This is a genomic window from Glaciihabitans sp. GrIS 2.15, assembly GCF_035984695.1.
In the GTDB taxonomy this organism is placed as follows: Bacteria; Actinomycetota; Actinomycetes; order Actinomycetales; family Microbacteriaceae; genus Lacisediminihabitans.
The window spans coordinates 113,700-229,042 of sequence record NZ_JAXCHU010000003.1 but is presented as its reverse complement, the minus strand read 5'-3'; the positions used below and the strand labels follow the sequence as shown (position 1 = coordinate 229,042).

The window sequence follows — 115,343 nt, the reverse complement described above, 5'->3', positions numbered from 1 at the left end:
GTCGGGCGCGGTCATCCAGTGCTCGCACGGTCGTCGCGGCATCGAACGAGACCTCGACGGTGTCGTGACGACCCTCGTCGACCGGTGGAACGGATCGAGATTCAACTCACCCAACGATGTCATCGTGAAAAGCGACGGCACAATCTGGTTCACAGACCCCCCTTACGGCATCATTCAAGTCAACGAAGGACATCCGGGCACCAGGGAATATGGCGGAAATTTCGTCTTCCGCTTTGACCCGGTCACCGCGACTATCGCACCGGTCGTCACGGATATGGAAGAGCCGAATGGCCTCGCGTTCTCGCCGGACGAGTCAGTGCTCTACATCTCCGACACCTCGGCCGTGCTTCGAACCGATGGCACCGGCAACCACCACATTCGGGCGTACGACGTGATCGACTCCGTCCACTGCGACAACGGCCGACTGTTCGCCGACGTGCATCCGGGCGTCTCCGACGGCTTCCGGGTGGATTTTGCGGGCAGGATCTGGACGTCGAGCGCGGACTCCGTCCAGGTCTTCAGCCCGCGCGGCGAGCGGCTCGGTGCGATTCCCGTGCCGGAGATTGTGAGCAACCTCTGTTTCGGCGGCCGAACCGGCAGCACCCTCTATGTCACCGCCACCACCAGCCTCTACTCAATCGAGACAGTCACCTTTGGCGCCACGAGCGACAGGGCACGATCGTGAAGACCGACGCGCGGCCCGCGACGGGCATCGAATCGGTCACCGCTCCTGCCGTCTACCGGGCGGTGCAGGTGCTCGAGACAATGGGAAACCGGCGCGAGTCGATCACCATCACGGAGATCGCCCTCGCGCTGGGGCTCGCGAAGTCGTCCGTCTCGAATCTTGTCACGACCCTCGAGACCGTCGGGATGGTTCGGCGGGTCTCCGACGGTTGGGTTCTCGGGTACAAAGTACTCGAGCTCGGACACTCGATGCTCGCGTCAACGACGCTGGTGGCCGAGTTCGCGCGCATCTCCGCTTCCCTTCCCGCGCTCCAGTACGACACCGCCCTGCTCGCAGTGCTCGATGGAATGGAGGTGGTCTATCTCGCCCGCCACGACGGCACGCAGCCGATCCGCCTGGCAAGCGACATCGGAAAAAGGATGCCAGCTCCCGTGACTTCCCTCGGCAAAGCGATGCTCGCTTCCCTGCCTGAGCAAGAGCTCGAAGCGAGGCTCGAGCTCTTGGATGTGCTCCCGCGCCCAACCAAGCGCGCGCACCGCACCACCTCCGAACTTCGTCGCGATTTAGACGAAATCCGTGACCGCGGCTTCGCGATCGATAACGAGCAGAACACTATCGGCGTCACCTGTTTCGCCGTGGCGCTGCGCGGCCCCGCCCAGCCGACGGCGGTGAGCACCACGCTCCTCACCCAGCGGGTCAGGCCGGATCTTCAGGCTCGGTTGGTGGCCGACCTCGGCGTCCTTGCTCGGCAGCTCGGAACCTTCGCGACAGGACAGGACCCACGATGACGTTCGATGTAACTGGCGGCCGAGAAATCCCCCTGCTCCAGGTGACAGGGCTCTCGAAAGCCTTCTTTGCGACCCGCGCCGCGGCCAATGTGAGCTTCAGCGTCAATCAGGGCGAGATCGTGTCGCTTCTGGGCGAAAATGGAGCGGGAAAGTCGACCATCATCAAGATGCTCGCCGGTGTCTATCGCGCCGATTCGGGAAGCGTGACCCTCTCGGGCGCGGACTTGGAAGCATCCGGTATCCGCCGCCAAATCTCGTTCGTCCATCAGAACCTCGGGCTGATCGAATGGATGACCGTCGCCGAGAATATCGCACTCGTGCTCGGCTACCCGCGTCGATTCGGATTGATCAATGTGCGGCAGATGAATCGACAGGCGCAGGAGGCGCTCGAGCTTGTGGGAGGGGGCATCGATCCGACGGCGCGAGTCTTCGATCTTCCTCGCACGGAGCGTAGCCTCCTCGCCATCGCGCGAGGACTCGTGACGAAACCCAAGCTCCTCGTGCTCGATGAACCGACCGCATCACTTCCTGCAGCTGATGTCGCGCGCCTGTTCGGCGTGCTTCGCACCCTTCGCGACAGCGGCGTCGGCATGATCTACGTGTCACACCGCCTCGACGAGATCTACGAGATTTCGAGTCGCACGGTGGTCATGCGAAACGGTCATGTCGTCGCGGAACGGCCCGTTGCCGGACTGAGCCACGGCGAACTCGTCGAACTCATCGTCGGCCGCCATACCGCGGTCACAGTCTTCGACCAGCCAGAAGAGGATATTCGGCTGCGCCTCACTGAAGTCGTCGTCGACGGCGCTGGACCGGTCACTTTCACGGCGCGACGGGGCGAGGTTGTTGCCCTGTGTGGCCTCCGCGGTGCAGGCCAGGAGCCGATCGGGCGTGCAATCGCCGGCGCGACCCTTATCCGCTCCGGGGCGATGGAGCTGGACGGTGCCCCGCTTGCCCCACGGAACCCCGCAACGGCCGTCGCACGGGGCGTCGGATTCGCAACCTCGAACCGGGAGGCGGAGGCCGTTGCGCCTGGGCTGTCCGTGCGCGAGAACCTCTTCCTTAACCCTGCGGTGTGGGGCCGAAAGACATTCGAGTTCCGCACCGCGCGAGCCGAACGAATCGCCGCCGCAAAATACGTCTCAGCCTTTGGCATTCGTCCGACCGATCCTGAGCTGCCCCTCGACACTTTTTCCGGGGGTAACCAGCAGAAGGTCATTCTCGCTCGCTGGTTCGGTGTCGGTCGCACGGTGGTGGTGCTCGAAGAGCCGACCATGGGAGTGGATGTCGGCGCGAAGTCCGAGATCTACGCCCTCCTCCGGGATGCGGCACGGCAGGGGACGGCGGCGATCGTCGTGTCTACCGATATGGAGGAAGTCTCCAAGATCGCGCATCGAGCCATTGTCTTCGGGCGCGGGGTGGTGATCGCAGAGCTCTCCGGAGCAGAGCTCACCATCGCCAACCTTGTCGCCGTGGCATCCGATCTCGAACGAACCCCAGAAGAAACGAGAGTCGCATGAGCATGAACACGTCCCTCAAATCGACGGCACTCGAGCCGCCGAAGGGCGCGCCCTGGTATCGCAAACTGTTCACCGTGTACGGCATGGTGGTGCTCACTGTCGTGCTCTTCATCCTGTTTGCCATTGCCCGGCCGGATTCGTTCGCTACCCTGCTCAATTTTCAGTTGCTCGCATCGAGCAAGTCGATCCTGTTGATCCTCGCGCTCGCAGTGACGCTGCCGATGGTCGCCGGCAAGATCGACCTCTCCATTGGCTATGGTGTCGGACTCTGGCAGGTGATGGCGTTGCTCTGGCAGCTGCAGGGGATCGACTATCGACTCGTCATCCTGATGTGCCTGGTTGGAGGAGCGATCGTCGGACTCGTGAACGCGCTGCTCATCGAGCTTGCCCAGGTGGATGCCTTCATCGCGACTCTCGCGACCGCCCAGGTCATCTACGCGATCACCTACTGGGCCACCGGCGGCCGTCAGGTGACCGACAATACCGGCATGCGGGCATCCGCATTCGATGCGCTGTCCACGTGGAGCCTCGGTCCAATCCCCGGCACCTTCGTAATCGCCCTGGTGATTGGCCTGCTGCTCTGGGTCGTTCTCGAGTTTCTCCCCGCTGGGCGCTACCTCTACGCGGTCGGCGCCAACCCGAAGGCCGCAGAGCTCACGGGCGTGCGTCGTCGCCGTTACATCGTCGGCGCCATGGTGGCTTCGGGAATGCTCACCGCGGTCGCCGGCATCCTGCTCTCCTCCCGCCAAGCGGGAGTGGCGCAAGCCAACATCGGCTCCGAGTTTCTACTCCCTGCCCTCGCGGCGGCGTTCCTCGGCTCGACGACCATCCGGCCCGGACGAGTGAACGCTCTCGGCACGATTCTCGGAGTATCCATCGCGACCATCGGGATTTCCGGGTTGCAGCAGCTTCTGCCGGGTCAGTTCTTCCTCGAGCCGCTCTTCAACGGGCTCACCCTCGTTGCGGCGATCACTATCGCGTCGCTCGCCAGTCGGCGAAGGCTCGGTCGCGCAGTGGAACCGAGCCTGCCAATTCAGGAAACGCCTGGTGACGATCCGTCACCAGGGGGTAGGGAGTCTGCAGCCTCCCTACCCGGCACCGTCGATGCCGTCGCGGCCGTATCGACGACGGGGTCGACCCCACCCGAAAAGTAGGACCGATGTATAGAACACCCGCGAATGCAACACAGATACAGGCGATGCCGGGCGAAGCCGCCCGGTATCGCCTCCCCACCAAGAAACCAAGAGAAAGAGTCAGTCATGAACAAAGCCAAACTGCGTAGGGGACTTCTCTCCTGGGCGGCTGTTCCCGTCGCGCTCACCGTCGTCCTGACCGGATGCGCCAGCGGATCCGTCGGAGGAGGTACCAAGGCGACTCCGGCGGCGTCCGACAGCAAATATGCGTCGATTATCCCGAAGGGAGACATCGTCGCGGCTTCAAAGAAGCTCGTCTCCGACAGCCTCAGCGCCTCGACCGGGTTTACACCCAAAAACACGGGCCCGAAGGCCCAGCAGGGCGGCGCAACTGTTGCATTCGTGGGCAGCGACCTGACGAACGGCGGGGTCAATACCGTCTCGCAGGGTGTGAAGGAAGCCGCGAAGGTGATGGGCTGGACCGTCAACGTCTACGACGGTAAGGCGACAGCGCAGGGGCGAACGGATGCTCTCAATCAGGCTATCGCCGCTAAGCCGGTCGCGATCGTGCTCGGTGGCTTCGATCCGACCGAGCAGGCTGCGACCATCAAGACCGCGGCGGGCGCTGGTATTCCCTTGGTCGGCTGGCATGCAGGGAGCGCTGCCGGCCCGGGCGGAGGCCTGTTCACGAACGTGTCGACCGATCCACTTGCTGTCTCGCAGCTTGCGGCGGCGTATGCGGTGGCGGACTCGAACGGCAAGGCGGGGGTCGCGATCTTCACCGATGGCCAGTATGAGATTGCCGTCGAAAAGGCCAAGGCCATGGAGGCCTATGTCAAGGCCTGCACCGGATGCTCGGTGCTCTCGTACCAAGACTCGCCGATCGCCGAGGCAGACTCGCGCATGCCAGGGCTCATCTCGAATCTGCTTCAGAAGGATGGCGACAAGCTCACCTATCTCCTCGCGATCAACGGTAACTACTTCGGTGGGGCCCAGCAGGCTCTGCGGGCGGCGGGCAAGGACCCCGCGGGAACTCCGAAATCTGTCGCGGCCGGTGATGGAGATTCCGCGGAATTCCAGCGCATCCGATCGGTCGACTACCAAGCGGCAACGGTCGCTGAGCCTCTCATCCTGCAGGGCTGGGAGATCGTCGACGAGGTGAACCGCGCACTCGCGAAGACCGATTGGTCGGGCTTTGTTCCGGCTCCCGGGCTCATCACCAAGGCCAATGTGCCCTCTGGCGACACCTTCGACCCGGCGAGCGGATATCGCGACGTTTATAAGAAGGTGTGGGGCAAGTAGCAAGCGCAGGCTCCGGCCGGGCCACCTCTCGGGTTGTCCGGCCGGACTCGCTCATCGGGCATGCTCACGATCAGGGAGTGTGCGACTCCACGAAGGCTCGGGTGACCGCGATGTCGTTGTCACCGAAACCCTCGGCAACCAGCGCACTGAACTGATCGAACAAGAGGTCAAGCTGGGGGGTGACCGTGGCCGTGCGCGTGGCCTGGGCCCTCGCGAACGAAAGATCTTTGACCATGTATTTCGCCACTCCGGAAGGGCTGTAATCCTTGTTGACGAATCGTTCCAACCGCGTTTCGAGCACTCGGCTTCCGGCGTATCCGCCGGAAAGCAGCGTGAGAAGTGCCCGAACGTCAAGTCCGCTCCTCTCCGCGATCACGATTGCCTCTCCGAGGGCGAGCACGGCGGATGCAACGATCATCTGGTTGCACGCCTTCGCGATCTGCCCCGAACCGAGGGGGCCGAGCAGCACGGGGGTGCCGAAAGCACGCAGGGCGGGACGAGCCCGCTCAAAGTCATCCGGCGCCCCGCCGACCATGATCGACAGCGTTCCCGCGATCGCTCCGTCTTCGCCGCCACTCACCGGAGTATCGATCACGGTCGCGAGGCCCGCCGTTCGGTCCCCGATCATGCTGGCAATGAGTCGCACTCCCTCCGGGGATGAGGTCGATCCGATGGCGATCACGGTCGGCATCGTGATTCCGGCCAGGAGGCCGTCCGCCCCCTCCAGCACCTGCTCGACGTCGGGGAGATCGGGCAGCATCAGCACGATCACGTCGCTCTGTTCCGCCAGGCGGCGAGGGGTCGAGGCCCAGTTCGCGCCGGTATCGACCAGGTCCGAGACTCTCTCTCGGTTCCTCGCGGTCACCGTCAGTTGTGATGATCGTTCTTCGGCTGCGCGGAGGGAATGCACGGCCATCGGATGCCCCATCACCCCTAGCCCGATCATTCCGACACGGGGAAAAGGCTGCGACGTGGTGGTATCCGGATTCATCTGCACAGCATAACGAACCCCGTTCAGAGGGGTGAATGGTCGATTTCGACTGTCCGCTACCCCTGGCGTAATTACTCTCACTCGCGACGAAAGATGAAACCGTGACGAACCAGACCGACCGCCTCCGCGTTGTCGTGGCGACACCCCTCAGCGAAGAACTTTGCGCCAGGATCGAAGAACTCGAACCCAGGGTCGAGCTGATTCGTGACCAATCGCTTCTCCCGCCGATGCGGTGGCCGGGAGACCATGCGGGAGAGCCGAGTTTTCGCCGCACGGATGCCGGGGAAGAAAAATTCTGCCGTCTCGTCGATTCGGCGGATGCACTCTATGGAGTACCCGATGAGACACCGGTCAAGCTCGCCCGCACGGTGGCCGCAAATCCAGGCCTGCGCTGGGTGCAGACCATGCCGGCCGGCGGCGGCGGCCAGGTCAGGGCGGCTGGATTGACAGCTGCGCAGCTCCACAGGGTGATCTTCACCACCTCGGCCGGAGTGCATGCCCAGCCGCTGGCGGAATACGCGGTGTTCGGCCTACTCGCGGGCGCCAAGACCCTTCCCCGACTCATGGAGCAGCAGGAGGCATCCCTCTGGTCGGGTCGGTGGGCGATGGGTCTTATTTCTGAGCAGAAGATTCTCATTGTGGGTCTCGGAAGTATTGGCCGCGCCACGGCGGTCAAGCTTGCGTCGCTCGGCGCCTACGTCATGGGCACTTCTCGACAGGCGAATGCCGTCGAAGGAGTCGACGAAATCGTTCACCCCGATCGGCTAAGGGAAGCAGTGGCTTCCGTGGACGGAATCGTTGTGACGCTGCCGGGTACGGCTGCCACCGAGGGTTTGATGAGCGCAGAAGTATTTGCTGCGGTGAAGCCAGGGGTCACCGTGGTGAGCGTCGGGCGAGGGACCGTGATCGACGAAAGGGCGCTCATCGACGCCCTTCGGGACGGCAGGGTCGGATTTGCCGCTCTCGATGTCTTCGCCGATGAACCACTGGCGGTCGATAGCCCGCTATGGCAGCATCCCCGCGTGCTGGTGAGCCCCCACACCGCCGCATTGAATCCGGCGGAAGATAGGCTGATCGCCGAGCTGTTTGCGCGCAATGCGACACGGTTGCTCGACTCACGTCCCCTTATCAACCGGGTGGACACGGTCGAGTTCTATTGACGATGGCTGGTGAGGGGTTCGAGTGAGCGGCAACGTCAGCCACATCGGAAGAGATGACGTGGGAAGCGAGACGGACGGTGAGCGCACCGCGTCGGCTCCCGCAGTCGTGCGTTCGCTTCGCATTCTTGACTTCCTTGCGGAGTCCCACGGGCAGGTGCGTTCGCTGAGCGATATCGCCCGGGAGCTTGGAATCGCCAAGTCGTCGACATCAAACCTCTGTGCGGCGCTTGAAGATGGTCGTCTCATCCGCCGGACTTCCGGTGGCTACCTCCTTGGTCGACGCACCGTTGAGCTTGGAAGCTCCTACCTCTCCACTTTCGATCAGGTGAGGGAGTTCTATCGGATCTGCGAGGATTCGCCCGCGCTCTCCAGCCAACTCGTGCAGATTGCGATGCTCGACGGCCCCCGGGTGCTCTATCTCGCCGTATTCGAAGGGCATGAGAGGTTTCCCCTCTCAGCGAGCGTGGGGGATCGCTACCCGGCCTCTGCAACCGCGGTGGGAAAGGCGCTGCTCTCCGAGCTAGACCCGAACGAGATCGACCGGCTATTTGCGGACGGCAGGCACATCGTCACGTTCACGCCAGAGTCGACCGCGACCCTCACGGAGCTCCAGCAGAAGCTTTCGGCCACCCGGCAGCAGGGCTTCGCGGTGGACGCGGGAGAGGTGCACCCGAGCGTGGTTGGCCTCGCGGTGCTCGTTCCGTCGTCGCGAGCGTCTGATCCATCCTTTGCGATTGGAGTCTCGCTCGTCTTTCCCGACAATACGGCTGCGCAGCAGGCAATCGCGGTTGAGGCACTTCGCTCTGCGGCGGCCCAACTCACGACCCCGTTGCTGGTCTCCGAAAGCATCTAAGCGACCGGGGTTCGTTCATCATATTGAACGTAGTTCAGCAGACTGGTAGTATGACGCTTGCAGGAGCTGTGGGCAGACCAGTCCTCCTGGTTGCCGCTACCCAGGGATACCAATGACGTCATCACTGTTCGACCTTAGCGATCGAGTCGCTCTGGTCACCGGATCCAGCCGAGGCATCGGCCTGGCCCTCGCAACCGGTCTCGCGCAGGCGGGTGCGCGCGTCGTGTTGCACGGCCGCGACCCCGTGGTTCTCGAATCCGCTCGAGCTGAATTGGCCGGCGCATCCGGCGCCACAGTGTTTACGACTGTATTTGATGTGACGGATGCTTCGGAGGTTGCTGTAGGCGTCGCGCGTGTCGAGTCCGAGGTCGGCCCCCTCGACATTTTGGTGAACAATGCAGGGATCCAGCGACGCAACCCGTTCGTCGAGTTCACCCTGTCGGATTGGGACGACCTGGTAGCGACCAACCTGTCCAGTGTATTTTTCGTGGGTCAGGCCGTCGCTCGCCGGATGGTGCCTCGTGGGAGAGGGAAAATCGTCAATATTGGGTCGGTGCAGTCGCAACTCGGTCGGCCAGGCATCGCACCTTATGCGGCGACCAAAGGGGGAGTGGCGATGCTCACGAAGGGCATGTGCGCCGATCTCGGACCGAGTGGCATCCAGGTGAATGCCCTCGCCCCCGGCTATTTCGACACCGAACTCACTCGGGCTCTCGTCGAAGACACGGCCTTCAGTGAATGGGTACGCACCCGCACGCCCGCCGGGCGCTGGGGGCAGCTGAACGACCTCATCGGAGCCCTGGTCTTCCTCTGCTCTGACGCTTCCGATTTCGTCAATGGCCAGGTGCTGTACGTCGATGGTGGGATGACCGCAGTCGTCTGACTGCAGCGCCCTGAACAGGAGGCACGCAATGCGCTTTGCCCGATTACAGACTGCCGACGGCATCGCGAATGCCGTGGCTTCCGGCGACTCATGGCGCCACATCGAGGATCCATTCGCCGAGACGCTGGAATATACCGGCGAACACACGCCGACGGATGACGGGATACTTCTCGCTCCCGTGCGACCTCGAGTGATCGTAGGCATCGCCCACAACCGCGGTAACAACGATCATCCGCTGCCGATACAGGCCTGGCACAAGTCACCGCACAGTGTGGCGAACCCGGGCGAGATCATCCCGGTGCGGCGAGACATCGGCACCGTTAATATCGAGGGAGAGCTGGCTGTGGTGATTGGTCGGCAGTCCTACCAGCTCACTGAGTCGAACGCCTTCGATCACGTTTTCGGCTACACCGTCGCCAACGACGTGACCAACATCGACCAGGTGCCCAAGGACGAGAAGAATTTCCAGGCTAAAAGTGGAATCAATTACACCCCGCTTGGACCCTGGATTGAGACGGAGATCGCCGATCCGGAGAACGTCGCTACCGAGGTCGTCATCAATGGGCGGGTGGTCGGTCAGTCCGGCTCGTTCAACCTGCCGTCGAGCGTAGTGGCGTCCCTGGTGTACGTCACCAGTTGGCTGCGGCTCGAAACCGGCGATGTAGTTCTCACCGGCGCGCCAAATACCTTTTTCGCAGCACAACCTGGTGACAGGGTCGAGATCACGCTCGCCGGTATCGGCACTCTCACCAACACGATCGGCTAGGAGGCCGCATGCCCGAACTGCCCACCAAGAGCCTCGGAGTCGTGGCCTACGCGAAAGGCGACCTCAGGGTCGAGGAGGTGGCTGTCCCGGTGCCGCGGGCGCACCAGAGCGTTGTGCAGATTCACTACGGCGGAATCTGCGGTTCCGATCTCCACTACTGGCTGCACGGTGCGGCAGGGGAGTCCATCCTGTCCGCACCAATGGTGCTTGGCCATGAGGTTGTCGGGCGCGTAGTTCGTTCAGCAGCGGACGGATCGGGCCCGATCGTCGGTACTGCTGTGGCGGTTCACCCGGCCACTCCCGGCCCCGGCGATGGGTCACGCTATCCGCTCGATCGCCCGAATCTCTCGCCGGGGTGCAGCTATCTCGGAAGTGCCGCGCGCATTCCCCACACCGACGGTGCGTTCGCAGGAATCGTAGTACTCGACTCGCGGATGCTCCATCCCCTGCCATCGGAATTGCCCTTGCTCACCGCCGCCCTCATCGAACCGGCCAGTGTGGCCTGGCACGCGGTCGCGCGCGCGGGTTCGGTCAGAGGAAAGCGAGTGCTGGTCGTGGGGTCGGGCCCGATCGGAGCCTTGGTGATTGCCGTACTCGCCAGAGCCGGAGCGGCGGAGATTATCGCCGTCGACGTCTTCGACAAACCCCTTGAGGTCGCATCCGCGGTTGGAGCGACCCGGGTGCTCCACGCGGGCGATACCGATGCGATAGCAGCGGTGGACGCTGACGTGGTGATCGAGTCGTCTGGCAGCTCTCGCGGACTGGCCTCGGCAGTGCGCGGTGCGACGCGCGGTGGACGTATCGTGATGGTGGGGCTGCTCCCGTCTGGCGAACAGCCCGCACTCATTTCCCTTGCCATCACCCGGGAACTTGAGCTTGTTGGTTCATTCCGGTTTGTCGACGAAATTGATGAGGTAATCCATGCTCTTTCTGACGGATCGCTCTTCGTCGATCCGGTCGTGACACACGAATACGCGGTTGCCGACGCTCTCGAGGCGTTCGAAATGGCTCGCGATTCGGGTCGATCCGGCAAGGTGTTGTTGCGTTTCCCATGAAGCCCCTCCTCGTGGTCATGGGTGTCTCCGGCTCGGGTAAGACGACGGTCGGGATCGCGCTTGCTGCGGCAGTTGACGTGCCGTTCCGGGATGCCGACGACCTGCATCCGGCCGCGAATGTGGCGAAGATGGCCGCGGGGATCGCTCTGACTGATGGCGATCGGATGCCCTGGCTGGCGTTGGTGGGCGCCGAGCTCGCCGCCGCCCCTGGTGGTCTCGTCATCGCGTGTTCTGCGTTGAAGAAGGTCTATCGGCGGGCGATTCTCGCGGCGGCGCCGTCGGTGCGGTTCGTGTTCCTCGACGGCTCGCGTGGACTGCTGGAGTCCCGGGTGCAGTTTCGGCGGGGCCATTTCATGCCGGCGGCGCTGCTCGATTCGCAGCTCGCCACGCTCGAGCCGCTCGCGCCGGACGAGCCCGGAGTGCGGGTGTCGCTCGACGAGCACCTCACCGTGCCGTCGATCGTTGCGCTGGTCGTCGCGCCGCTGGTCGTCGCGCCGCTGGTGGTCGCGCCGCTGGTGGTGACGCCGCTGGTCGCCGCGCCGCTGGTGGAGCATCCCCCGGCGACTTCCCCGGACACTTCCCCGCTCCTCCGCGCTCCCGAGTGACACGCGCGCCCGAATGTTCGGGCGCGCGTGTCACTCACGGCGGCGGAGCAGCCCCTAGCTCCCCGCGCCGGCTGCGTTCAGCGTCGACACCTCGGCCGCCGACAGCGCCCGGTCGAAGACCTTCACGGTGTCGACAGCTCCTCCGAGGAAGTCCACCGGTGTACCGCCGAACTTGCCCCGTCCGATCTCCAGGTTGCCGGTTCCCTTGTTGCCGCCGCCGAGGATGCCGACCGAGCCCGAGAGCACGCCATCCACATAGATCGACAGCTTCGAGTTCGTCACATCCCGCACGCCGACGAGGTGGTACCACTTGCCCGCGACCGGCTGGCCGACCGTCGTGGCCAGTGCCCGCACACTCGCGAAGCTGAAGGCCCAGCGTTTGTCGGCCCCCGAGTACTGCAGGAAGAAGGCGCTGTTCGCGTCCCCGTCCTCGCTCGCCACCGTCTGAAAGGCATCCCCGACCGCGTTCAGCTTCGCCCACGCCGAGATGCTGTAGTTCGTGTTCTCGGTCGGGATGAGCGTTCCGGATGACTCGGCGAACTGGTCTGCTCCATTGAGTGTCAATGCATTGCCACTGATGCCAGGTGCGAAGGTCGCTCCATTGCGCAGCGCGAGATCATGCGACCCGACGCTGTCAGCCGCAACTGCGCCGGAGGTCTCGTCGAACGACCAGCGGTCGACCCCGGCGAGCCCCGGCGTGCCGGGAGGAGCGGCCGGTGTGGCTTTCGCACCGGCCGCGATCACGGCGAGGTTCGACGCACGAACGCGCGCCTCATCCACCTTCTCCACTTGGCGGTCGTAGGTGAAGAAACCGTTCTGCTCTCCCTCCACGTCGGTGATCTGCGTGTAGACGCTGCCGGAGAGGCCATAAGGGGCTCCCTGGACACGCAGCACGGCGTTGTTCGCTTCGTACGCGTCGTTGAGCGCCGCGGCATCCTTCACCGAACCGTAGGGGTTGATCGGAGCGCCCGGCCAGGTGTGGCCAGCAACGGAGAGGGTGAGCCCGCCGTGCTCGCCGTCGATGGATGCCCGGGTCGCGTCCGGTGCGGGAAGGGCCGGTCCCTGATACTGGTGCCAGTCGATCACGTCGCCCGTACCCGGGTCGCCGGGAGTGTCGCAGCAATTCGATCCGCTCCGGTCATTCACGAGTCGGGTCGGGTCCTGCTTCTTGACCTGCGCGCCGACGTCACTCGCAGCCGAAACGCTCCACTGGCCCCAGCCCTCATTGAACGGGATCCAGCCGATGATCGAGGTCACATTCTTCAGCTGCGTCACCATCTGCGCCGTCTCGGCCCGGAAGTTCGCCTTGTAACCGGTGGTGAGTGATCCGTTGCGTCCGGTCGGCAGCGCAGGAGAGTCCTGCCACACCATGATCCCGAGCTTGTCGGCCCAGTAGTACCAGCGCGCTGGCTCGACCTTGATGTGCTTGCGGATCGTGTTGAAGCCGAGATCCTTCGTCTTCTGGATGTCGAATTTGAGGGCGGCATCCGTCGGTGCCGTGTAGATACCGTCCGGCCAGTAGCCCTGGTCGAGAGTCGACAGCAGGAAGGTCGGTGTTCCGTTGAGGGTGATGCGCTGCTTGCCGCCGACATTTGCGACGGCGATTGTTCGCAGGCCGGCATAGCTTTCTACGCTGTCGGTGCCGTGGCCGTTGCCCTTGAGCGTGGCCTTGAAGGTATAGAGGAACGGATCATCCGGGCTCCACAGGTGGGGTTTTGGCACCGTGAGCTTCATCGACTCGTTCGCCGCACCATTGCCGCTGGCAACCTTCTTGGTTCCGGCGTAGACGTCGACTGCGAGCTTCTGGTTGGTCGGATCGCCGTTGAGGGTCGTCGTGATCGTGAAGCTCGAGGAGGCGACATCCGGAGTCGCGGTGAGGCTTGCGATACTCGTCGCAGCCACGGGTTCAAGCCAGACCGACTGCCAGATTCCGGATGCGGCGGTGTAGAAGATGCCGCTCGGATCGAGCCGCTGCTTGCCGACCGGGATGGTGGCGCTGTCCACCGGCGAGTGCACCGCCACCACGATCTCCTGCGGGCCGCGGGCACGGAGAGCGCTCGTGATGTCCACGCTGAAGGCGTCGTACGCTCCGGTGTGGCGCGCGAGTTGGGTGCCGTTCACGTAGACGGTCGCGTCGTAGTTCACCGCGCCGAAGTTAAGTCGGAGGTGCTGGTCACCGGTGGTGAAGTTCTTCGGCACGTCCACGGCGCGGCGATAGAACATGTAGTCGGAATGCTTCTGCACTCCGCTCAGTGCCGACTCGGTCGGGTAGGGCACCAGGATCTGTCCGGCGAGGTCGGTGCCGATTGGGGGAGCGCTGAAGCCGTCGGTCTCCGCGTACTGCCAGAGCCCGTTGAGGCTCTGCCACTGCGGGGATGCCACGGACGGGCGCGCCAATTGCGGCCGAGGGTAATCGGGCAGCGCGTTCGTCGGGGTGACGTCGGCGGTCCACGGGGTGGCGAGGGGCGCGGTCTTGCCGCTCCAGGTATTTCCGGTGGGAGTCGCCGCATTCGCAATTCCCGGTGCTGCGATCAGCGCGATCGTGCTGCTGGTGGCGAGCACGATACCCGCCCATCGCCTGCGTCTTTTCATCATTCGTGACCAACTTCCTTGTTGACTATCGACAGAGCCGGCGCAGGTGCTCGGGATGGCGGCGGGGAGACGACTATGAACTCCTCGTGGTCATTGTTGCTAAATCGTGTCCGAAAGTCCAGTGTTTTTGGATCGTCGAGTGATCCGACCCTCCGCGCCGTCGAGTGACACGTGTGCCGCGGGGTGACCCGTGTGCCGTCGGGTGACACGCGCGCTGCCCGATGTCACCCGCGTTGTCGGGTGTCACGTCTGCGTGCCCGAGTGACGCCCCGCGTGCCCGAGTGACGCCTCTGCGCCGCCGAGTGACACGCGCACCCGAAAATTCGGGCGCACGTGTCACTCGGCGGCGCGGAGGTCCCCCGCACGCCCCAGCGACCGTCCCGCGACCGGCGCGACCCGTGTAAGATTTCAAGCTGTACTTCGGCGAGGGATGTCATGCATCCGTTATCGACGCGGTGGATCGGGCACGTGGCTGCTTTCAGCCCCAAAGTCTTTCCTCACGCTGATGCGTTCGAGTGAAAACCAATAGACGCGGGTTGCACCCGCGAAGGAGAAAAATGTCTGAGAAAAAAGCTCACAAAGAGCTCACCAATAAGATCGCGGCCGAGTCGCGCACCACCTTCGGCAAGGGCGTCGCTCGCAAACTGCGTGCCGCCGGCAAGGTGCCTGCAGTCGTGTACGGTCACGGCACCGAGCCGAAGCACATCAGCCTGCCGGCCCACGAGATTGCGCTGCTGCTTCGTAAGGCCAACGCCATCCTGGACCTCCAGCTCGACGGAGGAGCAAACCAGCTCGCCCTCGTGAAAGACGTGCAGAAGGATCCGCTTCGCCAGATCATCGAGCACATCGACCTGATCGTGTTGCGCAAGGGCGAGCGCGTCGAGGTCGACGTGGCCGTTCACGTGACAGGAGAGCCTGCCGCGGGCACCTCGATCGACCTGGATGCCAAGTCGATCACAATCGAGGCTCTCGCCACCAACATCCCGCAGAACGTCGTCGTCGACGTCGAGGGCTTTGAGGCTGGCGCGCAGATCTTCGCGAAGGATGTCGCGCTGCCCGAGGGTTCGGTGCTTGTTACCGACCCGGAGACGCTCGTCGTCGCCATCAGCATCCCGCAGGAGCAGGATCTCGGCGAGATCCCAGAGGTCGAGGAGACTGAGGAAGCCCCCGTCGAGGAAGACGCCGCAGAGTAGTAACCCCTTCATCACCACACTGCAGTAACAGTCCATGGACTCCACTCAGTGGCTCGTAGTCGGGCTCGGCAATCCCGGGCCCGACTACGCGAGCAATCGACACAATGTCGGCCAGATGGTCCTTGCCGACCTCGCGCACCGTGCCTCGGCATCCTTCCGTTCGCACAAGACACACTCGACCGTGGCCGAGGGGCGCTCGGGTCTCGAGGGTCCGAGGCTCGTGCTGGCCAAGCCCAACAGCTTCATGAACCTCTCCGGCGGGCCGGTCGTCTCGCTACTCAACTTCTACAAGATCGAGCCGGCGCAGCTGATCGTTGTGCATGACGAGCTGGATATTCCGTTCGACAAGCTCAAGATCAAATTCGGTGGCGGGCACGGCGGCCACAATGGCATCCGCGACATCATCTCGGCGATCGGTACGGGGGACTTCACCCGGGTGCGGGTCGGTATTGGTCGCCCGCCCGGTCGGCAGTCCGCGGCCGATTTCGTGCTGCGCGACTTCGGCTCCACCGAGCGCGCCGTGCTTCCCAATCTTTTGGCGGATGCCGCGGATGCGGTCGAGTCCATCGCCCGCGACGGACTCACTGCGGCCCAGCTGCGCTTCCATACCGCCGCCGAATAGCAGCGCGAGCCGCGCACTCCGCTGATCGGCCCCGCGCGCTCCGCTGATCGAGCGCGCGCGCTCCGCTGATCGAGCTGGCGCGCTGATCAGGCAGGCGCGCCTGTGCCGTATCGAGATCCCCGCAGCTGCCTGTCATCCCCCACGAGTACACTTGCCCGAGTGATACTTTCGGGCTTGAATTCTGCGCTCTTGCACGCCCACACGTTCGAAAACGCCGTTTCCTGGGCGTCCCGCAGTGCGGACTTCTCTCTCGTGGATGGCCTCCGCGCCCCACTCCTCGCGTCACTGCTGAAGTCGCGCGCTGACAGGTCAAACGCTCCGCAGGCACTCCTTGCAATCGTGGCGACCGGCCGTGATTCCGAGTCCCTGCGATCTGCCATTGCCAGCGTGATGCCAGAGGCCAAGGTCGTGGAGTTCCCCGCCTGGGAGACCCTCCCACACGAGCGCCTGAGCCCCAGCGCCGAAACCGTCGGCAAGCGCATCCATGCCCTGCGCATCATGCAGCGCTGGCAGGATGCCCCGGCGGGCGATCTCGTGGTCGTCGCGAGTGTGCGCGCGGCGCTCCAGCCCCTCGCCGACAATCTCACCAGCATCGAGCCGCTCGCACTGACCGCCGGCGGCCGAGGTTACAACCTGGCGGGCATCAGCCGCCAGCTCGTCGATCTGGCGTATTCCCGCGTCGACATGGTCACGCGTCGCGGCGAATTCGCGGTGCGTGGCGGCATCCTCGATGTGTTCGCGCCGGTGGCGGAGCATCCCTGGCGGGTGGAGTTCTTCGGCGACGAGGTCGAGCAGATCCGCCAGTTCTCGGTCGCCGACCAACGCTCGATGGAGGAGCCGGTCCCAATGGTCGAGCTGCCGCCGAGCCGCGAGCTGTTGCTGAGCGATGCCGTGAAGCAGCGCGCCCGCGAGATGCAGCATGAGTTTCCGAGTCTCAGCCAGATGCTCGCCAAGATCAGCGAGGGCATCCCGGTCGACGGCATGGAGTCGCTCGCGCCCGCGCTCGCCGATCGTCTCGTGCCGCTCACCCACTATCTTCCGACGGATGCCGCGATCGCCGTTCTCGCGCCCGAACGGGTCGCGAGTCGCGCCGTGAGCCTCGTCGAGACCAATCGCGAGTTCCTCAGTGCCGCCTGGAATGCCGCCACCGCGGGGGCCGAGGCTCCGATCGACCTCGATTCGGGCGACTTCCTCAGCATCAACGCGCTGCGGGATGCCGCCGGCTCCCGCAACTGGTGGACGCTCAGCAGTTTCGACAGCGGTGGCAGTGTCGACAGCGGCACCGAGTCGTCAGAGACCTCCGAACTTCGCGACGGCGACCACTACATCCGCATCGGCGCCACCACCGTTCCCACCTTCCAGGGCCAGGCCGACGGTGCAATCGACTATGTCGGCGACCGGCTCAAGGATGGCTGGACCGTCGCGGTCGTCGCCGCCGGGCACGGTCTGGTCGAACGCGCCGTGGAGGCCCTCGGGGAGCATGGCTTCGCCGCGCGCATGGTCGACGAGTTACCGCACACGATGGATACCGGCGTCGCGTACCTGCTCTGCGCATCCGTCGAGCACGGCTTCGAGTTGCCGGAGATCAAGTTCGCACTGCTGAGTGAGAGCGAGTTCTACGGGCGGGCAGCGGGCTACGACACCCGTCAGGTGAAGAAGCTGGCGAGCCGACGTAAGAACGTCGTCGATCCGCTGCAACTCAAGGCCGGGGATTTCGTGGTGCACGAGACCCACGGCATCGGGCGATTCGCCGAGCTCGTGCAGCGCACCGTCTCCACCGGGGGGCGCAACCCGGTGAAGAACAATCGCGAATACCTGCTGGTCGAATACGCGCCGTCGAAGCGCGGCTATCCCAACGACAAGCTCTACGTTCCCACCGACCAGCTCGACCTTCTCACCCGCTATGTGGGGGGAGAGGCGCCCGCCCTCAGCAAGATGGGTGGATCCGAATGGGCGGCCCAGAAGGGACGCGCCCGCAAGGCAGTGCGTGATATCGCCGTCGAGCTCGTGAAGCTGTACTCGGCCCGCATGGCGAGCCGCGGCCACGCCTTCCCCCCGGATACCCCGTGGCAGCGCGAGCTCGAGGAGGCCTTCCCGTTCGCGGAGACCCCCGACCAGCTCACCACCATCGACGAGGTCAAGGCCGACATGGAGCGGCCGATCCCGATGGACCGACTCATCTCCGGCGACGTGGGCTACGGCAAGACCGAGATCGCCATTCGGGCCGCCTTCAAGGCCGTGCAGGATAACAAGCAGGTCGTGATGCTGGTGCCCACAACCCTGCTCGTGAAGCAACATATGGAGACCTTCGCCGAGCGCTTCGCGGGCTTTCCCGTGCATCTGCGCGCGCTCAGTCGCTTCCAGTCCGACAAGGAGTCGAAGGAGACGATCGAGGGCATGGCGGATGGCACGGTGGATGTCGTCATCGGCACCCACCGCCTGCTCAGCTCGGGAATCGTGCTCAAGGACCTTGGGCTCGTGATCATCGACGAGGAGCAGCGCTTCGGAGTCGAGCACAAAGACGCACTGAAGAAGCTGAAGACCAACGTGGACATCCTCGCGATGAGCGCGACGCCCATCCCGCGCACGCTGGAGATGGCGGTGACCGGCATCCGCGAGATGTCGACGCTCGCGACACCGCCGGAGGACCGGCATCCGATCCTCACCTTCGTCGGTCCGTACAACGACAAGCAGGTCGGCGCCGCGATTCGCCGCGAGTTGCTGCGTGAAGGCCAGATCTTCTTTGTACATAACCGGGTTTCGTCAATCAGTCGGGTCGCCTCGCAGCTGGCCGAGCTGGTACCGGAGGCGCGCATCGCTGTCGCGCATGGCCAGCTTCCCGAGCACGTGCTCGAGCAGGTGATGGTGGATTTCTGGGAGCGCAAATTCGACGTGCTCGTTTCAACCACCATCATCGAGACCGGGCTCGACATCGCCAACGCGAACACGCTCATCATCGACCGGGCCGATAAATACGGACTCAGCCAGCTGCACCAGTTGCGCGGTCGCGTCGGCCGCGGGCGCGAGCGGGCCTACGCCTACTTTCTCTACGACGCCGATAAGCCCCTCGGTGAGGTCGCCCACGACCGGCTCGCCACGATCGCCGCGAACAACGAGCTCGGCGCCGGAATGCAGGTCGCTCTCAAGGACCTCGAGATCCGCGGTGCCGGCAACTTGCTCGGTGGAGAACAGTCCGGTCACATCGCCGGTGTCGGCTTCGACCTCTACCTGCGCATGATCGGCGAGGCGGTGTCGACCTTCCGCGGGGATGTCGCCGAGGGCCAGACCGAGCTGCGTCTCGAGCTGCCGGTCAATGCCCACATTCCCGAGGAATATGTCGAGAGCGAGCGGTTGCGGCTCGAGGCCTACCAGAAGCTGTCGACCGCGGCCTCTCCCACGGCATCCCCCGACTCCATCGATCGGGTTCTCGAGGAGCTCACTGACCGCTACGGCGAGCCGCCCGTCGAGGTACAGAACCTCATCGCGGTCTCGCGTTTGCGGCGGATGGCGCAGAAGTCCGGCCTCTCGGAGGTCGTGACCGCCGGTGGCAACCTGCGGATCGCATCCATGGAGCTCGCGGATTCGATCCAAATCCGGCTGCAGCGGATGTTCCCGGGTGCCCGCTACTTTGGCCAGACCCATTCGGTGTCGGTTCCGCTCCCGGTGCGCCAAGGAATTCCGCTCGCCGACTCGGATCTGATCGAGTGGACCGGCCAGCTGCTGGTCGCCATTTTCGGCGCCGAGCTCAAGGTAGAAGCCCCGGTGCCGGAGTAAACGCAAGCGCCGAGTAAACCCCAGACCCCTCCTCAACAAGCCCTCAGCTGCACGACCATTCCATAGCGCACGGCATCACGTTCCCACTTTCCCCGCACTACCGCTACCGTCACGGCATGAACCCCCACCCCCAGCCGTCAGCCGAGCCCCACACCAAACCCCTGGTCGGGGGCGAGCCGGCCCGGCTCCTTGCCGAGGCCATCCGCAGCTTTCCGGTCAGCCTCAGCAGTGCCGGCGCACCCCGACTGCACAACATCGCGACCGGGCAGACGCGCGCGATGATCCAGCGCGCCTACGAGCGCATCGAGATCGAAGTCATGGGTGAGATGGCCAACTGCAGCTGCCCTGGCGAGCATCGCACGCTCGACGTGGACGAATACGAGTGGCTCATCTACAGCGACCTGATGGGAAAAGTAAAGATCGCGCTCGGGGAGACCGGCAGGGTAGAGGCGTTGTGGTCGAGCTGACGGTACCATATCGCATCCCAAGTCGGTATCGTACGGGGATGAGCAAACAAATCGCAGTGCGACTGCCTGACGACCTGGTGGACTTTCTTGACGAGCTCGTCGCGAGCGGCGACGAAGCCAGCCGGGCATCCATCGTCACCCGTGCGCTGAAACACGAGAAGCGGCGGCTGGGAACGCTCACGGACGTTGAGATCCTCAAGCGGCTGGGCGAGGATCCTGAGTTGATACAGTTCGCGGAATACAGCAGCCGTAATCTCCCTGAACTCGACTGATGCGGCCCATTTATCTGGCGGGAACCGACAAGCTTCGCCCGGTCGTAATGCTCACGCGAGAAGGAGTTCGACCGTACCTGACCTGGATCACCGTCGCGCCGATTACCTCCACGAGACGCGGACTACAGACGGAAGTCATCGTCGGCACCCCCAACGGCTTGGATCATGAATCCGTCATATCGTGCGACAACGTCCAGACGATTCGAGCGACGGAACTAGGCCGACAGATCGGCTTTCTGCTCCCCTCGCAGGAGCGCGCCCTCACCGACGCGCTGCTCGCCGCGTTCGATCTCGAATAGGTCCCGCTCTCCACACCACAACCGCCCGACTCACTTGTCCACAGATCGCGCAATCGCCCACTGACGCCCATTCCCAACTCGGCACACTTGCCGCATGACAGTGATCCTCAAAGCAAACGGCCCGGCAGACCTGCTCGCGATGGCGCCACCGATGGTGGGCTTCCTCCCGCGCAACAGCGTCGTGCTCGTCGCGTTCCGCGGCAAACGCACCTGTGGCGCGATGCGGTTTGACCTCCCGGCATCCGGTGATCGTGTCGTGCATAAGCGCGTCGTGACCACCATCGTCGGCATGTTCTGCAAGCTGCCGGCGGTGGATGCTGCGGTGGTGATCGTCTACACCGACGACGAGTTCGGCGGCGGTGATGCCATTCCGCAGGCAGACTTTGCCGACGTGATCGGGCGCCGACTGCAGCTCTCGGGCTTCGAGGTGCGCGAGTCGATCTGCCAGGCGGCGGATGGCTGGGCATCCTATTTCGACAGCGAGGTACCGGTCGGCGGTCATCCACTCGCGCAAATTACCGAGTCGACTGTCGCCCGGGCGATCGCTGACCAGCGCGGACTGTTCCCGACTCCGGCGACGATGACCGATCGCGTGCCTCGCGCCGAGAAGTCGCAGCGATCACGAATGTCGAAGAGACTCGCGGCCTACCAGAACCTCGTCACTGGGCTCGATGAGCAGGATGGGAACTCCCCGCCCGGCGTGTTCACAGTGCTCGGCGACATCCCCATTTTCGCCGAGGGTGCGCTCGCCTGGGATGCCGCCGCGCTCGATGCAGAGGGTGCGCTTCTGGTTTTCGCACTTCAGGGGCCGCCGATTCGGGATCTCGTGATGCTGCAGTGGGCATTCGGTCTCGAGGCCGGAGACCGGCTGTGGGAGCGCGATCCACGGGAGGGGCCATTCGACGGCCCGGACGACGCGGACCTTGCCAATCTGATGATCGGGATCGGCCCGCGCCCCGATCCGCACCGTATCGAGGGCGCACTCGCGCTGATGCTCGAGCTCACCTCGCGCACCGAGGATGTGAACCGGCCACCCCTGCTCTGCATGCTCGCCTGGCTCAACTGGGCGCTCGGTCACGGAACGCAGGCGGGGCTGCACCTGGACGAAGCACTGGCCATCGCGCCCACCTACTCGATGGCGCAGCTGCTCGAGTCGATGATGTGCACCGGTGTCATGCCCGAGTGGGCGTTCGAGCGTGCGGCACCCCCAAACTAATGCCTCTCCAGAGTCCAGAAGTGGTACCTTCTATCCATGAGTGGTACGCATGCCTTCACGGTGGGAGACCGGGGCAGGGTCGTGCTTCCCAGCCGACTTCGGCAGAATCGCGGTTGGCCAGAGGGCACCACTCTTGTCGCAATAGAGAGTGCTACCGGTGTGGTTGTCGCGTCTCGTGATGAGCTGGAGTCGATTGTCGCGAAGCAGCTTGCCGGTATAGACCTCGTGGCCCAGCTTCTCGAAGAACGCCGTGCGTCCGCTGCACGTGATGATCGCGCGTGAACGTCTTTGACTCCTCTGCGCTGATCGCCTATCTCCGCCGAGAATCGGGTAGCGAGCTGGTGCGGGAGCAGCTGCTCGTTGGGGGTGTGTGCAGCGCGGCCAATTGGTGCGAAGTGGCACAGAAGGTGCGCTTCGCAGGCGGAGACTGGCAAATCTCCCGTGCGCTGCTCCTGAGCTACGAGCTTTCGGTCGAGCCAGTCACGCAGGCGGATGCCGAGGACGCGGCGCTGCTGTGGGTCACGGGTTCTGCACTCTCGCTCGCAGATCGTCTCTGTTTGGCGCTGACGAATCGCTTAACCGCGACGGCGTGGACCGCGGATACCGCATGCCGCGACGTGCCCCACGTGCAACTGATCCGCTGATTCACCCTGAAGTCCGCCGTCACAGAGTGATCGCGAAATCACCGCGCGCCGGACTGCCGGGACGGTCGACCCTGGGCTGGCGATCCGAGCGCACCGTGGCGTCTCATCCGCTGACCATCCGGGTCGACCGTCCCGGCCGAACCGCTCTAGTGCCGGGGCAGCACGTGCGTTCCTTCGATCCGAACCGCCTGCAGCTGCTTCGGGTCGAGCCCGAGCAGTTTCAGGATGGTTGGCGCGATTTGAGTCGTCTCGACCGCTGAATCGACGGTGCGTGACCGGTTGTCGTCCCGGTCGCCGGAGGCGCCGACCGTCGAGACCACGAGAGGAACATCGCGGTCGTCGGCGCTTGCCCCACCGTGCTCCGCGATCTTCGACTTTCCGCCGGTGTAGACCACGCCGGTGGTCACCAGTCCGAAGATGTCGGGGTAGCGAGCATCCGATTCACTGGTGCCAAAGTACCGAGCAACCTCAGGTCCGGCGTAGATCGTGCTGAGTCCGGATGCCGCCACGGTCTTCGCCGTTCCGGCAATGGTGTTGCCGGCGGCCGAGTGGGTCGCGAGGTAGGTTTTCGCGAATGCTGCTGCGCCGGTGGAGTGATCGCTCAACCAGAGCTGCATGACATCGTCATTGGTCGAGAAGACCACGAGATCGGCGGCGGTCGGGTGACCGACCTTCCAGGCGGCGTTCAGTCCATCGATGATCGGCGCGTCAGGAACGCGCACCAGGGCTGCGGGATCGGTCGGAGACTGGCCGTGCTTTGCCGAGAGGATGATCGTGGTCTGCTTCGCCAGTCCGTGAGAGGCGATGGCCGCCTGCAGGCGGCCGAGTGAGGCATCCACATAGTCGAGGGCTTTGCTCAGAAGCGGGCCGGGCACAACGCCGCCCGCCAGGTATCCGCCGGTGAGGCCGTTTGAGGTCGGCAGCTTTTCGGCCGTCGAGACGCTCTGGAAGTTCATGCCGAAGATCGCCGGAACCGGTCGCTTCACCGTGCCGGAGTGATCGGTACCGCCGATCTCGTTGAGTACGGACTGCACCTTGTAGCCGTCGTACTGCTGGGTCGCGAGATTGTTTTTCGTCCAGTCGGAACTGCCGTAGGAGGCGGGTGCCGCGCTGTTGATCTCCGGGGTGAACAGGTCGTCGACGCCCTTACCCGACGGGCCGTTCAGGATCTCGTAGGCGGGGTGCTTGTCAGACCATGCCGTCGTGAGTCCTGCAGCCTTGGCGACTTCGAAGATTGTGTTCACCTTGAGGTACTGGTGCGGATACACCGGGGTGCAGGTCTTCGGGTCCACCGGGAGGGCGGCGGGGTTGAGCAACGTCTCCGGGTGTCCGGTGAGGGAGAGGATGCTACCCGGCAGCCCGGCGAGTCCCGCTCCGGCATCCAGGGCGTGAGGGTTCTTGTCGGCGTCCTCGGTGAAAGCGACTTCGGCTCCGAGGGCTGCACTCGCGCAATTCGTCGTGCCGGCGGGCAGAAGGGCGCGGTTGTAGCTGTCGTCGTAGTAAATGCCGGTCGTGCCGGGATTGCCGCCGGTCACCTGCCCAACCATGCCGGGGAACGAGTCCGACGGCACCGGAGTCTGGGCGTGGGTGTAGCTGGTGCCGTTCCCGACGAGGGCTGCGAACGCTGATTGCGGGTGGGCCTTGACGTACCAGTCCAGGTCTTTCTGGTGCAGCCCGTCCACCGAAAGCAGAAGCACATGCTCCCGCTTTGAGTGAGCGTGTCCTCCCGAGTCGGGGGACTCGCTTCCGTCGGCAAGTGCCGGTGCGGTGGCAGATCCGGCAATGAGGAGAGCACTCACGGCCACGGCGCCGAGCGCCTTCCCATAGTGAGGAATGAGCGGATGTTTGGAGGTCACGGGGGTGGATCCTTTCGACGGTCGGCCGCTCAATCTGCGGTCGCTTACGGCACGGTAGGCCTCCACCGCGACGTTCAGGAGAACGGAGAATGAACTGACGGTGACTATTGCCCGCCGATGCCAGGCGACCGGTCGAGTCTTCCGCTATGCCGTCGTAACAGCATCGTGATCCCCACCCCGATGGCCGCTCCCACCGAATTGGTGAGGATGTCGCTCCCACTCGCAAATCGCCTCGGCAGCAGCAGCGCTTGGCCCAGTTCGACGAAGCCCGAGAGCGCGATGCAGGCAAGCAGCACGATCCACCAGTGCCGCCGACTCAACTGCGCTGCAACCAGCGCCCCCAACGGCACGAACAGCAGCACGTTCGCTCCGCGTTCGATGAACCGATAGTCCACGACATCCGGAATCCCGACTAAATGCAGATATACGAGTACCCGCTCGAGCAAGCCGTCGATGGGCGCGTCGACGGGAGACGGCCAGAATCCGATCACCAGGCACGCCGTGACATACCCCACGCCCACAAAGGCGAGCAGTCGTCGGGTTCGCGCTCGCAGCATGGGGGAAGCATACGTATACGAGTAGCCGGGGGTCGAGCTAGTTTTCCATTACGCGACCGGAAAGATTTCGAGGTCGTAATCTCAAATTGGCAGATTCTCAAACGATCCATCTCTCTGCCGAAAAGTGACTCCCATTTGCGCGAAATGGGCGAGGTCAACGAGATCATCGATGGGCCGCGAGGGAAGCAACAGAGAGCAAGCTAGTTTCGAGATGGGGATGTGGCGTTGATAGTCAAGAAGCTGACCAATAGCCATCCGAACGTCTGACCTCGCCGGTGACGACTTCGCTTCATACAACGTCTTTGTGGTTGTGTCATAGATATCAGATAGAAGCGGCGACCGAGCTCCGGGAACTCGGATTGCCCAGCGTTTGACAGCGTAGGAGGGGTGTCCCAACCACGCGCGAAAGCTCTCTAGGAGTCCACTTTCCAGTCTCGATGCCGTTGTGGGCTCTGAGCCCGAGGTTTCGTAGAATATCGAGTCGTCGACTTCCGGTGGGACCATTCGAGCTACAGAGAGCGCCGGTGAGGCGCCACCTTCTTGATCCGACTCCTTTAGGGCCGTCTCGCCCACTGGAAGCAGGTGAAATATCAGTACTTGCCGAACTTCTCCGGAGGAGTCCGGTGCGGTCTGCCACGAAGCCGGCCCCATGGGGTCGACACGAAACTGGCCTATGTAGCGCTGAAGTTTGGTCTTGCTCTTGCCTACATATCCATCTGCAACAAAGAGCCGCAAGTCACGGCTTGCAGCAACGTGCCCAAGCACAGCGCCGTTATTTCCGGTCTCGGCGTGGTCACCGAGAGTGCCTTGCGCTGTATAGAAATAGCTTTCGTCTTCCCCGGGCCCGTCGAAGTTGTATCCATACTTCACGCCCGCGGAGGGGTCCGAAAATAGGAAAACGTTGTTCGAAGCGAGGGCGGGCACAATACCGCCTGAATAGCGGCTGCCACCGTATTGTTCGACTAGGTCGGCCCTCGTGGTCAAGGAATTCAATTGGGTATTCCACGGAGCGGCCATGACGCAACCCTATGAGTTACAGTCAAGGATTTCGCTCCCCAGTCAGGGGGAGTTGGCGCTGTCGATGTCAAAGCGGTACCTAGTGACCTCCCTAAGCAACGCCAACCCACAACCCATCCCGCGCCCGGGTCATCGCCACGTACAACTCCCGCCGGTCGAGCTCGCGCCGCTCGGTCTTGGTTGAGTCCTCGGAGACGGGCGCCGGCTCGAACAGCCGCGGGGGAGTGCGCACCACCAGCACCTGCTTGAACTCGAGGCCCTTTGCTCGCTTGATGGTGCCAACCTTGATCGCGTCGACGGGCGTGCCGTCGTAGGCGAGCAGTTCGATTGACCTGAGGCCGGCCGCGGCCAGCGCCTTGCTGACATCGCCGGCGGCGAAATTGGTGGGGGTGAGAATTCCGATGTCCCCAAGGTGCACGCCGGCAAGAAGCAGGCTTCGCACGTGGTCGATCAGCGAACTGTCGTGACCGGCAACCGAGGCGAAGCGCGTCACCTCCGGTCGCGCGCCGTGCCGCACCACCTCTGAGGTGACATCCGCCGTGGAGGGTGAGCCCTCGATATCGGCGAACTCGTCACCGGCGACCAAGGACAGGGCGAAGTCCGCGATCTCGATCGTGTTGCGGTAGTTCTTGGTCATGATCACGCCTCGGCCGGCAATCGAGATGTTGGCCTCTGCGAGCGTATAACCGCCCGGGTAGATCGTCTGCTGGCCGTCACCGATGAGAGTGAGGCCGTCGGGTCGGTCGCCAGCGATGCTGTGCAGCATGCGGATCATGGCACAGGAAAGATCCTGGGCTTCATCCACGACAACCGCGCTATAGCCCTCGAGCGGTGTCTTCCTCAACGACTGCTCGGCAAGCAGAATGATGTCGGCGAAGTCGTGAACCTGCGCCTCACGTAGCGCGAAATGGTACGCGCCGTGCAGCTGCCAGACCGCGTACCGCTGGGTGCCGTTCAGCCCACGCTTTCGACCGATCCGCGAGAGGGCGGCATAGTGCTCGAACTTCGTGAGGCCACGCCCCTTGATCACGCTCAGGATCTCGTCTCGCCAATAGTCCTTATCGCTGTCGATGCGCGCGAGCTCGGTATTCAGCCCGGTGGTTCGCCAAGCGTGCTCGAAAGCGAGGCTCGCTTTGGCGGGATCGAGATGAGTGCCGACCCCGCGCTCGCGCAAGAGTTTGAGTGCAAACGCGTGGATGCCGGAGAATTCGACGCGATCGACCACTTCGGGAGCCATCCGCTGCATCAGTGACGACAGCACCGCCGGGAGCGTGCGCACAAACGTGGTGACGAGCACGGTACCGGGCCTCGTGCGGGCGATGTATGCGGCGCGATGCAGCCCGACGACGGTCTTGCCCGTGCCAGCAGCACCACGAATGCGGGATGGGCCGTTGAACGATCGGCGGGCGAGTCGAGCCTGATCGGGGTGTAGAAAAGCCATCCATTCTTCAATCGGTTTCACCATGATGCTGCAGAGCAGAGCGTCCTCGATCTCCTCGAGTGTGATCAGCGCATCGTTGTAGGTCGTCTCGATCACCGGCTCGACCAGAGTCAGCTCGACCGCACGGCCGCGAGCGACGATCGGGGGAAAAAGCACCTCAAGCGCGGCACGAGCGGCATGAATCTGCACTGGTCGAAGTCGCGTTCCGCGATCGAGCAGATAGCGGATGGCCAGATCCTCACTCAGCAGATCGACACCGGATGCCTCGCCCCGCAGCCCTTCGCTCCCTAAACCTCCCTCCCCCATGCCTCTTTGCCCCATGCCTCCCTTCCCCATGAAGATCGCCGCAACCCTGATCTCACCGGGTGCGATTCCCACATCGGCGAGGGTGGCCTCGGTGATCTCGCGCAGCGACCCGAAGTTTTCGAATCTTTCCGTGACATCATCCTGTCCCTGGAAGACGCGACCATTGTGGATGCTCACCTGCCCCCACGCTTTGGCGTCGATGAGGAAGACACCAGACGGCCCGACCACGACGAAGTCGACATTCGCCGTGCGTGACCCCGGCCAGGCGCGGTCGGCAAGAACGTAGTAATCCTGCTCGACGAGGGGCTCCATCAGGTCGGCGAGGGTGCGTTCCCCGGCAGCTCCGGCGGAGTAGTTTCGATACATTTGGCGTGCCTTCACGGAGGCATATTCCGCGGCTTCGGCTTCGGCCAAATATCGGGCGGCCTCGCCGGCAGCCGAGTGACCTGCGGACATCGTCATTCCCCCAAACATGGTCGCCCCGGCTGGTGACCATTGCTTCATTCTTCGACCTATCCTCGCGGAATGAGGGGAACTGGTCTATCGCCCGTTCGGGGGTGGTGCCTCGTGTGGTGATCCCGCTTTATGGTGACCGCCCCGCTCGCCCCGCACTGAGAATCGTGTTGCGAAACGTCGTCTGAATCGGCGGATCTGGACGCCATCCGCGTATTGAGTTGCGGTCCCGTCGGTCCTCTCCTCCACAGGGCGTCCCGGCCGAACTTATCCACAGGTAAAAACAGATAAATACCTGATCAGAGCCAATATTTTAGTAGACTTTTGAGGTGCAGAGTGAGAGAATAGGAACATGACATTGACCCTCGAGCACCCCACGGAAGTCGCGCTGGCCGCGGCTGACGTGTGGACTGTTCCTGGGGTACAGAATCGGCTCAATCATGGGTTCGGCAGCGGAGATGCGGGCGAATCACTCATGCTCGAAGACCTCGAGAGCGCCTTCGCCGAGCGACGGATCATCGACGCGAAGATCACCCGACTTTCGGTGGATGCCGGCGAGATGATGAAGGCAATGCGAGCGATCGCGGCTCCGCACATGGCGCAGTCCAGTCGCAGTGTGGCCGAACTGCTTGTCGACGTTGGCCGCATTTCTCGAGCAGAGGCTCATCGCTACTACCGCGTCGGGGTCGCGACCGAGCAGCGCTCGACTCTTCTCGGGCAGCCACTTCCCATCGAATTCGGTGTGGTGCGAGGCGCGCTCGACGATGGCAGCATTCCGTTGGACTCCGCGAACTACATCATCTCCGCGCTTGCACAGGCCTCCCCTCGAGCCGACGCCTCCGACCTTCTCGCCGCCCAGGATGCACTCGTCGCGTTCGCCCGGGAGTGCCCGGCCGATCTGGTGCGCAGGGTGGCGAACTCGTGGCGCGAAGCGCTCGACGTTGACGGCATTGAGCCCCGGGAGGAAGCCCTTGCGGCTCTGATCTCCCTGCGCCGCACCATTCGCCCCAACGGCATGAAGCGGTACATCATCGATGCCGACCCGATCGGTGCGGCCTATCTGGATGCCGCGATCGATTCGCATGTCGGAGCCAACATCCGGCGTCCCAGTTTCGATGCGCCTCAGGGCGGGCTCGGCGAGGCGGCCAATCACGATGCAGCCAACGGCGATGCAGCCAACGGCGATGCAGCGGCCGATGACGCGCTCATCACTCAGCGCAGCATCGCCCAGCTCGGGGCCGAGGCGATCTTCGAGCTCGCCCGGCACGGCATCGACTGCACGAACACGGAAATTCCGATCCGCGCAACCACCATTGTCGTGCGGATGTCGCTCGAGTCCCTGCTCAGCGGGCTCGGTGAGGCGAATATCGATGGTATCGAGCAGCCGATCTCGGCGGGAACAGCGAGGCGATTGGCTGCAGAAGCCCAAATCATCCCGATGGTTCTCGGTGGGGACAGCGAAATTCTCGACCTCGGAGTAGCGCAGCGATTGTTCAGCAGGGCACAAAAGATCGCGATGGCTGAGAGATTCGGCGGATGCGCCTGGCGCAACTGTCAACTACCGCCGAGTCATACGGAAGCCCACCACGTGGTGTGGTGGGGCCGCTCGGGTCCGTCCAATCTTCAGAACGGTGTACTGCTCTGTTCGAAACACCACCATGAAGTTCATCGCAACAACTGGATGATCGAAGTTCGCGGCGACGTTCCTTGGTTCATCCCGCCCTCGACAATCGATCCCCGACGCACTGCTCGCCGCGGCGGCAAACCACCGCGACCACCGCGACCACCGGTCTGACGCGCTGCCCTCGGAAACCATCGACAATTTCACTGTCCGCCCCGCCCCGCCCCGCCCACAGATCCTTCAGGACGTTAAATTCGGCGAACTAGCGGCAGGCAAAATCGCGACGAAGTTCGCGATTTACGGGCTTTCCGTCTTTCTTCACCTGTCGGTGGGGGCGTTCCATCGTGCACCTGGAGCGGATCGTGCAGCGAAGCATCCGTAGCAATAAGGGTGACAGCAAACACGCCGACAGCAAACACGCCGATAGCGAACACGCCGACAGCCCAGATGCCGACAGCCCAGACCCCAGCAGCCAACAGGCCTGCACGGCCAGCACGGCCAGCACTGCGGCGACGGCGTGACATTCCGCATCCCGGCCCTGTCTGCCACCGTGGAGTGGTGCCTTCTCAGCACCTATCGGCTTGACCCGGCGGTTGCGCGCACCCGGTTGCGCGCACACTACTGCCGAGCACCCTACTGCCGAGCGCCCTTCGGCCGCAGTTGGCGGATGTCGCGGCCACGGGCATCTTCGCAAGCGACCGGTTGCCCACCCTCGCGCCCACCTCGAAGTTCTTCCAGGCAGGCTCTATCGGCTGGTCGCCCACGCGCAATGGACTCGGCCTGCAAGGCTTGCAACTCACAATCGACAGGACCTTAGCCCCTCGTTCGCAGCGCGGTCAGATCGAGACTGATTTCTAAAGAGTTAGGGCCGAACAGTTAAGGCCGAATCAGTTAAGGCCGAACACTTAAGAAAAGGGCGGAAATGACGGATGCGGTCGGGAGCCGGCAAAGGAGCGCTCTCGTTGTCTACGAATCGATGTACGGCAACACCGACAGCATCGCTCGCGCCATTGCGCAAGGCATCGAAAACGTGATGCCGGTCACCGTCGTCAACGTGAACCACGCGTCGACCTCAGCTCTTCTCACTATCGATCTGCTCGTCGTCGGAGCACCAACCCATGTTCATGGCTTGTCACGGCCGAACTCGCGGAGCGCCGCTATCTCTTCTGCATCCGCTGCACTCCCGCTCGACGTCGATGCCGTCGGCACGGGAGTGCGCGAATGGCTGGCTGGCATCGAGACGTCAGCGCGATATTTCGCGGCATTTGATACCCGCGTCAACATGCCGAGATGGATGACCGGCGCTGCAGCGCCGCTGATTTCCCGGCTGTTGCGCGCACGGGGTCTCGAAGCCATCACCACCCCGGAGGACTTTCTCGTCACGGATGAGACGCGGCTCGTATCGGCCGAGCTCACCCGCGCGAAACAGTGGGGTCTCGATCTAGCGCTGGCGGCATCCGCTCGCTCGTCACCGCCGGCGGCTTCCGAATAGTCGGCGACCCGTTCTGCGACAAACTCGAAGCCGTCGAGCGCTACTGGGCCACATACCCGCCATCGACGAGGTGGTAGCTACCGGAGATGAACGAGGCGGCGTCAGAGGCGAGGAAGCACACCAGGGCAGAGACCTCTTCCGGAGTGCCGAGGCGACCCAACGCGTGCTTGGCGGCCAGAAAGTCCAGCGTCGCGGCATCCATCGCACTGTCTACGAGCGGAGTGTGGATGAACCCCGGCCCGACCGCATTGGTGCGTACTTTCTTCGCGCCGTACTCGAGGGCGGCGTTTTTGGTGAGTCCCACGAGGCCGTGCTTGGCGGTGACATAGGCGCTGGATGTCGGGAAGCCGACGCTTCCGAGAATGGATGCCATATTGATGATGGATCCGCCGCCGTTCTCGGCCATCGACGGCAACTGAGCCTTGAGACCGTAAAAGACGGCGTTGAGGTTCACCTCGATCACCTGGCGCCAGCCGTCGAGCGAGTAGTCACCAATGAGGTTTTGCTCACCCCCGATACCCGCGTTATTGACCGCAATGCGCAGTGGTGCGAGGGCATTGGCGTCCGCCACGCAGGCGACCGCGAAATCGGGGTCGGATACGTCCCCGACAATCTTCTCAGCGGTCCCACCGGCGGCACGGATCTCGTCGAGAAGAGTCGTCAATGGCGCATCTGCGAGGTCGGCGACGATCACCGAAGCGCCGTTCGCGGCGAGCTCGAGGGCGATCGCACGCCCGATACCCGATCCGGCACCGGTCACGATGGCCGAGCGGTGGGCGACGTCATAGGTTGCCATGGGAATCTCCAGTCTTTGAGGGATGACACTGTCTTTGAGGGATGACACTGTCTTTGAGGGATGACACTGTCGTTGAGGGATGACACTCTCATCCTGATACCGCAGCCAGCGGCGCGCACGGGGCTTTCGTCCCAAAAATCCTGCAGTGCTCGGAAATGACGCAGTGCCTACAGCTTCGCGAGCCGAGCACGGGCGAAGCAATACAGCCCGTACGCGATCACACCGATGCCCACCGCAACGAGTATCGCCCCGCCAAACGGCAATCGGAGCATGGAACGCAACGCGCCATCCAGTCCGGTAGCCTGGGACGGATCGGCAGTCGCCGCCGCCACGATGAAGAGGATGCCCACCACTCCGACCGCAATGCCCTTGGCCACGTATCCAACGACACCGAGTGCGACAACGGCCTTGCCGACGGTGCCGGCTGGCACCCGGATGTGCTTGGTGAAGGACTGCCACACACCGCGCACGACGAACACCACGCCGATCGCCAGCACTCCGAGCCCGATAGCGACGAGTAAAAACACCCCGCCGGGACTCGCGAGGAGAGTGGCGCTGAAGCTCTTGGTGCTGCTGGCGGAATTGCTGCTTCCCCCGAGCGCGAAGGTGAGTGCGGTGACGGCGATCGCCAGATAAGCGACTCCCTTCCCCAACTCGCCGGCGATGTGGGCGGCACGTTTGGTGGCATCCGGATCGCGCACGAGCGCCGCCGAGAGAAGCTGCCAGATACCGAGTGCAGCAAGCCCAACGACGATGACCCAGAGCACGAACACCCCTCCGGGAGCAGAGGCGAGTGCGCCGAGAGCGCCAGACTGGTCCGCTCCGGATCCGGTCCCGGCCCCCGACGCGACCCCGATGGCGATGCCCCCGATGAGGATGTGCAGGATGCCGTTGACGGCATAGCCCGTGCGGGCCAACAGGGAGAGCGCGGGGCTGTTCTTCGCCTGAGCGGCAACATCGGATGCGGAGCGGCCCGTTGCGGACGCGCGAGAGGAGCGGGAGGGTGACATGGCGCCGAGTGTACGCCGATGGGAATGCAGCGCACCGTGCTGCGCTTGCACTACTCGTGACTTCGCCTTCCAATGCACTCGACGTAGGATTCCGGTCCGAGCGTGGCCCCATTCTCATCACCCTCATGGTGACGACCGGACTGGTGGCGATCGATTCCACAATCCTCGCGACAGCAGTCCCGTCGATCGTGGGGGATATCGGCGGGTTCTCGGCATTCCCCTGGTTGTTCTCGATCTACCTGCTCGCCCAGGCCGTGTCGGTGCCGGTCTACGCGAAACTGTCGGACACCCTTGGACGCAAACCGATCATCCTCATTGGAGTCGGACTCTTCCTGCTCGGATCGATCCTCTGCGGATTCGCGTGGAGCATGCCGGCACTGATCGCATTCCGCGCCATCCAGGGGCTGGGCGCCGGAGCTGTGCAGCCCATGGCCATCACGATCGCAGGAGACATCTACACGGTTGCCGAGCGCGCCAAGACTCAGGGCTATCTGGCGAGCGTCTGGGCCGTCTCTTCCGTCGTCGGACCGACCCTCGGTGGAGTATTTTCGCAGTTCCTGTCCTGGCGCTGGATCTTCTTTGTGAACGTTCCGCTCTGCATACTCGCACTGGTACTGCTCGTGCGGGTGTTCCACGAGAAGATCGAGCGCACCAGGCACACGGTCGACTATCTCGGCGCCGGCCTGCTCACGGCATCCCTCAGCCTGATCATTCTCGCCGTGCTCGAGGGCGGCCAGGCCTGGGCCTGGAATTCTGTGCAGAGCATCGGCGCCTTCACGATCGGAGCGCTGTTGCTTGCCGGATTCGTGGTGGCTGAAAAGTATGCCGCCGAACCGGTGCTGCCGCTCTGGGTCTTCTCCCGCCGGCTGCTGCTCACCACAGCGTTCATCTCGCTGGGAGTCGGAGCGGTGCTCATCGGGCTCACCTCCTACGTGCCCACCTACCTCGAGCGTTCGGTCGGAGCCCCGCCGCTCATCGCCGGTCTCGCTCTCGCCGCCCTGACAATCGGATGGCCCATCGCGGCCTCGCAGTCGGGCAAGCTATACCTGCGAATCGGCTTTCGCAACACCGTGCTGATCGGCATGGCGGTCACCGTCGCTGGCTCCCTCGTGCTCGCCCTCACCAGCAAATCCCCGAGTATTGCGCTCGTGGCCACGGCCTGTTTCGTAGTCGGACTCGGCATGGGACTGGTGGCCACCCCGAGCCTGATCGCTGCGCAGGCCAGTGTGCAGTGGAATCAGCGCGGAGTCGTCACGGGCACCAACCTGTTCTCACGGTCCATCGGCAGCGCCCTCGGCGTCGCCATTTTCGGGGCGATCGCCAACGGGATCTTTCACGCGACCGGGGGGAGCGAGAGGGTACCGGCGACGGTGGAAGCGGCATCCGGTGCCGTGTTCATCGCCGTGGCGATCGCCGCGATCGCCACGGTCGCTGCCGCATTCGCGATGCCGCGCACTCCTGTGGCACCGGTCGAGGCGGCGGCCTCCTAGGGAAGAATACCTAAGCGACGCGGCTGCCCCGCGACAGCCGGCCCGCCGGAGTTCTCGTGCGCGCCATCGCGCCGGTAAGAGCCGCGGCCGCAAGTGCCAGTTGGATCAGCAGCCCGACAGCCCAGCCGGGCACGGTCGATTCGATCACCTTGCGAGCCGACGGAGAGTTGACGCCACTGCTGAAGCCAGAGTTCGGATCACGGCTGCATTCGTCGAAACGGACAGTGGACTTCGGCGGGACCTGCACCATGCGCACCGCCACCTTGACACTGCCGAACAGGTCGGTCACGTTGCCGCGCGAGTCGAAATGGGTGGGAACCGCATCCGCGAGCAGAACATAGGGGTTGGTTGCCAGTACGCCCCAGAAGTAGTCGAATCGTGGCACTTGTGAAACCTGGGTCGATCCCGCCCCGCACCCGGTTGCTCGGCCGTTCTCGTCGTACGTGGCCCCGGAGTATGTCGTAGTGGTCTGCGGCGTCTGCACGACCAGCCCACCGAGGGCGAACGCGATGAGCGTACCGATGCTGAGAGCGGCGACCGTGAGGTAGGTTGCCACAATCGAGAAGAGCGGGCGATTCAGCACTCCAGAGAGCCCGACTCCAATGGCGGAGACCACACCGAGTTCTGCCGCGAGCACGAGAATCGACACCGCGATCGCCGCACCACTCAGGCCACCGAGCAGTGCTGAGTAAAGCAGGAACGGCACCGAAACGGCAAGGAAACCGAGGGCGGTAATCCACGCGGCCAGGAACTTACCGATCACGATTTGTCCCGTGGTGATGAGCGTCACCTGGGTAGTGGCGAGAGTACCGGCATCCCGATCGCCATTGATCGCGTTGCCACCGAGGGCGGGCGCGACCAGGGTGCCGAGCAGCAACACAAAGTAAATGATCGTGGAGAAGATTGCTCCTCCGCTGGAACTATTTTCGCGGGTCGCTGCGAGGGCAATCGTCAGAAGCACGGTCACGAGGGCGATGAGGCTCACAAAGATGCCGAGCAGCACGTACCAGGCCCGACCCCGTACGCGCTGGCGCAGTTCGAGCGACACGATTACGCCGACTCCAGAGAAGAAATAGTTCATTCGAGGCCGCCTCGGTTTAGGTCGAGATAGGTGTGTTCGAGGTCACCCACCGCGGGCGCAAACGTGCTGATTGCGACCCCCGCGGCGATGAGGGTGGTGAGCAGAGCGGATGCCGCGGTTTCGCCCTGCAGGGGAACGAGCAACTCATCCCGGTCCACGACGATCGCGGAAGCATCCACTCCGGCGGTGAGGAGGGCAGATTCGAGAGCCGCCCGATCCGCCGCCCTGATTCGCCACGGTCGGACCGTTGACCTGGTGCGCTCCACGCTCTCCGCACTGGCAGTCACACCCTGCCGCAGGTACACCGCGCCATCCGCCATCTCGTCGAGCTCAGCGAGCACGTGACTGGAGATGAGAACAGCCGTGCCTTCGGAGGCGACCCTGCGAACAAGCTGGCGAAGTTCGACTCTGGCCTGCGGGTCGAGTCCCGACGCGGGTTCGTCGAGCAGCAGCACCGTCGGCTCGTGCACCAGGGCTCGCGCGAGGCTGAGCCGCTGTTTTTGGCCTCGAGAGAGAACGCGGGTCGGTTGGGCGGCGAGGTGCTCGAGCCCCACAAGGGAGATGAGTTCCTCGGCGCGTGCCACGGCCATAGCCGCATCCATGCGATAGAGCCGCGCGGTGGTTTCGAGCGTGGCTCGCACGGTGAGCGCGCTCCATGATCCGAGCAGGTCGGGCATCCAGCCGAGCCGGGATCGCACCGCGGCAGTGTCGGCAACGGGATCGAACCCAGCGATGCGGATGGTGCCGGAATCCGGGCGCAACAGCGATGCGAGCATGAGGAGCAGGGTGGTCTTACCCGAGCCGTTGGGTCCGATCAGTGCGGTGACAGTGCCGGGTTCGGCGACGAAACTGACATCGCGCACGGCCTTCACCTCACCGAATGCGCGGGCCACATTTTTGACCACGATGCTTGCCACTGTCTGAGTTTCGGTCACAACCCCAACCTAGGGGCGTAACCAACGCTGTGGGGGAAGGCCCGCCGCCTGTCCTAGACGCGCACCCGCTGCACCCGGAACACCAGCATCGGAATCAGCACCAGCGACCGCAGGTCGATGAGCGCGTGGGCGACGATCGCTACCAGTATGCTCCCGGTGGCCAGGTAGAGCACCATCAGGATGGCGCCGATTACGGTCGCCCCCACGATGCCGGGCCAGCTCTGGTAGAAGTGCAGTGCTCCGAAGAGCATCACGCTGCCGATCACGGCGGCGAGTGCGCTGCCGGTCGCGCCGAAGATCAGGGCCGGCAGAGCGAGGCGAAACAGCAGCTCCTCCACCACTCCGGCGTTGACCGAGAGGAGCGCTCCGAGAACGAGCTCCGGACGATTGCGGGGGAGTAGGGCGCCGATATCGCCAATGGTCGGAACGGAGTCGGATCGCCGCGCGAGCACCACCGCTGCGATGGTGCCGCCGACGAGGGCGACCGCGAGTCCGACAGCGAAACCGGGCAATAAACCGCCGGTGTCGGCGAGCAATGAATGCCACCACAGTCCGAGGGGCGATTGGTTCATCTCGCGCTGCAGCAGAGGCACGAACTGCCCGGCGAGCACCAGGATGATCACCGCGGCACCGCCGAACATGGCGAGGGAATCGAGCAGCCACTTGCGCATCATCCGTTGGCGGTTGCGGGTGCGTTCGAATCGTTTGAAGCGCTGGTATTCGTTTCGGTCCTTTCGCACGGCGCGGTACCCGAGTAGCGCGACCAGTACGACGAGTGCACCCGACAACACGGCTTGGCCAGCCGGGTCGTCGGGGGAGAGCACACTCTATTTTGACCCGGACACCTGCGAGATTCCTTGCACGAGGCAGGATGGGGGCATGAGTGAATCTGAATCTTCGTCTCACCCGAGGCTCGACGAATTGATCGCCGTGCTCGCTCGCCTGCGGGCGCCGGGCGGATGTGCGTGGGATCGCGAGCAGACCCACGAGTCGCTCGTGCCGTACCTGATCGAAGAGACCCACGAGCTGGTGGAGGCGATCGAGACCCGCGGTCGCGATCCACTGACGCGACGCGATGAAGTGATCGAAGAACTCGGCGACGTGCTCTACCAGGTGATCTTCCACTCCGACCTCGCCGCCGAGGCTGGCGAGTTCACCATCGAAGATGTCGCAGCCCACATGACCGCGAAGATGATCGGGCGGCATCCCCATGTCTTCGGCGATGCGATCGCGGCCACCTCGGACGAGGTCGTGGCCCTCTGGGACCTGCGCAAGGCGGAAGAGAAGCCGCACCGCACGAGCGTGCTCGACGGTATTCCGCAGGGCATGCCTTCCCTCGCGCTCGCCGACAAACTGATCGGTCGCGCGCAGAAAGTGGGAGTGCTCGAGACGGATGCAGCGGCGGCGGTGCCGGTGGCCGATGAGGAGCAGCTCGGGGCCCTGCTCCTCGCCATCGTCTCTTCGGCGAAAGCCGGAGGACTGGACGCCGAGCGCGCGCTTCGCTCGACGCTGCGGGGATTGCAGGGTGAAATCCGAGTGGCAGAAATGGCCGATGCCTTCGACGCCGGGGTCATCGGCTACGGGTCGCTCGACTAAGGGCGGGGAGATGGTGCCCCCCTCAACCCGAATGAGAGGGGCACCGCAGCCCGAAACAGCTGGTTTCGCTGGGAATTCCGCAGTGAAAAGCCGATTCGAGCACGGGCCCACGAATTACCCGATCCGAAGGCCCTGCTTGTGGGTACCGTGACTGTCAGGCAAATCAGTGGTGGGTTGTTCCTGAGGAGAAACAATGCACCGGATATGCATCGACGGCGCTGGTACATCACTAACTTTAGCCGTTCTGGCGCAATTCTCCAAACGTGCGTTATGTTTATCGCGTGGCGCGCCCCAAAGACCTTGATCGCAAGCCCGCATTGCTTCTCGCGATCATTGACCACTTGCTCGACAAGCCGCTTTCCGGCCTCAGTTTTCGCACCATTGCCGGGGCGCTGTCCGTCAGCACTTACACGCTCGTCTATCACTTCGGTACACGCGCCGAGTTGGTTCGCGAGGTCATGCAGGCGGTCTCCGAGCGCCAGAGTTACGTCGTCCGCACAGTCGATCAAGAAAGCGGCCTGCTCGACCAGCATCTCGAGAATCTGCGCCACTCCTGGCGTCTCTCGCTCGACGAACGCAGCCTGCAGCTGCAGCGCCTTGAGTTTGAAGCGGCAATGCTCGAATCACGAGAATCACGCGCCGATCGTCTCACCCTCGCTTCGTTCGACCGGTGGAACCGCTCGGGAGTCGATGCGCTGGTGAAGATGGGGGTGCCAGCCGACGACGCGGAGCTCGAAGTACGCATCATCGTCGTGACGCTCTACGGGCTGCACTACGACCTCCTCGTCAGCAGGGATGTCGAGCGCACGACCGCAGCCTTCGAGCGGGTGCTCCAGCATTACGGGCGGCGCATTCAGGACCTGATCGTCGTGGAACAATCGACGCATGGCTAGCCCGGTAAATCCCCCGCGCGGAATGCGCGACTTCCTGCCCGTCGACAAGGCGCGACGTGAGCGGGTGCTGGCGGTCATCCGCTCCGTCTTCTCCGCGCACGGCTTCGACGAGATCGAGACCCCAGTTATGGAGGACTCGTCTCGGCTGCACGCGGGGCTCGGAGGAGACAACGAGAAGCTCGCATACGGAGTGCTGAAGCGCGGTCTCACCGCGGAAGACTTTGCCACCGCGACGGATGCCCTCGATCTCACCGATCTGGGACTGCGCTTCGACCTCACCGTGCCGCTCACCCGGTTCTACGCGACCCACCGCGCGGAGTTACCCAAAGTCTTTCGATCGATTCAGATCGGCTCCGTTTGGCGGGCCGAACGGCCCCAACAGGGTAGGTATCGTCAATTTATTCAATGTGACATCGACGTTGTTGGAGAACCGAGCACCCTCGCTGAGCTTGAGTTAATAACCGCAACTTTGAGCACGCTCGAAGCCCTCGGACTTATTGGCTGCACGATCCGTATCAATGACAGACGAATCCTGTCGGGGCTTCTGGATTCGATTTTTCTTCCGCGCGATCAGCACGAGGCAGCGTTGATAACCATCGATAAGCTCGACAAGCTTGGGCCCAATGGCGTTATCGCAGAATTAAGAGATCGAAAGTTTGACGAAGTTGCAGTCACGCTTCTCGATGTCTATCTGGCCGGTCACATTGGTGAAGGAATGGTGAACTTTTCCGCCGAACAGTTGTCCACATACTTGCCAGTCGAAGTGGATCGTTTCGTCATCGATGAAATTGTGGCTTTGGCTGATGGAATCGAGGCGGCAGGTTTCGCGAGCTCACGTCTGAAGTTCGATCCGTTTTTAGTGCGCGGCATGGGCTATTACACCGGCACTATCTTCGAGATCGAACACCCCGACCTGCCATACTCCCTCGGCGGCGGCGGCCGCTACGACGGCATGATCGGCCGCTTCCTCGGTGCGGATGTTCCGGCTGCCGGCTTCTCGATCGGTTTCGAGCGAATCGTGGATCTCGTGCGGCTTCGCGACGACGAGAGTGCTGGCGGAGTCGCGCTTGTGTATGACAGTGACGTGACATCCGCCACTCTGATGCGGCTGAAGGCGGAGCTGATCGCGAGTGGTCGACGGGTGAGGTTGGAACGCGCACCGCGCAACCTGAAGCCACTGCTCGCCCAGCTCACCGCATCCGGTTTTACCGAAATCGCGACGGTGTCGATCGGTGCCGCAACCGTGGCCGACCTGCGGATGCGCAAACTCGCTGCCGGGTAGAGTGGCGAGCGCAAATCCCCCAATCTTAAGGAGTCCCGTCGTGGCTTTGATCGAAGCAGTAGGCGCCCGTGAAATCCTCGATTCCCGAGGAAACCCGACCGTGGAGGTCGAGGTTCTGCTCGAGGACGGCATCGTCGCTCGCGCATCCGTCCCATCGGGCGCTTCCACCGGTGCCTTCGAGGCCTACGAGCTGCGCGATGGCGACAAGAAGCGCTATGGAGGCAAGGGCGTGCAGAAGGCCGTCTCGGCCGTCATCGACACGATCGGGCCGGCTCTCGAGGGATTCGACGCCACCGACCAGCGCCTCATCGACCGGGCCATGATCCAGCTCGACGGCACCGACAACAAGCAGAAACTCGGCGCCAATGCCATCCTCGGTGTGTCGCTCGCCGTCGCGAAGGCCGCCGCCGACTCGGCCGACCTTCCGCTGTTCCGCTACGTCGGTGGGCCCAACGCACACACCCTGCCGGTGCCGCTCCTCAACATCATCAACGGAGGATCGCACGCCGACAATGACATCGACGTGCAGGAGTTCATGATCGTGCCGCTCGGCGCATCGTCCTTCAGCGAAGCGCTTCGCTGGGGCGTCGAGACCTATCACTCGCTCAAGTCGCTTTTGCAGTCGAAGGGACTCTCCACCGGACTCGGCGACGAGGGCGGGTTCGCGCCTAACCTGTCGAGCAACCGCGAGGCACTCGACCTCATCGCCACCGCGATCGAGCAGGCCGGTTTCACCCTTGGACGCGACATTGCTCTCGCAACGGATGTCGCCGCGACCGAGTTCTACAGGGACGGCTCGTACCACTTCGAAAACAAACAGCTCTCTGCCCTCGAGCTCACGGCCTACTTCGCCGACCTGGCTGCGAACTACCCGCTTGTGTCGATCGAGGACCCGCTGCAGGAAGACGACTGGGAGGGCTACCAGCACTTCACCGCCGAACTCGGCAGCAAGGTGCAGATCGTGGGCGACGATTTATTCGTCACGAACCCGGTGCGCCTGCAGAAGGGGCTCGACCTTTCCGCGGCCAACTCGATCCTCGTCAAGGTGAACCAGATCGGCACCCTCACCGAGACCCTGGATGCGGTATCACTGGCGCAGCGTGCCGGCTATACCGCGATCCTGTCGCACCGTTCGGGTGAGACCGAGGACACCACCATCGCCGACCTCGCCGTCGCAACCGATGCCGGACAGATCAAGACCGGAGCCCCCGCCCGGAGCGAGCGCGTCGCCAAGTACAACCAGCTGCTGCGCATCGAAGAGGAATTGGCCGAGGCCGCCGTGTACGCCGGACGCAGCGCGTTCCCCCGCTTCACGAGCTAGTCGCGCTTAAGCTCGACGTATGACCAAGGACAGCCGCACCCGGCACCCGCGTGGCTCGACGCAGCGCGTGCCGGTGCAGCTGCCCCCGGAGGCGCCGTCGGGGCGGTGGCTCCGCAGCATCCGGGTGTCTGGATTCGCGATCACGGCGCTGGTGCTCATCGTGGTGTTTATCGTGGTGCTCGCGCCATCGCTGCGCATCCTGGTGGACCAGCGCCAGCAGATCGCGGCACTGCAGGCAAATGTCGCGGCCTCGAAGACGGCGGTGGAAGACCTCAAGGGCCAGAAGGCACGATGGAGCGATCCCAAGTACATCGAGGCGCTCGCTCGTGAACGGCTCGACTATGTGTTCCCCGGCGAGTACAGCTACCTCATCACGGATGCCCCTGCCGCGACCCCGACAACGGCGAACGGCCAGCCCATCAGCGACAAGCTGCAGACCACCCAGGTGGACTGGGTGAAGACCATGCTGTCATCGGTCTTCACCGCGGGACTCACGGATGCTCCAGCGAACAAGATCGTCGCACCGGTCCTCTCCGGCCAGCCAGGATCGAGTGGATCGGGCCAGTGACCACTCCGCCCTTCGCGCCTGTCACCGGGGCCGACATCGACGCTGTTTCCCGCCAGCTCGGGCGCCCTGCCCGTAACGTGATCGGTATCGCGGCACGCTGCGCCTGTGGCAATCCGACTGTCGTCGCGACTCGTCCGCGACTGGATGACGGCACGCCGTTCCCCACGCTGTACTACCTGTCCCATCCCGCTGCCACCGCCGCGATCTCCACCCTTGAGGCCAATGGGGTCATGGCGGGGTTGCAGCAATTGCTTGCCGACGAGCCGATGGCCGCGCACTACCTCGACGCGCATCGCAGTTACCTCGCCGACCGCGAAGGTCTCGAAGTCGTCGAGGAGATCGCCGGAATCTCCGCCGGCGGCATGCCAGCGCGGGTGAAATGCCTGCACGCCCTAGCCGGACACTCTCTCGCCGCAGGACCAGGAGTGAACCCGATCGGCGACCTTGCGCTCGAGCAGGCCGACTGGTCCCCGCTCGTCTGCCAGTGTGAATAATGCCAGTGTGAATAATGCCAGTGTGAATAATGCGAGTGTGAATAGCTTGGTTTCACGACGACACATTCAGGCGGTAGCGGCGGCCCTCGTGTTGGGAATTGCGGCGTCCGTGCTCGTGGCGTCGCCAGCATCCGCCGACAACATCCGCGACAGGGAGTACTGGCTAGCCGATTATGGCGTGCAGAACGCCTGGGCCACCACCCGGGGCGCTGGCGTCACGATCGCGGTCATCGACACCGGTGTCGATGGATCCCATCCCGACCTCACCGGCACCGTGATCGGCGGAACGGATGTCTCGGGCATCGGCTCCGCGAACGGCCAGACTCCCGTCGGGGAGGACAGGCAGCACGGCACCATGGTGGCCTCCCTGCTCGCCGGACACGGTCACGGAGTGGGGGACGGCATCCTCGGAGTCGCACCCGAGGCCAAGATCCTCTCCGTGTCGGTGGGCTTCGGTGTCGGAGGTGTTGGCTCCGACGACCAGATCGCCGAGGGGGTGCGCTGGTCGGTGGATCACGGCGCCGACATCATCAACATGTCGCTGACCCGAAACACTCTTGACTGGCCCACGAGTTGGGATGATGCCTTCCTCTACGCCATGGAGAAGGGGGTGATCGTGGTCGCCGCCGCCGGAAACCGGGGGAGCGGCACTACCGAGGTCGGCGCTCCCGCGACGATGCCGGGTGTGGTGGTGGTGGCCGGGGTCGACCAGAGCGGCACCGCCAGCTTCGATGCCTCCTCCCAGGGCATCACCCTTTCGGTGTCCGCTCCGAGCGAAGGACTCGTCGGGGCCGCCCCCGGCGGGGGTTACTACAGCTGGGCCGGCACGAGCGGCGCGACGCCCCTTGTCGCGGGGGTGCTCGCTCTCATCAAGGCTTCGCACCCCCGGCTCAGCGCCGGAAATTTGATCAACCGCCTCACGGCCACCGCTCGGTCGAAGGGCAATCCGATCGTCTACGGCAGCGGGCTGTTCGACGCCTCCGCTGCCGTCAGCGCCACAGTGGCGAGCGTGACGACGGATCCGGCCAACGAACTGAAGGAATGGATCCGTCTCAATCGTCGGGCGGTGGCATCCGCGGAGCCGACACCGACCAGCACTGCCACGCCCACGCCCGCTCGCACCCCCACACCGACGGTGATCGCGGCGCCGGTGAGCCCCTTCGGGCGGGTGCTGCCAGCTGTCGGCGACCTGCGCGACATCGGAATACCGATTCTGGTTTACGCTATTTTTGCGACGTTGCTGTTTCTGGTGCTGCGGAGCATTTTCCGTGAGTTCACTCTCTTTCGAGAGTCGAAGGGCTCGCGGCGCAGGCCATAGACTTACTGATATGCCTAAAATCCTGATTGTTGGCGGCGGCTACGCCGGTTTTTACACCGCTCTCAAGCTGGAGCGCTCGCTGCGGCCGGGTGAGGCCGAGGTCACCATCGTTGATCCCCTTCCCTATATGACCTACCAGCCATTCCTGCCCGAGATCGCAGCCGGATCAATCGAGCCGCGCCATGCGGTGGTGTCCCACCGACGTCACCTCGAGAAGACCACGGTCATCACCGCCAAGGTCACCGGCATCAGCCACGCGACCAAGACCGCGACGATCACGCCCGAGATCGGCGAACCGTGGGAGTTCTCCTACGACATCATCGTCGTCACCGCCGGCTCGGTTTCGCGCACCTTCCCGATTCCCGGGGTGGCCGACCAGGCCATCGGCCTCAAAACTATTGAAGAGGCGACCGCGATCCGCGACCGCGTGCTCACCAATTTCGACAAGGCCGCGCTTCTTCCGGCCGGTCCAGAGCGCGACCGCCTGCTCACCTTCGTGGTCGTCGGTGGCGGCTTCGCTGGCATCGAGATCTTCGGTGAATTGCGCAGCCTCGCCACCGACTTGCTGCGCTACTACCCGACCATCTCGTTCGACGACACCCATCTTCACCTGATCGAGGCGATGGGCCGAATCATGCCGGAGGTGTCGCTCAAGACGAGCCACTGGGTGATCAAGAACTACGCCCAGCGCGGCGCCCAGATCCACCTCGAAACGCAGCTGACCTCCGCAGTCGATGGCGTCATTGAGCTGTCAACCGGGGAGACCTTCGAGACCGACCTCATCGTCTGGACGGCCGGTGTCATGGCCAGCCCGATGCTGCGCAACACCGACCTGCCGGTCGAGGAGCGCGGTCGCCTGCGAGTGCAGCCTGACCTCCGCGTGATCAACGACGACGGAGTGGTCGCGGATGCCTGGGGTGCCGGGGATGTCTCAGCGGTCCCCGACCTCACGGGTGCCGGTATTGCGGGCTACTGTGTTCCGAACGCGCAGCACGCTGTTCGCCAGGGCAAGCTCATGTCGAAGAACATCGTCGCGACGCTGCGCGGTGACCTGCCACGGGAGTACTTTCACAAGAACCTCGGGGCCGTCGCTGGGCTCGGGCTCGGCGAGGGCGCATTCCAGTCAGGCAAGATTGGCATCACGGGGCTTACCGCCTGGTTCATGCACCGGGGGTACCACGTACTGGCCGTTCCCATGTGGGAGCGCAAGGTACGAGTTTTCGGCGGCTGGACGCTGAACTTCTTATTCCGCCGTGACATCGTCTCGCTCGAAGCCCGTGAGACGCCGCGCGAAGCGTTCGAGACCGTCGCGTCACGGCCACGGGTCTAGCCGCGCCCGCTGCGAGCCCCCATAGCCCAATCGGCAGAGGCAGACGACTTAAAATCGTTCCAGTCAGGGTTCGAGTCCCTGTGGGGGCACTGCGTATCTGTTGCTCAATCCCCGGAACTACTGAGCTAGATCGCGCAATTCAGGCGACCTCGGCACGAGCACACCGGTGAATCCAGGCGCGGGCCGCAGCCACGATCACCGGATCGAATCCGCTTCGCCCAACAACCGCAGCGCCTCGCCGCTCGAAGGAACGTCGGACGGATCGAGACGGGTCAGCAGTTCGTACCAGCTCGTGTCACTGACGATCGACGCGCGCAGCAGCTCGACCCCGCGCTCCGGCGCGCCCGCGCTAATCAACCCGAGTCCGGCCCAGAACCGGAGTTCATCGTTGTCGGGCGCAAGCGCGTTGGCGGCGACGTAACGACTGGCCGCGGTGCTGAAGTCGCCGGATGCAACCAGGTCATCGCCCTCATCCGCTAACCGGTACGCGCCGCCGAGGGTCACAAGTCGCCGGAGCTCAACCAGCGGGGTGGGATGGTCCTCGACTCGCAGGTCGACGACGGTGTCGGCGGGCGTGCCGCTGGCAGGAACGACAAGAATAGCCGCGGACTGTTGTCCACGAAGGTCACCGCCGGCACCCTGGGCCGCATCAAGCGCAGCGAGCAGGCGTGATGAGAAAGAGCCGCCTGCCTGCTCGAAAGCGCGGGCCATGGTTGCCCAGACGGTGTCGTTGCGCATCATGTTCGCCTGGCAGGTGTAGCCGTCTCCGCTGTACTGCCCGGCCTCGCCCATGCAGGCGCTACCCGTGAAGGCGACCGCGCCGCCGTACGCGTCCACGATCGCAAACTGACGATGTTCAATCGCCGGATCGTCCTGGCGCAAGGCCAGGGATGCCTCGGCAGCGGTCATCCCGTCACGCAGCATCTCCAGGCCACGATGTTTGAAACTCAGGTTCGGACTCGCCTGGGTCGCGATGGCGCCGACTCCCGCAAGACCCGTCACAACAACCGAACCGACCGAGAACCAGTGGGACTGGACCGCAACGCCGATCTCACCCGTTGCCGGGTCTCTTGCAACAATCGAATACGTCATCACCCCAGTATGCCGGGTCGCCGAAACGGTGGGCACGGATGCGCGGGCCACGGCGCGGAGCATGCCTCTTTCCGCGCCTTCCCGTGTGTGATGCGTGTCCTAGGCTGGTAAGCGGGTCTTGCGGTCGGGTATCGCGACCCAGTATTGCTACCGAGGGCTTGCAGCCACCGAGCGGCCTCCGACAGACCAGGGGTATCCATGTACAGAACCACCTACGCGTCCGCACTCCAGCGAACGGATGCCGGTAACGAAGTCAATCTGGCCGGCTGGGTGGCCCGAATTCGCAATCACGGTGGCGTGGCGTTCATCGATCTGCGGGACTCCTCTGGCATCGCCCAGGTGACCTTCCGGGACGCCCAGGTGGCGACCGCAGAAAGCCTGCGCGTGGAGTCCTGCGTCACGATCACGGGCATCGTTCGGGAGCGCCCCGAAGGTAACGTGAACGCCGCAATCGCCTCTGGCGAGGTCGAGATCGAGGCGACCAACCTCACCGTGCTCGCCGCGAGCGAGGTGCTGCCGTTCCAGCTCGACGACGAGCCGGGCGAGGAGACCCGCCTGGCCTACCGCTATCTCGACCTGCGTCGGGAGTCGGCCGCGTATCCGCTCAAACTGCGATCGAAGGTCTCTGCCGCCGTACGGAATGTGCTCGTCGACCGGGATTTCGTCGAGGTAGAGACTCCGACCCTGACCCACTCAACGCCCGAGGGTGCCCGCGACTTCCTCGTGCCGGCCCGCCTCAAGCCTGGCTCATTCTACGCCCTTCCACAGAGTCCGCAGCTCTTCAAGCAGCTGTTGATGGTCGGCGGCTTCGAGCGCTATTTTCAGATCGCCCGCTGCTACCGCGACGAGGACTTCCGCGCCGACCGCCAGCCCGAATTCACCCAGCTCGACGTCGAGATGAGTTTTGTCGAACAGGACGACGTGATCGCGCTCGCCGAAGAGGTGCTCTCCGCGATGTGGGGCACCATCGGCGTGACGCTGACCACTCCGATAGCGCGGATGACCTACGCCGAGGCGATGCGCCGCTACGGATCAGACAAGCCGGACCTTCGATTCGCACTCGAGCTCGTCGAGTGCACCGACTATTTCGCCAACACCGAGTTCGGCGTTTTCCGGGCGCCTTACGTCGGTGCGGTAGTCATGCCCGGTGGCGCCGACCAGCCACGCCGCACTCTCGACGCCTGGCAGGAATGGGCGAAGCAGCGCGGCGCGAAGGGCCTCGCGTACGTGCTCGTCGGCGAGGACGGCGAACTTCGTGGCCCGGTCGGTAAGAACCTCTCGGATGTGGAACGCGAAGGTCTCGCCGCCCACACCGGAGCGAAGCCGGGCGACTGTATCTTCTTCGCCGCCGGAGCCGTCAAGGCGTCCCGTGGACTGCTCGGAGCGCTCCGAGGTGAAATCGCCGCCCGCCTCGACCTGATCGACAGTGCGGCCTGGGCCTTCACCTGGGTCGTCGACGCCCCGCTCTTCGAACCGGCCGGCGATGCCGTCGCCAGCGGCGACGTCGCAGTCGGCGCTGGCGCCTGGACGGCGGTGCATCACGCCTTCACCTCGCCCAAAGACGAGTACCTCGACAGCTTCGACACGGATCCAGAGTCCGCACTGTCCTGGGCCTACGACATCGTCTGCAACGGCAACGAGATCGGCGGCGGCAGCATCCGCATCAACACCCGAGAGCTGCAGGAGCGGGTCTTCACGGTCATGGGTATCTCGCCGGAGGAGGCGCAGGAGAAGTTCGGATTCCTTTTGCAGGCCTTCGCCTTCGGCGCCCCTCCGCACGGCGGATTCGCGATGGGCTTCGATCGCGTCGTTGCGCTTCTGGCGGGAACGGAGTCGATCCGAGACGTGATCGCCTTCCCCAAGTCGGGCGGCGGAAACGACCCGCTCACCGGCGCACCGGCCGAACTCGAGTCCAGCCAGCAGACCGAGTTGTATCGCACCCTCGGCGTCCGCGCCGTGCCGAGGGTCTGAGTTCCCGTGGGCAATGTTGGTACCAACTGGGCGGGCAACTACGAGTTCCGAGCTGCCGAGGTGAGAACGCCTGAGAGCGTTCAGCAGCTGCAGGAGCTCGTAAGCACGAGTCCGCGCATCCGCGCCCTCGGCACGCGCCACTCGTTTAACGACCTTGCCGACAGCGCTGGCACTCTCGTGTCACTGGTGGACCGTGAGCCCGAGCCGCGTCTCGATACCGAACGGATGACCGTCACCGTCGCCGCCGGTACGCGCTACGGCGTACTCGCCAGCTGGCTGAACGCCCGGGGGTTCGCCCTGCACAATATGGGTTCGCTTCCCCACATCTCCGTGGCCGGCGCCGTCGCGACCGGCACTCACGGCTCGGGCAATGCCCTTGGCTCGCTAGCGACTGCGGTCTCCGGGCTGCAGGTGGTGACGGGGGAGGGGCACCTGCTCGAGGTCGACCGCACCCATCCGCAGTTCGCCGGGATGGTCGTCTCGCTCGGGGCGCTCGGCATCGTCACCCGCGTGACCCTCGACATCCAACCGACTTTTAATGTGCGCCAGGATGTCTACACCGACCTGCTTTGGGATGTCGCCCTCGCCGAGTTCGAGGCAATCACCTCGAGCGCCTACAGCGTGAGCCTGTTCACCGACTGGCGGGGCGACTCCATCCAAAGCGCGTGGTTCAAGACCCGACTGTCGGCGGGGGAACCCGGGTCGATGCCGCCGACGATGTTCGGGGCGACGGCGTCGACCACCGAGACCTCCCTTGCCGAGGGCGAGAACAACACGACGCTCCAGGGCGGAATTCCGGGCCCGTGGTCCGAGCGCCTCCCGCATTTCCGGCTCGATTCGACCCCGAGCAATGGAGATGAGATCCAGACCGAGTACTTCGTGGATCGACGGCAGGCGCCCGACGCGCTGGCTGCCGTCCGCGCTATCGGCCACTCCATCACCCCGCACCTGCTGATCACCGAGCTGCGCACGGCGGCGGCGGATGACCTGTGGCTGAGCCAGGCCACCGGGCGCCCGAGCCTCGCCATCCATTTCACTTGGAAGAACGAGCCGGAGGCAGTGGCCCGGCTCGCGCCGCAGATCCAGGCGGCGCTCGCACCGTTCGACGCGCGGCCGCACTGGGGCAAGTGGAACACGATGACCGCGACGGATATCGCGCCGCTCTACCCGAAGCTGCCCGAATTCGTCGTCCTGGTCGAGCGGATGGACCCACAGCATCGTTTCCGTAACGCCTACCTCGAGCGTGTTCTCGGTCTGGCCGACTGAGAACCGCTGTTCGATGGCCGGGCGGAGGCGCCCGGCTAGGACCGGGCTTCGGCCGGGGCGGGATCGACGAAACGCAGCCAGCCCCAGACCGCGACGCTGAGCGCTGCGAAGGCGCCAGCGACGAGCACCGCGCCGATGATCGGGAACGATGCCTCGCCCCCACCCAGGATGACCACGGCCCCGAAGAGGGCAACGACCATGATGGTGGCGAGCCAGGCCGGCCGCGACCATTCGAACACCGTGCGCCCGGGAAGGCTGGCGATGGGAAGAACCAGAACGACCACCGATCCAAAGCCAGCGAGCGCGATAGTGGCAAACGTTTCGTCTACGAACATGGCCAGGAATCCCGACGCAGAAGCGAACAGGCCATGGAATAGCCAGGCGACAGTGGCGAGCAGGGTGACCGTGCCGATCTCCACGAGGCTGACGATTGCCCGCGCTCGCACGCCGACGGTGCTCGTGAAACCGATTCCGATCAACACCCCCGCGATGACCGGGGGATGAATGCCGGTGGCGCGGGACAGCAGCGCCGCGAATAGCGCGGCCAACAATAGTAGGGGTAGGAATCGGAGGCGTCCACTTACCGCCTGCCAGCGGGAGGCAACCCTGGTCGAAATCGCTACTCCGACGACGTTGAGCACTGCGAGGCCGAGGACCACAGCCGCAGTGAGTCGTAGGTAGCGCACCTCGTCGTCGACTCCACCGGCCATCAGGATGAGCCCGGCCGCTGCGGCCAGCGGAACGGCTCCGGCGAGCCACGGGTTTACCGGTGCGGCGACAGCCGCGGCCGGGGACTTGCCGCGCGGGCGTGAGTGGTTGCGACCGGTGAACTGCAGGGATGGCACCCAGATTCGCCCGCGAAGTGCGCCGCTCAGAAGGCGAAGCGGTAAGGCCACCAGCACGATGAAGACGAGTGCGAGGAGCAGAGCCAGAAGCAGGGAGCCTGGAGTCACGCTGCTCGCGAGGGTGGGGATTAGGGCACCGAAGGCTGTGGGCGTGCCCCAGTTGTCGGAGGGTCCGCTGGGGGGAGGCGCAGCCGGAGTAGAGCCGTTAGGGGTGGGTGTGAGCGGGGGCGTACTCGGTGGGGGGACGCCGGGGGTCTGGCTCGGTCCTCCCGGGCTCCCCGGTGAAATCGGCGCCGTCGGCGGTCCGGGGGGAATCGATCCGGCCTTCGCTCCGAAGAAGACGGTGATTGGCACGCTCGGTGCGCCATAGTTACCGGCCGAGTCCCGTTGAATCACCAGCAGGGAATGCGCGCCAGGTGGCATCCCGCGCACGCGGCAGCTCCATAGCCCGCCGACGATCGCCGTGTGGCAGGCCGGCGCGTTGTCGATGTACAGGTCGGCGATGCCGTCCCGGCCAGCCGCCGCAATCTCCCCGGTACCCGAGAAGGTGACGTCGCTAGTGGTGACCCTGGTTCCTTCTGCCGGGGAGGTGATCGCGCCGCTCGGAGGGGCATCCCGATCCACCACGAGGGAAAGGGAGCCCGACAGCGACGAGGAGGCGCCGCCGCCCAGATCGGCGCGCGACTGCGTCGCCCGCATTACATACGATCCGGAGGGCACGGCGAGCGAGCATGACCAGTAGCCCGCGTCGGTGGCTACCGCGGAGCATCCGATCGCTCCGCCGTCGAGCACCGTGGATATGGTGCTGCCCGCGAAGCCGTAGCCGGAGACCAGTCCGGTCGTGAGGGAGTCCGGCGCGCCGACGATAGTGGGAGCACCGAGCACATCGACCGTGGCCGACAGGGGAGCGGATGTCACACCGTCGAGAGTCTCGACCGCGCTGAGCACGATGGCCCGGCCGCTGGCCATCGCGGCGATACAGCTGAAATCCGTGGCACTCGATGCCTCGATCGAGCAGAGCGGCATCCCGCCAGCCGCCGGTCTGACGACGACGCTGCCGCCGACAACCTTCGTGCCGGTGAGGCGCACCGCGTTGGTCGGGGAGAACGGGGGAGCGCTGAAGCTGAAGTCCGAGGTCGGTCTGATCGGACTGGTCGGGGCTGGGGACGGCGTCGGTTCCCCGCTTGCAGTCGGATCGGCGACGGCACTGGTGCTGGCACTGGTGCTGGTGCTAGTGCTGGTGCTGGCAGGCGACGGCGTTCCGGAATTGTCCTCCGGGATCGCTGCGGCGCCCATCAGCGTCATCGTCTGGATCGCGAATCCGGCTATGGCGACCGCGGCACCGAGCCGCCGATACATGCTTCGTCGACGGGTCACGCTCGCTCCGCGATCGCGAAACGGACGTCGAGGGACGTTCGAAGGGGAGGGCTGCACCGTGACTCCATTCAGCACGTCATCGCCGCCGGTGTCAATTATCTGTGCGTGGTAATGGAAGTGAGGATTCATTCATCGTCCGGATATTTTCCCGGTCGTGATTGACGTGGACCAGCATCCCCGCCATGATTCAAGTCACGCGACTGGGTCACCTGACCCACTTCGGCGGTGTAGTCATTCGACCGCAGATCACCGCGCCGCAGGAGAGGATCCGCGATGGGCCGGGTGAGTTCCGCCGAACGACGTGCGGCACTGGTACGCGCTGCCCTGCGGGTGATCCATCGCGACGGCGTCAACGGAGCGACTACGCGGGCGATCGTGTCCGAGGCTGGAATGTCCCTCGCGAGTTTCCACTACGCCTTCCGCTCCCGTGATGAGATGATCCGCGAGGTCATCGCCTTCGTGGTGCAGGACGAGCAGCGAGTCTCGCTCGAAGCGCTCGACCCTGATGCCGACATCCGCTCGGCCGTTCGCGCAGGAATGCACGCCTACTTCGACCTGCTGCGGGCGCATCCCTCGCGTGAACAAGCACTCCAGGAACTCGTGCAGTATTCCCTGCGCACTCCCGGGCTGGAGCACCTGCCCCGTGCCCAGTACGCAAGCTATTTCCACACCGCGCGAGTGCTGCTCGAGCGAGGTGCCGAAGTCACCGGGGTGGAGTGGAGCCTGCCGATCGAGCAACTCGCCCGCATCCTCATCGCGATCACCGATGGGCTGACTATCGCCTGGCTCGCCGATCGTGACGATGAGGCCGCCGGCCGGTTGATTGATTTTGCCGCCGACACGATCGGAGCGCTCGCGGTGAGCCGACCCCTCGTACCCCGGGAAGTGAACTGACCGATGACGTCTCCCGACCGTGACCTCACCGTCACCAGCGAACCGCCGCAGCCCTTCGCCGAGCCGAAGCGCCACGTCTCCGGGGGCTGGATCGCCCTGTTCGCCGTCGCCTGGCTCGGAATATGGATGGCGCAGCTCACGCCGATTCAGCTGTTGCTGCCCGCGCAGGTCGAGGCTCAGCTCAGTGCGACTTCGTGGGTCGACAAGGTCGTCGCCTTCGGTGTCGTCTCCGGGATCGCAGGGATGTTCGCGCTCATCGCCTTCCCTCTCACCGGAGCTCTCTCCGACCGCACGACCTCCCGCTTGGGTCGCCGCCGCCCCTGGATTCTCGGGGGTGCTCTTCTCTTCTCGATTGCGCTCGTCCTGCTCGGCCTGCAGCAGTCGCTGATCGGTATCGGTATCTTCTGGTCGCTCGCCCTCATCGGATTCTGCGTGCTCACAGCGGCGCTCACCGCAGTGATCTCCGACCAGGTGCCGGTGGACCAGCGGGGGTTCGTATCAGGCTGGATCTCCGCACCCCAGGCGATCGGCACCATCCTGGGGGTCCTACTCGTCGTGGTGCTGGTGCTCAGCCAGGTGGTGGGATACACCCTCGTGGCCGTGCTTCTCCTCGGGCTGGTGCTGCCGTTCGTCCTGCGCATTCCGGATGCCGTTCTGCCGCGCTCCGCCCGGGCGCCACTGACCCTCGGCGGTCTCATCGCCAGCTTCTGGATCAGCCCGCGCCAGCATCCCGATTTCGGCTGGACGCTCACGAGTCGTGTGCTGGTGAACTTCGGAAACGCGTTCGGTACCTCGCTGCTGCTCTACTTCCTGCAGGACGGCCTCAAGGTTTCTCACGCTGAAGACGTGTTGCTCGTACTCATCCTGATCTACATGATCTTCGTGGTGCTCGCCTCGCTGGTGCTCGGTCGTCTCTCTGACCGTCTCGGCCGCCGCAAGGCCTTCGTCTTCGCGGCGGCAACCCTCCAGGGCATCGCGGCGCTCATGCTCGCCTTCGTTCCGGTGCTCGGTGTCGCGATGGTGGCGGCCGGCATCCTCGGACTCGGCTACGGCTGCTTTCTCTCGGTAGACCAGGCGCTGGCGACCCAGGTGCTCCCCGACGCCCACACCCGCGGCAAGGATCTCGGCATCATGAACATTGCCACCGCCGTTCCGCAGGCAATCGCGCCGCTCATCGGTGCCGTCGTCGTCGCCGCGCTCGCTGGATTCCAGGGGCTGTTCGTGCTCTCGGCGATTACGGCCCTGCTCGGTGCTCTGGCCGTTCTGCCCATTCGTTCGGTGCGCTGATGCCCCTCTCCCTCACCCCGCCCGTGGCCGAGCAGTGGCTAAGGCCTGCCGAATACTGGCCGTCTCTCCACGCCGCGACGGCCGAGCTCGATCCGCCCTTCGGCGTGATCTCGGTTCCCGCGCTCGCCCACAATGCCTTCGATATGCTGCGACGTTCGAGCGGCACCACCATCCGGGTCGCGTCGAAGTCGGTGCGGGTTCGCGGGGTGATTGATGCGGTGCTCGCTCTTCCCGGATACTCGGGGGTACTCGCGTACACGCTCCCCGAGGCGCTGTGGCTCGCGGAGGGCGATGCAGAGCACGAGGGCATCACCGATGTCGTGGTCGGCTATCCGAGTGTCGATCGGGCCTCCATCCGTCGTCTTGCTCACGACCCGCTGCTCGCCTCTCGGGTCACCGTGATGATCGACAGCGTCGAACAGCTTGACTACATCGATGCCGTGGTCTCGCCCGAGACCCGTGAATGCATCCGTGTCTGTCTCGAGCTGGACGCCTCGTGGAATCCGAAGGTTCTCGGGCATCTCGGCACGTATCGGTCGCCGGTCTTCACCGTGAACGACGCCCGCACCCTCGCCGAACGGATCGTGACGCGTCCCGGGTTCGCCCTGGTGGGGATGATGGCATACGAAAGCCAGATCGCCGGACTCGGGAACGAACCCTCGAGCGTCCTTCGCGGGGAAGCCGTGCGCTGGATCCAGAAGGCCTCGGCCGGCGAGCTCGCTGCTCGCCGCGCCGAAGCGGTCGCCGCCGTACGCTCGGTCGCCGATCTCGAGTTCGTCAACGGAGGGGGTACCGGTTCGCTCGAGTCCACCAGCAGAGAGGCTGCCATCACAGAGATCGCGGCGGGCAGCGGCCTGTTCGGTCCACACCTCTTCGACCACTACCGTCACTTCCATCCCGCGCCGGCCGCATCGTTCGTGCTGCCCGTGGTGCGCAAGCCTTCCGTGCGGATGGCGACTCTGCTCGGGGGCGGTTGGGTGGCCTCTGGCCCACCGGGCGCCGATCGGCTCCCGCTGGTGGCCTGGCCGCAAGGCACGAAGATGGTCGGCGCCGAGATGGCCGGCGAGGTGCAGACCCCGCTGACCGGGGAGGCCGCGGCTCTTCTCGCCGTCGGGGACCGGGTGTGGCTGAGACACACGAAGGCGGGAGAGCTCAGCGAACACCTCGACGCGTTCGCAATGGTGGACGGTGGCCGCATCGTTGATACATTGCCAACCTATCGGGGTGAGGGGAAGGCCTTCCTGTGAGCGGGAGCAAATCGGGTGGCACTAGAGTCACAGTGGGGAGGGAAAATTGTCAGTAGAAACAGCGATCGCGGGTCTCACCCCTGGCACGAACTGGCGCAACTGGGGCCGGACGGAGTCCGTGCGTCCGTTGATGACGGCCAGCCCGTCGACCATCGACGAGGTCGCCGCGATCGTGCGCTTCGCCCGCGAGCGCGAGTTCACCGTCAAGACGGTCGGTGCCGGCCACAGCTTCTCCGCCATCGCGCGCGCCCAGGATGTGCAGCTCGACCTGTCGCGCCTCGACGGCCTGCTCAGCGTGGATCTGCCGAGAAACCGGGTGACCCTCGGGGCCGGCACGAACCTGCACCAGCTCCCCGCCTTGCTTGAGCCCTCTGGGCTTGCGCTTCCCAACATGGGCGATATCGACCGCCAGACCATCGCCGGGGCCACCTCCACCGGCACTCACGGCACCGGGGCACGCTTTCCCGGCCTGGCCGCCCAGATCGTGGCGGTGACGATGGTGACGGCGGATGGGTCGGTGCTGCGCATCAGCGAGACCGAGCATCCCGAGCTCCTGCCCGCCGCACGTCTCGGACTCGGCGCCCTCGGCATCCTCGTCGACCTCACCCTGCAGTGCGTGCCCTCGTTCCTTCTGCATGCCGTCGAGCGCCCTGGCGGGTTCTCCGAGGTGCTCGACGGTCTCGAGCAGCGTGCCGCCGCGGTCGATCACTTCGAGTTCTACTGGTGGCCGCACACCGACGGCGTGATGACCAAGTCCAACACGCGGCTTCCTGCTGATGCCGAGCGGCATCCCGTCGGTGCGGTCGCGGCGTTCGTTGAAGACCGCATCGTGTCGAACGCCATGCTCGCCCTGCTCTGTAACGTGGGGCGACTCGCGCCGGCAATCACCCCGGCGATCAACCGGCTGGCCACCCGGGTCTACGGCAACCGCAGCTATACCGACCATTCGTACGAGGTGTTCGTCAGCCCGCGAACCACCCGGTTCCGGGAGATGGAATACGCGATCCCGGGAGCGGCGATACCGGATGCCCTCCGCGACATCCGCTCGCTCATCGACTCGCGCGGGTGGACGATCTCCTTCCCGGTCGAGGTGCGGTTCGCGGCCGCCGATGACAACTGGCTGTCGACGGCGTCGGACCGGGACAGCGGCTACATTGCCGTTCACCGGTACTTCCGGGACGACCCCGAGGAGTACTTCCGTGGCGTCGAGCAGATCATGCGGGGCTACCAGGGGCGGCCGCACTGGGGAAAAATCCATTACCAAGCGGCGGAGTCGCTTGCGGAACTCTACCCGCACCACGCCCATTTTGTGGCCGCACGGGACCGCCTTGACCCCGACCGCACGTTTACGAACCGCTACCTGGATCGCGTGCTCGGGGCCTAGCCCGCCTTTGACGTCAGCTCACATGCACGGCGGGACGACGCTTCGAGTCCTTCTCCGATTCACGAAGCACCTCGCGAGTCACCGGTGCGATGTCGCCAACGCCGGTCACCAAAAACTTGAACATGTTCGAGATCGGGTTGCCCGAACTCCACTCGAAGTAGATCGTTGGCACCATTCCGGTCTCGTCCCGGATCTGAAGCAGAACGGCGGCAAGGGTGTTGGGGATGTTGCCGCTCTTCACCTCGAGCACGCGAAAGCCGTGCTTGTTGATGCCCTGCACTAACAGGTCCTCCTCGAAGTCTGAGGAGTCGGCCGGGTGCACCTCGAGAAAGATGATCTTCGACTTCTGGGGAATGTGACTGAAGCGGCGCTCGTCGGAATTCTTATTCTTGTATTCCAGCTTGCTGCCGTCATCCGGCTCGTTGGCGATGATACGAATATGGCCGTTTTCGGCGTCCGCGGTCACGAATTCGAGGGCCGTGGCATCCAACTCCACCGAAGTCGCCCGCAGCTGCAGCGACCGCTGCACCCGGGAGACGACAGAGATTACCAGGATGCCGATGATGAACAGCGCGGCAATGCGGATGCCGTCCGGTCGCTCGATCACGTTGGCAATCGTCGTGTACAGGAACACCAGCGACACGATGGCGAACCCGACGGTGCGCTTGCGCTGCTTCTTGTGCAGCGCCGAGAGCGTCACAGCGACGGATGCCGAGGTGATCAGCACCAGGACGCCGGTCGCGTAGGCGCCACCCTGGGCATCCACGTTGGCCTGGAAGACGATCGTGATGAGGAAGGCGATCGCGGTGAACACGAGCACGAGGGGACGAACGGCGCGAGCCCATGTCGGCGCCATGCCGTACCGCGGAAGATACCGAGGCACGAGGTTCAGGAGCCCCGCCATCGCGGAGGCTCCGGCGAACCAGAGGATGCAGATCGTGGAGATGTCATAGACGGTGCCGAAAATCGGGCCGAGGTACTCGTGGGCGAGGTAGGCGAGGGCACGACCGTTGGCGGGACCTCCGGCTTGGAAGGCTTTCTGCGGGATGAGAATCGTCGTCACGAGGCTCGAGGTGATCAGGAATGCGCTCATGATGATGGCGGCGCTGGTGAGCAGGCGATGCTCTCCGCGGATGCGGCCGACCGGATTGGACTCGATGTCATCCGCGTCCCCGGTGATCTGCGGCATGACTGCCACACCAGTCTCGAAGCCGGAGAGTCCGAGGGCGAGCTTCGGGAACACGATGAGGGCGATCCCCACGATCACGAGCGGATTGCCGTGCTGAGTATTCACCGCGCTCCACCAGTTGGTGGCTTCGATCGGATGCACGAAGATCTGGCCCATCGACACGAGGATTACGACCACGTTGAGCGCGAGATAGACCGCCACGAGCAGCACGGCGATGCCGATCGCCTCCCTGAAGCCGCGCAGGAACACGATCGCGAGCAGAGTGACGAGCACGAGCGTGATGACCACCTCGTTGCCATGAAACCAACTCGGGGCAAAGGGGTTCTCGATGGCATGAGCGGAGGCATCCGCAGCGGAGAGGGTGATCGTGATCATGAAGTCAGTGGCCGCGAAACCGAGCAGCACAAGCACGAACAGCTTGCCGGCCCACCATGGCAGCAGCCGCTCGAGCATCGCGATTGAGCCGGAGCCGCGGAAGCTCTCTCGAGCCACCCGACGGTAGACCGGCAGCGCCCCGAAGAGGGTGAGAGCCACGAGCACGATGGTTGCGAAGGGTGAGAGCAGCCCGGCCGCAACCGCGGCGATCGCGGGCTGGTATCCGAGAGTGGAGAAGTAGTCGACGCCGGTGAGGCACATCACCCGCCACCAGGAGTGGGTCCTCTCCGCCACCTTCGCGTGCGGGCCTGGGTGAGCTCCAGAGCGATCCGTCAACCCCTGCAGCATCCAGTCGCGAAGCGATCCGGATGTCCGCAGCGGTCCAGAATTTCTTGCCATGAGTACCAATCCTCTTGGAGGTTGACCCTCATTGCCAGAATAACTTCCCGAAGCGCACGGTATTGCCAGATCCGGCGCATGGATCGATCAGATAGTGAGCAGCGCGTTCACCCGGCGGTCGGGCAGCGTGTCGGCGCCATGCAACTCACCGAGCGCGAGCACGACGCTGATACCCGCGACAGTCCAGCCCGCCCTTTCGACGAGTCGGCAACTGGCACCGAGAGTGCCACCCGTGGCGAGAACGTCGTCGAGCAGCAGCACTCGAGTGCCGGGTGCGAGTTCGTCGGGACGCACTTCGAGGGTTCCCTTGCCATATTCGAGCTCGTAGTCCTCGGTGATTACCGGTCGCGGCAGCTTGCCCGATTTGCGGATCATCAGGCAGCCAAGCCCGGTCGCGTAGGCGGCCCCGGCGGCGAGCACGAAACCCCGCGCCTCCACGCCGGCCAGGGCGTCAAACTGTCCCTCGAAGGGAGCGAGGAGGGCATCGATTACGCAGGTATAGGCAGGTCCGTCCGCGAACACCGGGCTGAGGTCGCGGAAGAGAATACCGGGGGAGGGAAAGTCAACGACGACTCGGCTGAGTCGTTCGATAGTTTCGCGGGCGGCGTTCGACATCCGCACTCCTTTCATACTGGGAGGTCTGTTGCTGACAGCCAAGCCTGCCACGGGTGGGAGTGAGGCTTGGCTCGGAGTGTGCTCCGAACCCCGTGGGGGAGAACCGGGCGCGGATATAATTAGAATCTCACGCGGTTCGCCGCTTCGTAGCATCCAGCTCTCGAGAGACCGGTCATGGAAACCCTTATCGTCGTCGGCATCATCGTCGTGCTCGTCGTCATCATCGGCATTTACCTGTGGTCGACCTACAACGGGCTCGTTCGCCTTAATGTGCGTGTCGACGAGGCGTGGAGTGACATCACCGTGCAGCTCAAGCGACGTGCCGACCTGCTGCCCAACCTCATCGAAACGGTCAAGGGCTATGCGGCCCACGAGTCCGGTGTCTTCGAGGCCGTGACCAAAGCGCGAGCCGAATCAATCAGCGCGTCAACTCCGGCGGATGCCGCGGTCGCCGAGAACCATGTACAGAGCGCACTCAAGAGCATTTTCGCCGTCGCAGAGGCCTACCCGCAGCTTCAGGCCAGCCAGAACTACCTGCAGTTGCAGGGCGAGCTCGTCGACACGGAAGACAAGATCCAGGCCTCGCGTCGCTTCTACAACGGTGGCGTGCGTGAGCTCAATACGAAGGTCAAGACCTTCCCGAATACTCTCTTCGTGCGTGGACTTGGCTTCACCGAGCGTGACTTCTTCGAGGTGGCGGACTCCGCGGCCATCGCAGAACCGCCCCGCGTGCAGTTCTAACTAGAGCTTCATGTATCGCGCAATAGCCAGGAACAAACGAAACACCGTCTTCATCATCCTGCTGTTTCTCTTGATCATCAGCGGACTCGGTGTGCTGGCGGGGTACGTCTACGGCTGGTCTATCTCGTGGGTGGTTATCTCCATCGCGGTGGCCTACGCCGCAATCCAGTATTTCGCCGCCTCCCGCCTGGCGATCTCGATTTCCGGCGGCCAGAAGATCCAGAAGGCCGACAACCCCCGCCTGTATCGCATCGTGGAGAACCTGTCGATCACTGACGGACTGCCGATGCCGAAGGTCTACATCATCAACGACCCGGCCCCGAACGCTTTCGCCACCGGCCGCGACCCCGCACACGCCTACGTCGCCGCCACCACCGGCCTTCTCGACATCATGGACGACTCGGAGCTCGAAGGCGTGATGGCTCACGAGATGGGCCACGTGCAGAACTACGACACCCGAGTGTCGATGATCGTGTTCGGCCTCGTCGTGGCGATCGGTTTCATCGCCGATCTCTTCCTGCGATTCGCCTTCTTCGGCGGGGGCCGCGGTAACGACCGCAATGGTGGGGGAGGCGGCGGAAACCCGATCGTCATCGTCTTCGGTATCGCCGCGATGATCATCGCGCCACTCGTCGCCGCGGGCGTGCAAGCCGCCATCTCGCGCCAACGCGAGTACCTCGCCGATGCCACGAGCGCAATGACGACGCGCAATCCGGATGCCCTGGCGAGTGCTCTCGAGAAGCTCAGCCAGTACGGGCGCCCGATGCAGAAGCAGAACTCGTCGATGGCGCACCTGTGGATCTCCGACCCGACCAAGCCTGGCTTCATGAGCAAGTTGTTCAGTACGCATCCGCCGATCGTGGACCGGGTGGCCCGCCTCCACAAAATCGGCGGAGAGTTTTAGCCGCGAAGTCGCGCGGGGCGAGTTACTGCACCACCGGAAGAGTCGGCTGGCCGAGCTCGGCGGCGACTGCCGGAGCAAGGTCACCCCGCGGCATGACGAGAACGCTTTCGAGCCCCTGCCAGGAGGCGATCTCGCGCAGCAGGATCGCGAGTCTCGCAGCGGTCTCGGGCGGAGCATCCGTCTCGGTCCAGGCTGACTGCACCCGCAACACCAGGTTCTGGCGATCGTTCTTGAGGTCGACCCTGCCCACCAGCCGGTCGTCGATCAGCAGCGGCAGCGTGTAGTAACCGAACACGCGTTTGTGCGCGGGCGTGTAAATTTCGATGCGGTAGTGGAACCCGAACAGGCGCTCGGCCCTGGTGCGCTCCCAGACCACCGGGTCGAAGGGGGAGAGCAACGCCGTCGCCTCGATCCGACGCAGGATGCGGGCGTCACGGTGCAGGAAAGCGGGCTTGTTCCAACCCGTCACCGTCACCGGCAGTAGCTCTCCGGCATCCACCAGGTCGTTCACGGCGGCCCGGGCGGGTGTGGTCTTGATGCGGTAATAATCGGCGAAATCGCCGAGGGTGCCGATGCCGTGCGCCCTCGCAGACAACCGCAGCAGCTCGCGGATCGCGTCGTTCGGCGTCACCTCGCGCTCGAAAACGTCGGGGGGAAGCGTCGCCGACGCCAGGGCATAACGTCGTTCGAACCGTGAGCGGCCGGCGGAGACCGCCTCCCCGAACCTGAAGAGCCACTCGAGCCCGGTCTTGACCTCTGACCAGCCCCACCAGCCGCCCGCGCCTTTTCCGGAATCGTGCTCGATCTCGCTCGCGGCGACGGCACCGCGGTCGGCGAGCATGGCGCGTAACCACTCGAGCATCGCCGTATTCTCCGCCACCCAGCTGCCGGTCTTCGAGTATCGCTGCCGATTCGCGTCCATTCGCCAGCGAAAGAGTGGCCAGTTCTCCACCGGTATCACGGCCGCTTCATGCGCCCAGTACTCGATGAATCGGCTGGTGTGCCCGAAGGTGAGCCGGTCGAGGTGCGATTTGTTGTAGGCGCCGAGCCTGGCGAAGAGCGGGAGGTAGTGGCTGCGCTCGAAGACGTTGACCGAGTCGAGCTGCAGGAGTCCCAGCCTGTCGATCGTTGAGTTCAACTGGCGAACCCCTGGCTCGGCCGTGTTCACACGTCCGAATCCCTGAGCGGCGAGAGCGATGCGACGAGCCTGGGAGGGGGAGATCGTCTGCTCGCGCACCTCTTGACCCTAGCGAGCGCGACCGACCCTCTTCGGGGTGACGCTTCCGGGGCGGCAATGGTGTGCCGTATTGGCATCGTTAGCCAGTCGTTCACTGGCAGTACCCGTGACGGACAGTGGCGTTGTCTAGTCTCGCGAAAGGCCGTGGCGGTACCCACTGTCTGCTCACAGCGCAGACGGCCGAGCGGCCCAATGGAGGAACAGTGTTCAACAGACGCACCATCGTCGGCATCGCGGCCCTCGCCGCGATCACCATCTCTCTCAGCGCGTGCTCCAGCACGCCGACACCGGCAGCGACCGGCGCCGCGGATGCCAAGACTGCCACGAGCGTGTCGGCATTCGGTGATATGGCCGGACTCGTGAAGGCGGCCAATAAGGAGGGAGCGCTCAATGTGATTGCGCTGCCCGAGAACTGGGCGAACTACGGCAAAATCATCGCCGCGTTCAAGAAGAAGTATCCCAAGATCACCGTGAACTCGGCGAACCCCGACGGATCCAGTGCCGAAGAGATCAAGGCGGCAGGCGACCTCGCCGGCCAGGATACGGCTCCGGATGTCTTCGACCTCGGTCCCGCGGTGACCCTCGCCAGCACCGCCAAGTTCGCGCCATACAAGGTCGCGACCTGGGCCGATATTCCCGCCGCGAACAAGGAGAAGACCGGCCTCTGGGTCAACGACTACACCGGCCTGATGTCGGTCGGCTACGACTCCTCGGTGATCAAATCAGCGCCGAAGAAGCTCTCCGACCTTCTGGGCAGCTCCTACAAGAGCAAGGTCGCCATCAACGGAGACCCGACCCAGGCGGGAGCAGCCTTTGCCGCCGTTGGGCTCGCGGCAATCCAGAATGGTGGTTCTGCGAACGATTTCCAGCCGGGTATCGACTTCTTCCAGAAGGTTAACAAGGCGGGCAACTTTCTTCCGCTCGACCCGACTCCCGCCACAATCGCCTCCGGTGAGACCCCGGTCGTCTTCGACTGGAGCTACAACAACCTCGCCCAGGCCGCGACCACGCCAAACTGGAAGACCGTCATCTTCCCGGGCAGCGCCTACGGCAGCTACTACAACCAGGCGATCAACAAGGATGCCCCGCACCCCGCCGCGGCTCGCCTGTGGCAGGAGTTCGTCTACAGCCCCATCGTGCAGAACCTGTATCTGGCTGCCGGCGCATTCCCGGTGCAGATTGCCGCGATGGACAAGTCCGGCGTCACGGACAAGAAGGCCCAGGCCGTCGCCGGCAAGATGCCTTCCGCGTTCGTCTCGCCGACCGACGCCCAGACCACCTCAGCGGGAGCACTGCTCACCGCGAAGTGGGCCGCGGCCATCAGCCAGTAGACGCGCAACGAAAAGAATCAGTCTCATCACGATGACAACACCATCGCTGTGACCATCGAGACGAGCCGCCCGCGCCCCGCGCGGCGGCTCGCCTCCTGGCTCGGGCTCACGCCCTTCGCTCTCTATGTGCTGATCTTCCTGGCGATTCCGACCCTGCTCGCGGTACTCTCGGGGCTGTTCGACGCCCAGGGGCACGTCACCACGGCCAATATCGCTGCGCTCTTCGCCCCCGACATCCTCAAGACCTTCGTCAGTTCATTCTGGGTCTCTGCGCTGACCGCAATCGTGGGAGCAATCGTCGGCGCCCTCGTCTGCTACGCCCTCCTCGGCACGAAGCCACAGGGTACGCTTCGTTCGATGGTCGACTCAGCGGCCAGTGTGCTCGCCCAGTTCGGTGGCGTGATGCTTGCCTTCGCTTTCATCGCGACCATCGGTATCCAGGGCGTCGTCACGGCCTTCCTCACGGGTCTCGGCATCAATATCTTCGCGAACGGTGTCTGGCTCTATCAGGTGCCAGGACTTTTGCTGCCGTACATCTACTTTCAGGTGCCGCTGATGATCATCACCTTCATGCCTGCGCTCGAAGGCCTCAAGCCGCAGTGGGCGGAGGCCAACGCCACTCTCGGCGGCACCCGTCTCACCTACTGGGTGCGCATCGCCGGCCCCGTGCTCGCTCCCTCTTTTCTCGGCAGCCTGCTCCTGTTGTTCGCTAACGCGTTCTCCTCATACGCCACCGCCGCGGCTCTCATCAGCCAGGGAGCGCAGATCGTGCCGCTGCAGATCCGAGCGGCACTCATCAGCGAGACGGTGCTCGGCCGAAGCAACATGGCCGGGGCGCTCGCGCTCGGCATGATCGTGATCATGGTCGTGCTCATGTGGGGCTATTCCGCACTGCAGGCACGCACGACACGGTGGCAGCAGTGAGGTGGCAGCAGTGAGCGGCATCCGACCGGTCGGGGCAGCCCCCGGGCCGGTTGCCCGAACCGCGATCCTTAGTGTGGTCGGCATCCTGTTCGCCATCCCGATTCTCGCGATGCTCGCATTCAGCTTCCGCAACCTCGCCGGTGGTTACACGCTCGTCCACTGGGCAAGCGTGTTCTCGCCGGCGGCCACGGTCACCTATGCGGTGGTGTTCACGGGGCTAAGCAATTCACTGCTGCTCGCGGTGGTCACTGTGGTGATCATCCTGGTGATCCTGTTGCCCACGATGATCCTCGTGCAGCTGCAGTTCCCCCGGTTGCGGCGAGTGCTCGAATTCGTCTGCATCATCCCGATCACGGTCCCCGCCATCGTGGTGGTCGTCGGCCTCGCTCCCGTGTACTCCGTGGTCGCTCGCCTCGCCGGCTCTTCCGTCTGGACGCTCGCCTTCGCGTACGGCGTCACGGTGCTGCCATACGCCTATCGCGCCATCCAGTCGAACCTCAGTGCCGTGGATATCGTCACGCTCTCCGAAGCGGCGCGCTCGCTCGGTGCGGGCTGGGGTAGCGTGCTGTGGCGGGTGATCCTGCCGAACCTGCGCCGGGGCATCCTCGCCGCCGCGTTCATCACCGTGGCGGTGGTACTCGGCGAGTTCACCATTGCGTCGCTGCTCAACCGCGTGACCCTTCAGACCGCTCTCGTGCAGGTGTCAAAGAGCGATCCATTCGTGCCGGTGATCTTCTCCCTGCTCGCGCTCACGTTCGCGTTTGTGCTTCTGTTGCTCATCGGTCGCCTCGCGTCGGACCGACGCACTCGGCGCACCCGACCCGCTAGACCTGCTCGCCTCGAAAAGAAGGCCTCATGATCCCCTCTCCGACCACCGGTGCCACCGTCGAACTCAGCGATGTCGTCAAGGACTATGCCGGGCATCGTGCCCTTAGGGGAGTGAGCCTCAGTGTGCGACCGGGTGAGTTCGTCGCACTGCTCGGCCCATCCGGCTGCGGCAAGACCACCGTCCTTCGCGCGCTGTCCGGTCTCGAGCAGGTGAACGGCGGGAGCATCCTGATCGATGGGGTCGACGTAGTCGACGTGCCGGTGAATAAGCGTGACATCGGCATGGTCTTCCAGTCCTACTCGCTCTTTCCCCACCTCACGTCGATAGAGAACGTAGAGTTCGGGCTTCGGATGCGAAAAGTGCCGAGTGCGGACCGCCGCTCGCGCGCGGCGGAGGCACTCGAGCTCGTGGGTCTCGGTGACCTCGCCGGGCGCTATGCGCACCAGCTATCCGGCGGACAGCAACAGCGAATCGCCCTCGCCCGGGCCCTGGTCACCCGTCCGCGGGTGCTGTTGCTCGACGAGCCGCTCTCGGCGCTCGACGCAAAGGTTCGGGTGCAGCTGCGTGATGAGATCCGCCGCATCCAGACCGACCTCGGCATCACGACGCTCTTTGTCACCCACGACCAGGAGGAGGCGCTGGCCGTCGCCGATCGGGTCGCGGTGATGCGTGACGGCAACATCGAGCAGATCGGTACCCCGGAGGAGCTCTATACCTCCCCGACCACTGCCTTCGTGGCCGCATTCGTTGGCCTCAGCAACCGGATACCCGCCACCCTGTCGAGCGGATGCGTCACCGTCTACGGCGAGACTCTCTCGGTGCTCGGTTCCCCGCCGGTGAACGGCCCGGTGCTGGCCTTCGTCCGACCGGAAGACCTGCTCCTGGTCGGCAACGGCACCGAGGGGAGCATTCCCGCGGTCGTCGTGGCCACGAGCTTTCTCGGCTCTCTGCGCCGCACCCAATTCAGGCTGGCGGACGACACTCTCGTGTCGGTTCAGCACGACGTTTCGGAGCATCCGCAACCCGGAGAGAGCGTCGCCCTCCGTCTGCGCGGAAATGCCGTATCCGTGAGCGCTATCGACGCCTGAGACGCATTCCCTTCACTGCATGTACGGCGGCACATCATGTACGGCGGCATAGACTAAATGGATGACGTTCGGACGACGCAGGCCCGTGCCGGCACCGATCGCTGCGCTTGAGGCCACCGCGGCGAAGCACCAGGCCGATGCGACCCTCCCCGTCGGCATTCGAATCGCGGGGGCCTGGTCGTGGCGAGCACTCGTGATCGCCGCTGTCATCACCCTGTTCATCTACCTCGTGATCACCCTGCGCGAGATCGTTGTGCCGTTCATGGTCGCTATCCTTCTCGCGGCGTTGTTGGTACCCCTCGTGAAGTTCCTGATGAGGAATCGCTGGCCAAAGTGGCTCGCCGTTGCGCTCGCCGAGATCGGGATCATTGCTGTCGTCGCGGGCCTCGTGGTGCTCGTGGTGCTCCAGGTGCGAAGCGGATTCCCCGAGCTGCAAAAGCAGAGCATCGAGGCCTATGCCAATTTCAAGCAGTACCTTCTCGCTTCCCCGCTTCACCTCACGGAATCCGACATCAACGGCTACCTCGGGCAAGCCGGCGCGGCGCTTCAGAAAGACAGCCGAGCCCTGGTCTCGGGAGCGGTGACCTTCGGAGCGACGGCGGGTCACGTGCTGGCCGGGATGCTGCTGACACTTTTCGCCACGCTCTTCATGCTCATCGACGGAAAGGGTATCTGGACCTGGGTGGTGCGCCTGTTCCCGAAGAAGGCGCGGCTGGCCGTCGACGGGTCCGGGCGGGCCGGATGGGTCACGCTCACCAACTTCGTGCGCGTGCAGATCTTCGTCGCCTTTGTCGACGCCGTCGGTATCGGACTCGGAGCTTGGATCATCGGCCTCTTCTTCGGAGGATTCCCGCTGGTAATCCCCATCACGATCGCGGTCTTCCTCGGATCCTTCATCCCTGTCGTTGGTGCGCTGTTCTCCGGCGTACTTGCCATCTTCATCGCCCTCGTCTACCTCAACCCGGTTGCGGCCCTCCTCATGCTCGCCGTGGTGATCGCGGTGCAGCAAATCGAGGGCCATGTGTTGCAGCCCTTCATCATGGGAACAGCGGTGAAGGTTCATCCTCTCGCCGTTGTGTTCGCCGTCGCCGCCGGCGGATTCCTCGCGGGTATCCCGGGCGCACTGTTCGCCGTACCGGTCGTCGCGACCCTCAACGTGATGGTCAAATACGTTGCGAGCGGCCACTCGCGCACGATCACCGACCCGACACTAACGCCAACGCAGGCGGCACGCCCGGCCGCAAGAACCCGTGTGGAGATGAATGCCTGAACTCACCCTGGCGGGCCCGACACTCGCCGACTTTGAATCGGCGCGCGTTGTCGTGTCCCGCGTCGCAGAGATCACGCCGATGGAGAGTTCTCGATTTCTCGGCGAACTTCTCGGCTCGCCGGTCTATCTCAAGTGTGAAAACCTCCAGCGCACCGGCTCTTACAAGATCCGCGGTGCCTACAACCGCATCTCGCGTCTCAACGACGAAGAGAAGGCTCACGGAGTGGTGGCTGCCTCCGCTGGCAATCACGCCCAGGGCGTCGCTTTTGCAGCCCGCGAACTCGGCATCGCCGCGACCATCTTCATGCCGGTCGGCGTGGCCCTGCCGAAGCTGCAGGCGACCCGCAACTACGGCGCAGAGGTCGTGCTCCGTGGGCACGCCGTTGACGAAGCCCTTCGCCGAGCGGCGGAGTTTGCGGCCACCACCGGCGCCGTCTTCATCCCTCCCTTCGACCACGCGGATGTCATTGCCGGCCAGGGCACGCTCGGTCTGGAAATGCTCGATCAGGTCCCCGACCTCCAGACGGTGATCGTGCCGATCGGCGGCGGAGGGCTCATCTCCGGAGTGGCGAGCGCCCTCAAGCAGAGGTTTGCGCGCGAGGGTCGCACCGTGCGCATCATCGGCGTCCAGGCCGAGAATGCGGCGCCCTATCCGGTGTCGATCCAGAACGGCGTCTCCACCGCGATCACGATCCTGCCGACGATTGCCGACGGAATCGCCGTCAATAAGCCGGGTATCCTCAACTTCGAGATCATCAAGGACGCCGTCGACGAGATCATCACTGTCTCCGACGACGACATCGCCCGCGCCATGCTAGTGCTGCTCGAGCGGGCGAAACTAGTTGTCGAGCCCGCCGGGGCCGTTGCGGTCGCGGCAATCATGACCGGCCAGGTAAAGGATGCCGGGGTCACGGTGGCGATCCTCAGCGGCGGCAATATCGACCCGCTCGTGATGGAGCGCGTGATCTCGCGCGGGCTCGCGGCATCCGATCGCTATCTCAAGCTGCGGCTACTGCTGCCTGACCGTCCGGGCCAGCTGGCGCGCATCGCTGAACTCATTTCTGAGGCAAACGCAAACGTCGTGGAGGTGCTGCACACCCGTCACGGTCGCAACGCGCTCATCAGCGACGTGGAGATCGAGCTGAGTATCGAGACGCGGGGTCCCGAACACGTGCAGCGCGTTCTCGGCCACCTGATCGAGGCGGGGTACGACCCTCGCGTCGACTTCTGAGGCGACACCGCCGATCGAGACACCGCAGGCTCAGGGCAGGTAGGTCTCGACCTTGTCGATTTGCACGGTGATTTCTTTGCCGTTCGGCGCGGTGTAGAACACCGTCTCGCCCACCGCGTGGCCGAGGATTGCGGCGCCGAGCGGGCTGCCCTCGCTGTAGACGTCGAGGTCGCTGTCTTCGCCAACGATCTCGCGACTGCCCAGCAAGAAGACGCTCTCGTCACCGAGGATACGTGCGCTCACGACAGTTCCGGATTGCACGACACCGGTGCTCTCGGGAGCCGCACCGACCTTGGCGTGCCTCAGTAGTTCAGTGAGCACCCGGATGCGAGCTTCCATCTTTCCCTGCTCTTCTTTGGCAGCGTGATAGCCGCCGTTCTCCTTGAGGTCGCCCTCTTCGCGCGCCGATTCGATCTTCTTCGCGATCTCTGTGCGCCCGGTAGTCGACAACAGGTCGAGCTCAGCGCTCCGGCGATCGAAGGCTTCCTGGGTCAGCCAGGTCTCGGTGGTCTCGGTAGACACGATGTGCTCCCTCAAAAAAGCAAATGAGACCGGCCGCGTGGCCGGTCTCTGATCAATACTCCTCAGTTTAGGTCAGCCAGCACCGGTAGATCAACCCGGTGACGCCCTGCTCAGAACTCAGCACCGTATCGGTGTACGAGGTCGTGTAACGGGTGGATGCCGGCACCGCCACGATGCGCCAGCCCACGATGCCGTGGGCCTGGTTCTGCACCTGGAGGGCACAACTCGCCGTCTGTCCGACCGGCATCGACACCTGGTAGCTGATGCTGACGGTGCGGGCATCGACGATCGTCGAGCCCTTGTCTTCGGCGTCAAGTGTGCCGCCCACCTGGTCAAGCCCGGCCCACAGAACCCACGCCACCACGATGATCGCCGCCGCTGCTCCCGCCACGAGGTAGATGAGGCGATCGCGGCGCTTCTTCGCCGGTGTGCGCCCATACCGGGCGGCAATACCCGAGGGCTCGAGCACCGCCGTCGGTCGCACCTCGAGGGCATCCTCGTCGATCGCAGTCATGTCACATCCCCGCACGCTTATTCTTGTAGTTCAAGGTTATCTGCCAATCCCTAGGAGTTCGGTGTCACAACGCCTGCTTGCCGTGCACGCCCATCCCGACGACGAGTCGAGCAAGGGTGCCGCAACATATGCCCACTACCGCAGCATCGGCACCGAGGTGCTCGTGGTCAGCTGTACGGGCGGCGAGCGCGGTGATATCCAGAACGAATCGCTTGAGCCGAAGGCGATGGCGAACCGCGACATGGCAGGCCTCCGGCGCATCGAGATGGCGGCCGCCCAGGCGGCGATCGGCTTCGAACATCGCTGGCTGGGCTACCAGGACTCCGGCCTCCCGGAGAAGGATGAAGCGGTGCCGGCGAACTCCTTCGCCCTGATCCCGCTCGAGGTCTCGGCCGAGCCGCTGGTCAAGATCATCCGCGAGTTCCGGCCGCAGGTGCTCGTCACCTACGACGAGACAGGCGGATACCCGCACCCCGACCACATCCGCACCCACGAGATCTCCCTCTTCGCCTACGAGGCGGCGGCGGATACTTCCCTGTATCCGGATGCCGGAGCGCCCTGGCAGGTCTCCAAGGTCTACTACGACCGCATCTTCAACGCCCCGCGAATCGAGGCGATGTATCAGTTCTTGCTCGCGAACGCGCCAGAGACCCCGCAGCTCGCGCAGATGGACGAGATCCGAGGGTGGATGAAAGATCGCCCCGATCTCACCACCACGCAGGTGCCGGTCGGCGAATTCCTCGATGCGCGGGACCAGGCCCTGCGCGCACATGCCAGCCAGGTCGCCCCCGACAGCGCTTTCTTCTTCTGGCCGAATGACCTCCAGCGACAGGCCTGGCCTTGGGAAGACTTCCAGCTCGCGAAGTCGCTCGTGGACTCGCCGATGCCGGAAGCGGACCTGTTTGCCGGAATCCTCGCCGAGGAGGTCAGCAGATGAACGTTCTCTACACCGCAATCGTGATGCTCGCGACGACCCCGACGCCGCAACCAAACTTCAATGAGAACTCGGTCACCCCCACCTGGGTCGGGTTCGCCGCCACCTTCGGCGTCGCCGCGATCGTGGTGTTGCTGTGCATCGACATGGTGCGCCGCGTGCGCCGCGTGCGCTACCGCGGGGAGATCCGTGAACAGCTCGAGGCGGAGCGGGATGCCGCGGAACGAGAGCCCGCGGAGCGGGATGCCGCGGAGCGGGATGCCGCGGCGGAGAAGCCGCGCACGGACTGATCCAGTCCCGGATGTTGTTCCCCCGGTTGTGCACGCCGATGGGGTCACTCCCGCGCCTGCGCACATCCACTTGGTAGTTGTTGCGACTTTTCGGCGTTGCAAGTCGCAACAACTACCAAGTCGATGGCGGCTGACGGTTTTCGGACTGTCGTGTCGCCGAACGTGACGTGAACACACTCGTCCGGAATCTCCATCCGCGCGAACGGAGCGCTAGAAGACCGGGGGGTTGGTTGCGACCAGGAAGATCGCGGTCCAGTGGCAGAGGAAGGCGAGAAGAGTGAGGGCGTGGAAGATCTCGTGGAAGCCGAATACACCCGGCACCGGATTCGGGCGTTTGAAACCGTAGATGACCGCCCCGATCGTGTAGAAGACCCCGCCGACCAGGATGAGCGTCATCATCACGGCGTTGGCCTGGAAGAAGTCGACGATAAAGACGAGCGACGCGTACCCGAGCAACAGGTACAGGGGTACGTAGAGCCAGCGGGGTGCGCCGATCCAGAACACCCGGAAGCCGATTCCGAGACCGGCGCCGATCCACACCAACCACAGCAACAGTACCGACTTGTCGTGGGGAAGAGCGAGCACGGTGATGGGGGTGTACGAGCCGGCGATCAGCAGGAAGATGTTGGCGTGATCCATCCGCTTGAGTAGGCGCTTTGTTCGGTCGCTCCAGTTGACACGGTGATATAGCGCAGAGACGCCGAAGAGCAGCAGCGACGACAGTACGAACACGGCGCTCGACACCTTCGCGGGCACACCCTCGGCGAGCGTGATGAGTACGATCCCCAGCGCGATCGCCACGGGGAAGGTCGCCGCGTGGATCCAGCCGCGCCAGGACGGCTTGCCAGCCAGCAGTTCCTCGCGCGTCAGCTTCGACCGGATCTCGAGCGCGTCATCCAGCAGTGGGATATTCGGCAGGTCGGGTCCGTCATCGGTCGTGTCGAGCGCGTTCTGATCCGGTTCGGTGGCCATGAAGGCGAGTTTAGTGCCGCCTCGACGGCCGCTTCTGGGAGCACATGGCGGCTCGTGTACTAGCGTAATGATGTGGCACAGCGGGAAGTTCCCTTCGGACGAGGCATCCTCTACGGGCTCTATCAGAACCGTATTCGCCGCTTTTTGTCCACCCAGGAACTGCCGAAGCACATCGCGATGATCCTGGACGGTAATCGGCGTTGGGCGAGGCAGCGACTGCTCGAGACGCCCGCTCATGGGCACCGGGCGGGCGCGGCGAAGTTCCGCGAGTTCCTGATCTGGTGCGATGATCTCGGGATCGCCACCGCAACCCTCTACCTGCTCTCCACCGACAATCTCTCCGGGCGCACAACGGAGGAACTCGACGAGTTGCTGCAGATCATCGCCGATTTGGCCGAAGACCTGTCGCACTTTCGCGACTGGCGGGTGCAGCACGTGGGCTCGGATGACGGCTTGCCCTCCTCTCTCATCGAGGCGCTGAGGTCCGCGGAGAAGCGCACCTCCTCAAACACCGGGATGCACATCAACCTCGCGGTCGGCTATGGCGGGCGCCGGGAGATTGCGGACGCCATGCGCAGCATCGTCACGAAGCACGAAGACGAAGGGGGAACACTTGATGCCCTCGCAGAGATCCTCACCCCTGAGTTGATCGGCGACCACCTCTACACCGGCGGCCAGCCCGACCCTGACCTTGTGATCCGAACTTCGGGGGAGCAGCGCCTGAGCGATTTCATGCTGTGGCAGAGCGCCCACAGCGAGTTCTACTTCGTGGAAGCACTCGGACCTGACTTACGAGAAGTCGACTTCCTGCGCGCCCTGCGCGACTATGCCCGACGCCAGCGCCGTTTCGGAAGCTGAGACCGCGCACCGCGGGTTTATCCGCAACCGCTACGGTTGGTGAGAGATGACGACAATCGACGATTTCGCCTCCGGGTTCTCCGAGGAGCCCGGCTACGTGAACTTTGCTTCGGTCGGACCCTTTGGTCGTGCCGTGATCGAAGAACAGCAGGCCCAGGTCGAGCTTCTACGACGGGCGCGGTTCGGCAGCCTCTCCAGCCTCGACGAGCAGGATGCCCGGGTGCGCGACGCGGTCGGCGCTCTTACCGGTTTCCGAGCCGACCAGATCGTTTTCCAACCGAACACGACCTCCGGGCTCATGCACGCGATGTTCGGCATCACCGGGGGAGTGCTCCTGTCGGCCGCGGAATTCCCGGCCCTTCCCTTCGCCGCGGCGCGCGCCGCAGACTCTTTGTCTGTGCTTGCGCCTCGCTGGCTCGATACTGCCGATGGACCGGTGACACCCGGGGTGATCCGCGACCAGCTCACGTCGAGTATCGTCGCGGTAGCGGTGAGCCTCGTCGACTTCCGCACCGGCTATCTCGCCGACATCGAAGGTATTCGGCAGGTGATCGGCGATCGCTTGCTCATCGTCGACGCGATGCAGGGCTTCGGGATCGTCGACGCGCCCTTCGAAGTGGCGGATGTCATCGCCAGCGGCGGGCAGTCGTGGGTGCGAGCGGGCTGGGGAACCGGATTCCTCGCCCTGAGTGATCGGGCACTCGAGCGCCTCACCCCGGTGTTCAGCGGCTTCAGTGCAACCGACAACACGGACGGCCTGCCCCTCGACGGGGTACAGCCGCCGGCGCAGGGCGCCTCTGCCTACAGCATCAGTCACGCAAGCCCGATCGACCAGGCGCGGTTCTCCGCGGCGCTTGAAGAGATCGGGACAGTGGGCGTCCCGGCGATCAGCGCACGGCTGGCAGAAAAGGTCTCCCGCGTGATCGACCTCGCCGACGAGTACGCGGTGCCGGTCACATCGTCACGAGCCGAGAACGAGCGCGCGGGGATCGTCGTGCTCGAACCGGCCCCCGACCAGCTCACGATGCTCACGGCATCCCTGTTCAACCACGGAGTCTCGGTCTCCGTTCGCGGCCGCGCCGTGCGGCTGAGCCCGCACGTTTCCACCGATGAGGAGTCCTTCGACATGCTGCGTGGGGCATTCACGAGTTACGCCTCGGCTATCACTGTCTGAGGTGCGCCCTCGGTTCTTCAAACGTTAATCTTCGCGTAATGCCTCGCCGGGCGTGTCGGTTATCCCCGGGAGGGCGGCCGACGTAGCGTACGAGGTATCAGGTATGGCGCCTGATCGAGACGGCCACGCAAGTTCGTCTCGAAACGTGTGGTGGCCGTCACGAGGACTAGTTCCGGATGCTGAATGCATCCGGGGATGGAGCTCACGTGGCCGCTTTCGACAAGATCAGCCCTACACGCCGTTCCCAGAATAATGGGGCGACAGACGCCAACGCCAAGCAAGCCGAGCGCACCTATGTGCTCGACACTTCGGTGCTGTTGTCCGATCCGAAGGCGATCTTCCGCTTCTCTGAACACGCGGTCGTTCTTCCGGTGGTGGTGATCTCGGAGCTTGAGGGTAAAAGAAACGATCCGGAGATCGGATATTTCGCGCGTCAGGCGCTGCGCAACCTTGACGAGTTGCGGGTGAAGCACGAACGGCTCGACTTTCCCATCACTGTGGGCGATGGTGGCTCTTTGCGGGTCGAACTCAATCACTCGAACATGTCGGTACTGCCGTCCGGCCTTCGGCTCAACGACAACGACTCACGCATTCTGGCCGTCGCTCTCAACCTTTCGAATGACGGACTGAACGTGACGGTCGTCTCGAAAGATCTCCCGCTCAGGGTGAAGGCCGCCTCAATCGGTCTCGCTGCTGAGGAGTATCGCGCAGAACTGGCGGTCGATTCCGGCTGGACCGGGATGGAGGATGTCACGCTGGGCTCCGAGCAGATGGCGAAGCTCTACGACACCGAGAAGCTCACCACCCGCCAGATCGGTGACACTCCGATCAACACCGGTCTGGTCATCCATTCGGATCGTGGTTCTGCACTGGGTCGTGTCACTGCGCGCGGAGAGATGCGACTCGTGCGCGGCGATCGTGACATTTTTGGATTGCACGGACGATCAGCCGAACAGCGCCTCGCCATCGATATGTTGCTCGACCCGGAGATCGGAATCGTCTCGCTCGGCGGTCGGGCTGGAACCGGCAAGTCGGCCCTTGCGCTCTGCGCCGGCCTCGAGGCGGTGCTCGAGAAGCAGCAGCACAAAAAAATCATGGTGTTCCGTCCGCTGTACGCCGTGGGCGGCCAGGAACTCGGCTTCCTGCCCGGGGATGCCTCGGAGAAGATGAACCCCTGGGCTCAGGCCGTCTTCGACACGCTCGGGTCCGTCGTCTCGCAGAACGTGCTCGATGAGGTCGTGGAGCGCGGGATGCTCGAGGTGCTGCCGCTCACGCACATCCGTGGGCGCTCTCTTCACGATGCGTTCGTGATCGTGGATGAGGCGCAGTCGCTAGAACGGAATGTGTTGCTCACCGTTCTCAGCCGGATCGGCCAGAACTCGCGGGTCGTGCTCACCCACGATGTGGCCCAGCGCGATAACCTCCGGGTCGGCCGACATGACGGGGTCGCGTCGGTGATCGAGACGCTGAAGGGACATTCACTCTTCGGGCACATCACTTTGACCCGGTCTGAGCGCTCAGCGATCGCCGCCCTCGTCACCGAGATGCTCGAATCGAACGAAGTGGCTTAGTGGATCGAACCGCCCGGGAGAAGTGCAAAATTTGACCTGGGTGGTCGTGATGACGCGGGGTAGGCAGCTTAGGCTCTAAGGGTGAACCTACCCCTCGTCATCGTGCTCGGCGGGCTCACCATTCTCACGTTCTGGGGATTCCTGGCCCCGCGCTCCCAGTGGCGCATGCTTACCGGCTGGAGTCACCGAGAGTCGACCGGAGGCGAACCGGGAGCAGTGATCGTCGGGATCCATCGTCTGGTGGCGGGCATCGCGCTGGTAGGGCTCGCGGTGGGAGGGCTGTCCATGGTGGGCGGGCTCTTTGACCCGACCGCCCATGCTGGGGTTCGCGTCATCACCGATCCCGTGAGAGTGATCTGGGGAAGCCCGGATCCCTCGGTTGTCAACCGTGTCTTCGTGCCGGTGAACACCGCACCGGCCGGCCTGGTGCGAGAGCCGACCTTGAGATTCCAGGCGGTGAGTGCGAAGCACCGGAGCCCCGGTTACCTGTTCAGCCTCGCGGACTATGCCCGCCCGCACGCCAGCAGGACCGACGGCTATCTCGGCGCGGATCCCACGATCGGGCTGTCCGCGCTCGATACCGCGGATATCGTCGTTCAGGTGCGCGCCGACAGTCGCTGCACTCCGCAGCAGGTGCTCGTCGTCGAGTCGGGTACCACCATCGTCATCGCCGTCTATTACGGTCGTCCCGCAGGGGAGCCCCTCGATACGAAAGCCCTCGCCGCTCCGTGCAATCCAAAAGCGGCCGACGACAAGGCCTCGTCGGTGCTCATCCCCATCGCACTGGGCGCCGCTGTCGCACAGCGGGCGGTGCTCACCCTCGAGGGAACGCCGATCTCACAGGCTGATCCCACTTAGGAGCGGGCGGGTGGCCGGGTCATCGCGAGCACATCGAGAGCGCTGTCGAGAAGTTCGAGGGTAACCTCGCCTCGCTCGACGAAACCGAGATCGATCACCGATTCGCGCACCGTGATCGACTTGGCAACCGCATTCTTCGCCACCTTCGCCGCGGACTCGTAGCCGATCACGCGGTTGAGCGGAGTGACGATCGAGGGCGACGACTCGGCGAGGTCCCGCGCGTGCTCCACATTGGCTGTGAGGCCGTCAACGGTCTTGTCCGCAAGCGCGACACTCGAGTTGGCGAGAAGGCGGATCGACTCGAGCAGCGCGGTACCCATCACGGGAATCGCCACATTGAGTTCGAAAGATCCGGATGCCCCCGCCCAGGCGATCGTGGCATCGTTGCCGATCACGCGAGCAGCCACCATGAGCACGGCCTCCGGAATCACCGGGTTGACCTTGCCCGGCATGATCGACGAACCGGGCTGGAGATCGGGAATGTTCAGTTCGCCGAGACCGGTGTTCGGTCCGGATCCCATCCAGCGCAGGTCGTTGCAGATCTTGGTGAGGCTCACGGCGATCACCCGGAGTGCTCCGGATGCCTCGACCAGGCCATCCCGCGCGCCCTGGGCCTCGAAGTGGTCCCGCGCCTCGGTGAGCGGCAGTCCGGAGTCCGAGGCCAGCAGCGCGATGACTTTCTGTGAGAAGCCGGCCGGAGTGTTGATCCCGGTGCCGACGGCAGTGCCGCCGAGCGGCACCTCCGCGACGCGCACGATGGTGGAGCGCACCCGATCGATGCCGTAGCGCACCTGGGCCGCGTAGCCCGCGAACTCCTGGCCGAGGGTCACCGGGGTGGCGTCCATCAAGTGGGTGCGTCCCGACTTGACCACCGTCTTCCACAGCTCAGCCTTCGCCTCGAGGGCAGTGGCGAGGTGGTCGAGGGCGGGAACGAGGTCGCCGAGGAGTGCTCCGGTCACGGCGAGGTGCACGGAGGTGGGGAAGACGTCGTTCGAGGACTGCGAGGCGTTGACATGGTCATTCGGGTGCACCGGAGTGCCCGCAAACTGTGTGGCGAGGGTCGCGATGACCTCGTTGATGTTCATGTTCGACGAGGTGCCGCTGCCCGTCTGGTAGGTATCGACCGGGAACTGGTTGTGGTGACGACCGGCAATGAGTTCGTCGGCGGCCAGCACCACAGCCTGCGACACCGGTGCCTCGAGAATACCGAGCTCGAGGTTGACCATCGCGGCGGCCCGCTTGATGCGAGCGAGTGCCACGATCTGGGCCGACTCGAGGCCACTTCCGGAGATGGGGAAGTTCTCGACGGCGCGCTGCGTCTGGGCTCCATAGAGGGCCGATACCGGCACGCGGACTTCGCCCATCGTGTCGTGTTCGATGCGATAGTCGGATTCAGTCACGGCGGTGTGCGTCCCTTGCAGTTGAGGTGTATTCGGACGGTGTGGCCCTAAACGGTGCCGACGATGATGTCGGGAACGGCCCTGCCCTCGAGCAGTCGATAATTCGCTCCAACGATAGCCAGCGTACCGGCGGCGATCGCGTCGCTGATCAATTCGGAGGTTTCGAGGAGCTCGGCGACAGTGTCGCGGAGGTGTTCGCGTCCCACCTCTGTCGAGTCGGGTACCACAGCGTCAGCGCCGTCGGCCGCGGAAGCGGCAGTGGTTCGCTTGACCGCCGGAATGATCTTTTGAATCAGTTGGTGGATGTGCGGGGGCAGGGGCACGGCATCCGGTGACTGGGAGTCGATGGCGGCTCTCACGGCTCCGCATTCGTCGTGTCCGAGCACGACTATCAGCGGTACCTCCAGCACGGCGACGGCGTATTCGAGGGAACCGATCACTGAATCAGAGATGACTTGCCCAGCGTTGCGCACGACGAAGAGGTCCCCGAGGCCGAGGTCGAAGATGATCTCGGCCGCGAGCCGGGAGTCGCTGCAGCCGAAGAGCGCGGCCTGCGGCATCTGTTTTTCCAGCAGTTGCTCTCGCCGCTCGACGTCCTGCCGCGGATGCCCCGGCTCTCCAGAAACGAACCTCAGGTTGCCCTGCTGCAGCTCAGCCCAGGCGTGTGCAGGAGTGCGCGCGGCGAGGGCACGCTCACCGGGCAGTTCTGCCGTCGCGTTCATTCGGTGCGCCTGTCTAGTTGGGTGGCGATCGCCGTGGCGAGGGCCTCGAATTCGGTGCGGGATGCCGTGCCGTGCAGCACGATGCTGCTGGAACCGATAACCGTGCTGAGGGCGTAGGCATAGTTACCCGGGTCCTGGTCGGTGCGACGATCGTGCACACTCCAGTCGTGGCCCCCGATCGATGTCGTGCCGGTCGCTCGCGTGTTTTTGAGTTCGTTCGCGACCCAGGTGGGGTTCGCGTCGATACCCTGTACGAGCCCGATGTATTGGGTGGAGGGAGTAATGAAGCCAACGCTCCAGGCCATGACGGAATCCGAGCCCGTTGACAGGCCGTCGTCGTTCGCGCTCCAGCCGGTGGGAAGCGGAGGGGCGGCGAGCGTCTGGCCGGCTTGCTGTTGCGAGTTCGCTGCATCAGCACGGTAGTCCACCGCCTGCCGCGGCGCGCCATCCGGGCGCACCACCACGAGCACGAGCACCAGCACCACGGCCAGCGAGGCGAGAAGGGCGAGCACGAGATTGCGCAGTGTCTGGTTTGCCCGGTGTTTGCGGGAATTCTCCGCCTTGCGGGCGGCGGTCTCGTCCGGCGTCTCGGGGCGGCCGAGCTCCGCGACGACGCGGGGCGGACGGTTCGGTGAGGCTGCCATGATCTTAGAATTCCACGGTTTCGCTAATCGTTTTCACAAGGCGCTTCCACAGGGTGGGCTCAGGACGCACTGTCAGGGAGGTCGTCTGAGCGCGGTGCCGCAGCAGACCGGGCCGCATCGAGGCGCGCCTTCGCGCCGATAAGCCATTCCTCGCAGCGCCGAGCAAGGGCTTCGCCGCGCTCCCACAGCGCGAGGGACTGCTCGAGCGTGGACGACCCCTGCTCGAGCTCGTTCACGACCCTGATGAGCTCATCCCGCGCCCGCTCGTACGACAGTTCGGCTACGCCAGCGGTCGAGCTGCCGCCGGATGACGTTGCGGGGGTGGGAGGGGTTGATGCCACGTTCGTGATTCTACCCGGCCCCGGTGTCGGCATCCGGTGGGGCGGTGACCGTCGCGGAAGCCGAGCCGTCCGCGAGGGTGAGGAGGAGGGGAGTGCCGGGAACGGCATCCGCCGAACTCCTCAGCACGGCACCGCCGGGCAGCTGGGCGATGGCATACCCGCGATCAAGAGTGCGCTGGGGAGAGAGCGCGCGCAGTTGCGAACGCAGGTCGAGCACGCTCGTCTGCGAGCGGTCGATTAGCCGCTCGATCAGCTCTGCGCTGCGGCTCACATAGCGACCAAGCTCCTCGGCTCGCGAGTCGACGATCCAGGCGGATGCGGTGAGCACCGGGCGAGACCTCAGCTGTTCGAGCCGATCGATCTCGGTGCGCACCTGGGCCGTCATACGGTTGCCGATGCGGGCGCGGGCCTGCTGCACGCGGGCAAGCTCGTCCGCGACATCCGGAACGACGCGCTTCGCCGCATCCGTGGGGGTGGATGCCCGGAGGTCGGCGACGTCATCGAGCAGCGGTCGGTCGGCTTCGTGCCCGATCGCGCTCACGATCGGGGTGACACAGGCGGCAGCGGTACGCACGAGTGTCTCGTCGCTGAAAACCAGCAGATTCTGGAAGTCGCCGCCGCCGCGCGCCACGATAATCACATCGACGTCGGGGTCGGCGTCCAGTGTGCGAAGAGCCGCGGTCACCTCGCCACTGGCGCGGTCGCCCTGCACGGCGGTGTGAACCACGCGGAACTCGACGGCGGGCCAGCGCAATTGGGCGTTGCGCAGCACGTCTTTCTCGGCATCCGAATCCTTGCCGGTGATGAGTCCGATGCAGCCGGGCAGAAACGGCAACGGCGTCTTGCGGTCGAGGTCGAAGAGGCCCTCGGCACGCAGGGCCTGACGGAGTCGCTCGAGTCGCTCGAGCAGGTCGCCGAGGCCCACATGGCGCATCTCGAAGACCTGCATCGTGAGGGAGCCGCCCTTGACCCAGTAGTTTGGCTTCACGAGGGCGACGACCCGGTCACCCTGCTTGAGATCGTCGGGTAGTTTGGCCTTCACCGACGACCAGACGGTGAACCCGACGGTCACATCGGCGTCCAGGTCTTTGAGCTTGCCGTAGACATTGCCACCCGAGAGACCCCATTGGGTGATCTCGCCCTCCACCCAGACCGCCCCGAGGCGATCGATCCAGCCCTTGATCTTCGCCGAGAGCAGCGCGACGGGCCAGGGTGCATCGACAGTCGAGGGCGCGGTTTCGATTGTCATCAGCTGCCCTTCTGCCTCTCCACGTAGAATCCTTGGGTGAGCACAATAACCAACGGCGCGGCGGCCAGCCTCGGAATTCCGCGGGTTCCCGCGGTACGTAACAGGCTACGGGACAACCCCGTCCCTGGCGCGAAGCGTGTGCTGCTCGCGGCCCCGAGAGGCTACTGTGCAGGAGTGGACCGAGCGGTCATCGCGGTGGAAAAGGCACTTGAGCACTACGGCTCGCCGGTGTACGTGCGCAAACAGATCGTGCACAACATCCACGTCGTCTCCACCCTCGAGAAGAAGGGCGCCATCTTCGTCGACGAGGTCGGAGAAGTACCGGAGGGCGCCCACATCGTGTTTTCCGCGCATGGCGTCTCGCCGGCGGTTGTTGCGGCGGCAGCCGAGCGCAAGCTCGAGGCCATCGATGCCACCTGCCCGCTCGTCACCAAAGTTCATCGGGAAGCAGTGCGGTTTGCGCGCGACGACTTCCACATCCTGCTGATCGGGCACGCCGGTCACGAAGAGGTCGAGGGCACCATGGGGCACGCCCCGGAGCGCACCACCCTCGTGAACAGCCCGGCGGATGTCGCGACGCTCGAGGTCGCGGACACGGAAAATCTGGTCTGGCTCTCACAGACCACCCTGAGTGTCGACGAGACGATGGAGACGGTTCGCTTGCTCCGCGAGCGCTTCCCGCAACTGCACAATCCGCCGAGCGACGACATCTGCTACGCCACCCAGAACCGCCAGGTCGCCATCAAGAAGGTCGCCGAATCAGCGGAGCTCGTGATCGTGGTCGGTTCCGCGAACAGCTCGAACACCGTCCGTCTGGTGGATGTCGCCCTCGAGAACGGCGCGAAGGCCGCCTACCGCGTCGATTACGCGAGCGAGATCCAGCAGGACTGGCTGGACGGTGTCGCTACCGTCGGCGTCACCTCCGGAGCATCCGTTCCCGAAGTGCTCGTGCAGGAGGTGCTCGACGATCTCGCCGATGCCGGCTACAACGATGTGAGCCAGGTCGTGACGGCGGAGGAGGACCTTATGTTCTCTCTCCCGAAGGAGCTGCGCAAGGACGCGAACGGCCGGGAGGACGTTCGCGGGCTCGGGGGTCGCATCCGCCAACTCGACTGGCAGCGGCCGTGACCGACCGCTCGAAAGACGACGAGCCGGAGCTCCCGCAATACGGGGAACGACGCCCGCGGCCGCAGTACGGCGAATACGCCACCCCGCAGGAGCAGGCGAAGATCATCGCGGATTCGCTTCCCCCGGTGTCTGCGCTGCTGGTGCCCCCGCCAGCCCGACCCCCGACAGCCCGACCCCTGACAGGTGGCGGAAGCGGTCATCGGCCTCCGGATGCCGCGACCAGGGTCAGCGCGAATGCACCGGTGCGCCCCGCTACCCCGCGTCGAACTCGCCGCTGGGACCTGGTCCTCACGGCCGTATTCCTCGGCTACGCCAGCGTGAACGTGATCGCGCAGCTGGTGTCGCGCGACACGCTCGCGACCATTGTCACGCAGTTTTTCGTCGCTCAGGGGATCGGTGCTTACACGCCAACCGCGCTCACGACGACCCTCGGAAACGTACTCAACATCGTCACCCTCGCGCTGTTCGTCGTCACCGTGCTCGCGACCACCTGGATGCTGCGCCGGAGCCGCGTCGCATTCTGGGTGCCAATAGTCGGGGGAGTTGCCGCGACCACCGTGGCGCTGGTGTTTGTGGTGATCCTGCTTCAGTCGGACCCTATATTTACCGCCCACCTCAACGGGGCGCGGCATTAGCACCCTCGACGTTTCGTCATTGCTCACGAAAACGGGCCGGGCGGTGCGGCGCTAAACGCCTGAGTGACCAGCCGATCCGAGCTGCTGGGTTGCCTGGATAACGCGAGCGGCCATCGCGGTCTCGGCGATCTTGCCCCAGGCGCGCGGGTCATAGATCTTCTTGTTACCGACCTCGCCATCCACCTTGAGGAAGCCGTCATAGTTCTTGAGCACCGTGTCGGCGATCGAGCGGCTGAAGGCGTATTGGGTGTCGGTATCGACGTTCATCTTCACGACGCCGTTCGTCACGGCCGTCGAGATCTCCTCGTCGCTCGAACCCGATCCGCCGTGGAAAACGAGGTCGAGGGGCTTCGCTCCGGTGCCGTACTTCGCCTGGAGGCCGGCCTGGATCTCGCCAAGCAGCTCTGGACGCAGCTTCACGTTGCCCGGCTTGTAGACGCCGTGCACGTTGCCGAAGGTGAGGGCAGCCATATAGCGGCCATTTTCCCCGAGACCGAGCGCCTCCACGGTCGCGATGGCATCATCGATCGTCGTGTATAGGTGCTCGTTGATGTCGTGGCTCACGCCATCCTCTTCGCCGCCGACGACGCCGATCTCCACCTCGAGGATCGCATGGATTGCACGCATACGGGGCAGTAATTCCTTCGCAAGGGCGAGGTTCTCGTCGAGCGGCACGGCCGAGCCGTCCCACATGTGCGACTGGAAGATCGGGTTGCGACCGGCTTTCACCTCGGCCTCGGATGCTTCGATCAGCGGCAGCACAAAACCGGCAAGGGCATCCTTCGGGCAGTGGTCGGTGTGCAGCGCAACGGTGATCGGGTAGTTTTTCGCCGCTTCGTGGATGAAGGCCGCGAATGCGAGCGCACCGGAAGCGCGATTCTTCACCGTGTGGCCGGCGAAGTAGTCGGCGCCACCGGTGGTCACCTGGATGATCCCGTCAGAACGCGCTTCGGTGAGTCCCTGCAGCACGGCATTGATCGTCTGCGATGACGACACGTTGAAGGCCGGGTAGGCAAAACTCTTGGTCTTCGCCGTGTCGAGCATGGCGGCGTACTGCTCGGGGGTCGCAATGGGCATGGAAATCTCCTTCGGTGCGCGATGTGCTGTCGAGTCTATTGAACTAAAGAAGCGGCGATCTTTCGAGATACTGCGAGCCAGTCAGTCGTCGGTGCTGGGTAGCCTTGACAGGTGAACACTGATACCGGATCCACCTTCCAGCATCCCGATCGCAACCTCGGAATGGAGTTGGTTCGGGCAACCGAGGCCGCAGCCATCCGAGCCGTTCCGTTCATCGGGCGCGGCGACAAGAACGCCGCCGACGGCGCTGCGGTGGATGCCATGCGCAAGTTCCTCGGTACCGTCGACTTCGACGGGCTGGTCGTCATCGGCGAGGGCGAAAAGGATCACGCCCCGATGCTCTATAACGGCGAGCACGTGGGCACGGGGCAGGGGCAGGCCTGCGACATCGCGGTCGATCCGATCGACGGCACCTCTCTCACGGCAGCCGGTCGCCAGAACGCCCTCTCGATGATTGCCGTCGCGGACCGCGGCAGTATGTACGACCCCTCCGCTGTCTTTTACATGGACAAGATCGTGACCGGTCACGAGGGTCACGGAGTCGTCGATCTCCGCAAGCCGATCGGCGAAAACATCCGCGCCCTCGCGAAGGCGATGAACAAGGATGTTTCGGATCTCGTCGTGGCCGTGCTCGACCGTCCACGCCACGCGCAGCTGATCGAGGACATCCGCGAGGCGGGAGCCGGTACACGCCTTCTGCTCGACGGGGATGTGGCCGGCGGCATCAACGCCGCGCGCTACGACGCCCGAATCGACATGTGCGTGGGCCGCGGGGGCACCCCGGAGGGAATCATCACCGCATGTGCGCTCAAGGGGCTCGGCGGATTCATCCAGGCGAAACTCGCCCCGCAGAACGACGAAGAGCGCCAAAAAGCGATCGATGCCGGGCACGATCTCGAGCGAATCCTGGAAATCGACGACCTCGTCACGAGTGACAACACCTATTTCGTCGCCACCGGCGTCACCGACGGGCAACTGGTCGGTGGAGTGCGCAAGAAGGGTCCCATCATTCGCACCGAGAGCATTGTGCTGCGCGGTCGCTCTGGCACGATCCGTCGCGTGGTCGCCGACCATCTCGCGGAAAAGTGGCTGTGAGGCCTTCGCTTACTGGTTCCGGTGGAAAGCAGACACTCCTGCGCCACGGTGCCCGTGTTCTACTGTGCTGCCATCCCGGCATGAACAGCCACAAACGCGATATCGCTTGAGGGTTGGACGGTTTTCGCCGGAGCGCGCGAGAAGCCCTTCTCATCCAGGTGGTTCTGCGTGCGAAAGACGGCGCGGGCCTCGTCGTAGATCGCGTTCAACTGCCTTCCCGAAAAGACCTCTGACGCCCCGTCGGTATAGAAAATGGTGATGAGCGAGGTGATCGGAAAGTGCCTGCTCATGCGAATGAAGCCGCCGGCATCCTGGGTGAGACTGATCATGGGGTCCTGTCGTCACGGGTGAGAATCCCAGTCTGTCGTACGCCGCCTGGTGCCACGCCGCGAGAGCGATCGGGCAGAGCCGGACGGGCGTACCCGACCTGTCTGGCGCAGGTTTGTCACGAGCCTACTGGTCTGCGCGGAGGTGCTCCGCATCCGGGCCGGCCGTGACCTCGAGCTCTGCGACCAGCTCGAATGCGGTGAGATCGCGGGGGAGTTCCTCGATCTCGGCAGGGGTTCCCAGCACCTTCGACTCGTCCAGTACATTCAACTTGCGCGCCGAGGGCAGCACCTGGCGTTCGAGCGAACCGACGAATCCGTTGTAGTTCTTCACCGTGCTCTCGATGGATCGTCCGAGCTTCTCGATGTGGCCGGCGAGAGTGGCCAAGCGGCTGTAAAGTTCGCGGCTGGTGTCAAATAGCATCTTGGCCTCCTGCGTGACGACATCCTGCTGCCAGCTGAAGGCGACGGTCTTGAGCACCGACCAGAGAGTCACGGGCGAGGAGAGGGCGACGCGCTTCGAGAAGGCGTAGTCCATGATGCCGGGATCGGCCTCCATTGCGGATGCCACGAGTGATTCGCTCGGGATGAACGCGATCACAAGTTCGGGGGAGGCTTCGAGCCCGGCCCAGTAGGCCTTGCTGCCGAGGGTGTCGATGTGGGCACGCACTGCGCGGACATGCTGCTTGATGAAGGCCTCGCGGCGTGCCCCCTCCTCGCCCGTCGCGGTGACGGCGATCTGGCTCGCCTCGAGGTATGCGGTGAACGGCACCTTCGCATCCACGGCGATGTTCTTGCCCCCGGGCAGGTGGATGACCATGTCGGGCCGGCCCGCCCCGGCATCCGAAGCGATGCTCGACTGCACGTCGAAGTCGACCCTCTCGATGAGGCCGGCGGCCTGCACTACATTTCGCAACTGGGTCTCGCCCCATACCCCTCGGGTTGCGTTGTTGCGGAGGGCAGAGGCGAGGGATTCCGCTGTGCTGCGCAGACGCTCCTCGGACTCGGTGGCGTTGCGCAGCTGCTGGGTCAGCTGGCCGTGCTGCAGGCTGCGCTGGGTCTCCAACTCGGTCACCTTCAGTTGCATCGACCGGAGGGATTCCTGCACCGGCGTGAGTGCCTGAAGCACCTTGCTCTCGCGCTGCTGGCGGTCGGACTCGGCGGCCTGCTCGCGACGCTGCCGGTCCACCAGTTCGCGATACTGCTCCTGCTGCGCGGCGACCTGTTCCTTGAGGGCGACAGCGGTGGCCTGGATGGCGGCCAGCTCAGAGCCGAGCAGGGACTTAGCCCTCGCCTCCTCCGCGCGCACCGCACCGAGTGCGAGTTCGTGCTGGGAGGCGATCAGGGCAGGATCGACTGCCGGAGTCGAGTTACTGTGCCGGGCCCGTGCGAGCAGAAGTCCGATCACGGCGCCGAGAAGCACTCCCAGGAGGAGGCCGATGATGAGGGCGAGAAGCGGATCCATGAAGCCAGTGTGGCAGTGGCCAGCGACAGTGGGTCGTAACTGTGCCGCGATGCACTGTCTGAGCGGATCCGCAAGAGGCCTGCGAGGGATGAGATGATCTCGTGCAGGGCAGAAAACCCAACACTGCGCAGAAAGTAGAAACCATGTCGCATCTCCCCGTTGTGCCGCACTGGATCAATGGTGCCGAGCGAGTCAGCACCTCTGGCCGCACGTCCCCGGTCTTTGATCCCGCCTTCGGAGTCGCGACCAAGAACGTTGCTCTCGCCGACACGGCCGAGATCGACGAGGCCGTCGCATCCGCCAAGAAGGCATTCCCGGCCTGGCGTGACACCTCTGTCACCAAGCGCCAGCAGATCATCTTCCGTTTCCGTGAGTTACTCAACGAGCGCAAGGGCGAACTCGCGGAGATCCTCACCTCTGAGCACGGCAAAGTCATCTCCGACGCCCTCGGCGAGATCACCCGTGGCCTCGAGGTCGTGGAACTTGCCACCGGATTCCCGCACATCATCAAGGGTGAGTTCAGTGAGAACGTCTCGACCGGAGTCGATGTGTATTCCACCCGCGGTCCGCTCGGAGTCGTCGGCATTATCAGCCCGTTCAACTTCCCGGCAATGGTGCCGATGTGGTTCTTCCCGATCGCGATCGCAGCGGGCAATACTGTTGTGCTGAAGCCCTCGGAGAAAGACCCCTCGTCAGCCAACTGGCTCGCCGCCCTATTTACCGAAGCCGGACTGCCGAACGGCGTGTTCACCGTGCTGCACGGCGACAAGGTCGCGGTCGACGGCCTGCTCGAGCACCCGGACGTCAAGTCGATCTCCTTCGTCGGGTCCACTCCGATCGCCAAGTACATCTATGAGACCGCGGCCCACCACGGCAAGCGCGTACAGGCCCTCGGCGGCGCCAAGAACCATATGCTCGTGCTGCCGGATGCCGACCTCGACCTCACCGCGGATGCCGCGATCAATGCCGGCTTCGGCTCGGCCGGCGAGCGCTGCATGGCGATCTCGGTGCTGGTCGCCGTCGAACCGGTGGCCGACGAGCTGATCGAGAAGATCACGGCGCGAATGTCCACCCTGGTGGTCGGCGACGGCCGACGCTCCTGCGACATGGGACCGCTGGTCACCGAGGTGCACCGTGACAAGGTTGCCTCCTATCTCGACATTGCGACCGAGGACGGCGCGACCGTGGTCGTCGACGGCCGCGGCATCGAGGTGGATGGGGACCCGAACGGGTTCTGGCTCGGCCCGTCCCTGATCGACAATGTGTCAACCACCTCCCGCGTCTACACCGACGAGATCTTCGGACCGGTGCTCTCGATCGTACGGGTGAAGAGCTACGACGAGGGCGTGGCTCTCATCAACGCCAGCCAGTACGGCAACGGCACCGCGATCTTCACCAACGACGGGGGAGCGGCTCGCCGCTTCCAGAACGAGATCGAGGTTGGCATGATCGGCATCAACGTGCCGATCCCCGTTCCGGTCGCCTACTACTCGTTCGGTGGTTTCAAGGACTCGTCGTTCGGCGACTCGAAGGCCTACGGCATCCAGGGCTTCCAGTTCTTCACCCGCGAGAAGGCGATCACCAGCCGCTGGCTCGATCCGAGCCACGGCGGAATCAACCTCGGCTTCCCGCAGAACTAGGCTCGAGCGACAGCGGTCCGATCGCTCCGAGACGCGAACCGGTGATGCGTGCGAGTTCTTCGATGGATTCTGCACCGTGCCGGTTCGCGGCGTGCACCATGATCGCGGCGCAGGCCTCCGAGTCGGCGAGCGCGTCGTGGTGGGCGAAGTCCTCGAATCCGGCCGCCATCGCAGCGACGGGCAGTCGGTAGGAGTCCAGGTTGTAGGTCTTGCGAGCCACCTGCAGGCTGCACAGGTAGCGGAAGTCGGGGATGTCCACGAGGCTCGCCCGGCACGCTGCGGAGATCACGCCCATGTCGAATCCGGCGTTATGGGCGACGAGGAAGTCATTGTCGGCGAATGCCACCAGGTCGGCAAGCTGTTCCCTCCAGAACTTCGCGTCCGCGACATCCGGCGCCCTGATGCCGTGGATGCGGGTATTCCGCTCGGTGAAGTGATCGAACCCTGCGGGTGGGCGGATGAACCAGGCCACCCGGTCGACGACGATGCCGCCCTGCACCTTCACCAGTCCGACCGAACAGGCGGAGGCGGCGGAGGAATTGGCGGTCTCGAAGTCGATTGCGGTGAAGTTGAGGGCCATCCCGGCATCGTCTCACGTGCGTACGACGGTGCCGGGCGAGCACGCCGCGTGGCGGCGGCCAAAGCTGGGCAGCTTAGGGTCGAAGCATGGAAGTCAGGGCAGTGCGGGAGCCGACCGATCTCGAACGGATGATCGTGCTGGCCGAAGCGGGACGCGCAACCACCCTCGACGTGCTCGAGCTGTTCGCGGCGAGCCCGATAATCGTGCCGAGCGGCACGCAGGTGACCGACAACCTCGCGCAGTTGCAGCCGGTGCTCTTCGACGTCGACGGAGCATCGATGCTCGCCGTGTTTACTCACGCCGACCAGATCGTGGAATTCGGCGACCTCGCCGCGTTCGCACTGACCATCGATGGTCGTTCGCTGCTCGTCTCGATCCCGCCCGGGGCTGGCATGGTGGTCAATCCCTCCCGCTCCATCGGATTCGAACTCACCCCTGCCGGCCTTGGCGCCTTCCTTCGCAGGCTGGGCGGACACGACTGATGGATGAGAATCGCACGACCGAGCAAGCCAATTCCTTCGGGCGCGCCGCGGGAGAGTACGAACGGGCGCGTCCGGGTTATCCGGACGCCGTGGTCGACTGGATGCTCCCGGCCGCTGCGCGCACCGTGCTCGACCTCGGCGCGGGCACCGGCAAGTTCACCCGATGCCTCGTCGCGCGCGGACTCGACGTGATCGCCGTCGAGCCGGACGACGTGATGCGCGCGACGCTTGCCGCCGGTCTCCCTAAAGTGCGCGCGCTCGCCGGAACGGGGGAGAGCATCCCCCTGCCTGATGCGAGCGTTGGCCTGGTCACGATCGCCCAGGCCTGGCACTGGATGGACGCCGCGCGGGCAGCCGTCGAGATCGCGAGGGTACTTCGTCCCGGCGGCACCCTTGCGCTGGTGTGGAACATCCGCGACGAGACGGTCGCGTGGGTGCGGCGACTGGGCGACATCATGGGATCGAGCGATGCGGAGCGCTCCATCCGCGGCACGATCAAGATCCCGGAGCCGTTCGGAGTGACCGAGACTTTCGAGACCGACTGGCAGAACGATATCGACGTGGAGTCACTCGTGGCCCTCGTCGCCTCCCGTAGCTTCATCATCACGGCGTCGCCTGCGGATCGGGCGGCCACTCTCGCCGCGGTGCGCGAGCTCGTGGCATCCGACTCCACACTGGCAGGCCGGGCGCGCTTCGACCTGCCCTACCGAACATACGGGTTCCAGGCGACCCTCCCCAGCGGCCCGACAGGGTCTCCTGGCACTGGATAGACTGGGCGCTCGTGGCTCTTACTATTGCAATCGTCGGACTGCCCAATGTCGGCAAGTCCACACTGTTCAACGCGCTCACCAAGAACCAGGTGCTGGCGGCGAACTATCCCTTCGCCACCATCGAGCCGAATGTTGGCGTCGTCAGTCTCCCGGATCCGCGCCTCGACGCGCTTGCGAAACTGTTCAGCAGCGAACGCATTCTCGCAGCCCCGGTGTCGTTCGTCGACATCGCTGGCATCGTCAAGGGCGCCTCGGTAGGGGAGGGGCTCGGCAACAAATTCCTCGCCAACATCCGTGAGGCGGATGCGATCGCGCAGGTCATCCGCGCCTTCGCCGACCCGGATGTGGTGCACGTCGACGGCAAAGTCGACGCAGCCTCCGACATGGAGACCATCAACACCGAACTCATCCTCGCCGACCTGCAGACGCTCGAGAAGGCGGTGGTGCGCTATGAGAAGGAAGTCAAGACCAGGCGTACCGAGCCCGCTGTGCTCGCGGTCGCCCTCGAAGCGCAGAAGTTCCTGGACGCAGGCAAGCCGCTCTCGGCATCCACCATCGAGGTCTCGCTCATCCAGGAACTCGGCCTGCTCACCACCAAGCCGTTCATCTATGTCTTCAATGTGGACGAGGAGGTGCTGCAGGATGCCGCGGCCCTCGCTTCCCTCGCCGCCCTTGTCGCACCGGCCAAGGCAATCTTCCTCGACGCCAAGCTCGAGTCGGAGCTCATCGACCTCTCCCCGGAGGATGCCGCGGAACTGCTCGCCTCCACCGGCCAGGAGGAGAGCGGCCTCACCCAGCTTGCTCGCATCGGCTTCGACACCCTTGGGCTGCAGACCTACCTCACCGCCGGTCCAAAGGAGGCAAGGGCCTGGACCATCCCCAAGGGTGCCAAGGCCCCGCAGGCGGCCGGCGTCATCCACTCCGACTTCGAGAAGGGCTTCATCAAGGCCGAGGTGATCGGCTTCCAGGACCTCGTCGACACCGGTTCGATCGCGGAGGCCCGGGCCAAGGGCAAGGCCCGCATCGAGGGCAAGGACTATGTCATGCAGGACGGCGACGTGGTGGAGTTCCGCTTCAACAACTAGGTTCGGCCCGCTCCGCCCCGAACCATCTCCCCTTTTTCTCACCACCACCGTGTTCACACACGGAGGTGGTAAGAAAAGTGGGCGGTGGATGCAAGCGGGAGGGCCGGAGGGCGGTAGGGCCGGAGGGCAGCGCACCCCGCCCGCCACGGATTCGCCCCGATGCAGCGCGCACGGTGACCCGTCAGCGCGGTGAGCGTCGTTCCAGTTGTCCGCGCACGAAGGCAGCCTGGCCGATGTGCTGAAGGTCGTCACTGATCACGCTGACAAGACGCATCGCGAGCGTCACGACCGGCGTCCAGCGATGGTCGACAATGTGGTCGAGGTCGGCATCTGTCAGGGTCATGACATAGCGCACAGTGCGGTCGTGCACGTCGTCGTGGTAGCCGATGAACTTGTCGCGGCTGATAATGCCCATCTTGGCAACATCAGCGGAAGTGTGGCCGTATCCGGTAGCACTCACGTCAAACGGAAGGGCGAACCGTCCGGCCCAACCGTCCGCGGTCCAGGCCTGCTCAACACCGGCGACCGCTGCGATATGGTCGTCTTGGATGCGGCTGAGATGCCAGAGTAGCCAGCCGATGGAATTGGCGCCGTCGTCGACCCGCGCCGACAGCTGTTCGGGACTCAGCCCCTTGGCGGCGTGATGAACGGCGTCCCTGACTCGATCGAAGGCGTCGACGAGAAGTGCGGCGGTAGTGGTCATGTTTTGACGGTACGCGCGAGTCTGCCAGCAGGGTAGGGTCCTTCGGCCCTGTCGGGCCCGGCCCTGTGATGCGCAACCGGTCCGGGCCCACGAAGAAAGTAACGGGGCGGATGCTCGGTGCCGCGTCACGGGGGAGCCAGTCGGTCCCGGAGTAGCGTCGAGGCATGAACGGTGAAATCCTTCTCAATGTTCTCCTGGTGCTGCTGTTCGTTGTGATCGGCGGCGTCTTCTCCGGTACGGAGATGGCGATGGTCACCCTCCGCGCGAGCCAGGTGAGCCAGATCGAGGCCACCGGTGCGGATGGTCAGAGGATCGGGGCGCTCGTGCGTAATCCGAACCTGTTCCTCTCCGCGGTGCAGGTCGGCGTCACTCTGGCCGGATTCTTTTCCTCCGCGTACGGTGCTTCGACGATCGCCCCCGAGTTCGTCCCGGTTCTGGAGAGCTGGGGTATTCAGGCCGGTGCCGCCTCGGTCGTGGCCTTCATCGGCATGACCCTTCTCATTGCCTACCTCTCACTCGTGTTCGGCGAACTGGTGCCTAAACGCCTCGCCATGCAGCATCCGGTGGCATTTACGCGCGTTCTCGCCCCGGGACTCAACGTGCTCGCGGGCATCATGCGCCCGGTGATCTGGCTGCTCTCCGTCTCCACCAATGGAGTGTTGCGCCTGCTCGGGCGCGACCCGCACGTGGCTGCCCAGGCGGTCTCGGCGGATGAGGTGCGCGAACTGATCGTGAGCCAACCGGGCCTTAGGGATGACAGCAGGAGCATCCTGACCGATGTGTTCCGCGCCGGTGACCGTCGACTCGTCGAAGTGATGCGTGTGCGCCCGGATGTGGAGTTTCTCTCCGGTAGCCTCTCGGTCGCACAGGCTTACCGTGTGAGCCTCGAACTGTCGCACTCCAGGTTTCCCGTGAGGGGGGAGTCGATTGACGATGTGCTCGGATTTGTGCACATCCGTGACCTGATGGCGGCGATGCCGCGCCCCTCGGATGTCCCCCAGAGCGGGAAATCGGAGATCGGGTCGGACACCGGGCCGACGCTCGTCGACATCATGCGCCCGATCCTGCCCCTTCCCGGATCGATTCCCGTGCTGAATGCTCTCACGACCATGCGCCGCGAGAACCAGCAGATCGCTCTCGTGCTCGACGAGTACGGCGGCACCGACGGGATCGTCACCATGGAAGACCTGGTGGAGGAACTCGTCGGTGAGATCTATGGCGAGTACGACGACCAGAGGGAGCCGGAAGATTCCGCCCTGCAGAGCGGCGGGGCGCTCGAGATCGATGGCGGACTCATCCTCGAAGAGCTCACGTCCATGTCTGGGGTGGAACTGCCCGATGGTCCCTATGAGACGGTCGCCGGATTCCTGCTCGACCGACTCGGCCGGGTCGGACGGGAGGGCGACTGTGTCGTTGTCGACGGAGTGCGCCTCACGGTGCTGAAGACGGATGGGTACCGTATAGTCCGCATCCGCATCGCCAGGCCCGGCGGTCGGGCCGACGCGCCGGGGTCCCCCACAACCTGATCAGCACGCTCTGCGCTTGGCGAGCCACCGCAGCGTGATCTTCCGAATCTCATCGAACCAGAGCACGGTCGACGCCAGCGCCACGCACCATCCCCAGTGCGCGAGGTCGAGCGGGGCGGTGCCGAACGCAGCCTGGAGGAGCGGCACCTGAACGACCATGATCTGAAGCACGATCGCGAGCAGGATGGCGCCCCAGAGCCACTTGTTCGCGAACAGCTCCCGGAAGGCGCTTGTCGTTTCCGAGCGCGAGTTGAGCGTGTTGAACAGCTGTGCGAATACCAGCGTCGTGAATCCCGCCGTGCGCGCGACCGCGAGCGAGTCCGTGCCTTCCACCAGGCCGCCCGGCAGGAAAAGGTCGATTGCGAACAGCGTAGCCACCGCCATCACCAGACCGATCGACAGGATGCCGCCCCACATGCGTCCGTCGATTGCCCGGTCGTGCAGCGACCGTGGCCCCCGCGCCATCACGTCGTCGATCTCGCGGTCGACGCCCATCGCCAGGGCGGGTCCGGAGTCGGTGACCAGGTTGATCCAGAGGATCTGCGTCGCGAGCAGCGGCACGGCGATTGCACCCTCACTGGCGCCGGAGAGGCCGAGGAAGCCGGCGAAGACCACGCCGAGGAAGACGGTGAGCACTTCCCCCATGTTCGACGAGAGCAGGTAGCGGAGGAACTTCTTGATATTGTCGAAAATCCTCCGGCCCTGGCGCACGGCGGCGATGATCGTGGCGAAGTTGTCGTCGGCGAGAATCATGCGGGCGGCGTCCTTGGTCACGCTCGTTCCGGTGATCCCCATTGCGACGCCGATGTCGGCGGATTTCAGCGCCGGTGCGTCGTTAACGCCGTCGCCCGTCATCGCAACGACTTCGCCGTCGGCCTGCAGGGCGTCGACCAGGCGCAGCTTGTGTTTCGGCGAGACGCGCGCGTAGACCGACACCTCCCGGGTGACCTCGCAGAGGGCGGGGTCGTCGAGGGTGTCGAGTTCTGAGCCGGTCACAGCCCGCCCGCCGGGTTCGATGATGCCGAGGTCGGCGGCAATCCGCGCCGCAGTCGCGGGGTGATCACCGGTGATCATGATGATCCGAATGCCCGCCCGGTGCGCCTCGGCGATCGCTGCAGCCACCTCGACGCGAGGCGGGTCGATGATACCAACGACGCCGACGTAGATCAGGTCGTGCTCGACCGATTCGGTGAAATCGGTGTCGGACGTTATCGGGAGGTCCGCCTCCCGATAGGCCACTGCGAGCGTTCGGAATGCCTCCGACGACATCGCCTGAATGTCGTCGGCCGCGCGTTTGCGCAGCTCCTCGGTGAGCGGAATGACCTCCTGGCCGCGCTGCAGCCGGGTGCAGAGTGGGAGGAGAACATCCGGCGCACCCTTGGTGAACAGCACTATCGAGCCGTGCTTCTTCTCGCGCTGGACTGTCGTCATGAGCTTGCGCTCCGACGGGAACGGGATCTCGGCGTGGCGCTCGAACCGGTCGACGTGGCCGGTGGTGCCCGCGAGTTTGTGAGCGGCGACGAGGAAGGCCGCCTCGGTCGGGTCTCCCTGAATGCTCCAGTGCCCGTCACGCTCGGTGAGCTGTGCATTGTTGGACAGCGACCCACCGATGAGCACCAATTGGGTTTCGAAGTGGAGGGAGGCGTCGGTCGCGGTCGCATCGAGCGGCTGCCCGACGCTGCGAACCTCTCCGTCGGGGCGATACCCGAGGCCGGTGACATCCGCTCGCCCGGAGGCGGTGAGTACCCGCTCGATGGTCATCTCGTTGCGTGTCAGGGTGCCGGTCTTATCGGTGCAGATCACCGACGCCGAACCGAGCGCCTCGACGGAGTTGAGCTTTTTCACGATGGCGTGGCGAGTGGCCATCCGCTGGACGCCGATTGCAAGCACGACCGACAGGATCGCGGGCAGGCCTTCTGGCACCGCAGCGACGGCGAGCGAGACGCCGAGCAGCAGCACCACCACCAGATCGCGCGCGGTGCTGACACCATTGACGAGGATGATCGTCAGCATGACGACAATCGCAATCACTGTCACGATGAGTCCAAGCATCTTGCCGAGGCGGTTGAGTTCGGTCTGCAAGGGCGTTGGCTCTTCGACAGTCGCATCGAGCATCCGGGCGATCGCGCCCATCTCGGTGTCCATGCCGGTGGCAGTGACGATCGCGCGCCCCACGCCCTGGGCCACCGCGGTTCCCTTGAACACCATGTTGAGGCGGTCGCCCGGTGAAACCATGTCGGGAAGGGTGTCCGGATGCTTCGTCACGGCTTCACTCTCGCCGGTGAGGGAGGCCTCGGCGACGCGCAATCCACTCCCGGAGAGCAGCCGAGCATCCGCGCCGACGGCGTCGCCCTCGGACAGGGTGAGGATGTCTCCGCGCACCAGCTCGGCCGACGGCACGGTCACCAGTTCGCCGCCCCGCAGTACGGTGTTGGAGGCGGTAGTCATGGCGCCGAGGGCCGCAACGGCGTCGTCAGCGCGCGCCTCCTGCACGTATCCGAGGATCCCATTGAGAAGCACGATGGCGGCGATCACGATCGAGTCGATCGGCGGCCCGTCGGCGTCTTCGACCATCCAGGCAGCCAGGGAGATGGCCACCGCAGCCAGGAGCAGGTAGATCAGCGGATTGTGGAACTGGGAGACGAATTTGCGCCAGGCCGGCACCGGCGGGATACCGCGCAGCTCGTTGGGTCCGTCTGCTTCGAGCCGTCGTTGTGCTTCGGCCGTTCCGAGGCCGGTTCCGGGATCGACGCCGAGCTCGAGCGCGATCTGCCGCGTTTCCCGCAGAGAGGGATCCGCGCCGGTTTCCAGAGAGGCCGCCATGTTTCAATCCTGACGCAGGATGCGCGCACGTGGAGGATTGATTCGAATCGGACGCCCGGCTGGTTGCATCTGGATCCGCGCGGCTGGGCGAAGGGGTGGGCTTTGGTCAGAGATCGACCTGCGCTCGCTCGGGCGTCAGCCCGCACCGCCAGCACGGCATCGGCACCGCTGCTTCCAGAAGGGCGCCGCACTCGGTGCAGACCTGCGACAGCCAGCACGCGGCATCGCCGCCCTCGCCCCCGTCCTGCACCCGGTCATTCTGTGTCACGTCGCTCCTTCCGACCCCTTGATCCTCCTCCTGATGTCGAGAGGGCCACATCCGGCCGAAGAGGAGGACACTGGGAGCCATGCAAAAGACCTCGCTTACGGCACTGGCTCGGCACGAACTAGCACACGCGCTCACCGCCTCCAACGGGCGCAGCGCGAGCACAGTCTTCGGAGGACATGAGCATCAGCTTCGCCAGACCCTGATCGCATTGCGCGCGGGTGAGGGCCTGTCGGAGCATGAGAATCCCGGAGAGGCGACCATTCAGGTTCTCGTCGGGCGGGTGCTGCTCCGTGCCGGAGAGGTGACCTGGAACGGATCACCCGGCGACCTGATGATCGTGCCTGACCGAACGCACTCCCTCGATTCGGTGGAAGATTCGGTGATTCTGCTCACGGTCGTGAAGAAGACGTGACGGAACACCTCACCAACAGAAAGAATCACGGGAGAAAGTACGAGGACGACCGATGTCTATCGAGCTGACGGATCTTCTGGGGGTCGACCTGCCCATCGTGCTTGGCGCGTTCGGGGGCGTGTCGTCCGTCAGCCTCGCGGCGACGGTCAGCGAATTGGGTGGACTGGGATCGTACGGACTGTACGGTTACTCCGCTGAACGTATCTCGGAGACTGCGGCGCGGCTTCGCTCTGAAACGTCGCGCCCGTTTCTGCTGAACCTGTGGCTTCCGCTCGACGACGTTGCGGATGGCACGCCAGAGGAATTCGACGCATCCCGCCACCAGCTTCAGCCGTTCTACGACGAGCTCGGGATCGAACCTCCGGCGCGCCCGGATCGGTTCATTCCTCCGTTCGACGAGCAGATCGAAGCCGTTCTCGCGGCTCGACCCGCGGTACTCAGTTTTGTCTATGGCGTCCCGCCGACCGATGTCGTCTCACGCGCGAGAGAGCGGGGCATCCTGGTGCTCGGCACGGCGACGACAGTGGATGAGGCGGTAGCTCTCGAGCAGGGCGGCGTTGATGCGGTCGTCGCGTCGGGTGCCGAGGCGGCAGGTCATCGCGTGTCGTTCCTGCGGCGTGCCGAGGATTCACTCGTCGGCACTTTCGCGCTCGTGCCGCAGGTTGCCGATGCGATCAGCGTGCCGGTGATCGCCGCCGGAGGTATCGCCGATCGCCGCGGTGTCGCCGCAGCCCTGGCGCTGGGAGCCAGTGGCGTGCAGGTCGGTACAGCCTTTCTTCGCACTCGAGAGTCAGCGGTGAACGATTCCTACCGCACGGCGATCATCGACTCGGCGGCGCACTCGACGGTGTTGACCCGTGCACTGAGCGGACGCCTCGCCCGAGGCATCCCAAACCGTGCCGTCCGCGCGATCGAACAGGGTGGTCATGTCGCAACGTTCCCCGCGCAGAACTGGCTCACCGGCCAATTTCGGGCCGAGGCAGCTCGTCGCGACCTCACTGACCTGCAGTCCCTCTGGATGGGTCAGGCCAGCCCGCTTGCCCGTTTCGACCGGGCTCACGCCGTGTTCGAAGAGCTGGCTGTCGGTTTCGGCCGTCGCTGAGCCTCGGCTCACCAACCAACCACCTCCCGTTTTTCTTACCACCGCAGTGTTTGCACACGACGGTGATAGGAAAAACGGGAGGTGGTCGTGGAGCGAAGGGCACTGCGGCTGGCCGACACCCCCGCAAGGACCCTCGGCTAGAGTTCGATGCGGCCCGCCGCGGCCTTCGCCCTCGAAAGGACAGCATGAGCCTGGTTCGCCTGAACGACGTAGAACTCCGCTTCGAGAACACGCCGATCCTGCGTGAGGCCTTCTTCCGGCTCGAAAGCCGCGACCGGGTCGGGATGATCGGACGCAACGGCTCCGGCAAGACCAGCATCCTCAAACTCATCCTCGAACAGGTGACCCCCGACTCCGGCACGGTCACTATCGACCCCGGCACCCGCATCGGGTACTTCTCGCAGTTTTCCGAGCTCGACGGAGCCGCGACCATCGTCGAGGTGCTTGAGGGCCTCTTCGGAGAGATCGCCATCATCGAGGTCGAGCTCGCGGCCATCGATGCTGAGATCGCCGCCGACCCGTCGGCAGACCTCGACCCGCTCATCCACCGGCAGTCCGACCTGTTCAGCGAGATGGATCGACTGGATGGCTGGGACTACCGCCGTCGCATCGACACTGCTCTCACGACCCTCGGCTTCAACGAGGCGCACCGGGTATGTGCGATCGACGAGCTCTCGGGAGGCTGGCGAAACCGTGCGGCGCTCGCCAAGATCCTGCTCGAAGACCCGGATGTGCTGCTGCTCGACGAACCGACGAACTTCCTCGACGTTGCGGGCGTCGAATGGCTCGAAGCCTGGTTTCGCGGATTCCACGGCGCCGCGGTCATCGTCTCGCACGATCGCAAGTTTCTCGATGCGGTGGCGACCCGCATCATCGAGATCGAGAACTACCACCTGCACGAGTACCCGGGCAATTTCGGCGAGTACATCATCCAGAAGCAGTTTCGCCTGAAGACCCTCGAGGCTCAGTTTCAGCACGAGTCGGAGCTGCTGGCGTTCGAGGCCGAGGGTATCGCCGATCGCCGGGATGCCGCGAAGGCGGAGAGCCGCGGACTCGACAAACAGCTCTCGCAGATCAAGAAGTCGCGCGCACCGCGGCCGGTCGATCAGATCATCACGGAGATCTACGGTGGCCTGCACGTGAAGGATGTGCTGTGCCGAATCGAAGGCCTCGGTAAATCCTTCGGAGAGCGGGTGCTCTTCGAGGGGGTGTCGTTCGAGATTCGTCGGGGCAACCGCATCGTGGTGAGCGGCGCGAACGGCAGCGGCAAGACGACATTGCTTCGCGTACTGACCGGTGACGAGAAGGCGGATGCCGGCGAGGTCACGTGGGCCGCGGGCACGAAGGTCCTCTCGTATAACCGGGTGCTCGTTGAACTCGACGACACGGACACGGTCACCCACGCCGTCAATGCCTACCCCGACAGCCTCGCGCTCACGGCGACCCGCAAGTCGGTCGGTCGGTTCCTCGGAATGTTCCAGTTCTCGGAAGCCGACCTCAAGCAGCGCATCGGCAACCTCTCGGGTGGCCAGCGCGCCAGGGTCGCGATGGCGCAGTGCCTGCTGTCCGGGGCATCCGTGCTGCTGCTCGACGAGCCGACCAACCACCTCGACCTGGCGAGCACCCAGTTGATGGAGCGGGCGCTGCTGCACTTTCCCGGCGCGGTCGTTGTGGTAAGTCACGATCGTTTCTTCAGTGAGAAGGTCGCGAATCGTCGCATCGTGTTCGGAGCGGATGGCGCGGATCCCGGTGAACTGGACGTGCGCGCCGCGTGACCATCTCCTTCGTTCCGATCGTCGTTCGCTCGTCAGGCTAGGCCGACTTCGTCGAATTCCCGGTGGGAAATTCCTTTCCCTTAACGATCATTCCGAGCCCTCTTTCGAGCAGATCTCGACCGCAATCGACCGCGGTCGCTATGACGGTGACGATCACGCCGCACTGTGGATCGATGACGATCTTCGCCGTCGGCTCGGCGTCGTCATCCTGGAGGATCTCGCCGACGGCGGACCGATGTTCGACCTTCGCCTGGCGGAGATCCCTCGCGATGCGCAGGACGTTTCAGCCTGCAGGCTTTGTCACAGAGGCGCACTACCGTGAGGCATGGCCCGCCGATGGCGGAGCTGTGTTCGGCTCGGTCGCCTACGCGATTCTTCGCCATGACTGGCAGTCGGGCACAACGACTCCCGTCGACTTGGGTGACTTCCCAAGCGTTGGCCTTCACCGCTCCCAACCGCACTTGTCAGGCGGTGCCGGGTCCGCTGATTGCGAACCCGGCGCTGGCTGGCCTCAGGAGGCGGGGTGGGTGAACGGCACGCGCTCGAACACGAGCGGCGTCGCCGACCCGAGGGGACTTTCCGTCGCCTTGAGCCAGTCCTGGGCGTTGGATGACCCGTCGACCGTGAGACGGGTGAGGTTGGTCGCGGCGGTCGACTGGCCGTAGAACGCCAACCAGGGCGATCCGCTGGCCAGCGGGTGGTCCTCGTTGAAGACATGGCTGTCTCCGTTGATCAGGTACACCGCACCGCCGAAGTCATTTGCCTGCTCGATCAGCGCCTTCACCAGGGGCGTGTAGCCCGCGTAGTCGGATGTCGCGGGGTTGGTCACCGTCGGGTCGAACATGTCGGCCTGGGTCATCACGACCACCGCCCGGTCACGGTGTCGGCGGGCAGCCTGGAACGTGTCGGTGAGCTGGCGGATGTCCGCTTGCGTGCGCGCCTGAACCTCGGCGGTCTGTTCGGGCGTCGGCGCTGTCTGGCCGAGGCCGGACCACGGCACGAGGGAGTTGTTGCTCCCGGGAATGTTCACGGCGGTGAAGGAAATGTCCCTCGTGCGGAAGTCGACGTTCTCGGGGTACCCCGCGCGTGCCTGCGAGTCGACTTTCATCGGCGCTCCGAGAGTGACACCGGGGCGGGGAAAGAAGGTATTTCGCACCGCGGCCAGCCGCTCGATCGGGTTATAGGCGCCGTTGTTGGTGCGGTGACAGTCTGTCCATTCGTTGTCGCCCGGCGTGTAGACGAGGGGAACAGTGAGGGTGTCGAAGTTGCTGCGGATGCTGGCGAAGTATTCGTCGGAGCAGACCGACGATCCGCTCTTGATGTCTCCCAGGTGCCCGACGAAGTCGAGTTCCCGGTGTGCGTTGAGATCTTGGATGTACGACGGGAATGCCGCGATTTCTGCTTTCCCATAGGGCACATCGCCGATGATTCCGAAACTTAGGTTCCGGCGATCCGAACCGTCTCCGGTGGTGTTGTGACCATGACCGACATCGTCGGCGAATGCCGGTGTCGCGCCCCCGCCATCAGCAGTGCGGCCGCCGTTACGGCGATCAACAGGTTTTTCTTCACGCGCATGTAATCCTCCGGGGTCGTTGAGTGTGAACCAGTGAGGAGGTTAGGAGCCCGAGCCGACCTGCCGGGGTCGAAGAGGTTAATTCCCTATGACTAGGCCTGGCGAGGGCGATTTTGAATCGCCGACCAGGCTCCCGTGCTCCACAGCGCCCAGACGACCAGCAGCGGCTGGAACAGCAGCCGGATGCCACGGGCCAGGTCGGTGTTGAGCCCGAAGGAGTTGGTGTGGGTGACCAGCTGGGAGATGTTGCCGGGAAAGACCAGCAGGAAGAAAACGGCCACGATCACTCCCACGATCACCTGCCGGCGCACGAGCAACAGGAGGGCGAGCCCGAGGGTGATCTCCACGATCCCGGATGAGAGCACCACGAAATCCGCATCGACAGGCACCCAGCGCGGTACCTGAGCGCGGAAAGCCATTCGACTGACGGTGAGATGGCTGATTCCCGCCAGCAGGAGAAACGCGCCAAGCAGCAGTCGACCGGCCGTGCGGGCGACGGAAGAGCGTTTTGTCGAGGGTAAAGACACAATTCGAGCCTAGGGCTGCAGCGAGGCGCTTCGCCCACAGCCCGTTGGTCTTGACCAACTCCGTGTTCGAACGTACTATTCGCAGCATCGTGCGCTCCCGAACGCCCGCCTCACTGTCGAGAGCAGGAGATTTATCATGGCCATCCTTCCCCAGAGTATTCCCCAGAGTATTCGCCAGGGCATTCGCCAGAGCATTCGCCGGAGTATTCGCCGGTCAACCCGGGGCGTTGCGACGATTTTCCTCACGCTAGCCCTCGCCCTCTCCGGCGCGACGCTGGCTCCGGCGGCTTTCGCCGATCCGGGGCATCCGTCGGGCGGATCCCCGTCGGTCGACTTCGGACCCAACGTGAAGATCTTCGACCCCACCATGCCGCAGAGCCAGATCCAGGCAGCGGTCGATGCGATTGCCACCCAGCAGGTCGACAACGAGATGGGTACGGCCCGCTACGCGATCCTGTTCAAGCCCGGCGTCTACGGCACTGTGACGAATCCACTGGTCTTCCAGGTCGGCTACTACACCGAGGTTGCCGGTCTCGGCGTGTCCCCGGGCGATGTCACCATCAACGGGCACGTGGATGTGTATAACCGGTGCTTCACCGCCGACAACTGCAGCGCGCTCGATAATTTCTGGCGCTCCGTCTCCAACCTCACCATCGCCGTAGCGGGCGGCACGGCCTGCCGGTCCTCCGGCGAGTTCTGGGCCGTGTCGCAGGCGGCACCGATGCGTCGGGTCAACGTCACCGGCGGAACCCTCACGTTCATGGACTACTGCACCGCCGGACCGCAGTTCGCCAGTGGCGGGTTCATGGCCGACTCGAAGGCCGGCGCGATCGTTAATGGCTCGCAGCAGCAGTTCCTCGTGCGCAATAGCTCGATCGGCTCCTGGTCTAACGGGGTGTGGAACCAGGTGTTCTCCGGCGTAACCGGGGCTCCGGCCCAGTCGTTCCCCACCCCCACTTACACGACCCTCGCGACCACCGCCGTGAGCCGGGAGAAGCCGTACCTCTTCTTCGACAGCGTCACGAACAGCTACAGCGTGTTTGTTCCAGATGGCCGAACCGACTCGGTCGGAACCACCTGGCAAACCGCGCCGACAGCGGGTCGCGCCATCCCGCTCTCGGACTTCTTCGTCGCCAAGCCGGGCGTCTCGGTGCGAACGATCAATGACCAGCTCGCCCGCGGCAGGAACCTGCTGTTCACGCCCGGTGTCTATGACGTCGATCGCACCATCTCGGTCAAACGAGCCGACACGGTGGTGCTCGGCCTCGGCGTCGCCACCCTCACCGCGGTGAACGGTGCGGTGCCGCTTGCGGTCGCCGATGTGCCGGGAGTGGATGTCGCTGGCCTCATGATCGACGCTGGCGCGGTGAACTCACCGATGCTCCTGCAGATCGGCGCGAAGCGGGACGGCCACTGGCACGACCATGACGCGCAGTCGGACACCCTCCGTCGGGGTGAATCGCGCAACCAGACCGCCATCCAGGATGTCTACTTCCGCATCGGCGGACCGCACGCGGGAAAGGCCACCGTCGCACTGCAGGTCAACAGCGACAACGTGCTCCTCGACAACATCTGGGCCTGGCGTGCCGACCACGGTAAGGGAGTCGGTTGGACGGCGAACACCTCGGAGACCGGGGTGGTCGTCAACGGACGCAACGTCACCGCCACCGGCCTCTTTTCCGAGCACTTCCAGAAGTACAACGTGATCTGGAACGGTGAGCGCGGCACCACAGTCTTCTTCCAGAACGAGCTGCCCTACGACGCCCCGAACCAGGCGGCCTGGCAGCACGACGGGGTGCTCGGCTGGGCGGGCTACAAGGTCGCGGACTCGGTGAAGACCCACACCCTCTGGGGCGGGGGAAGCTATATCTTCACCAACGTCGACCCCACCATTCATGCGACCCGCGGGTTCGAAGTGCCGGTGACGCCGGGCGTGCAGCTGCACGACCTGCTCACGGTGCAGCTCGGCGCGGGAACCCTCGATCACGTGGTCAACGACACCGGTGATCCGGTGTCGGGGGCCGCTGTCGGCATCCCGAGTTTCGTGGTCAACTTCTGATCTGCGCCGGACTCCTGGCCTTGGTCGCTACCCCTAAGGCAGAGATCAAGGGAGAGACCAGCTAGACCGCAGCTGTCCGGTAGCGCGAGAGTCGCGTGGCCAGCGGAGCGGATATCCTCAGCGCGAGCACGGCGATCCCGAGCATCGTCAGCGCGGCAAGGATCACCGGCGGAACCGAATCGGACAGCATCGAGAACGGTGAGACGCCGAACGCGACGAGGGGCCAGAGCACGCTGCCGAGGGCCAGTAACGCCATGAAGAACTTCGACGGTCGACTGAACCCACCGACCAGCCAGCCCACCGCGATCACCAGCGGCGGAACTACGCGGGGAGTGGTGAGGCCGAGAGGGCCAGAGTAGCTCCAGGCGAAGACCACCGCGGTGATGGTTACGATCGCGGCAATCGACATGGTCGAGACACTCATCCAGGCCCGATAGCGCAACCGGTTCGTGGCAGCGGATGCCGTCGAATCCTTGGTACGAGGCGTGGGGCGCCAGTCGTCACGGATGCGGGGTCCCGGGGGATTCGAGGCGGCGGGGGAGCGAGCCGCACCGGTGCGCACTCCGAGCCCGGCGTTGAGGAGCGCACGGTCGTATCGCGCCCGCAACTCCGGGTCGAGCAGATCCCGCTTGGCATCGTTGAGGCGAAGCGTCATCGCTTCACCGGCCGCCCCAGAGACGTCGGGATGGTAGAGCCGGATGAGTCGGCGGTAGGCGTTACGAATCTCATCGGCCGTGGCTTCGGGGGTCACACACAGCAATTCGTAATGGGTCGGGGTGTCCATTACTCCTGAGCTTAGAGGATCAAAACCCCCCGAACGCGGGACAGCTCCAGGTGTGCCCCGTTTAGCGCGAAACGGGTACAAATCGGCATTCGTCGGTGAACTCACAGGGCTTACTCCCTAGCCGCGAGCATTCCTTCGTGGTTGCCTGTAAGGGTGACCGACTTTCCAATGTTCCCCCTGGGTTCCGTCCTCTTCCCGCACATGCCACTGCCACTGCGCGTGTTCGAAGAGCGGTACATGGTGATGCTCTCGCGCATCCTCCCGGATGAGCCCTCCGAGTTCGGGGTCGTGCTGATCGAACGCGGTCAGGAAGTGGGCGGAGGCGAGAAGCGCTTCACCATCGGCACCGTCGCGCAGATCCAGCAGTTGGATGCCAACGAGGACTTCGTGGTCCTGGTCGCCCAGGGCGAGCGACGCATCGAGATACTCGAGTGGCTGGAAGAGGATCCCCATCCCGTCGCCCGCGTGCGCGATCTCCCCGAACTCGAGTGGAAGGACGACCTCCTTCCGCTTCGCGAGAAAGCCGAGGAAGCCGTGCGTCGCACCCTGCGGGTGGCGGCGGAGTCAGGCGACCAGCAGTGGTCGGCGGATGTCGAGATCTCCGACGATCCCGTCGCTGCGGCCTGGCAACTGGCCGCGATCGCTCCCGTGGGACCGCTGGACCAGATCGCGCTGCTGCGCTCGGAGACGACGGAATCCCTGCTCAGCGCTCTCGTCGAGATGATGGATTCGGCCGGTGAGTCTTTCGGCGCACCCTGGTCGGAGGAGTGACCGAGCCTCGCGAATTGCGAGCGTAGGCTTGGTTTCATGGAATTTAGATACCTCGGAAACTCAGGCCTCAAGATCTCGGAGATCACCTACGGTAACTGGCTCACCCACGGCTCACAGGTGGAGAATGACACCGCCAAGGCCTGCGTTAGCGCCGCTCTCGATGCCGGGATCACCACCTTCGACACCGCGGACGTCTACGCCAACACCGCTGCCGAGACTGTGCTCGGCGAGGCACTGAAGGGCCAGCGTCGGCAGTCTGTCGAGATTTTCACCAAGGTCTTCGGTCCGACCGGGCCGAAGGGTCACAACGATGTCGGGCTGTCGCGCAAGCACATCCTCGAGTCGATCGACGGCTCTCTCGAGCGGCTGCAGACGGACTATGTCGACCTGTACCAGGCGCACCGCTTCGACTACGAGACGCCGCTTGAAGAGACCTTCCAAGCCTTCGCCGACATCGTGCGACAGGGCAAGGCGCTGTACATCGGAGTGAGTGAGTGGACAGCAGACCAGCTGCGGGACGGAGCGGCACTCGCCAAGGAGATGGGTGTCCAGCTCATCTCCAACCAGCCCCAATACTCGGAACTCTGGAGGGTGATCGAGGCGGAGGTCGTGCCGACATCCAAGGAACTCGGTATCTCGCAGATCGTCTGGTCGCCGATCGCGCAGGGCGTGCTCACCGGAAAGTACGCACCAGGGGCTGCCCTTCCCGCAGGAAGCCGGGCCACCGACGAGAAGGGTGGCGCGAATATGATCTCGCGATTTATGACGGATGACGTGCTCACCCGGGTGCAGAAGCTGAAGCCGATCGCCGACGAGCTGTCGCTCTCGCTCGCGCAGCTCGCCGTGGCGTGGGTACTTCAGAACGAGAACGTTGCCTCGGCAATCATCGGCGCGTCCCGTCCCGAGCAGGTCAAGGAGAACGTCGTCGCATCAGGCGTCACCATCCCTGCTGAACTGCTCGGCCGTATCGACGAGGCGCTCGGTGACATCGTGGAGCGCGACCCCGCGAAGACGCTCGAGAGCTCCCCCAAGTCGCGCGAGGCGTAGTCGTCCTGCGGCCCTGTCCTGCACGAAACTGGGGGCGGTCGCCTCAACACCGGGGTTGCGTCCGCGGCGATTGTGCTCGGCTGCGCGGTCTTGATCCCCACGGTCACCGCGTCGATCATCTATGCGCTCGGACTCAGTGACTTATCGGACTCAGTGACTGATCGGACTCCGTGACTGATCGGACTCCGTGACTGAAAAGAGTGGCGTCTCAGGTGGTCAAGTCTGGTGCTGGGCTCTACCCGCGCGCCACGGTTCCCTTGGTAGGCTGTATGCATAATCAAAAACTGGGCCGCACACACGATGCGGGAGAGCCCGATTCACGTCGGGCACCGAAGGAGCAAGCCTCCCCGCCAATCTCTCAGGTCTCCGTACCGCATCGAACTGGCCACTCTGGAAAGTGGATGACCGAACGCTCGCGTTCGCCGTCCCGCCGAAGGTGAAAGCGCTGCGGCGTGAAACTCTCAGGCTCATGACAGAGGGGGAGTTCCATCCGCAGCCCGTGCGCGCCAGGAGAACTCCGTGACTGAGAAGACCGAAGAACGATACTCGCCGCTCCATCGTGTGCACATGGATGCGGGAGCGAGCTTCACCGACTTCGCCGGCTGGCAGATGCCCGTGCGCTATTCGAGTGACCTCGCCGAACACCACGCCGTGCGCACTGCCGCCGGACTCTTCGACCTCTCCCACATGGGCGAGATCGTGGTGATCGGGCCGGAGAGCGCGGATGCCCTCGACTATGCCTTCGCCGGCAAGATCTCCGCCGTCGCGCTGGGGCAGGCCAAATACAGCCTGCTGCTCGGCCGTGAAGGCGGCATCATCGACGACCTCGTCGTCTACCGGACCGGCGAAGATCGGTTCATCGTGGTCGCTAACGCGTCGAATCGCGAGGCGGTGGCAGCCGAGCTGCTCGAGCGCACCGCGCCGTTCGACTGCGAGGTTTTCGATGAGAGCGACGATATCGCGCTCATAGCCATTCAGGGGCCCAAGTCATTTGAGATCCTGAGCCAGGTCCCCGGCATCGTCGTCCCCGGTCTGGTCGACCTCAAGTACTACTGGTGCACCCCGGGCCAGTTCGAGGGGCATGAGATCCTCGTCGCTCGCACCGGCTACACCGGCGAAGACGGCTTCGAGCTCTATATCGCTCCGGATGCTGCCCCCGCACTCTGGCGAGCGCTCGCCGAGACCGGCGCGGGCAGTGGCCTGGTGCCCGCGGGACTCGCGAGCCGAGACACGCTGCGACTCGAGGCCGGGATGCCGCTCTACGGGCATGAACTCGGCCTCACCACCTTTCCGGTGCAGGCGGGTCTCGGCCGCGTCGTCAGTCTCAAGAAGACCGGTGACTTTGTGGGCCGCGCTGCCGTCGAGACCGGGCCAGCCGAGGGCGCGCGCGTTCTCGTCGGCCTCCGCGCCGACGGTAAGCGCGCCGGCCGAGCCGACTATCTCGTACTCGATGCCGACGGCACCGAGGTGGGGGTAATCACCAGCGGGGCGCTCAGCCCCACGCTCGGCTATCCCATCGCGATGGCCTACGTCGATCCCGCGGTGCGCGAGCTCGGTACCCCGCTGTTCCTGGATGTGCGCGGAACCCGCGTGCCGGCATCCGTCACTGCACTTCCCTTCTATCAGAGAGAGGCCAACTAGACATGGCTGACCAGAGCACCCTCAAGCAGGCCAACCTGAAGTACACCGCCGAGCATGAGTGGATTGACGTGCAGGGCGATATCGCCACCGTCGGTATCACCGCCTATGCGGCGGAGAAGCTCGGAGATGTAGTCTTCGTCGACCTGCCGACGGTGGGGGCCACCGTCGCAAGCGGCAAGGTCGTCGGTGAGATCGAGTCAACCAAGTCGGTGGGGGAGCTGTTTGCCCCCGTCGATGGAACCGTCACCGAGGTGAACGACGCCGTCGTCGCGAGCCCGGAACTCGTCAACAGTGATCCCTTCGGCGAGGGGTGGCTCATTAAAGTGAGCTTCTCCGAGCTGCCAAACCTGTTGAGCTTCGACGAGTACACCACGCTGGTGGGCGAATAGTGGCCGGGATCGTCCAGCCAAGAACCAGCCTTCTCAGCACTGACTTGCTCGCGACGGGCGGCTTTGCCGAACGTCACATCGGCACAGACTCTGAGGCCAAGGCCACAATGCTCGGGGCGCTCGGCTACGAAAGTGTCGATGCGCTCGTCGGCGCGGCGGTGCCGGCATCCATCCATGTCGATGGGTTTCGTGCGGCGGCGGACTCCGTACTGCCGCCTGCAGCCACAGAGCGGGAGGCGCTCGCCGAACTGCGGGTACTCGCGCGCAAGAACACGGTCAACCGTTCGATGATCGGGCTCGGCTACTACGACACGATCACCCCGGCGGTGATCAAGCGCAACGTGTTGGAGAACCCGAGCTGGTACACGGCCTACACGCCATACCAGCCGGAGATCTCGCAGGGGCGCCTGGAAGCCCTCATCAACTTTCAGACCATGATCACCGATCTCACGGGACTTGCGACCGCGAACGCCTCCATGCTCGACGAGGGTACGGCCGTCGTCGAGGGAATGATGTTGGCCCGTCGTGCTTCCAAGCTCGACAGCAACGCCTTCATCGTCGACTCGGATTCCCTGCCCCAGACTCTCGCTCTGCTCGAGAACCGCGCGGCGGCGGTCGGCATCGAGCTTGTCGTCGTCGATCTTGCGGAGCTCGACTCCGCTGAGATCGAACTCCCCGACGCCTTCGGCATCTTCGTGCAGTACCCGGCCCGCTCTGGCCACGTCTGGGATCCGAGCGCCGTTATCGCCGCCGCGCAGTCGAAGGGCGCCCTCGCCATCGTCGCCGCCGATCTGCTTGCTCTCACCCTCATCGCCTCGCCGGGCGAGCTGGGGGCGGATGTCGCCGTGGGCACCAGCCAGCGCTTCGGCGTGCCCATGGGCTTCGGTGGTCCGCACGCGGGCTACATGGCCGTGCGCGCGGGCCTCGAACGCCAACTGCCCGGGCGCCTCGTTGGTGTCTCGCAGGACGCGGCCGGGCATGCCGCCTACCGCCTCTCGCTCCAGGTGCGCGAGCAGCACATCCGTCGCGACAAGGCCACGTCGAACATCTGCACCGCCCAGGTGCTGCTCGCCGTCATGGCGTCCATGTATGCCGTCTACCACGGCCCGCAGGGACTCAAGCAGATCGCAACCCGAGTGACACGCCTGACTCACGTGCTTGCCCGGGCCGCGTCTGAGGCCGGTCACACGGTCGACTCGGCCAACTTCTTCGACACCATCACACTGCACACCAAGACGAGTGCCGCGCGAGTGGTGCAGCGGGCCCATGCGGCCGGCTATCTCATCCATCTCGTCGACGACGATCATGTGCAGCTCTCGGCAGACGAGACCACGACTCTCGATGACGTGCGCGCCATCGCGCGCATCCTCGGCGAGGAGCTCGTCGACGACTCGGTGCCGGACGAGCTCGACTGGATCCCGTCGGACCTGCTACGCACCAGCGAGTATCTCGCCCATCCGGTGTTCAACACGCACCGCTCCGAGACGTCGATGATGCGCTATCTCAAGCACCTCGCCGACTATGACTACGCGCTTGATCGCGGTATGATCCCGCTCGGATCGTGCACGATGAAGCTCAACTCGGCCACCGAGATGGAGGCCGTCACCTGGCCGGAGTTCGCCGGACTGCACCCCTTCGCGCCGGAGTCGGATGTCGAGGGCTACCTGCAGCTGATAGTGCAGTTGCAGCGCTGGCTCGCCGACGTGACCGGCTACGACTCGGTGTCCCTTCAGCCCAATGCGGGCAGCCAGGGCGAGCTCGCCGGGCTTCTCGCCATCCGTGGCTATCACCGATCCCGCGGCGACGGTGATCGCACTGTGTGTCTGATCCCGCAGAGCGCCCATGGCACGAATGCCGCCTCCGCAGTGCTTGCCGGCATGCGTGTCGTCGTGGTGGCCTGTGACGAACTTGGCAATGTGGATGTCGATGACCTCCGATCCAAGATCGCCGAGCATGCGGATTCCCTGGCCGCGCTGATGATCACCTACCCCTCGACGCACGGCGTGTACGAGCACGAGGTCGGCACCATCTGCAAGGCCGTGCATGACGCGGGCGGCCAGGTCTACGTCGACGGTGCGAACCTCAATGCCGTGCTGGGATTCGCCCGCTACGGCGACTTCGGCGGCGATGTCTCTCACCTCAACCTGCACAAGACCTTCTGCATCCCTCACGGTGGCGGGGGGCCCGGTGTCGGTCCCGTCGCGGCGAAGTCGCACCTCGCCCCCTTCCTCCCCGGGCATCCGATGGCACAGCGCGCACTGCACAGCGGCCCTCCCGTCTCCGCTGCTCCGTATGGCTCTCCGAGCATCCTGCCGATCAGCTGGGCCTACGTGCGCATGATGGGCGCCGATGGCCTCAAGCAGGCCACAGGGGCGGCGGTTCTCGCCGCCAACTATGTGGCTCTGCGGCTGCGCGACCACTTCCCCGTGCTGTACGCGGGGGATAACGGCCTCGTCGCGCACGAGTGCGTCCTCGACCTTCGCCCCCTCACCGAGGCCACGGGTGTCACCGTGGATGACGTGGCCAAACGCCTCATCGACTTCGGCTTCCACGCGCCGACGATGTCGTTCCCGGTCGCGGGCACCCTCATGGTCGAGCCGACCGAGAGTGAGGACCTCGCCGAGATTGATCGCTTTATCGACGCCATGATCGCGATCAGGGCCGAGGCGGATGCCGTGGCGGCCGGCATCTGGCCGCTCGCCGACAACCCGCTCCACAATGCCCCGCACACGGCACAGTCCGTGATCGAGGGCGAGTGGTCGCACCCGTACACGCGGGAGCAGGCCGTCTACCCGGTGCGCAGCCTCATCCGCTCCAAGTACTGGCCCCCGGTGCGCCGCGTCGATAACGCGTACGGTGACCGCAACCTCGTGTGCGCGTGCCCGCCGCCGGAAGCCTTCGCCGACTGAGCCTGCGGAGCTGATCGCCGCCTCCGTTTCGTCGCAACAGCTGTTGACGTCGATGATGCAGACCGAGCATCGCAGGATGCTGCCGAACGCGACACCTTAGGTAGTGCCGCCGACGTCCCGGTAGCCGAATTGCTGCGCGATCACCGATTAGCAAGGCTCCATCAGGATCATCCCATCCGACTCGATCTAGCGCGAGAACTGCTCGTTTGCCGACTTCTCACTCCGGGGCGCTAACGGGATACCGCCCCAAATACGCCCGGAAACGTCGCCACGGCCCAGGAAAAGCCGACGAAGATCGCCGCATCGATGACGAAGTGCGCGATCACGAACGGAAGGACCCGTCTGGTGCGCGTGTAGAGGTAGCCGAACAGCAATCCCATCAGGAAGTTGCCGACGAAGGCACCGAAGCCCTGGTAGAGGTGATAACTGCCGCGCAGGATCGCCGCCGACACGATGATCCGCCATCGTCCCCAGCCGAGCTGCCCCAGCCGCTCGAATAGGTAGCCCAGGATGACGACCTCCTCCTGGAGTCCGGCGCGCAACGCAGACAAGAGCAGCACGGGGACAGTCCACCAGTGCGCGGCCAGGCCGGCCGCCTCCACCGTAAGCCCGATTCCCAGGGCTCGGCCGCCCAGATAGAGGGCGATCCCGGGGATGCCAATCGCCAGAGCGAGCACCAGTCCGCGCCAGGTGTCTCCGAGGGGGTGCCGACTGTCGATGCCGAGTCGTGTGAGATGCGGTGCCGTGCGGTTCCAGAGCAAGAAGCACACGAGCACCACTGGTGCCAGGGCGAAGACCAGACCAAGCAGTTGATAGATGAGGTCGAAGAGCTCGCGATTGTTGAGGGTCGGGTTCAGCGTGGTGGTCTGGGCGGAGAGCGGAGTGCTGCGGGTCACGCTGTCGATGAGCGAGACGATGGCGTAGATCGCGGACTGCCCGAGCCCGAGGGCGAGCACGATGACGATCTCCGACCAGAGCCGCCCCCGCAATGGAGGCGCGAACTCGTCGGAGGGACTCGACACACCCGGCAGACCCACGTGGAGATGCTACGTGGGTTCAGGAGAATTTCATCTGAGACTCAGCAATCCGCGCAGCAAACCATAGATCTGCGCGTGAATCATGCACGGTGGACTCATCGACGCAAGATTCCTCAAACATCCTTGCCGCCATGTAACAATTCCGCTCTCGGTTTTGTGAGTTGCGCCCCTGCTGATTAGAGTCGGGGATACTGCGAGCGTTGCAAGGATCACATTCGCCTATCCCGGGAGGAAATCTGTGCTCGCAGTGGCCACCACGAATCTGCCCCGCGCGGGCTCTTGATAAAGGTCTGACATGTCGACATTACCTCCGGGGGAATTCCAAGCTGAAGTGACGGCGAACCAGACTACGTTCGCTACTCCGGCTCACGATGGCGTTGCAGTGGCCGTCGGTATTACCAGCCGGACCCCTGCTCAGCTCGCCTGGAGACGCTTCCGTTCAGATCGCAAGACGCTGGCCGCCGCTGTCATCGTCGCGATCTACGTAGTGCTCGCGCTCCTGGCTCCGGTGCTCGTCGCTGCCGGTGTGCTTGATCCCTACCTCACCCACCAAAATCTCATCGACAGCAACGGATTGCCGATCGGCAGTTTCGGCGGGATCAGTGCCGCACATCCTCTCGGCGTCGAGCCCGGCATCGGTCGCGACACCCTGAGCCGGATCTGGCTCGGTCTGAGTCTTTCCCTGTTCATTTCGGCATCCGCCGCTGTCTTCGCGGTCGTAGTGGGGGTAGTGCTCGGAATCATCGCGGGAATGAGCCGTCGCTGGGCCGACACACTCATCGGTCGGCTGGTCGACCTCGTGCTGTGCTTTCCGCAGACCCTGATGCTCCTGGCGCTGTCTGGGTTGGTGGTGACCTGGTTGACGGGCACGCTGCGCATTCCGTCAGGGACCACTGCACAGGCGACCTACGTGATTTTCGTCCTCGGCATCTTCGGGTGGCCGTCCGTGACGCGCATCATCCGAGGCCAGGTCCTGAGCCTGCGCGAGCGCGAGTTCATCGATGCTGCGCGCCTGATCGGGGCGGGTAACGGCCGCTTGTACTTCAAGGAGGTGCTGCCCAACCTCTGGGCGCCAATCCTGGTTCAGTTCACGTTGATCCTTCCGGCCTACGTTTCCGCCGAAGCAGCCCTGTCGTATCTCGGTATCTCGGTCAAAGTGCCGACCCCGACGCTTGGCAACATCCTCTCGGCGTCAATTCAGTACGGTTCGAGCGACTTCCTCTACTTCATTGCACCCGCGTTTTTGCTCGTGCTCGTCGTCGTCTCGTTCAACCTGCTCGGCGATGGCCTCCGGGACGCGCTCGATCCCCGGACCCAACGGTGAGCGGTATCGCCCTCAGCCTCCGCGACGCACCGTCGCGGTTCGGACGCGCGCACAGCACGTCACACCCAACACCAAGGAGAATCTCACAATGATGGAGAAGTTGTTGTTGCGAGCCGGAGCGGTTGCCCTCACTGGGGTCGTCGCTGTTTCACTCGCTGCATGTTCGAGCGGCGGAGCCGCTCCGGCCAAAACCTCATCGGGCCAGAAGGGGGGAACGCTCACCTCGCTTGACGTCACTGGCGAGTACTCCGGTACCGACCCCGTGGGTGTCTACCTTGGCGTGGAGATTGCGAACTTCCGACGCCTCGTGTATCGAGGCCTGACCGCGCTACCGATCACCGCGGAAAAGAACCCGAAGGTCGTACCGGACCTGGCCACCGACACGGGAACCACGAAAGACCAGGGCAAGACTTGGAGCTTCACGCTCAAGAAGGGTCTCAAGTGGCAGGACGGCAAGGAGATCACATGTGCCGACCTGCAGTACGGCCTGTCTCGCTCCTACGACGCATCGTTGGTCGCGGCCGGTGGTGGCGTCGGCCTGACCTACTTCGGTGACGGCAGCTACAACCTGATCGATCCCTCCGACCCGAGCTATAAGCTGGCGACCGAGTACACCGGGCCGCTGACGGGCAAGGCCGAATCGCAGGCGCACTTCGAGAAGGCAGCTTCCTGCTCGGGTAACACGATCACGTACCACTTCCAGAATGCCTGGGCTGACTTCCCGACGGCCGCTGCAGCGCTGTTCTCCACGGACCCGTACGAGAAGTCGTTCGAAAAGGGCACTGCTAACCTGTTCACCATCAACTCGAACGGTCCTTACAAGCTGAGTGGGTCGACCTTCGACCAGAACGCTGGTGGCTCCTTTGAGCGCAACTCGGCGTACAGCGCATCGACCGACAGCACGGACGTGCGCAAGGCACTCCCGGACATCGTCAAGTTGGAGTTCGTGGACAGTCCCGAGACGATCACGGAGCGTCTCATTGCAGACTCGGGAACCGACCAGGCGGCCTACTCGCCGCTGAATATCCCGTCGGACAAGTACTCCCAGATCACCCCGGATCTCTCCAGCCGGGTCAAGACCAGCACCTCGCCGTACACCCGCTTCCTCGAAATCAACTCGAAGACGATCACGGACCCCGACGTGCGAAACGCGCTCATTGCGGCGACG

106 protein-coding genes, 1 tRNA gene and 2 riboswitches (2 of these 109 cut by a window edge) are annotated in these 115,343 nt (G+C 64.5%); of the genes, 72 read left to right on the top strand and 35 right to left on the bottom strand.

The features are described 5' to 3' along the window. The 5 genes from RCH11_RS05705 to RCH11_RS05685 all read left to right on the top strand — a co-directional run. On the top strand, positions 1-685 hold the 3' portion of the coding sequence (locus tag RCH11_RS05705) for an SMP-30/gluconolactonase/LRE family protein (protein WP_327056028.1). The gene continues 227 nt to the left of window position 1, outside the view; only the last 685 of its 912 coding nucleotides appear in the window; its start codon lies beyond the left edge, outside the window; the stop codon is at positions 683-685. Beyond that, complete coding sequence (locus tag RCH11_RS05700) at positions 682-1,473, top strand: IclR family transcriptional regulator (protein WP_327056027.1); 792 nt, start codon at positions 682-684, stop codon at positions 1,471-1,473. Before RCH11_RS05705 ends, RCH11_RS05700 begins: the two co-directional genes overlap by 4 nt. After that, positions 1,470-2,993, top strand: coding sequence for a sugar ABC transporter ATP-binding protein (locus RCH11_RS05695; RefSeq protein WP_327056026.1), 1,524 nt, complete (start codon positions 1,470-1,472; stop codon positions 2,991-2,993). The genes RCH11_RS05700 and RCH11_RS05695 overlap by 4 nt, the downstream gene beginning before the upstream one ends. Further along, positions 2,990-4,147, top strand: a complete 1,158-nt coding sequence (locus RCH11_RS05690) for an ABC transporter permease (RefSeq protein WP_327056025.1) — start codon at positions 2,990-2,992, stop codon at positions 4,145-4,147. Before RCH11_RS05695 ends, RCH11_RS05690 begins: the two co-directional genes overlap by 4 nt. 105 nt (positions 4,148-4,252) lie before the next feature. Next, positions 4,253-5,428 (top strand): substrate-binding domain-containing protein, encoded by a 1,176-nt coding sequence (locus RCH11_RS05685; protein WP_327056024.1) that lies wholly within the window; start codon positions 4,253-4,255, stop codon positions 5,426-5,428. A 70-nt stretch (positions 5,429-5,498) separates the two neighbouring features. On the opposite strand, the gene RCH11_RS05680 is transcribed toward RCH11_RS05685, so the two are convergent. Further along, positions 5,499-6,419, bottom strand: a complete 921-nt coding sequence (locus RCH11_RS05680) for an NAD(P)-dependent oxidoreductase (RefSeq protein WP_327056023.1) — start codon at positions 6,417-6,419, stop codon at positions 5,499-5,501. 101 nt (positions 6,420-6,520) lie between these two features. On the opposite strand from RCH11_RS05680, the gene RCH11_RS05675 reads away from it, so the two are divergent. The 6 genes from RCH11_RS05675 to RCH11_RS05650 all read left to right on the top strand — a co-directional run bounded on the left by RCH11_RS05675 (position 6,521) and on the right by RCH11_RS05650 (position 11,741). After that, a complete protein-coding gene (locus RCH11_RS05675; RefSeq protein WP_327056022.1) occupies positions 6,521-7,579 on the top strand; it encodes a D-2-hydroxyacid dehydrogenase in 1,059 nt (352 codons plus the stop codon). Between the two features lie 22 nt (positions 7,580-7,601). After that, positions 7,602-8,432 carry an IclR family transcriptional regulator gene (locus tag RCH11_RS05670; RefSeq protein WP_327056021.1) on the top strand — a complete coding sequence of 277 codons (831 nt, stop codon included), beginning with the start codon at positions 7,602-7,604 and terminating at the stop codon, positions 8,430-8,432. 112 nt (positions 8,433-8,544) lie between these two features. Further along, positions 8,545-9,315: a glucose 1-dehydrogenase gene (locus tag RCH11_RS05665; protein ID WP_327056020.1), complete on the top strand. Its 771-nt coding sequence runs from the start codon at positions 8,545-8,547 to the stop codon at positions 9,313-9,315. A 28-nt stretch (positions 9,316-9,343) separates the two neighbouring features. Continuing rightward, positions 9,344-10,081, top strand: coding sequence for a fumarylacetoacetate hydrolase family protein (locus tag RCH11_RS05660; protein WP_327056019.1), 738 nt, complete (start codon positions 9,344-9,346; stop codon positions 10,079-10,081). Positions 10,082-10,089: 8 nt separating this feature from the next. Then, positions 10,090-11,136: an L-idonate 5-dehydrogenase gene (locus RCH11_RS05655; RefSeq protein WP_327056018.1), complete on the top strand. Its 1,047-nt coding sequence runs from the start codon at positions 10,090-10,092 to the stop codon at positions 11,134-11,136. Further along, entirely contained in the window at positions 11,133-11,741 is a 609-nt protein-coding gene (locus tag RCH11_RS05650) for a gluconokinase (protein ID WP_327056017.1), read from the top strand. Before RCH11_RS05655 ends, RCH11_RS05650 begins: the two co-directional genes overlap by 4 nt. Positions 11,742-11,795: 54 nt before the next feature. On the opposite strand, the gene RCH11_RS05645 is transcribed toward RCH11_RS05650, so the two are convergent. Beyond that, on the bottom strand, positions 11,796-14,336 hold the full coding sequence (locus RCH11_RS05645) for a LamG-like jellyroll fold domain-containing protein (RefSeq protein ID WP_327056016.1): 2,541 nt from the start codon (positions 14,334-14,336) through the stop codon (positions 11,796-11,798). Positions 14,337-14,890: 554 nt separating this feature from the next. Here RCH11_RS05645 and RCH11_RS05640 point away from each other — a divergent pair. From RCH11_RS05640 to RCH11_RS05600, 9 genes are all read left to right on the top strand, one after another. Further along, a complete protein-coding gene (locus RCH11_RS05640) occupies positions 14,891-15,526 on the top strand; it encodes a 50S ribosomal protein L25/general stress protein Ctc (protein WP_327056015.1) in 636 nt (211 codons plus the stop codon). 34 nt (positions 15,527-15,560) lie between these two features. Further along, positions 15,561-16,148 (top strand): aminoacyl-tRNA hydrolase, encoded by a 588-nt coding sequence (gene pth / locus RCH11_RS05635; RefSeq protein WP_327056014.1) that lies wholly within the window; start codon positions 15,561-15,563, stop codon positions 16,146-16,148. 159 nt (positions 16,149-16,307) lie between these two features. Further along, positions 16,308-19,922 (top strand): transcription-repair coupling factor, encoded by a 3,615-nt coding sequence (mfd, locus tag RCH11_RS05630; RefSeq protein ID WP_327056013.1) that lies wholly within the window; start codon positions 16,308-16,310, stop codon positions 19,920-19,922. Positions 19,923-20,038: 116 nt separating this feature from the next. Next, positions 20,039-20,389 (top strand): hypothetical protein, encoded by a 351-nt coding sequence (locus tag RCH11_RS05625; RefSeq protein WP_327056012.1) that lies wholly within the window; start codon positions 20,039-20,041, stop codon positions 20,387-20,389. Positions 20,390-20,427: 38 nt separating this feature from the next. Further along, the gene (locus tag RCH11_RS05620; RefSeq protein WP_327056011.1) at positions 20,428-20,661 is read left to right on the top strand and encodes a ribbon-helix-helix protein, CopG family; all 234 of its coding nucleotides are present in this window, start codon (positions 20,428-20,430) and stop codon (positions 20,659-20,661) included. After that, complete coding sequence (locus RCH11_RS05615) at positions 20,661-20,960, top strand: type II toxin-antitoxin system PemK/MazF family toxin (protein WP_327056010.1); 300 nt, start codon at positions 20,661-20,663, stop codon at positions 20,958-20,960. Before RCH11_RS05620 ends, RCH11_RS05615 begins: the two co-directional genes overlap by 1 nt. 94 nt (positions 20,961-21,054) lie before the next feature. Beyond that, positions 21,055-22,176 (top strand): DUF4192 domain-containing protein, encoded by a 1,122-nt coding sequence (locus RCH11_RS05610; RefSeq protein WP_327056009.1) that lies wholly within the window; start codon positions 21,055-21,057, stop codon positions 22,174-22,176. A 36-nt stretch (positions 22,177-22,212) separates the two neighbouring features. Further along, positions 22,213-22,458 carry an AbrB/MazE/SpoVT family DNA-binding domain-containing protein gene (locus RCH11_RS05605; RefSeq protein WP_327056008.1) on the top strand — a complete coding sequence of 82 codons (246 nt, stop codon included), beginning with the start codon at positions 22,213-22,215 and terminating at the stop codon, positions 22,456-22,458. Beyond that, entirely contained in the window at positions 22,455-22,820 is a 366-nt protein-coding gene (locus RCH11_RS05600) for a PIN domain-containing protein (RefSeq protein WP_327056007.1), read from the top strand. Before RCH11_RS05605 ends, RCH11_RS05600 begins: the two co-directional genes overlap by 4 nt. Before the next feature lie 146 nt (positions 22,821-22,966). On the opposite strand, the gene RCH11_RS05595 is transcribed toward RCH11_RS05600, so the two are convergent. The 3 genes from RCH11_RS05595 to RCH11_RS05585 all read right to left on the bottom strand — a co-directional run bounded on the left by RCH11_RS05595 (position 22,967) and on the right by RCH11_RS05585 (position 28,459). Beyond that, positions 22,967-24,676 carry an alkaline phosphatase family protein gene (locus RCH11_RS05595; RefSeq protein WP_327056006.1) on the bottom strand — a complete coding sequence of 570 codons (1,710 nt, stop codon included), beginning with the start codon at positions 24,674-24,676 and terminating at the stop codon, positions 22,967-22,969. Between the two features lie 104 nt (positions 24,677-24,780). Further along, positions 24,781-25,233: a VanZ family protein gene (locus RCH11_RS05590; protein ID WP_327056005.1), complete on the bottom strand. Its 453-nt coding sequence runs from the start codon at positions 25,231-25,233 to the stop codon at positions 24,781-24,783. Between the two features lie 1,108 nt (positions 25,234-26,341). Then, complete coding sequence (locus tag RCH11_RS05585; protein ID WP_327056004.1) at positions 26,342-28,459, bottom strand: nuclease-related domain-containing DEAD/DEAH box helicase; 2,118 nt, start codon at positions 28,457-28,459, stop codon at positions 26,342-26,344. A gap of 343 nt (positions 28,460-28,802) precedes the next feature. Between RCH11_RS05585 and RCH11_RS05580 the strand changes: the two genes are divergently transcribed. Further along, a complete protein-coding gene (locus RCH11_RS05580) occupies positions 28,803-30,245 on the top strand; it encodes an HNH endonuclease signature motif containing protein (protein WP_327056003.1) in 1,443 nt (480 codons plus the stop codon). 748 nt (positions 30,246-30,993) lie between these two features. After that, complete coding sequence (locus RCH11_RS05575) at positions 30,994-31,563, top strand: flavodoxin domain-containing protein (protein WP_327056002.1); 570 nt, start codon at positions 30,994-30,996, stop codon at positions 31,561-31,563. Between the two features lie 40 nt (positions 31,564-31,603). Here the strand turns inward: RCH11_RS05575 and RCH11_RS05570 are convergent, their stop codons facing one another. Beyond that, on the bottom strand, positions 31,604-32,359 hold the full coding sequence (locus RCH11_RS05570) for an SDR family NAD(P)-dependent oxidoreductase (protein WP_327056001.1): 756 nt from the start codon (positions 32,357-32,359) through the stop codon (positions 31,604-31,606). A 167-nt stretch (positions 32,360-32,526) separates the two neighbouring features. Then, positions 32,527-33,369, bottom strand: a complete 843-nt coding sequence (locus tag RCH11_RS05565; RefSeq protein ID WP_327056000.1) for a DUF1206 domain-containing protein — start codon at positions 33,367-33,369, stop codon at positions 32,527-32,529. A gap of 125 nt (positions 33,370-33,494) precedes the next feature. Here RCH11_RS05565 and RCH11_RS05560 point away from each other — a divergent pair, with 125 nt between their 5' ends. Then, positions 33,495-34,859, top strand: a complete 1,365-nt coding sequence (locus RCH11_RS05560) for an MFS transporter (protein ID WP_327056198.1) — start codon at positions 33,495-33,497, stop codon at positions 34,857-34,859. A gap of 10 nt (positions 34,860-34,869) precedes the next feature. On the opposite strand, the gene RCH11_RS05555 is transcribed toward RCH11_RS05560, so the two are convergent. Genes RCH11_RS05555 through RCH11_RS05545 form a run of 3 tightly spaced genes read right to left on the bottom strand, consistent with a single transcriptional unit; the run spans position 34,870 to position 37,699 of the window. Beyond that, the gene (locus tag RCH11_RS05555; RefSeq protein WP_327055999.1) at positions 34,870-35,940 is read right to left on the bottom strand and encodes an ABC transporter permease; all 1,071 of its coding nucleotides are present in this window, start codon (positions 35,938-35,940) and stop codon (positions 34,870-34,872) included. Next, positions 35,937-36,875: an ABC transporter ATP-binding protein gene (locus RCH11_RS05550; RefSeq protein WP_327055998.1), complete on the bottom strand. Its 939-nt coding sequence runs from the start codon at positions 36,873-36,875 to the stop codon at positions 35,937-35,939. Before RCH11_RS05550 ends, RCH11_RS05555 begins: the two co-directional genes overlap by 4 nt. Before the next feature lie 53 nt (positions 36,876-36,928). Next, positions 36,929-37,699: a CPBP family intramembrane glutamic endopeptidase gene (locus RCH11_RS05545; protein WP_327055997.1), complete on the bottom strand. Its 771-nt coding sequence runs from the start codon at positions 37,697-37,699 to the stop codon at positions 36,929-36,931. A gap of 55 nt (positions 37,700-37,754) precedes the next feature. Between RCH11_RS05545 and RCH11_RS05540 the strand changes: the two genes are divergently transcribed. The 9 genes from RCH11_RS05540 (at position 37,755) to RCH11_RS05500 (ending at position 45,766) form a co-directional block, all read left to right on the top strand. Beyond that, positions 37,755-38,471, top strand: coding sequence for a MazG family protein (locus tag RCH11_RS05540; RefSeq protein WP_327055996.1), 717 nt, complete (start codon positions 37,755-37,757; stop codon positions 38,469-38,471). A gap of 281 nt (positions 38,472-38,752) precedes the next feature. Next, complete coding sequence (locus RCH11_RS05535) at positions 38,753-39,364, top strand: TetR/AcrR family transcriptional regulator (RefSeq protein WP_327055995.1); 612 nt, start codon at positions 38,753-38,755, stop codon at positions 39,362-39,364. Next, complete coding sequence (gene hisS, locus RCH11_RS05530; protein WP_327055994.1) at positions 39,357-40,646, top strand: histidine--tRNA ligase; 1,290 nt, start codon at positions 39,357-39,359, stop codon at positions 40,644-40,646. Before RCH11_RS05535 ends, hisS begins: the two co-directional genes overlap by 8 nt. A gap of 40 nt (positions 40,647-40,686) precedes the next feature. Further along, complete coding sequence (eno, locus tag RCH11_RS05525; protein WP_327055993.1) at positions 40,687-41,967, top strand: phosphopyruvate hydratase; 1,281 nt, start codon at positions 40,687-40,689, stop codon at positions 41,965-41,967. Between the two features lie 19 nt (positions 41,968-41,986). After that, entirely contained in the window at positions 41,987-42,535 is a 549-nt protein-coding gene (locus RCH11_RS05520; RefSeq protein ID WP_327055992.1) for an FtsB family cell division protein, read from the top strand. Next, complete coding sequence (locus tag RCH11_RS05515; protein ID WP_327055991.1) at positions 42,532-43,029, top strand: DUF501 domain-containing protein; 498 nt, start codon at positions 42,532-42,534, stop codon at positions 43,027-43,029. Before RCH11_RS05520 ends, RCH11_RS05515 begins: the two co-directional genes overlap by 4 nt. Positions 43,030-43,066: 37 nt before the next feature. Further along, positions 43,067-44,347: a S8 family peptidase gene (locus RCH11_RS05510; protein WP_327055990.1), complete on the top strand. Its 1,281-nt coding sequence runs from the start codon at positions 43,067-43,069 to the stop codon at positions 44,345-44,347. Positions 44,348-44,357: 10 nt separating this feature from the next. Continuing rightward, positions 44,358-45,677 carry an NAD(P)/FAD-dependent oxidoreductase gene (locus RCH11_RS05505; protein WP_327055989.1) on the top strand — a complete coding sequence of 440 codons (1,320 nt, stop codon included), beginning with the start codon at positions 44,358-44,360 and terminating at the stop codon, positions 45,675-45,677. A 15-nt stretch (positions 45,678-45,692) separates the two neighbouring features. Continuing rightward, positions 45,693-45,766, top strand: a tRNA-Leu gene (locus RCH11_RS05500). A gap of 106 nt (positions 45,767-45,872) precedes the next feature. On the opposite strand, the gene RCH11_RS05495 is transcribed toward RCH11_RS05500, so the two are convergent. Further along, positions 45,873-46,769, bottom strand: coding sequence for a DUF1028 domain-containing protein (locus RCH11_RS05495; RefSeq protein WP_327055988.1), 897 nt, complete (start codon positions 46,767-46,769; stop codon positions 45,873-45,875). A 198-nt stretch (positions 46,770-46,967) separates the two neighbouring features. On the opposite strand from RCH11_RS05495, the gene aspS reads away from it, so the two are divergent. After that, positions 46,968-48,740: an aspartate--tRNA ligase gene (aspS, locus tag RCH11_RS05490; RefSeq protein ID WP_327055987.1), complete on the top strand. Its 1,773-nt coding sequence runs from the start codon at positions 46,968-46,970 to the stop codon at positions 48,738-48,740. A 6-nt stretch (positions 48,741-48,746) separates the two neighbouring features. Continuing rightward, the gene (locus RCH11_RS05485; protein ID WP_327055986.1) at positions 48,747-50,006 is read left to right on the top strand and encodes an FAD-binding protein; all 1,260 of its coding nucleotides are present in this window, start codon (positions 48,747-48,749) and stop codon (positions 50,004-50,006) included. 35 nt (positions 50,007-50,041) lie between these two features. Here RCH11_RS05485 and RCH11_RS05480 read toward each other — a convergent pair whose 3' ends face one another. Next, complete coding sequence (locus RCH11_RS05480) at positions 50,042-51,820, bottom strand: hypothetical protein (RefSeq protein WP_327055985.1); 1,779 nt, start codon at positions 51,818-51,820, stop codon at positions 50,042-50,044. Here RCH11_RS05480 and RCH11_RS05475 point away from each other — a divergent pair. The 5 genes from RCH11_RS05475 (at position 51,801) to RCH11_RS05455 (ending at position 57,040) form a co-directional block, all read left to right on the top strand. After that, positions 51,801-52,340, top strand: a complete 540-nt coding sequence (locus tag RCH11_RS05475) for a hypothetical protein (protein ID WP_327055984.1) — start codon at positions 51,801-51,803, stop codon at positions 52,338-52,340. The two genes, RCH11_RS05480 and RCH11_RS05475, sit on opposite strands and share 20 nt — an antisense overlap. Positions 52,341-52,501: 161 nt before the next feature. Beyond that, positions 52,502-53,122, top strand: coding sequence for a TetR/AcrR family transcriptional regulator (locus tag RCH11_RS05470; protein ID WP_327055983.1), 621 nt, complete (start codon positions 52,502-52,504; stop codon positions 53,120-53,122). 3 nt (positions 53,123-53,125) lie between these two features. After that, complete coding sequence (locus tag RCH11_RS05465; RefSeq protein WP_327055982.1) at positions 53,126-54,409, top strand: MFS transporter; 1,284 nt, start codon at positions 53,126-53,128, stop codon at positions 54,407-54,409. Continuing rightward, a complete protein-coding gene (locus tag RCH11_RS05460) occupies positions 54,409-55,656 on the top strand; it encodes an alanine racemase (protein WP_327055981.1) in 1,248 nt (415 codons plus the stop codon). The genes RCH11_RS05465 and RCH11_RS05460 overlap by 1 nt, the downstream gene beginning before the upstream one ends. Positions 55,657-55,702: 46 nt before the next feature. After that, complete coding sequence (locus RCH11_RS05455; protein ID WP_327055980.1) at positions 55,703-57,040, top strand: D-arabinono-1,4-lactone oxidase; 1,338 nt, start codon at positions 55,703-55,705, stop codon at positions 57,038-57,040. Between the two features lie 13 nt (positions 57,041-57,053). Here RCH11_RS05455 and RCH11_RS05450 read toward each other — a convergent pair whose 3' ends face one another. Together RCH11_RS05450 and RCH11_RS05445 are read right to left on the bottom strand one after the other, a co-directional pair. Beyond that, positions 57,054-59,003 carry an amino acid transporter gene (locus RCH11_RS05450; protein WP_327055979.1) on the bottom strand — a complete coding sequence of 650 codons (1,950 nt, stop codon included), beginning with the start codon at positions 59,001-59,003 and terminating at the stop codon, positions 57,054-57,056. A gap of 87 nt (positions 59,004-59,090) precedes the next feature. After that, positions 59,091-59,618: an adenine phosphoribosyltransferase gene (locus RCH11_RS05445; RefSeq protein WP_327055978.1), complete on the bottom strand. Its 528-nt coding sequence runs from the start codon at positions 59,616-59,618 to the stop codon at positions 59,091-59,093. A gap of 174 nt (positions 59,619-59,792) precedes the next feature. On the opposite strand from RCH11_RS05445, the gene RCH11_RS05440 reads away from it, so the two are divergent. After that, entirely contained in the window at positions 59,793-60,359 is a 567-nt protein-coding gene (locus RCH11_RS05440) for a LemA family protein (protein ID WP_327055977.1), read from the top strand. Between the two features lie 10 nt (positions 60,360-60,369). After that, on the top strand, positions 60,370-61,263 hold the full coding sequence (locus tag RCH11_RS05435; RefSeq protein WP_327055976.1) for a M48 family metallopeptidase: 894 nt from the start codon (positions 60,370-60,372) through the stop codon (positions 61,261-61,263). 22 nt (positions 61,264-61,285) lie between these two features. Here the strand turns inward: RCH11_RS05435 and RCH11_RS05430 are convergent, their stop codons facing one another. Further along, a complete protein-coding gene (locus tag RCH11_RS05430; RefSeq protein ID WP_327055975.1) occupies positions 61,286-62,500 on the bottom strand; it encodes a winged helix-turn-helix domain-containing protein in 1,215 nt (404 codons plus the stop codon). Positions 62,501-62,703: 203 nt separating this feature from the next. On the opposite strand from RCH11_RS05430, the gene RCH11_RS05425 reads away from it, so the two are divergent. The 6 genes from RCH11_RS05425 (at position 62,704) to ilvA (ending at position 69,173) form a co-directional block, all read left to right on the top strand. Continuing rightward, positions 62,704-63,831, top strand: a complete 1,128-nt coding sequence (locus RCH11_RS05425) for an ABC transporter substrate-binding protein (RefSeq protein WP_327055974.1) — start codon at positions 62,704-62,706, stop codon at positions 63,829-63,831. A 48-nt stretch (positions 63,832-63,879) separates the two neighbouring features. After that, positions 63,880-64,755, top strand: coding sequence for an ABC transporter permease (locus RCH11_RS05420; protein WP_327055973.1), 876 nt, complete (start codon positions 63,880-63,882; stop codon positions 64,753-64,755). A 10-nt stretch (positions 64,756-64,765) separates the two neighbouring features. Then, positions 64,766-65,614 carry an ABC transporter permease gene (locus tag RCH11_RS05415; protein WP_442789008.1) on the top strand — a complete coding sequence of 283 codons (849 nt, stop codon included), beginning with the start codon at positions 64,766-64,768 and terminating at the stop codon, positions 65,612-65,614. Beyond that, positions 65,611-66,672: an ABC transporter ATP-binding protein gene (locus tag RCH11_RS05410; protein ID WP_327055972.1), complete on the top strand. Its 1,062-nt coding sequence runs from the start codon at positions 65,611-65,613 to the stop codon at positions 66,670-66,672. The genes RCH11_RS05415 and RCH11_RS05410 overlap by 4 nt, the downstream gene beginning before the upstream one ends. Positions 66,673-66,733: 61 nt before the next feature. Further along, positions 66,734-67,942 (top strand): AI-2E family transporter, encoded by a 1,209-nt coding sequence (locus tag RCH11_RS05405; RefSeq protein ID WP_327055971.1) that lies wholly within the window; start codon positions 66,734-66,736, stop codon positions 67,940-67,942. Further along, complete coding sequence (gene ilvA / locus RCH11_RS05400; protein ID WP_327055970.1) at positions 67,935-69,173, top strand: threonine ammonia-lyase; 1,239 nt, start codon at positions 67,935-67,937, stop codon at positions 69,171-69,173. Before RCH11_RS05405 ends, ilvA begins: the two co-directional genes overlap by 8 nt. Positions 69,174-69,203: 30 nt before the next feature. Here ilvA and greA read toward each other — a convergent pair whose 3' ends face one another. Together greA and RCH11_RS05390 are read right to left on the bottom strand one after the other, a co-directional pair. Beyond that, positions 69,204-69,695: a transcription elongation factor GreA gene (greA, locus tag RCH11_RS05395; protein WP_327055969.1), complete on the bottom strand. Its 492-nt coding sequence runs from the start codon at positions 69,693-69,695 to the stop codon at positions 69,204-69,206. Positions 69,696-69,762: 67 nt separating this feature from the next. Further along, positions 69,763-70,209 (bottom strand): DUF4307 domain-containing protein, encoded by a 447-nt coding sequence (locus RCH11_RS05390; protein WP_327055968.1) that lies wholly within the window; start codon positions 70,207-70,209, stop codon positions 69,763-69,765. A 61-nt stretch (positions 70,210-70,270) separates the two neighbouring features. On the opposite strand from RCH11_RS05390, the gene mca reads away from it, so the two are divergent. Next, the gene (mca, locus tag RCH11_RS05385; protein ID WP_327055967.1) at positions 70,271-71,146 is read left to right on the top strand and encodes a mycothiol conjugate amidase Mca; all 876 of its coding nucleotides are present in this window, start codon (positions 70,271-70,273) and stop codon (positions 71,144-71,146) included. Then, the gene (locus RCH11_RS05380; RefSeq protein ID WP_327055966.1) at positions 71,143-71,433 is read left to right on the top strand and encodes a hypothetical protein; all 291 of its coding nucleotides are present in this window, start codon (positions 71,143-71,145) and stop codon (positions 71,431-71,433) included. Before mca ends, RCH11_RS05380 begins: the two co-directional genes overlap by 4 nt. Positions 71,434-71,643: 210 nt before the next feature. Here the strand turns inward: RCH11_RS05380 and trhA are convergent, their stop codons facing one another. Beyond that, positions 71,644-72,405 (bottom strand): PAQR family membrane homeostasis protein TrhA, encoded by a 762-nt coding sequence (gene trhA / locus RCH11_RS05375; protein WP_327055965.1) that lies wholly within the window; start codon positions 72,403-72,405, stop codon positions 71,644-71,646. Between the two features lie 72 nt (positions 72,406-72,477). Between trhA and RCH11_RS05370 the strand changes: the two genes are divergently transcribed. The 4 genes from RCH11_RS05370 to RCH11_RS05355 all read left to right on the top strand — a co-directional run bounded on the left by RCH11_RS05370 (position 72,478) and on the right by RCH11_RS05355 (position 76,866). Next, positions 72,478-73,263: an isoprenyl transferase gene (locus RCH11_RS05370; RefSeq protein ID WP_327055964.1), complete on the top strand. Its 786-nt coding sequence runs from the start codon at positions 72,478-72,480 to the stop codon at positions 73,261-73,263. 46 nt (positions 73,264-73,309) lie between these two features. Then, complete coding sequence (locus RCH11_RS05365; protein WP_327055963.1) at positions 73,310-74,437, top strand: aminotransferase class V-fold PLP-dependent enzyme; 1,128 nt, start codon at positions 73,310-73,312, stop codon at positions 74,435-74,437. 176 nt (positions 74,438-74,613) lie between these two features. Continuing rightward, the gene (locus RCH11_RS05360) at positions 74,614-76,008 is read left to right on the top strand and encodes a PhoH family protein (protein WP_442789007.1); all 1,395 of its coding nucleotides are present in this window, start codon (positions 74,614-74,616) and stop codon (positions 76,006-76,008) included. Positions 76,009-76,089: 81 nt separating this feature from the next. Beyond that, positions 76,090-76,866 carry a hypothetical protein gene (locus RCH11_RS05355; RefSeq protein ID WP_327055962.1) on the top strand — a complete coding sequence of 259 codons (777 nt, stop codon included), beginning with the start codon at positions 76,090-76,092 and terminating at the stop codon, positions 76,864-76,866. On the opposite strand, the gene RCH11_RS05350 is transcribed toward RCH11_RS05355, so the two are convergent. Genes RCH11_RS05350 through xseA form a run of 5 tightly spaced genes read right to left on the bottom strand, consistent with a single transcriptional unit; the run spans position 76,863 to position 81,222 of the window. Next, positions 76,863-78,266, bottom strand: a complete 1,404-nt coding sequence (locus RCH11_RS05350; protein ID WP_327055961.1) for a class II fumarate hydratase — start codon at positions 78,264-78,266, stop codon at positions 76,863-76,865. The genes RCH11_RS05355 and RCH11_RS05350 overlap by 4 nt on opposite strands. A gap of 47 nt (positions 78,267-78,313) precedes the next feature. After that, positions 78,314-78,988, bottom strand: coding sequence for a carbonic anhydrase (locus RCH11_RS05345; RefSeq protein WP_327055960.1), 675 nt, complete (start codon positions 78,986-78,988; stop codon positions 78,314-78,316). Then, positions 78,985-79,632, bottom strand: a complete 648-nt coding sequence (locus RCH11_RS05340; protein WP_327055959.1) for a DUF4245 domain-containing protein — start codon at positions 79,630-79,632, stop codon at positions 78,985-78,987. Before RCH11_RS05340 ends, RCH11_RS05345 begins: the two co-directional genes overlap by 4 nt. Before the next feature lie 59 nt (positions 79,633-79,691). Beyond that, the gene (locus RCH11_RS05335; protein ID WP_327055958.1) at positions 79,692-79,973 is read right to left on the bottom strand and encodes an exodeoxyribonuclease VII small subunit; all 282 of its coding nucleotides are present in this window, start codon (positions 79,971-79,973) and stop codon (positions 79,692-79,694) included. A gap of 10 nt (positions 79,974-79,983) precedes the next feature. Continuing rightward, positions 79,984-81,222: an exodeoxyribonuclease VII large subunit gene (gene xseA / locus RCH11_RS05330; protein ID WP_327055957.1), complete on the bottom strand. Its 1,239-nt coding sequence runs from the start codon at positions 81,220-81,222 to the stop codon at positions 79,984-79,986. 36 nt (positions 81,223-81,258) lie between these two features. On the opposite strand from xseA, the gene RCH11_RS05325 reads away from it, so the two are divergent. Next, positions 81,259-82,350, top strand: a complete 1,092-nt coding sequence (locus RCH11_RS05325) for a 4-hydroxy-3-methylbut-2-enyl diphosphate reductase (protein WP_442789006.1) — start codon at positions 81,259-81,261, stop codon at positions 82,348-82,350. After that, positions 82,347-82,985: a DUF6264 family protein gene (locus RCH11_RS05320; RefSeq protein ID WP_327055956.1), complete on the top strand. Its 639-nt coding sequence runs from the start codon at positions 82,347-82,349 to the stop codon at positions 82,983-82,985. Before RCH11_RS05325 ends, RCH11_RS05320 begins: the two co-directional genes overlap by 4 nt. 51 nt (positions 82,986-83,036) lie before the next feature. Here RCH11_RS05320 and fbaA read toward each other — a convergent pair whose 3' ends face one another. Beyond that, on the bottom strand, positions 83,037-84,062 hold the full coding sequence (gene fbaA, locus RCH11_RS05315; RefSeq protein WP_327055955.1) for a class II fructose-bisphosphate aldolase: 1,026 nt from the start codon (positions 84,060-84,062) through the stop codon (positions 83,037-83,039). Between the two features lie 162 nt (positions 84,063-84,224). On the opposite strand from fbaA, the gene glpX reads away from it, so the two are divergent. Further along, positions 84,225-85,157 (top strand): class II fructose-bisphosphatase, encoded by a 933-nt coding sequence (glpX, locus tag RCH11_RS05310; protein WP_327056194.1) that lies wholly within the window; start codon positions 84,225-84,227, stop codon positions 85,155-85,157. A 59-nt stretch (positions 85,158-85,216) separates the two neighbouring features. Here the strand turns inward: glpX and RCH11_RS05305 are convergent, their stop codons facing one another. Next, positions 85,217-85,486, bottom strand: a complete 270-nt coding sequence (locus RCH11_RS05305; protein WP_327055954.1) for a hypothetical protein — start codon at positions 85,484-85,486, stop codon at positions 85,217-85,219. Between the two features lie 124 nt (positions 85,487-85,610). Beyond that, positions 85,611-86,948, bottom strand: coding sequence for a DNA recombination protein RmuC (locus RCH11_RS05300; RefSeq protein WP_327055953.1), 1,338 nt, complete (start codon positions 86,946-86,948; stop codon positions 85,611-85,613). 143 nt (positions 86,949-87,091) lie between these two features. On the opposite strand from RCH11_RS05300, the gene RCH11_RS05295 reads away from it, so the two are divergent. Then, positions 87,092-88,588 carry a CoA-acylating methylmalonate-semialdehyde dehydrogenase gene (locus RCH11_RS05295; RefSeq protein ID WP_327055952.1) on the top strand — a complete coding sequence of 499 codons (1,497 nt, stop codon included), beginning with the start codon at positions 87,092-87,094 and terminating at the stop codon, positions 88,586-88,588. Here the strand turns inward: RCH11_RS05295 and RCH11_RS05290 are convergent. Beyond that, complete coding sequence (locus RCH11_RS05290; RefSeq protein WP_327055951.1) at positions 88,563-89,168, bottom strand: exonuclease domain-containing protein; 606 nt, start codon at positions 89,166-89,168, stop codon at positions 88,563-88,565. The two genes, RCH11_RS05295 and RCH11_RS05290, sit on opposite strands and share 26 nt — an antisense overlap. Positions 89,169-89,254: 86 nt before the next feature. Between RCH11_RS05290 and RCH11_RS05285 the strand changes: the two genes are divergently transcribed. From RCH11_RS05285 to ychF, 3 genes are read left to right on the top strand one after another with little or no spacing between them, the layout of a single operon-like run. Continuing rightward, positions 89,255-89,650 carry an SseB family protein gene (locus tag RCH11_RS05285; RefSeq protein ID WP_327055950.1) on the top strand — a complete coding sequence of 132 codons (396 nt, stop codon included), beginning with the start codon at positions 89,255-89,257 and terminating at the stop codon, positions 89,648-89,650. Then, entirely contained in the window at positions 89,650-90,420 is a 771-nt protein-coding gene (locus tag RCH11_RS05280; protein WP_327055949.1) for a class I SAM-dependent methyltransferase, read from the top strand. Before RCH11_RS05285 ends, RCH11_RS05280 begins: the two co-directional genes overlap by 1 nt. Before the next feature lie 11 nt (positions 90,421-90,431). Then, the gene (gene ychF / locus RCH11_RS05275; protein ID WP_327055948.1) at positions 90,432-91,505 is read left to right on the top strand and encodes a redox-regulated ATPase YchF; all 1,074 of its coding nucleotides are present in this window, start codon (positions 90,432-90,434) and stop codon (positions 91,503-91,505) included. A gap of 181 nt (positions 91,506-91,686) precedes the next feature. Here the strand turns inward: ychF and RCH11_RS05270 are convergent, their stop codons facing one another. Further along, positions 91,687-92,208 (bottom strand): mycothiol transferase, encoded by a 522-nt coding sequence (locus RCH11_RS05270; RefSeq protein WP_327055947.1) that lies wholly within the window; start codon positions 92,206-92,208, stop codon positions 91,687-91,689. A 164-nt stretch (positions 92,209-92,372) separates the two neighbouring features. Between RCH11_RS05270 and RCH11_RS05265 the strand changes: the two genes are divergently transcribed. Then, positions 92,373-93,734: a hemolysin family protein gene (locus RCH11_RS05265; RefSeq protein WP_327055946.1), complete on the top strand. Its 1,362-nt coding sequence runs from the start codon at positions 92,373-92,375 to the stop codon at positions 93,732-93,734. On the opposite strand, the gene RCH11_RS05260 is transcribed toward RCH11_RS05265, so the two are convergent. Beyond that, a complete protein-coding gene (locus RCH11_RS05260) occupies positions 93,735-96,557 on the bottom strand; it encodes a cation-translocating P-type ATPase (protein ID WP_327055945.1) in 2,823 nt (940 codons plus the stop codon). A gap of 106 nt (positions 96,558-96,663) precedes the next feature. Then, positions 96,664-96,825: a hypothetical protein gene (locus tag RCH11_RS05255; protein ID WP_327055944.1), complete on the bottom strand. Its 162-nt coding sequence runs from the start codon at positions 96,823-96,825 to the stop codon at positions 96,664-96,666. Positions 96,826-96,904: 79 nt separating this feature from the next. Between RCH11_RS05255 and RCH11_RS05250 the strand changes: the two genes are divergently transcribed. The 3 genes from RCH11_RS05250 to RCH11_RS05240 all read left to right on the top strand — a co-directional run bounded on the left by RCH11_RS05250 (position 96,905) and on the right by RCH11_RS05240 (position 100,114). Continuing rightward, a complete protein-coding gene (locus RCH11_RS05250; protein WP_327055943.1) occupies positions 96,905-97,237 on the top strand; it encodes a cupin domain-containing protein in 333 nt (110 codons plus the stop codon). Between the two features lie 52 nt (positions 97,238-97,289). After that, on the top strand, positions 97,290-98,339 hold the full coding sequence (locus tag RCH11_RS05245; protein ID WP_327055942.1) for an NAD(P)H-dependent flavin oxidoreductase: 1,050 nt from the start codon (positions 97,290-97,292) through the stop codon (positions 98,337-98,339). Positions 98,340-98,524: 185 nt separating this feature from the next. After that, positions 98,525-100,114 (top strand): ABC-F family ATP-binding cassette domain-containing protein, encoded by a 1,590-nt coding sequence (locus tag RCH11_RS05240; protein WP_327055941.1) that lies wholly within the window; start codon positions 98,525-98,527, stop codon positions 100,112-100,114. 511 nt (positions 100,115-100,625) lie between these two features. On the opposite strand, the gene RCH11_RS05235 is transcribed toward RCH11_RS05240, so the two are convergent. From RCH11_RS05235 to RCH11_RS05225, 3 genes are all read right to left on the bottom strand, one after another. Next, positions 100,626-101,531 (bottom strand): hypothetical protein, encoded by a 906-nt coding sequence (locus RCH11_RS05235; protein ID WP_327055940.1) that lies wholly within the window; start codon positions 101,529-101,531, stop codon positions 100,626-100,628. 20 nt (positions 101,532-101,551) lie between these two features. After that, a complete protein-coding gene (locus RCH11_RS05230) occupies positions 101,552-101,689 on the bottom strand; it encodes a hypothetical protein (protein WP_327055939.1) in 138 nt (45 codons plus the stop codon). 90 nt (positions 101,690-101,779) lie between these two features. Continuing rightward, positions 101,780-102,214 (bottom strand): DoxX family protein, encoded by a 435-nt coding sequence (locus RCH11_RS05225; RefSeq protein WP_327055938.1) that lies wholly within the window; start codon positions 102,212-102,214, stop codon positions 101,780-101,782. 136 nt (positions 102,215-102,350) lie between these two features. Here RCH11_RS05225 and RCH11_RS05220 point away from each other — a divergent pair, with 136 nt between their 5' ends. Further along, complete coding sequence (locus RCH11_RS05220) at positions 102,351-104,273, top strand: adenylyl cyclase (protein WP_327055937.1); 1,923 nt, start codon at positions 102,351-102,353, stop codon at positions 104,271-104,273. A 61-nt stretch (positions 104,274-104,334) separates the two neighbouring features. Here RCH11_RS05220 and RCH11_RS05215 read toward each other — a convergent pair whose 3' ends face one another. Continuing rightward, the gene (locus RCH11_RS05215) at positions 104,335-105,057 is read right to left on the bottom strand and encodes a J domain-containing protein (RefSeq protein ID WP_327055936.1); all 723 of its coding nucleotides are present in this window, start codon (positions 105,055-105,057) and stop codon (positions 104,335-104,337) included. Positions 105,058-105,210: 153 nt separating this feature from the next. Between RCH11_RS05215 and RCH11_RS05210 the strand changes: the two genes are divergently transcribed. The 5 genes from RCH11_RS05210 to gcvP all read left to right on the top strand — a co-directional run bounded on the left by RCH11_RS05210 (position 105,211) and on the right by gcvP (position 111,814). Beyond that, positions 105,211-105,828: an LON peptidase substrate-binding domain-containing protein gene (locus tag RCH11_RS05210; protein ID WP_327055935.1), complete on the top strand. Its 618-nt coding sequence runs from the start codon at positions 105,211-105,213 to the stop codon at positions 105,826-105,828. Between the two features lie 36 nt (positions 105,829-105,864). Then, positions 105,865-106,875, top strand: a complete 1,011-nt coding sequence (locus RCH11_RS05205) for an aldo/keto reductase family protein (RefSeq protein ID WP_327055934.1) — start codon at positions 105,865-105,867, stop codon at positions 106,873-106,875. 293 nt (positions 106,876-107,168) lie between these two features. Further along, a riboswitch (glycine riboswitch) is annotated at positions 107,169-107,259 on the top strand. A 1-nt stretch (position 107,260) separates the two neighbouring features. After that, a riboswitch (glycine riboswitch) is annotated at positions 107,261-107,358 on the top strand. Positions 107,359-107,394: 36 nt separating this feature from the next. Continuing rightward, positions 107,395-108,516 (top strand): glycine cleavage system aminomethyltransferase GcvT, encoded by a 1,122-nt coding sequence (gene gcvT, locus RCH11_RS05200; protein WP_327055933.1) that lies wholly within the window; start codon positions 107,395-107,397, stop codon positions 108,514-108,516. 2 nt (positions 108,517-108,518) lie between these two features. Beyond that, on the top strand, positions 108,519-108,905 hold the full coding sequence (gene gcvH, locus RCH11_RS05195) for a glycine cleavage system protein GcvH (protein WP_327055932.1): 387 nt from the start codon (positions 108,519-108,521) through the stop codon (positions 108,903-108,905). Positions 108,906-109,012: 107 nt separating this feature from the next. Next, positions 109,013-111,814, top strand: coding sequence for an aminomethyl-transferring glycine dehydrogenase (gene gcvP / locus RCH11_RS05190; RefSeq protein ID WP_442789012.1), 2,802 nt, complete (start codon positions 109,013-109,015; stop codon positions 111,812-111,814). Positions 111,815-112,044: 230 nt separating this feature from the next. On the opposite strand, the gene RCH11_RS05185 is transcribed toward gcvP, so the two are convergent. Further along, entirely contained in the window at positions 112,045-112,845 is an 801-nt protein-coding gene (locus RCH11_RS05185; protein WP_442789011.1) for a CPBP family intramembrane glutamic endopeptidase, read from the bottom strand. Positions 112,846-113,146: 301 nt separating this feature from the next. Between RCH11_RS05185 and RCH11_RS05180 the strand changes: the two genes are divergently transcribed. Both RCH11_RS05180 and RCH11_RS05175 read left to right on the top strand, forming a co-directional pair. Beyond that, complete coding sequence (locus RCH11_RS05180) at positions 113,147-114,175, top strand: ABC transporter permease (RefSeq protein WP_327055930.1); 1,029 nt, start codon at positions 113,147-113,149, stop codon at positions 114,173-114,175. Between the two features lie 88 nt (positions 114,176-114,263). Further along, on the top strand, positions 114,264-115,343 hold the 5' portion of the coding sequence (locus RCH11_RS05175; protein ID WP_327055929.1) for an ABC transporter substrate-binding protein. Its footprint extends 681 nt past the window's final position; 1,080 of the gene's 1,761 nt are visible here — the first part of the coding sequence; the start codon lies at positions 114,264-114,266; its stop codon lies beyond the right edge, outside the window.

What these genes read in the sequence shown, in the direction of transcription:
- RCH11_RS05605 (WP_327056008.1), top strand. Translation starts at nt 22,213, where the DNA reads ATGAGTGGTACGCATGCCTTCACGGTGGGAGACCGGGGCAGGGTCGTG.
- RCH11_RS05540 (WP_327055996.1), top strand. Translation starts at nt 37,755, where the DNA reads ATGAGTGAATCTGAATCTTCGTCTCACCCGAGGCTCGACGAATTGATC.
- RCH11_RS05300 (WP_327055953.1), bottom strand. Translation starts at nt 86,948, where the DNA reads ATGGATCCGCTTCTCGCCCTCATCATCGGCCTCCTCCTGGGAGTGCTT.
- RCH11_RS05215 (WP_327055936.1), bottom strand. Translation starts at nt 105,057, where the DNA reads ATGGACACCCCGACCCATTACGAATTGCTGTGTGTGACCCCCGAAGCC.
- RCH11_RS05410 (WP_327055972.1), top strand. Translation starts at nt 65,611, where the DNA reads ATGATCCCCTCTCCGACCACCGGTGCCACCGTCGAACTCAGCGATGTC.
- ilvA (WP_327055970.1), top strand. Translation starts at nt 67,935, where the DNA reads ATGCCTGAACTCACCCTGGCGGGCCCGACACTCGCCGACTTTGAATCG.
- RCH11_RS05660 (WP_327056019.1), top strand. Translation starts at nt 9,344, where the DNA reads ATGCGCTTTGCCCGATTACAGACTGCCGACGGCATCGCGAATGCCGTG.
- RCH11_RS05205 (WP_327055934.1), top strand. Translation starts at nt 105,865, where the DNA reads ATGGAATTTAGATACCTCGGAAACTCAGGCCTCAAGATCTCGGAGATC.
- hisS (WP_327055994.1), top strand. Translation starts at nt 39,357, where the DNA reads ATGGCTAGCCCGGTAAATCCCCCGCGCGGAATGCGCGACTTCCTGCCC.
- RCH11_RS05260 (WP_327055945.1), bottom strand. Translation starts at nt 96,557, where the DNA reads ATGGCGGCCTCTCTGGAAACCGGCGCGGATCCCTCTCTGCGGGAAACG.
- RCH11_RS05620 (WP_327056011.1), top strand. Translation starts at nt 20,428, where the DNA reads ATGAGCAAACAAATCGCAGTGCGACTGCCTGACGACCTGGTGGACTTT.
- RCH11_RS05250 (WP_327055943.1), top strand. Translation starts at nt 96,905, where the DNA reads ATGCAAAAGACCTCGCTTACGGCACTGGCTCGGCACGAACTAGCACAC.
- RCH11_RS05615 (WP_327056010.1), top strand. Translation starts at nt 20,661, where the DNA reads ATGCGGCCCATTTATCTGGCGGGAACCGACAAGCTTCGCCCGGTCGTA.
- RCH11_RS05625 (WP_327056012.1), top strand. Translation starts at nt 20,039, where the DNA reads ATGAACCCCCACCCCCAGCCGTCAGCCGAGCCCCACACCAAACCCCTG.
- RCH11_RS05380 (WP_327055966.1), top strand. Translation starts at nt 71,143, where the DNA reads ATGAACGTTCTCTACACCGCAATCGTGATGCTCGCGACGACCCCGACG.
- RCH11_RS05240 (WP_327055941.1), top strand. Translation starts at nt 98,525, where the DNA reads ATGAGCCTGGTTCGCCTGAACGACGTAGAACTCCGCTTCGAGAACACG.
- gcvP (WP_442789012.1), top strand. Translation starts at nt 109,013, where the DNA reads ATGCTCGGGGCGCTCGGCTACGAAAGTGTCGATGCGCTCGTCGGCGCG.
- RCH11_RS05565 (WP_327056000.1), bottom strand. Translation starts at nt 33,369, where the DNA reads ATGTCACCCTCCCGCTCCTCTCGCGCGTCCGCAACGGGCCGCTCCGCA.
- RCH11_RS05495 (WP_327055988.1), bottom strand. Translation starts at nt 46,769, where the DNA reads ATGACGTATTCGATTGTTGCAAGAGACCCGGCAACGGGTGAGATCGGC.
- RCH11_RS05685 (WP_327056024.1), top strand. Translation starts at nt 4,253, where the DNA reads ATGAACAAAGCCAAACTGCGTAGGGGACTTCTCTCCTGGGCGGCTGTT.
- RCH11_RS05460 (WP_327055981.1), top strand. Translation starts at nt 54,409, where the DNA reads ATGCCCCTCTCCCTCACCCCGCCCGTGGCCGAGCAGTGGCTAAGGCCT.
- RCH11_RS05480 (WP_327055985.1), bottom strand. Translation starts at nt 51,820, where the DNA reads ATGGCCAGCGGCCGGGCCATCGTGCTCAGCGCGGTCGAGACTCTCGAC.
- RCH11_RS05265 (WP_327055946.1), top strand. Translation starts at nt 92,373, where the DNA reads ATGAACGGTGAAATCCTTCTCAATGTTCTCCTGGTGCTGCTGTTCGTT.
- RCH11_RS05340 (WP_327055959.1), bottom strand. Translation starts at nt 79,632, where the DNA reads ATGGCAGCCTCACCGAACCGTCCGCCCCGCGTCGTCGCGGAGCTCGGC.
- fbaA (WP_327055955.1), bottom strand. Translation starts at nt 84,062, where the DNA reads ATGCCCATTGCGACCCCCGAGCAGTACGCCGCCATGCTCGACACGGCG.
- RCH11_RS05280 (WP_327055949.1), top strand. Translation starts at nt 89,650, where the DNA reads ATGGATGAGAATCGCACGACCGAGCAAGCCAATTCCTTCGGGCGCGCC.
- RCH11_RS05470 (WP_327055983.1), top strand. Translation starts at nt 52,502, where the DNA reads ATGGGCCGGGTGAGTTCCGCCGAACGACGTGCGGCACTGGTACGCGCT.
- xseA (WP_327055957.1), bottom strand. Translation starts at nt 81,222, where the DNA reads ATGACAATCGAAACCGCGCCCTCGACTGTCGATGCACCCTGGCCCGTC.
- RCH11_RS05555 (WP_327055999.1), bottom strand. Translation starts at nt 35,940, where the DNA reads ATGAACTATTTCTTCTCTGGAGTCGGCGTAATCGTGTCGCTCGAACTG.
- RCH11_RS05440 (WP_327055977.1), top strand. Translation starts at nt 59,793, where the DNA reads ATGGAAACCCTTATCGTCGTCGGCATCATCGTCGTGCTCGTCGTCATC.
- RCH11_RS05345 (WP_327055960.1), bottom strand. Translation starts at nt 78,988, where the DNA reads ATGAACGCGACGGCAGAACTGCCCGGTGAGCGTGCCCTCGCCGCGCGC.
- RCH11_RS05575 (WP_327056002.1), top strand. Translation starts at nt 30,994, where the DNA reads ATGACGGATGCGGTCGGGAGCCGGCAAAGGAGCGCTCTCGTTGTCTAC.
- RCH11_RS05390 (WP_327055968.1), bottom strand. Translation starts at nt 70,209, where the DNA reads ATGACTGCGATCGACGAGGATGCCCTCGAGGTGCGACCGACGGCGGTG.
- glpX (WP_327056194.1), top strand. Translation starts at nt 84,225, where the DNA reads ATGGAGTTGGTTCGGGCAACCGAGGCCGCAGCCATCCGAGCCGTTCCG.
- RCH11_RS05465 (WP_327055982.1), top strand. Translation starts at nt 53,126, where the DNA reads ATGACGTCTCCCGACCGTGACCTCACCGTCACCAGCGAACCGCCGCAG.
- RCH11_RS05245 (WP_327055942.1), top strand. Translation starts at nt 97,290, where the DNA reads ATGTCTATCGAGCTGACGGATCTTCTGGGGGTCGACCTGCCCATCGTG.
- RCH11_RS05640 (WP_327056015.1), top strand. Translation starts at nt 14,891, where the DNA reads ATGTCTGAGAAAAAAGCTCACAAAGAGCTCACCAATAAGATCGCGGCC.
- aspS (WP_327055987.1), top strand. Translation starts at nt 46,968, where the DNA reads ATGTACAGAACCACCTACGCGTCCGCACTCCAGCGAACGGATGCCGGT.
- RCH11_RS05305 (WP_327055954.1), bottom strand. Translation starts at nt 85,486, where the DNA reads ATGATCAGTCTCACCCAGGATGCCGGCGGCTTCATTCGCATGAGCAGG.
- gcvH (WP_327055932.1), top strand. Translation starts at nt 108,519, where the DNA reads ATGGCTGACCAGAGCACCCTCAAGCAGGCCAACCTGAAGTACACCGCC.
- RCH11_RS05580 (WP_327056003.1), top strand. Translation starts at nt 28,803, where the DNA reads ATGACATTGACCCTCGAGCACCCCACGGAAGTCGCGCTGGCCGCGGCT.
- RCH11_RS05585 (WP_327056004.1), bottom strand. Translation starts at nt 28,459, where the DNA reads ATGACGATGTCCGCAGGTCACTCGGCTGCCGGCGAGGCCGCCCGATAT.
- RCH11_RS05650 (WP_327056017.1), top strand. Translation starts at nt 11,133, where the DNA reads ATGAAGCCCCTCCTCGTGGTCATGGGTGTCTCCGGCTCGGGTAAGACG.
- RCH11_RS05610 (WP_327056009.1), top strand. Translation starts at nt 21,055, where the DNA reads ATGACAGTGATCCTCAAAGCAAACGGCCCGGCAGACCTGCTCGCGATG.
- RCH11_RS05475 (WP_327055984.1), top strand. Translation starts at nt 51,801, where the DNA reads ATGGCCCGGCCGCTGGCCATCGCGGCGATACAGCTGAAATCCGTGGCA.
- trhA (WP_327055965.1), bottom strand. Translation starts at nt 72,405, where the DNA reads ATGGCCACCGAACCGGATCAGAACGCGCTCGACACGACCGATGACGGA.
- RCH11_RS05695 (WP_327056026.1), top strand. Translation starts at nt 1,470, where the DNA reads ATGACGTTCGATGTAACTGGCGGCCGAGAAATCCCCCTGCTCCAGGTG.
- RCH11_RS05180 (WP_327055930.1), top strand. Translation starts at nt 113,147, where the DNA reads ATGTCGACATTACCTCCGGGGGAATTCCAAGCTGAAGTGACGGCGAAC.
- RCH11_RS05570 (WP_327056001.1), bottom strand. Translation starts at nt 32,359, where the DNA reads ATGGCAACCTATGACGTCGCCCACCGCTCGGCCATCGTGACCGGTGCC.
- RCH11_RS05290 (WP_327055951.1), bottom strand. Translation starts at nt 89,168, where the DNA reads ATGGCCCTCAACTTCACCGCAATCGACTTCGAGACCGCCAATTCCTCC.
- RCH11_RS05450 (WP_327055979.1), bottom strand. Translation starts at nt 59,003, where the DNA reads ATGGCAAGAAATTCTGGACCGCTGCGGACATCCGGATCGCTTCGCGAC.
- RCH11_RS05230 (WP_327055939.1), bottom strand. Translation starts at nt 101,689, where the DNA reads ATGCGCGTGAAGAAAAACCTGTTGATCGCCGTAACGGCGGCCGCACTG.
- RCH11_RS05445 (WP_327055978.1), bottom strand. Translation starts at nt 59,618, where the DNA reads ATGTCGAACGCCGCCCGCGAAACTATCGAACGACTCAGCCGAGTCGTC.
- RCH11_RS05645 (WP_327056016.1), bottom strand. Translation starts at nt 14,336, where the DNA reads ATGATGAAAAGACGCAGGCGATGGGCGGGTATCGTGCTCGCCACCAGC.
- RCH11_RS05665 (WP_327056020.1), top strand. Translation starts at nt 8,545, where the DNA reads ATGACGTCATCACTGTTCGACCTTAGCGATCGAGTCGCTCTGGTCACC.
- RCH11_RS05435 (WP_327055976.1), top strand. Translation starts at nt 60,370, where the DNA reads ATGTATCGCGCAATAGCCAGGAACAAACGAAACACCGTCTTCATCATC.
- RCH11_RS05295 (WP_327055952.1), top strand. Translation starts at nt 87,092, where the DNA reads ATGTCGCATCTCCCCGTTGTGCCGCACTGGATCAATGGTGCCGAGCGA.
- RCH11_RS05520 (WP_327055992.1), top strand. Translation starts at nt 41,987, where the DNA reads ATGACCAAGGACAGCCGCACCCGGCACCCGCGTGGCTCGACGCAGCGC.
- RCH11_RS05655 (WP_327056018.1), top strand. Translation starts at nt 10,090, where the DNA reads ATGCCCGAACTGCCCACCAAGAGCCTCGGAGTCGTGGCCTACGCGAAA.
- RCH11_RS05270 (WP_327055947.1), bottom strand. Translation starts at nt 92,208, where the DNA reads ATGACCACTACCGCCGCACTTCTCGTCGACGCCTTCGATCGAGTCAGG.
- RCH11_RS05405 (WP_327055971.1), top strand. Translation starts at nt 66,734, where the DNA reads ATGACGTTCGGACGACGCAGGCCCGTGCCGGCACCGATCGCTGCGCTT.
- pth (WP_327056014.1), top strand. Translation starts at nt 15,561, where the DNA reads ATGGACTCCACTCAGTGGCTCGTAGTCGGGCTCGGCAATCCCGGGCCC.
- RCH11_RS05590 (WP_327056005.1), bottom strand. Translation starts at nt 25,233, where the DNA reads ATGCTGCGAGCGCGAACCCGACGACTGCTCGCCTTTGTGGGCGTGGGG.
- RCH11_RS05505 (WP_327055989.1), top strand. Translation starts at nt 44,358, where the DNA reads ATGCCTAAAATCCTGATTGTTGGCGGCGGCTACGCCGGTTTTTACACC.
- RCH11_RS05365 (WP_327055963.1), top strand. Translation starts at nt 73,310, where the DNA reads ATGACGACAATCGACGATTTCGCCTCCGGGTTCTCCGAGGAGCCCGGC.
- RCH11_RS05680 (WP_327056023.1), bottom strand. Translation starts at nt 6,419, where the DNA reads ATGAATCCGGATACCACCACGTCGCAGCCTTTTCCCCGTGTCGGAATG.
- RCH11_RS05690 (WP_327056025.1), top strand. Translation starts at nt 2,990, where the DNA reads ATGAGCATGAACACGTCCCTCAAATCGACGGCACTCGAGCCGCCGAAG.
- RCH11_RS05360 (WP_442789007.1), top strand. Translation starts at nt 74,614, where the DNA reads ATGCTGAATGCATCCGGGGATGGAGCTCACGTGGCCGCTTTCGACAAG.
- RCH11_RS05285 (WP_327055950.1), top strand. Translation starts at nt 89,255, where the DNA reads ATGGAAGTCAGGGCAGTGCGGGAGCCGACCGATCTCGAACGGATGATC.
- RCH11_RS05220 (WP_327055937.1), top strand. Translation starts at nt 102,351, where the DNA reads ATGGCCATCCTTCCCCAGAGTATTCCCCAGAGTATTCGCCAGGGCATT.
- RCH11_RS05560 (WP_327056198.1), top strand. Translation starts at nt 33,495, where the DNA reads ATGGTGACGACCGGACTGGTGGCGATCGATTCCACAATCCTCGCGACA.